This window comes from Actinomycetospora sp. NBRC 106375 (assembly GCF_030269665.1).
Taxonomy (GTDB): Bacteria; Actinomycetota; Actinomycetes; order Mycobacteriales; family Pseudonocardiaceae; genus Actinomycetospora.
Genome location: NZ_BSTS01000022.1, coordinates 1 through 100,905, shown reverse-complemented (window position 1 = coordinate 100,905; position 100,905 = coordinate 1). Strand labels below are relative to the sequence as shown.

Annotated in this window: 92 protein-coding genes, 1 tRNA gene and 1 pseudogene; 48 read left to right on the top strand and 46 right to left on the bottom strand. The window is 74.2% G+C overall.

Features of this window, described 5'->3' with window-relative positions; genetic code table 11:
- Nucleotides 1-142 precede the first annotated feature (142 nt).
- The 7 genes from QSK03_RS27950 to QSK03_RS27920 form a co-directional block, all read right to left on the bottom strand.
- Entirely contained in the window at nt 143-1,759 is a 1,617-nt protein-coding gene (locus tag QSK03_RS27950; protein WP_285658858.1) for an IucA/IucC family protein, read from the bottom strand.
- On the bottom strand, nt 1,756-3,360 hold the full coding sequence (locus QSK03_RS27945; RefSeq protein ID WP_285658857.1) for an IucA/IucC family protein: 1,605 nt from the start codon (nt 3,358-3,360) through the stop codon (nt 1,756-1,758). The genes QSK03_RS27950 and QSK03_RS27945 overlap by 4 nt, the downstream gene beginning before the upstream one ends.
- Before the next feature lie 5 nt (nt 3,361-3,365).
- Complete coding sequence (gene sbnA, locus QSK03_RS27940) at nt 3,366-4,313, bottom strand: 2,3-diaminopropionate biosynthesis protein SbnA (RefSeq protein ID WP_285658856.1); 948 nt, start codon at nt 4,311-4,313, stop codon at nt 3,366-3,368.
- A gap of 198 nt (nt 4,314-4,511) precedes the next feature.
- Complete coding sequence (locus tag QSK03_RS27935; RefSeq protein ID WP_285658855.1) at nt 4,512-4,940, bottom strand: PPOX class F420-dependent oxidoreductase; 429 nt, start codon at nt 4,938-4,940, stop codon at nt 4,512-4,514.
- A 31-nt stretch (nt 4,941-4,971) separates the two neighbouring features.
- Nucleotides 4,972-6,225, bottom strand: a complete 1,254-nt coding sequence (locus QSK03_RS27930; RefSeq protein ID WP_285658854.1) for an MFS transporter — start codon at nt 6,223-6,225, stop codon at nt 4,972-4,974.
- A gap of 29 nt (nt 6,226-6,254) precedes the next feature.
- Nucleotides 6,255-7,430 (bottom strand): alkane 1-monooxygenase, encoded by a 1,176-nt coding sequence (locus tag QSK03_RS27925; RefSeq protein ID WP_285658853.1) that lies wholly within the window; start codon nt 7,428-7,430, stop codon nt 6,255-6,257.
- Between the two features lie 79 nt (nt 7,431-7,509).
- Complete coding sequence (locus QSK03_RS27920; RefSeq protein ID WP_285658852.1) at nt 7,510-8,103, bottom strand: TetR/AcrR family transcriptional regulator; 594 nt, start codon at nt 8,101-8,103, stop codon at nt 7,510-7,512.
- 269 nt (nt 8,104-8,372) lie between these two features.
- Between QSK03_RS27920 and QSK03_RS27915 the strand changes: the two genes are divergently transcribed.
- On the top strand, nt 8,373-9,188 hold the full coding sequence (locus QSK03_RS27915; protein ID WP_285658851.1) for a hypothetical protein: 816 nt from the start codon (nt 8,373-8,375) through the stop codon (nt 9,186-9,188).
- Between the two features lie 90 nt (nt 9,189-9,278).
- Here QSK03_RS27915 and QSK03_RS27910 read toward each other — a convergent pair whose 3' ends face one another.
- The gene (locus QSK03_RS27910; RefSeq protein WP_285658850.1) at nt 9,279-10,553 is read right to left on the bottom strand and encodes a cytochrome P450; all 1,275 of its coding nucleotides are present in this window, start codon (nt 10,551-10,553) and stop codon (nt 9,279-9,281) included.
- A 257-nt stretch (nt 10,554-10,810) separates the two neighbouring features.
- On the opposite strand from QSK03_RS27910, the gene QSK03_RS27905 reads away from it, so the two are divergent.
- Nucleotides 10,811-12,118, top strand: a complete 1,308-nt coding sequence (locus tag QSK03_RS27905) for a bifunctional o-acetylhomoserine/o-acetylserine sulfhydrylase (protein WP_285658849.1) — start codon at nt 10,811-10,813, stop codon at nt 12,116-12,118.
- A 13-nt stretch (nt 12,119-12,131) separates the two neighbouring features.
- Nucleotides 12,132-13,277 (top strand): homoserine O-acetyltransferase MetX, encoded by a 1,146-nt coding sequence (metX, locus tag QSK03_RS27900; protein ID WP_285658848.1) that lies wholly within the window; start codon nt 12,132-12,134, stop codon nt 13,275-13,277.
- Here metX and QSK03_RS27895 read toward each other — a convergent pair.
- Nucleotides 13,272-13,583, bottom strand: a complete 312-nt coding sequence (locus QSK03_RS27895; protein WP_285658860.1) for an ArsR/SmtB family transcription factor — start codon at nt 13,581-13,583, stop codon at nt 13,272-13,274. The two genes, metX and QSK03_RS27895, sit on opposite strands and share 6 nt — an antisense overlap.
- Nucleotides 13,584-13,735: 152 nt before the next feature.
- On the opposite strand from QSK03_RS27895, the gene QSK03_RS27890 reads away from it, so the two are divergent.
- The 5 genes from QSK03_RS27890 to QSK03_RS27870 all read left to right on the top strand — a co-directional run bounded on the left by QSK03_RS27890 (nt 13,736) and on the right by QSK03_RS27870 (nt 17,833).
- Nucleotides 13,736-14,881 (top strand): DUF418 domain-containing protein, encoded by a 1,146-nt coding sequence (locus QSK03_RS27890; RefSeq protein ID WP_285658847.1) that lies wholly within the window; start codon nt 13,736-13,738, stop codon nt 14,879-14,881.
- 93 nt (nt 14,882-14,974) lie between these two features.
- Nucleotides 14,975-15,337, top strand: a complete 363-nt coding sequence (locus tag QSK03_RS27885) for a cupin domain-containing protein (RefSeq protein WP_285658846.1) — start codon at nt 14,975-14,977, stop codon at nt 15,335-15,337.
- A gap of 63 nt (nt 15,338-15,400) precedes the next feature.
- Complete coding sequence (locus tag QSK03_RS27880; protein WP_285658845.1) at nt 15,401-16,129, top strand: alpha/beta fold hydrolase; 729 nt, start codon at nt 15,401-15,403, stop codon at nt 16,127-16,129.
- Nucleotides 16,130-16,169: 40 nt separating this feature from the next.
- Entirely contained in the window at nt 16,170-17,066 is an 897-nt protein-coding gene (locus QSK03_RS27875; RefSeq protein ID WP_285658844.1) for an oxidoreductase, read from the top strand.
- A gap of 20 nt (nt 17,067-17,086) precedes the next feature.
- The gene (locus QSK03_RS27870; protein WP_285658843.1) at nt 17,087-17,833 is read left to right on the top strand and encodes a PaaI family thioesterase; all 747 of its coding nucleotides are present in this window, start codon (nt 17,087-17,089) and stop codon (nt 17,831-17,833) included.
- On the opposite strand, the gene QSK03_RS27865 is transcribed toward QSK03_RS27870, so the two are convergent.
- Nucleotides 17,821-18,477, bottom strand: a complete 657-nt coding sequence (locus QSK03_RS27865) for a VC0807 family protein (RefSeq protein ID WP_285658842.1) — start codon at nt 18,475-18,477, stop codon at nt 17,821-17,823. The two genes, QSK03_RS27870 and QSK03_RS27865, sit on opposite strands and share 13 nt — an antisense overlap.
- A gap of 21 nt (nt 18,478-18,498) precedes the next feature.
- Between QSK03_RS27865 and QSK03_RS27860 the strand changes: the two genes are divergently transcribed.
- From QSK03_RS27860 to QSK03_RS27845, 4 genes are all read left to right on the top strand, one after another.
- The gene (locus QSK03_RS27860) at nt 18,499-19,311 is read left to right on the top strand and encodes a PaaX family transcriptional regulator C-terminal domain-containing protein (protein WP_285658841.1); all 813 of its coding nucleotides are present in this window, start codon (nt 18,499-18,501) and stop codon (nt 19,309-19,311) included.
- Nucleotides 19,312-19,357: 46 nt separating this feature from the next.
- Nucleotides 19,358-20,560 (top strand): precorrin-6y C5,15-methyltransferase (decarboxylating) subunit CbiE, encoded by a 1,203-nt coding sequence (gene cbiE, locus QSK03_RS27855; protein WP_285658840.1) that lies wholly within the window; start codon nt 19,358-19,360, stop codon nt 20,558-20,560.
- Complete coding sequence (cobM, locus tag QSK03_RS27850) at nt 20,557-21,300, top strand: precorrin-4 C(11)-methyltransferase (protein ID WP_285658839.1); 744 nt, start codon at nt 20,557-20,559, stop codon at nt 21,298-21,300. Before cbiE ends, cobM begins: the two co-directional genes overlap by 4 nt.
- Nucleotides 21,301-21,394: 94 nt before the next feature.
- Nucleotides 21,395-22,129, top strand: coding sequence for a cobalt-precorrin-6A reductase (locus QSK03_RS27845; protein ID WP_285658838.1), 735 nt, complete (start codon nt 21,395-21,397; stop codon nt 22,127-22,129).
- A 123-nt stretch (nt 22,130-22,252) separates the two neighbouring features.
- On the opposite strand, the gene QSK03_RS27840 is transcribed toward QSK03_RS27845, so the two are convergent.
- Entirely contained in the window at nt 22,253-25,033 is a 2,781-nt protein-coding gene (locus tag QSK03_RS27840; RefSeq protein ID WP_285658837.1) for a DUF2232 domain-containing protein, read from the bottom strand.
- Between the two features lie 94 nt (nt 25,034-25,127).
- Here QSK03_RS27840 and QSK03_RS27835 point away from each other — a divergent pair, with 94 nt between their 5' ends.
- Genes QSK03_RS27835 through QSK03_RS27825 form a run of 3 tightly spaced genes read left to right on the top strand, consistent with a single transcriptional unit; the run spans nt 25,128 to nt 26,081 of the window.
- Nucleotides 25,128-25,484, top strand: coding sequence for a VOC family protein (locus tag QSK03_RS27835; RefSeq protein ID WP_285658836.1), 357 nt, complete (start codon nt 25,128-25,130; stop codon nt 25,482-25,484).
- Nucleotides 25,481-25,882, top strand: coding sequence for a hypothetical protein (locus tag QSK03_RS27830; RefSeq protein ID WP_285658835.1), 402 nt, complete (start codon nt 25,481-25,483; stop codon nt 25,880-25,882). The genes QSK03_RS27835 and QSK03_RS27830 overlap by 4 nt, the downstream gene beginning before the upstream one ends.
- 13 nt (nt 25,883-25,895) lie before the next feature.
- Nucleotides 25,896-26,081 carry a hypothetical protein gene (locus tag QSK03_RS27825; protein WP_285658834.1) on the top strand — a complete coding sequence of 62 codons (186 nt, stop codon included), beginning with the start codon at nt 25,896-25,898 and terminating at the stop codon, nt 26,079-26,081.
- Nucleotide 26,082: 1 nt separating this feature from the next.
- On the opposite strand, the gene QSK03_RS27820 is transcribed toward QSK03_RS27825, so the two are convergent.
- From QSK03_RS27820 to QSK03_RS27810, 3 genes are read right to left on the bottom strand one after another with little or no spacing between them, the layout of a single operon-like run.
- A complete protein-coding gene (locus QSK03_RS27820; RefSeq protein WP_285658833.1) occupies nt 26,083-27,579 on the bottom strand; it encodes a precorrin-2 C(20)-methyltransferase in 1,497 nt (498 codons plus the stop codon).
- Nucleotides 27,576-28,232, bottom strand: coding sequence for a precorrin-8X methylmutase (locus QSK03_RS27815; RefSeq protein WP_285658832.1), 657 nt, complete (start codon nt 28,230-28,232; stop codon nt 27,576-27,578). The genes QSK03_RS27820 and QSK03_RS27815 overlap by 4 nt, the downstream gene beginning before the upstream one ends.
- A complete protein-coding gene (locus tag QSK03_RS27810) occupies nt 28,229-29,347 on the bottom strand; it encodes a 4Fe-4S domain-containing protein (RefSeq protein WP_285658831.1) in 1,119 nt (372 codons plus the stop codon). Before QSK03_RS27810 ends, QSK03_RS27815 begins: the two co-directional genes overlap by 4 nt.
- A gap of 71 nt (nt 29,348-29,418) precedes the next feature.
- On the opposite strand from QSK03_RS27810, the gene cobN reads away from it, so the two are divergent.
- Nucleotides 29,419-33,096, top strand: coding sequence for a cobaltochelatase subunit CobN (gene cobN, locus QSK03_RS27805; protein ID WP_285658830.1), 3,678 nt, complete (start codon nt 29,419-29,421; stop codon nt 33,094-33,096).
- Between the two features lie 8 nt (nt 33,097-33,104).
- Here cobN and QSK03_RS27800 read toward each other — a convergent pair whose 3' ends face one another.
- The 3 genes from QSK03_RS27800 to QSK03_RS27790 form a co-directional block, all read right to left on the bottom strand.
- Nucleotides 33,105-33,728, bottom strand: a complete 624-nt coding sequence (locus QSK03_RS27800; RefSeq protein WP_285658829.1) for a C40 family peptidase — start codon at nt 33,726-33,728, stop codon at nt 33,105-33,107.
- A 199-nt stretch (nt 33,729-33,927) separates the two neighbouring features.
- Nucleotides 33,928-34,908 (bottom strand): aldo/keto reductase, encoded by a 981-nt coding sequence (locus tag QSK03_RS27795; protein ID WP_285658828.1) that lies wholly within the window; start codon nt 34,906-34,908, stop codon nt 33,928-33,930.
- A 72-nt stretch (nt 34,909-34,980) separates the two neighbouring features.
- The gene (locus tag QSK03_RS27790) at nt 34,981-35,439 is read right to left on the bottom strand and encodes a MerR family transcriptional regulator (protein ID WP_285658827.1); all 459 of its coding nucleotides are present in this window, start codon (nt 35,437-35,439) and stop codon (nt 34,981-34,983) included.
- Between the two features lie 52 nt (nt 35,440-35,491).
- Between QSK03_RS27790 and sigJ the strand changes: the two genes are divergently transcribed.
- From sigJ to QSK03_RS27775, 3 genes are read left to right on the top strand one after another with little or no spacing between them, the layout of a single operon-like run.
- Entirely contained in the window at nt 35,492-36,415 is a 924-nt protein-coding gene (gene sigJ, locus QSK03_RS27785) for an RNA polymerase sigma factor SigJ (RefSeq protein WP_502872229.1), read from the top strand.
- A gap of 28 nt (nt 36,416-36,443) precedes the next feature.
- The gene (locus tag QSK03_RS27780) at nt 36,444-37,178 is read left to right on the top strand and encodes an SDR family oxidoreductase (protein WP_285658825.1); all 735 of its coding nucleotides are present in this window, start codon (nt 36,444-36,446) and stop codon (nt 37,176-37,178) included.
- Nucleotides 37,175-37,615 (top strand): hypothetical protein, encoded by a 441-nt coding sequence (locus QSK03_RS27775; protein ID WP_285658824.1) that lies wholly within the window; start codon nt 37,175-37,177, stop codon nt 37,613-37,615. Before QSK03_RS27780 ends, QSK03_RS27775 begins: the two co-directional genes overlap by 4 nt.
- On the opposite strand, the gene QSK03_RS27770 is transcribed toward QSK03_RS27775, so the two are convergent.
- Nucleotides 37,596-38,147, bottom strand: a complete 552-nt coding sequence (locus QSK03_RS27770) for a TetR/AcrR family transcriptional regulator (protein ID WP_285658823.1) — start codon at nt 38,145-38,147, stop codon at nt 37,596-37,598. The two genes, QSK03_RS27775 and QSK03_RS27770, sit on opposite strands and share 20 nt — an antisense overlap.
- Nucleotides 38,148-38,235: 88 nt before the next feature.
- Here QSK03_RS27770 and QSK03_RS27765 point away from each other — a divergent pair, with 88 nt between their 5' ends.
- From QSK03_RS27765 to QSK03_RS27755, 3 genes are all read left to right on the top strand, one after another.
- Nucleotides 38,236-39,390 carry an FAD-dependent monooxygenase gene (locus tag QSK03_RS27765; protein ID WP_285658822.1) on the top strand — a complete coding sequence of 385 codons (1,155 nt, stop codon included), beginning with the start codon at nt 38,236-38,238 and terminating at the stop codon, nt 39,388-39,390.
- 5 nt (nt 39,391-39,395) lie between these two features.
- Complete coding sequence (gene tsaD / locus QSK03_RS27760) at nt 39,396-40,487, top strand: tRNA (adenosine(37)-N6)-threonylcarbamoyltransferase complex transferase subunit TsaD (RefSeq protein WP_285658821.1); 1,092 nt, start codon at nt 39,396-39,398, stop codon at nt 40,485-40,487.
- Between the two features lie 61 nt (nt 40,488-40,548).
- Nucleotides 40,549-40,755 carry a DUF2795 domain-containing protein gene (locus tag QSK03_RS27755; RefSeq protein WP_285658820.1) on the top strand — a complete coding sequence of 69 codons (207 nt, stop codon included), beginning with the start codon at nt 40,549-40,551 and terminating at the stop codon, nt 40,753-40,755.
- A gap of 5 nt (nt 40,756-40,760) precedes the next feature.
- On the opposite strand, the gene QSK03_RS27750 is transcribed toward QSK03_RS27755, so the two are convergent.
- Nucleotides 40,761-41,765 (bottom strand): PP2C family protein-serine/threonine phosphatase, encoded by a 1,005-nt coding sequence (locus QSK03_RS27750; protein ID WP_285658819.1) that lies wholly within the window; start codon nt 41,763-41,765, stop codon nt 40,761-40,763.
- A 214-nt stretch (nt 41,766-41,979) separates the two neighbouring features.
- Nucleotides 41,980-42,504 (bottom strand): type II toxin-antitoxin system PemK/MazF family toxin, encoded by a 525-nt coding sequence (locus QSK03_RS27745; protein ID WP_285658818.1) that lies wholly within the window; start codon nt 42,502-42,504, stop codon nt 41,980-41,982.
- 52 nt (nt 42,505-42,556) lie between these two features.
- On the opposite strand from QSK03_RS27745, the gene QSK03_RS27740 reads away from it, so the two are divergent.
- Nucleotides 42,557-44,179, top strand: coding sequence for a cation:proton antiporter (locus tag QSK03_RS27740; protein ID WP_285658817.1), 1,623 nt, complete (start codon nt 42,557-42,559; stop codon nt 44,177-44,179).
- A gap of 22 nt (nt 44,180-44,201) precedes the next feature.
- Here QSK03_RS27740 and QSK03_RS27735 read toward each other — a convergent pair whose 3' ends face one another.
- Entirely contained in the window at nt 44,202-45,971 is a 1,770-nt protein-coding gene (locus QSK03_RS27735) for a serine/threonine-protein kinase (RefSeq protein ID WP_285658816.1), read from the bottom strand.
- A 278-nt stretch (nt 45,972-46,249) separates the two neighbouring features.
- Here QSK03_RS27735 and QSK03_RS27730 point away from each other — a divergent pair, with 278 nt between their 5' ends.
- The 5 genes from QSK03_RS27730 (at nt 46,250) to QSK03_RS27710 (ending at nt 54,168) form a co-directional block, all read left to right on the top strand.
- Nucleotides 46,250-46,720, top strand: a complete 471-nt coding sequence (locus QSK03_RS27730) for a helix-turn-helix domain-containing protein (RefSeq protein WP_285658815.1) — start codon at nt 46,250-46,252, stop codon at nt 46,718-46,720.
- A gap of 3 nt (nt 46,721-46,723) precedes the next feature.
- A complete protein-coding gene (locus tag QSK03_RS27725; RefSeq protein ID WP_285658814.1) occupies nt 46,724-46,921 on the top strand; it encodes a hypothetical protein in 198 nt (65 codons plus the stop codon).
- Nucleotides 46,922-47,058: 137 nt separating this feature from the next.
- The gene (locus QSK03_RS27720; RefSeq protein WP_285658813.1) at nt 47,059-48,342 is read left to right on the top strand and encodes an FAD-dependent monooxygenase; all 1,284 of its coding nucleotides are present in this window, start codon (nt 47,059-47,061) and stop codon (nt 48,340-48,342) included.
- Between the two features lie 182 nt (nt 48,343-48,524).
- Nucleotides 48,525-53,153, top strand: a complete 4,629-nt coding sequence (locus QSK03_RS27715) for a cation-translocating P-type ATPase (RefSeq protein WP_285658812.1) — start codon at nt 48,525-48,527, stop codon at nt 53,151-53,153.
- An 88-nt stretch (nt 53,154-53,241) separates the two neighbouring features.
- Entirely contained in the window at nt 53,242-54,168 is a 927-nt protein-coding gene (locus QSK03_RS27710; protein ID WP_285658811.1) for a DUF2188 domain-containing protein, read from the top strand.
- 76 nt (nt 54,169-54,244) lie between these two features.
- On the opposite strand, the gene QSK03_RS27705 is transcribed toward QSK03_RS27710, so the two are convergent.
- Entirely contained in the window at nt 54,245-54,502 is a 258-nt protein-coding gene (locus QSK03_RS27705; RefSeq protein ID WP_285658810.1) for a WhiB family transcriptional regulator, read from the bottom strand.
- 597 nt (nt 54,503-55,099) lie between these two features.
- Here QSK03_RS27705 and QSK03_RS27700 point away from each other — a divergent pair.
- Together QSK03_RS27700 and QSK03_RS27695 are read left to right on the top strand one after the other, a co-directional pair.
- Nucleotides 55,100-55,306, top strand: a complete 207-nt coding sequence (locus tag QSK03_RS27700) for a hypothetical protein (protein WP_285658809.1) — start codon at nt 55,100-55,102, stop codon at nt 55,304-55,306.
- A 52-nt stretch (nt 55,307-55,358) separates the two neighbouring features.
- A complete protein-coding gene (locus QSK03_RS27695; RefSeq protein ID WP_285658808.1) occupies nt 55,359-56,804 on the top strand; it encodes a DUF2867 domain-containing protein in 1,446 nt (481 codons plus the stop codon).
- 47 nt (nt 56,805-56,851) lie between these two features.
- On the opposite strand, the gene QSK03_RS27690 is transcribed toward QSK03_RS27695, so the two are convergent.
- Entirely contained in the window at nt 56,852-57,952 is a 1,101-nt protein-coding gene (locus QSK03_RS27690) for a carboxylate-amine ligase (RefSeq protein ID WP_285658807.1), read from the bottom strand.
- Between the two features lie 100 nt (nt 57,953-58,052).
- Between QSK03_RS27690 and QSK03_RS27685 the strand changes: the two genes are divergently transcribed.
- Together QSK03_RS27685 and QSK03_RS27680 are read left to right on the top strand one after the other, a co-directional pair.
- The gene (locus QSK03_RS27685; RefSeq protein ID WP_285658806.1) at nt 58,053-58,511 is read left to right on the top strand and encodes an NUDIX domain-containing protein; all 459 of its coding nucleotides are present in this window, start codon (nt 58,053-58,055) and stop codon (nt 58,509-58,511) included.
- A 4-nt stretch (nt 58,512-58,515) separates the two neighbouring features.
- Nucleotides 58,516-59,694, top strand: a complete 1,179-nt coding sequence (locus tag QSK03_RS27680) for an acyl-CoA dehydrogenase family protein (protein ID WP_285658802.1) — start codon at nt 58,516-58,518, stop codon at nt 59,692-59,694.
- A 4-nt stretch (nt 59,695-59,698) separates the two neighbouring features.
- On the opposite strand, the gene QSK03_RS27675 is transcribed toward QSK03_RS27680, so the two are convergent.
- Together QSK03_RS27675 and QSK03_RS27670 are read right to left on the bottom strand one after the other, a co-directional pair.
- On the bottom strand, nt 59,699-61,111 hold the full coding sequence (locus tag QSK03_RS27675) for a GGDEF domain-containing protein (protein WP_285658800.1): 1,413 nt from the start codon (nt 61,109-61,111) through the stop codon (nt 59,699-59,701).
- Nucleotides 61,112-61,812: 701 nt separating this feature from the next.
- Nucleotides 61,813-63,021, bottom strand: coding sequence for an MFS transporter (locus QSK03_RS27670; RefSeq protein ID WP_285658799.1), 1,209 nt, complete (start codon nt 63,019-63,021; stop codon nt 61,813-61,815).
- Nucleotides 63,022-63,187: 166 nt separating this feature from the next.
- Here QSK03_RS27670 and QSK03_RS27665 point away from each other — a divergent pair, with 166 nt between their 5' ends.
- Nucleotides 63,188-63,679: a DUF3145 domain-containing protein gene (locus QSK03_RS27665; protein ID WP_285658798.1), complete on the top strand. Its 492-nt coding sequence runs from the start codon at nt 63,188-63,190 to the stop codon at nt 63,677-63,679.
- Between the two features lie 65 nt (nt 63,680-63,744).
- Complete coding sequence (locus QSK03_RS27660) at nt 63,745-64,350, top strand: hypothetical protein (RefSeq protein ID WP_285658796.1); 606 nt, start codon at nt 63,745-63,747, stop codon at nt 64,348-64,350.
- An 87-nt stretch (nt 64,351-64,437) separates the two neighbouring features.
- On the opposite strand, the gene QSK03_RS27655 is transcribed toward QSK03_RS27660, so the two are convergent.
- The 5 genes from QSK03_RS27655 to QSK03_RS27635 all read right to left on the bottom strand — a co-directional run bounded on the left by QSK03_RS27655 (nt 64,438) and on the right by QSK03_RS27635 (nt 69,305).
- Nucleotides 64,438-65,700, bottom strand: coding sequence for a beta-ketoacyl-[acyl-carrier-protein] synthase family protein (locus QSK03_RS27655; RefSeq protein ID WP_285658794.1), 1,263 nt, complete (start codon nt 65,698-65,700; stop codon nt 64,438-64,440).
- A gap of 13 nt (nt 65,701-65,713) precedes the next feature.
- A complete protein-coding gene (locus QSK03_RS27650) occupies nt 65,714-65,956 on the bottom strand; it encodes an acyl carrier protein (RefSeq protein ID WP_116710334.1) in 243 nt (80 codons plus the stop codon).
- Between the two features lie 91 nt (nt 65,957-66,047).
- Entirely contained in the window at nt 66,048-67,028 is a 981-nt protein-coding gene (locus tag QSK03_RS27645) for a beta-ketoacyl-ACP synthase III (RefSeq protein WP_285658791.1), read from the bottom strand.
- On the bottom strand, nt 67,025-67,960 hold the full coding sequence (locus QSK03_RS27640; protein WP_285658789.1) for an ACP S-malonyltransferase: 936 nt from the start codon (nt 67,958-67,960) through the stop codon (nt 67,025-67,027). Before QSK03_RS27640 ends, QSK03_RS27645 begins: the two co-directional genes overlap by 4 nt.
- A 148-nt stretch (nt 67,961-68,108) precedes the next feature.
- On the bottom strand, nt 68,109-69,305 hold the full coding sequence (locus QSK03_RS27635) for a PucR family transcriptional regulator (RefSeq protein ID WP_285658787.1): 1,197 nt from the start codon (nt 69,303-69,305) through the stop codon (nt 68,109-68,111).
- A gap of 20 nt (nt 69,306-69,325) precedes the next feature.
- Between QSK03_RS27635 and QSK03_RS27630 the strand changes: the two genes are divergently transcribed.
- Nucleotides 69,326-69,985 carry a pirin family protein gene (locus QSK03_RS27630; protein ID WP_285658785.1) on the top strand — a complete coding sequence of 220 codons (660 nt, stop codon included), beginning with the start codon at nt 69,326-69,328 and terminating at the stop codon, nt 69,983-69,985.
- 489 nt (nt 69,986-70,474) lie between these two features.
- Here QSK03_RS27630 and QSK03_RS27625 read toward each other — a convergent pair whose 3' ends face one another.
- Both QSK03_RS27625 and aceE read right to left on the bottom strand, forming a co-directional pair.
- Nucleotides 70,475-70,678 carry a cold-shock protein gene (locus tag QSK03_RS27625; protein ID WP_116710338.1) on the bottom strand — a complete coding sequence of 68 codons (204 nt, stop codon included), beginning with the start codon at nt 70,676-70,678 and terminating at the stop codon, nt 70,475-70,477.
- A 236-nt stretch (nt 70,679-70,914) separates the two neighbouring features.
- The gene (aceE, locus tag QSK03_RS27620; protein ID WP_285658777.1) at nt 70,915-73,704 is read right to left on the bottom strand and encodes a pyruvate dehydrogenase (acetyl-transferring), homodimeric type; all 2,790 of its coding nucleotides are present in this window, start codon (nt 73,702-73,704) and stop codon (nt 70,915-70,917) included.
- A gap of 335 nt (nt 73,705-74,039) precedes the next feature.
- On the opposite strand from aceE, the gene QSK03_RS27615 reads away from it, so the two are divergent.
- The 3 genes from QSK03_RS27615 (at nt 74,040) to QSK03_RS27605 (ending at nt 75,148) form a co-directional block, all read left to right on the top strand.
- Complete coding sequence (locus tag QSK03_RS27615) at nt 74,040-74,477, top strand: DUF3052 domain-containing protein (protein ID WP_285658774.1); 438 nt, start codon at nt 74,040-74,042, stop codon at nt 74,475-74,477.
- A gap of 63 nt (nt 74,478-74,540) precedes the next feature.
- Nucleotides 74,541-75,002, top strand: coding sequence for a peroxiredoxin (locus QSK03_RS27610; protein WP_285658772.1), 462 nt, complete (start codon nt 74,541-74,543; stop codon nt 75,000-75,002).
- A gap of 74 nt (nt 75,003-75,076) precedes the next feature.
- Nucleotides 75,077-75,148 (top strand) — tRNA-Val (locus QSK03_RS27605).
- Between the two features lie 113 nt (nt 75,149-75,261).
- Here the strand turns inward: QSK03_RS27605 and QSK03_RS27600 are convergent.
- Entirely contained in the window at nt 75,262-75,483 is a 222-nt protein-coding gene (locus QSK03_RS27600) for an SDR family NAD(P)-dependent oxidoreductase (RefSeq protein WP_285658771.1), read from the bottom strand.
- A 360-nt stretch (nt 75,484-75,843) separates the two neighbouring features.
- Here QSK03_RS27600 and QSK03_RS27595 point away from each other — a divergent pair, with 360 nt between their 5' ends.
- The 8 genes from QSK03_RS27595 to QSK03_RS27560 all read left to right on the top strand — a co-directional run bounded on the left by QSK03_RS27595 (nt 75,844) and on the right by QSK03_RS27560 (nt 85,808).
- Nucleotides 75,844-77,622, top strand: coding sequence for a sigma-54-dependent Fis family transcriptional regulator (locus QSK03_RS27595; protein WP_285658769.1), 1,779 nt, complete (start codon nt 75,844-75,846; stop codon nt 77,620-77,622).
- 234 nt (nt 77,623-77,856) lie between these two features.
- Nucleotides 77,857-79,311, top strand: a complete 1,455-nt coding sequence (locus tag QSK03_RS27590) for a PucR family transcriptional regulator (protein ID WP_285658767.1) — start codon at nt 77,857-77,859, stop codon at nt 79,309-79,311.
- A complete protein-coding gene (locus tag QSK03_RS27585) occupies nt 79,308-80,126 on the top strand; it encodes a phosphosulfolactate synthase (RefSeq protein ID WP_285658765.1) in 819 nt (272 codons plus the stop codon). The genes QSK03_RS27590 and QSK03_RS27585 overlap by 4 nt, the downstream gene beginning before the upstream one ends.
- Nucleotides 80,123-81,046 carry an XcbA family protein gene (locus QSK03_RS27580; protein WP_502872228.1) on the top strand — a complete coding sequence of 308 codons (924 nt, stop codon included), beginning with the start codon at nt 80,123-80,125 and terminating at the stop codon, nt 81,044-81,046. Before QSK03_RS27585 ends, QSK03_RS27580 begins: the two co-directional genes overlap by 4 nt.
- A complete protein-coding gene (locus QSK03_RS27575; RefSeq protein WP_285658761.1) occupies nt 81,043-82,398 on the top strand; it encodes a lyase family protein in 1,356 nt (451 codons plus the stop codon). Before QSK03_RS27580 ends, QSK03_RS27575 begins: the two co-directional genes overlap by 4 nt.
- Nucleotides 82,395-83,342, top strand: coding sequence for a pyridoxal-phosphate dependent enzyme (locus tag QSK03_RS27570; protein WP_285658759.1), 948 nt, complete (start codon nt 82,395-82,397; stop codon nt 83,340-83,342). Before QSK03_RS27575 ends, QSK03_RS27570 begins: the two co-directional genes overlap by 4 nt.
- Nucleotides 83,339-84,859, top strand: a complete 1,521-nt coding sequence (locus QSK03_RS27565; RefSeq protein WP_285658757.1) for a lyase family protein — start codon at nt 83,339-83,341, stop codon at nt 84,857-84,859. Before QSK03_RS27570 ends, QSK03_RS27565 begins: the two co-directional genes overlap by 4 nt.
- Before the next feature lie 718 nt (nt 84,860-85,577).
- Nucleotides 85,578-85,808, top strand: a complete 231-nt coding sequence (locus QSK03_RS27560; protein ID WP_285658755.1) for a hypothetical protein — start codon at nt 85,578-85,580, stop codon at nt 85,806-85,808.
- A gap of 284 nt (nt 85,809-86,092) precedes the next feature.
- Here the strand turns inward: QSK03_RS27560 and QSK03_RS27555 are convergent, their stop codons facing one another.
- From QSK03_RS27555 to QSK03_RS27500, 13 genes and pseudogenes are all read right to left on the bottom strand, one after another.
- Complete coding sequence (locus tag QSK03_RS27555) at nt 86,093-86,866, bottom strand: SDR family oxidoreductase (RefSeq protein WP_285658753.1); 774 nt, start codon at nt 86,864-86,866, stop codon at nt 86,093-86,095.
- Nucleotides 86,867-86,891: 25 nt separating this feature from the next.
- Nucleotides 86,892-87,209 (bottom strand): putative quinol monooxygenase, encoded by a 318-nt coding sequence (locus tag QSK03_RS27550; RefSeq protein WP_285658751.1) that lies wholly within the window; start codon nt 87,207-87,209, stop codon nt 86,892-86,894.
- A 116-nt stretch (nt 87,210-87,325) separates the two neighbouring features.
- Nucleotides 87,326-87,565: pseudogene (locus tag QSK03_RS27545) on the bottom strand (transposase); the annotation flags it as partial.
- Between the two features lie 46 nt (nt 87,566-87,611).
- Complete coding sequence (locus QSK03_RS27540; protein WP_285658749.1) at nt 87,612-88,451, bottom strand: mycofactocin-coupled SDR family oxidoreductase; 840 nt, start codon at nt 88,449-88,451, stop codon at nt 87,612-87,614.
- Nucleotides 88,444-88,908 (bottom strand): helix-turn-helix domain-containing protein, encoded by a 465-nt coding sequence (locus tag QSK03_RS33260; RefSeq protein WP_352232058.1) that lies wholly within the window; start codon nt 88,906-88,908, stop codon nt 88,444-88,446. Before QSK03_RS33260 ends, QSK03_RS27540 begins: the two co-directional genes overlap by 8 nt.
- A gap of 255 nt (nt 88,909-89,163) precedes the next feature.
- Entirely contained in the window at nt 89,164-90,726 is a 1,563-nt protein-coding gene (locus tag QSK03_RS27535; protein WP_285658747.1) for an FAD-dependent oxidoreductase, read from the bottom strand.
- A 110-nt stretch (nt 90,727-90,836) separates the two neighbouring features.
- Nucleotides 90,837-91,457: a LutC/YkgG family protein gene (locus tag QSK03_RS27530; RefSeq protein ID WP_285658745.1), complete on the bottom strand. Its 621-nt coding sequence runs from the start codon at nt 91,455-91,457 to the stop codon at nt 90,837-90,839.
- On the bottom strand, nt 91,454-92,911 hold the full coding sequence (locus QSK03_RS27525) for a lactate utilization protein B (RefSeq protein WP_285658859.1): 1,458 nt from the start codon (nt 92,909-92,911) through the stop codon (nt 91,454-91,456). Before QSK03_RS27525 ends, QSK03_RS27530 begins: the two co-directional genes overlap by 4 nt.
- 17 nt (nt 92,912-92,928) lie before the next feature.
- The gene (locus tag QSK03_RS27520) at nt 92,929-93,693 is read right to left on the bottom strand and encodes a (Fe-S)-binding protein (RefSeq protein ID WP_285658743.1); all 765 of its coding nucleotides are present in this window, start codon (nt 93,691-93,693) and stop codon (nt 92,929-92,931) included.
- 46 nt (nt 93,694-93,739) lie between these two features.
- Nucleotides 93,740-94,240, bottom strand: a complete 501-nt coding sequence (locus QSK03_RS27515; protein ID WP_285658741.1) for a VOC family protein — start codon at nt 94,238-94,240, stop codon at nt 93,740-93,742.
- A gap of 12 nt (nt 94,241-94,252) precedes the next feature.
- Nucleotides 94,253-95,482, bottom strand: coding sequence for a serine hydrolase domain-containing protein (locus tag QSK03_RS27510; protein WP_285658739.1), 1,230 nt, complete (start codon nt 95,480-95,482; stop codon nt 94,253-94,255).
- Nucleotides 95,479-96,549, bottom strand: coding sequence for a hypothetical protein (locus QSK03_RS27505; RefSeq protein WP_285658737.1), 1,071 nt, complete (start codon nt 96,547-96,549; stop codon nt 95,479-95,481). Before QSK03_RS27505 ends, QSK03_RS27510 begins: the two co-directional genes overlap by 4 nt.
- Before the next feature lie 40 nt (nt 96,550-96,589).
- Nucleotides 96,590-97,498: a haloalkane dehalogenase gene (locus tag QSK03_RS27500; protein WP_285658735.1), complete on the bottom strand. Its 909-nt coding sequence runs from the start codon at nt 97,496-97,498 to the stop codon at nt 96,590-96,592.
- 270 nt (nt 97,499-97,768) lie between these two features.
- On the opposite strand from QSK03_RS27500, the gene QSK03_RS27495 reads away from it, so the two are divergent.
- Nucleotides 97,769-98,695 (top strand): AAA family ATPase, encoded by a 927-nt coding sequence (locus tag QSK03_RS27495; RefSeq protein WP_285658732.1) that lies wholly within the window; start codon nt 97,769-97,771, stop codon nt 98,693-98,695.
- Entirely contained in the window at nt 98,692-100,650 is a 1,959-nt protein-coding gene (locus QSK03_RS27490; protein WP_285658730.1) for an AAA family ATPase, read from the top strand. The genes QSK03_RS27495 and QSK03_RS27490 overlap by 4 nt, the downstream gene beginning before the upstream one ends.
- Nucleotides 100,651-100,905: the final 255 nt, after the last annotated feature.

The window sequence follows — 100,905 nt, the reverse complement described above, 5'->3', positions numbered from 1 at the left end:
CAGCATCGCGTCCATCAGTCGCATCCTGGCCTGCCGCTTCCCCGCCATGGGCACACCCTCGGCGATGATCAGGCGACACATACGGTGAGACACGACCCGAGACAGAACTCATGGGACTAGACAGCCCCGATAGGGGCCCCAACTACTCACATAGGGGGTTGGGGACGTCGTGGACGCGGAGCTCGGTGTCCGGCCAGAGACGGCGGGTGGTGAGCTTCTCCACCGACAGGGTCGGGGCGAAGACGTCGAACACCGCGAGCCGATCGGCGAAGCCGGGCACCCGCGCCGCGTGGTCCCGGATCGCGCGGGCCGCGACCGCCCAGAACTCCTCCTCGGCGAACCCGTACTCGCCCGCCAGCAGGTACGCGATCTCGGCGAGGTTGACGAAGCACAGGCAGTCGAGCAGGAACCCGGTGACCTGGGTCGGGTCGTCGGTCTCCAGGAACGAGTTCGCGTTCGGGTGGTCGGCGGGCGGGGCCTCGAGCACCGGCCCCGGCGCCGCCAGCAGCGACCGCGAGAAGCGCACACCGTCGTGGAAGTCCTTCAGCGCCACCCGCGTCGGCAGCCCGCCGGCGTGCACCAGCAGCATGTTCTGCGCGTGCGACTCCAGCGCCACGCCGTGCACCACCAGCAGGTGCACCAGCGGCAGCACGGTGGCCGTGACCAGACGCTCGGTCCAGGCCCGCGGCCCCTGCTCCCGGATCCACGGGTCGATCAAGGGCACGCCCGCCGCCGACCGCGACGCCAGGCCCGGGAACGGCACCGCGCGCTCGCCGGGGTGGAGGTGGACGTGCAGGCTCTCCCGCCAGATCGCCCCCAGCCCGGGCTCGACGCTCACCCCGAGGATCTCGCGCAGGACGATCACGCGGGCCTTCTCGGCGAGGACGGGGTCGCCCGCGACGATCCCGGCCAGCCAGTCCGAGATCGGCGCCGCGTTGCGGACGGTGTGCGGCGCGAGGCCCCGCGACGTCGACGTGTTGGTGATCGCGAGGGGCATCTTCACCGACGGCGCCCGGGGCACGTCGATCCGCGCCAGCGTCCGGATCGACGCCTGGGGCCGCCAGACACCCTCGTCGGGACCGCCCACCCGCAGCGTCCCCGACGCCAGCGACGCGGCGTGCGCCGCCGCCACGTGGTGGTCCCACTGCCACGGGTGGACCGGGATCCCGACCCGGCCCGCGGGCGCGCTCCACACCGCCGCCGGGTCGAGCCCCGCCGACGCCGAGACCGACACCAGCGACGGGTCGGCGTCGAGCAGCACCGGGTGCACGGTGGGGGCGAACTCGGGGGTGTAGGCGAGCAGGTCGCCCACCCCGAACCCGGTCCGCGACTTGTACGCCGGGTGGTAGCGATGCCCGTCGGCGACGAGGGCCTCGAGCACGTCGTGCCCGGCGTCGGGGTCCAGCGGGCCGTCGGGGCGCGCCCGCAGCGCCAGCGCGTCGCCCAGCACCGTCGCGGTCAGCTCCTGCCCGAGCCGCGCCCGGCACGCGGGGTCGGCGCGCACCGGGGCGTCGGCGAGGAACTCCCCGGGCGTCACGGCGGCGCCGTCCCTCGTCACCGGCGAGGTCAGCCGCACGCGCCCGCACGACGGCGTCCGGACGAACTCCACCGCGAACGGCCCGGCGCGGGTCCCGGGCCCGCCGTCACCGGCCATGTCGACGGCGTCCTCGAGCACGAGGGACTCGACGAGCTGGGTCAGCACGCGCTCCCGGACCGGGCCCGCGGCGGCCAGCGCCGCGGCCACGTCGGACGGGGTCACCGCACGGCCCGCAACGGGTTCGGCACGAGGGCGACGCCGGCGGGCATGCTCGTCCCGGCGGACGGGCCACGCTCGAGCAGCGGGCGCAGCACCGTGCGGTAGGGCCAGGTGTCGGCGTCGAGGAGCACGGTCTCCAGGGTGCCGCGCACGGTCGGGCTGCGGGTCGCCGCGACCGCGTCCTCGACCGCCCGGCGGATCACGGTCCACCAGCGCGCCTCCGCCGTCCCGGTGTGCCGCACCAAGGCGTCGACGACACCGCCGAGACCGACCTCGACGGCCAGGGTCGCGAAGAAGCCGATCAGGGCGCCGGGCGAGTCGAGCCGCAGCGACTGGGTGCCGCCCGGCGCGAGCCGGTAACCGGGGTCGGACACCGAGAGCCAACGAGGGTGGACCCGCACGGCGTCGTGGTCACGCAGCACGAGGCCGATCCGCCCGGGCGACACGTCGAGCAGCACGTTCTGCCCGTGCATCTCGGGCAGCACGCCGTGGCGCAGGAACCCGATCCCGGTCCCGACGACCGCCTCGACGACCGCGGCGAACACCGCCTCCGGGTCGCCGAGCTCCGCCAGCGGGCCGTCCCACGCCGGTGCGGCCAGCGCGGCCAGCGGCAGCCGGACCGCTCCGGCCGGCGGGGGCAGGCGGCGCACCATCGCGGCGAGGTGCCCGGGCCGGTCGGCGAACTCGTCGCTGCCGTCGGGACGCGCGAAGCCCGCCCAGGCGGTCTCGTCGGCGACCGCGACCCGCCCGCGCAGGTCCGGGTCGGCCGCCAGTACGTCACGCAGGACGCGCTCGCCGCGCTGGGCGTGGTCGAGCGAGCGCGCGCCCAGCAGCCGCGCCGAGCCCAGCGTCGTCACCCCGAGCGGCAGCTTGAGGTGCCGACCGCCGCCGAGGTCGAGGGTGCGCAGCGAGGCCGTGGCCCGCCCGGCCCCGACGCCCCGCGCGAGGGGGATCACGGTGCCGTCGGCGAGCTCCCGCCGGAAGGCGACCGGCAGGACGTGCTCGCGGTCGAAGGGGTGCACGGGCAGGGCGACGTGGGTGTCAGGAGCCCCCGGGGCGTCGTCGAGGTAGAGCGGCGACGCTCCCCGGCGCACGTGGTCCCGGCGCACCCCCACCCAGTCCAGCGGCACCTCCGCGCCCGGCCCCCAGCGGTCCACATCGGCCCGCGTCCACCCGGCGACGGCCCGCGCGGTCGGGTGGAACGGTCGCCCGCGCGCGGCGGCCAACCGTTCGCCGGCATCCTCACCCAGCCCCCCGGTCGGCACGGGCAGGACGTGGTCGACCGCCGTCCGCACGTCGCGCGCCACGACGTCGACGCACGGCGCACCGGGCGCGAGCAGGCACAGCACCTCGGCCGGATCGGTGACCTCCCGCAACGAGGCCCCGGCGAGCACCGGCCCGTCGGCGTACCGCGTGCGCTGCAGGACCCCGCCCGCTCGGGCCTGCCAGGCGAGGCACCCGCCGTCGGCGGTCCGGAACCGCACCCACGTGCCCGGCCGGCCCTCGGGTCCGGGACCGAGCGACGCCCGCCCGGCGCCCTCGACGTCCTCGGCCACCGCCGCGTCGAGCAGATCGCGCAGCACGAGGGTGGCGGGGTCGGTCACCTCGCTCACGAGGAGCCGCGCCGGGCGCGCGCCCGGTCGAGCCAGGCGTCGTCCCACACGCGGTCGAGGTAGCGGTCACCGCGGTCGGGGAAGATCGCGACGACGCGCGCCGGCGGCGTGATGTCGGCGACGACGCGGCGCACGGCCGCCACCACGGCACCGGTGGAGCCGCCCGCGAAGATCGCCTCGGTGGCCAGCAGCTCACGGCAGGCCTCGGCGGCGGTCGCGTCGTCGACGGCGACCACCCGGTCGATCTCGGCGGGGGAGTGGAGCTCGGGGACCCGGCTCGAGCCCAGCCCCGGCAGCTCGCGGCGCCCACCGGGTCCGCCGAAGATCACCGACCCGACGGCGTCGGCCGCGACGACCTCGAGCGGGTCACAGACCTCCCGCAGCCGCCGCGCGCACCCGAGCAGACTGCCGCAGGTGGAGACGGCGCCGACGAGGTGCGTCGGCGGCACGGTCAGCGCGTCCGCGAGCTCGGCGCCCGTCCCGTGGTAGTGCGCGAGCCAGTTGCCGTCGTTCGCGTACTGGTTGATCCACACCGTGTCGGGGGTGGTCGCGAGGACCTCGTGCACGCGGGCGAGACGGGTGTGCAGGTAGCCGCCGGCCAGGTCGGGCTCGTCGACGATCTCCACCTGCGCCCCGAGCCCGCGCATGATCGCGACGTTGGCGGGGCTGGCGTGGGGGTCGACGACACAGGTGAAGCCGAGGCCGTGCAGCCGGGCGGCCGTGGCCACGGCGACGCCGAAGTTGCCCGAGCTCGACTCGACGAGGTGGCTGCTCGGCGGGATCGATCCGTCCGCGAGCCCGCGGTCGACGATGAACCGGGCGGAGCGGTCCTTCATGCTCCCGCCCGGGTTCATCAGCTCGAGCTTGGCGAGGACCTGCACGCCGGGGCGCGGGAACATCCGCCCCAGCTCCACCAGCGGCGTCGCGCCGACGGCCCCCTGCACCGAGTCGAGGATCGGTTCCGGCCCCGGGTCGAGCCCGGGGAGTCCACCGGTGGGGCCCGGTCGGGGCCCACGGGCGAGGGTCACTCCCACCTCCGTCGCGACGTGGCCGGGCGGGGTCGCGCACCCCGACCCAGGCAACCCTAACCACGCGCGACGCTCGCCGATCGGGCGACCGTGAGGGGTCCGGAGCCTCCCGGATCAGCCCACGTTGTCGGGGTTGTCGGAGGCCTTGTGGGCGCCCCAGCCGTGCCAGCGGTCGACCTCGATCCACGCCGCCACCCGCTGGCGGTCACGGACGGGGTAGTCCTTGCCGGTGTAGTGCTGCGAGCACCGGTCGATGATCGCGAGGTCGGGGTCGTCGGCCCACTCCACGACGTGGCCCTGCATGCTGACGTGGGTGTACCAGTCCTCCTCGGCGAGGACGGTGAGCGAGACCCGCGGGTCCTGGCGCAGGTACTCGACGCGCTTGCGCGCGGCATCCATGTTCACCAGCACTCGGCCGTCCTCCCACAGGTACCAGGTGGCCACGGACACCGGCTGGCCGTCGCCGCGGATCGAGGTGATCACGCTCGGGTTCGGCTTGCGCAGGAAGTCCTGGACCTCGTCGGGCAGCGGGGGGCGGGGCATGCGGGATTCCTCTCGTCGGCTGGTGCGCCCGTCAGCGACCGGTCTCGCCGGCCGCGGGGCAGGGCGTCGCCGGTGCCGTCACCGGGGCGGCGGCCCGCCGGGCGCGCAGCACCAGTACCCGCGCGACCACGGCCGTGACACCGAGGACGACCACGACCAGCCCGTAGACCTCGGCGACGGGCCGCAGCCCGACCTGCACGGCCGCGACGCCGGCGACGACCGCGGGCAGGCTGAAGGCGAGGTAGGCGATCGTGTACGCGACGGCCATGAGCTCGCCGCGGGTGTCGGGACGGGCGATGCGCGCGAGCGTGCCGAAGCAGGCCAGCGACGCCGACCCGAACCCGACGCCGGCGACGACGGTGCCGAGGGCGGTCACCGGCGGGGCGCCGAGCGCGAGCCCGCCGAGGGTGACGAGGGTGCCGAGGGCGAGCAGCCCGCCCGCCGGGGCGAGGAGCGTCTCGGGTGCCCGGCGGTAGAGGACGACGGCGCTGAGCGCCCCGACACCGCAGAGCAGGGTGACGACGACGCCGCCGAGCAGGTGGCTGTGCAGCCCGAGGATCTCCGCGGCGACGGACGGGCCCAGCGAGAGGTAGAGACCGCCGAGCGCCCAGCTCGCGGCCAGGGTCGGGGCGATGGCCAGGACGTCCGCGCGCAGCCCGGCGGGGATGCGGACGCGCGGCCGCAGCGACGCCACGGCGCCGGGCCGGCGCGGCGCGGTCTCGGGCAGGAGCGCGAGCACCACCGCGACGACCGCGAACCCCGCGAGCAGCACGCCCCACACCAGCCGCGTCGGCGCCGGCGCGTACTCGACGAGCAGGCCGCACCCCAGCGCGCCGAGGGCCAGGCCGATCAGCGGCGTCGTCGCGTTGGCGAGCCCCGCGCGTTCCGGTCGCAGGTCGACGAGCGTCGCCGCCATCGCGGTGATCGCCGCCCCGGTGGCGGCGCCCTGCACGGCCCGGGCGACCAGCAGCATCGTCACGTTGCTCGCGACGAGGAACAGCACCACCGCGACCGTCTGCACCAGCAGGGCGCCGGCGAGGACGGGGCGTCGCCCGAGGTGGTCGGACAGGCCGCCGACGACGAGCAGCGAGGCGAGCAGGAACAGCACGTAGACCGCGAAGATCACGGTCAGCGTCGCCGCCGAGAAGCCCCACTGCGCCTGGTAGACGACGTAGAGCGGGGACGGGACGCTCGACGCGGCCAGGAAGAGCACGACGACCCCGGCCACCGCGGCGAAGAGCCGGCCGCGGCGGGCGGGGTCGAGGCTGTCAGCAGGTGCCGTCACGTAGGAGGCCAACACCTGCGTCCCTGGTTCTATGTCCGGGCGTAGCGGGAGAGGTAGCGCTCACGCTTGCGCGGGTGGATGTTGGCCAGGCTGACGTCGCCGTCGTAGTGGGCGAGCACCTTGCGGTCCATCATCGCCCGCCACACCGGCGGGAACAGGGCGACCACGATCATCGAGCCGTAGCCGCTGGGCAGCTGCGGGGACTCCTCGAAGTGGCGCAGGGTCTGGTAGCGGCGCAGCGGGTTGGCGTGGTGGTCGGAGTGGCGCTGCAGCTGGTAGAGCAGCAGGTTCGACACCGTGTGGTCGGCGTTCCAGCTGTGCCGGGGGTCGGTGCGCTCGTAGCGGCCGTCGTCGCGCTTCGCGCGCTTCAGGCCGTAGTGCTCCAGGTAGTTGACCACCTCGAGCAGGCTGAACCCGACCATCGCCTGCAGGACGAGCCAGGGGAGCACGACGGGACCGAAGGCGACGGTCAGGGCGACGAACAGGACGACCGTCATCGCCCAGGCGACGAGGATCTCGTGGTCCCACGGGCCTTTCCGGCCCTTCGACCGGCGCTTGGTCTCCAGGTGCCACGACGAGCGCAGGCTGCCCCACACCGTGCGCGGCAGGAACGTCCAGAAGCCCTCGCCGAGCCGTGAGCTCGCCGGGTCCTCCGGGGTGGCGACGCGGACGTGGTGGCCACGGTTGTGCTCGACGTAGAAGTGGCCGTAGGCCGAGCTGGCGAGCGCGATCTTCGACAGCCAGCGCTCGACGTCCTCGCGCTTGTGCCCCAGCTCGTGGGCGGTGTTGATGGCGACGCCGCTGACGACACCCATCGTCAGGGCGAGGCCGAGGTCGGCGTGCCACGGCAGGTCCCACGTCGCCCAGACCCAGCAGGAGAACACGAGGCTCGCGTACTGGATCGGCAGGAACAGGTAGGTGACCCAGCGGTAGTAGCGGTCGGCCTCGAGGCGCTCGCGCTCGGACTCCGGCGGGTTGTCGTCGGTGGCGCCGAAGATCAGGTCCAGGGCGGGAAGGACGACGAACAGGATCATCGGCCCGACCCACCACCAGCCCGACCAGCCGGTCGCGGTGACCAGCCCGGCGCCGAGGAACGGCATCCCGGGCATGACCGTGGCCAGCGGCCACAGGTAGCGCTTGCGGTCCCGCCAGGGGCGCTGGTCGGTGACGTCCGTGGTGACGTCCGTGGTCTCGGTCGTGCTCATGGGCCTGTCTCCCTCGACGTGACGGCTCGCGACCGAGCATGCGGTGTGAGCCGTTCAGAAACAAGACCCGATTTTTGTCTCAGTTTCGCGTTCGGGTGAGCGCTGCGACCAGATGGGCTACTCGCTGGCCGACGTCGACGGGGTCGAGGGCCGGTGCCACCACGTGCGAGATGACCAGGCGCACGACCGCGTCGACGGTCTCCTCGATCTGCGTGGGCAGCAGGTCCGGGCGCTGCTGCTCCAGCCACGTCGCGATCAGCGCGCGCGCCGACTCGCGGATCGACTCCGATCGCGAGGTGAGGAACGGCAGCAGGCCCGCATCGCCCGACCGGCTGCCCGTGAGGACGGCCTTGAGCAGCGGGTTGTCCGACGCCTCCTCGAGCGTGAGCCGTGTGGCGGCGGCGACGGCGTCGGGGACCTCCGTGTGCTCCGAGAGCGCCGCGGCGATCGCGGCGAAGAACCGCTCGGCCTCCCGGGTCATCAGGGCCTCGCCGAGCCCGTCCTTGTTGCCGAACTCGCGGTAGAGCGTCGGCCGCGACACCCCGGAGTCGACGGCGATCTCGCCGACGCGCACCCGCTCCCAGCCCCGCTCGACGGTGTGCTCGTGCGCGGTCGCGAGGACCCGCTCGCGCACCTGTCGCCGGAACTCCAGGCGCAGGGACTCCCCGGTCATGGAGCCAGTGTCACGCACCGCAACCGCCGAGGTGTGCGGAGCACGACACTCACCCCCGGTCGGGCTCTTCGGGCCTCTGGTCCGGGCCCCTACGACCTGCGCATTCGGCGCTGTTGGTACGTCCGAGGAGCAGTCACTCGTTAGGCTGAACCGACGGACTTCGACCTCACGGGCAACTCACCGGTAACGACCGCGACCGAGCACCGATGAGCGCGCAGACCGCCGGGCTCCCCGGCGTGGTTCAGCCGTTCGGCCGAAGGGGTCCGCGCATGATGGTCCGTCCCGCCCGCCCGCTGCCCAGCGTGATCGTCGGTGCCCTCCTCGTCGGATCCCTGGGGCTCGGGGCGGGGTCGGCGTGGGCGGCGGAGGACGGCGATCCGTGCCACGTCGGCGTGCTGCAGGGTGAGGTCCACGGCGACGACTGCGTGAACGCGCTCGGCGTGGTGCTCGGATCGCTCGCGAACGCGGTCCTCGGCCCGGTCGTGCCGCAGGCGCCGGCGTCGGCGACGGAGTCGGCGCCCTCGACCCCGAGCAGTGCCGGGGGAGCGGTCGCCGGGGTGACGGAGGCGGTCGGGGGTGTCCTCGACGGCGTCACCGGCACAGGCGCCTCGGGGGCCGCCGGTCAGGGGGCGGGCACGCCGGCGGGAACGGGCGCCGCGGGCGCCGCGAACAGCACGCCGGCCTCCGGGGACGCCACGGGCGGCGGCGCGCCGGCGGTCGGCGGCGGGGCTCCGGTCGCGCCGGCGTCCGCGGTCATCCCCGCGCCCGACGTCCGGGGCGCGCCGGTGGCGTTCGCCGCCGCCGGGGGTCTCGCGACCGCGCGGGTCCCGATGCTGAGCTTCGGTCCGGCGAACCCCGCCCTACTCTTCGCGCCGCTGGGCAGCCCGCTGCGCACGCTGGCGGGTCAGGGCGCCGGCTCACCGGTGACGACGTCGAGCGACGTCCAGGCGCTGGCGGTGGACGGGCTGCCGGGCGGGGTGGGCACGCCGACCGTGATCGCGGTGCTCGTCCTCGCCTCGCTCGGCGCGTTCGCCCTCCGCCACGTGGTGCTGCGACGGGTCCGGGGGGACGCCGACGGCAGCTGATCGCGATCCGGGTGACGGACGCACTCACCTCTGACGTCGTTCGTCACCGAGACGGCGATCCCGGTGCCGGCTCAGCGTCCTGCCGGCGCGTCACGTCCCCCGCGCCGCGTCCGTCCCCGCGAGCGCGACGGGCAGGTGCTTGATCCCGTTGACGAAGATGCTGCGCAGGCGGTCCGGCTCGCCGACCACGCGCAGGTCGGGCATCCCGGCGAAGAGCTCGCGGAAGAGCACGGCGATCTCGCGCCGGGCGAGGTGCGCGCCGAGGCAGAAGTGCGGCCCGTGGGCGCCGAAGCCCTGGTGCGGGTTGGGGGCGCGGCGCAGGTCGAGCGCGTCGGGCTCCGGGAAGACATCGGAGTCCCGGTTCGCGGCCCCGTAGACGAGCAGCAGCTTCTCGCCCGCGCTGACCGGCACGTCGCCGATCAGCGCGTCGGTCACCGCCGTCCGCCGCATCCAGTTGATCGGTGACGCCCAGCGCACGATCTCGTCGACCGCGGTCGGGGTCACCCCGTCGACGTCGGAGGACCACAGCTCCCGCTGCGCGGGGTCGCGGTGCATGCCCCAGACGCCGTGGGTGATCGCGTTGCGCGTGGTCTCGTTGCCGGCGACGCAGAGCAGGATGAAGAACGACGCGATCTCCTGGTGCGTGAGCCGCTCGCCGTCGACCTCGCCGTGCACGAGGGCGGAGGTCACGTCGTCACCGGGCGACTCCTCGCGGAGCGCCGCCAGCTCGGTCATCAGCCCCGAGAGCCCGGCGCCGGCGGCCAGGTAGTCGCCGAGGGGGTTCTCCGAGGTCACGTACTCCGGGTCGTCACCGGCGAGGATGACGTTGGAGTGCGCGAAGACCTCGTCGCGGCGCGACTCGGGGACACCCATCATCTCGCAGATGATCAGCAGGGGCATCGGCGCGGCGACGTCGGCGACCAGGTCGAACGAGCCGTCGCCGGCCACCGCCTTCTCCCGTGCCGACGACACCACCGACCGGGCCACCCGCGTGACGTCGTCCAGCAGCGCCTCGGTGCGCCTCGGGGTGAACGCCTGCGCGGCGATGCGCCGGATCTTGGTGTGGCGCGGGGCGTCCATGCTGATCAGCGAGCCGAAGAACTCGTGCGCCTCGGCGGGCAGGTCGAGGATCGACACCGCGCCCTGCCCGGAGCAGAACAGGTCCGGGTGCTTGCTGACGTACTCGACGTCGGCGTGCCGGGTCACCGCGCGGAACCCCGAACCCGTCGGGAAGCCCGGGAACTCCGGCTCGGCGAACCACGGCAGCCCGGCGTCGGCGCGCATCGCCGCGAACGCCTCGTAGCGCTGCGCCCAGGGCGCCGCCCAGAACTCGCGGTTCCCCAGGTCCACGGTCGACATCGCCATAGTTGGCAGGCTGCCAAAAAGCCGGGCGTCCCGCCACGCGGCGCACGTGAGTCCCGCGACCCCCGAGGGGCCGTCGGTTGTGCCCCACGCCCGGCGGCGGGAGGATCACCGGCGTGGTGCGGGTTGATCTCCAAGGGTTCTGGCCGAGTCGTCGCGTCGACGCGTTCGACGAGTGGTGTCGCTGAGGGGCAGCACCCCGCCGGACGACGAGCAGGACCCCGTATCCCCGCATCACCGACGATGGAGTTGAGCACCTCATGACCGACGCGAGCGCCGGCTGGTCGTTCGAGACCCAGCAGGTCCACGCGGGCGCGGCCCCCGATCCCGCCACGGGCGCCCGGGCCACGCCGATCTACCAGACGACGTCGTACGTCTTCCGCGACACCCAGCACGGCGCGGACCTGTTCAGCCTCGCCGAGCCGGGCAACATCTACACCCGGATCATGAACCCGACCCAGGACGTGCTCGAGCAGCGCGTCGCCGCCCTCGAGGGCGGTGTGGCCGGCCTGGCGTTCGCGTCGGGCAGCGCGGCCACCACGGCGGCGATCCTCACCATCGCGGAGGCCGGCGACCACTTCGTCTCCAGCCCGAGCCTCTACGGCGGCACGTACAACCTCTTCCACTACACGCTGCCGAAGCTCGGCATCGAGGTCTCGTTCGTCGAGGACCAGGACGACCTCGAGCAGTGGCGCCACGCGGCGCGGGAGAACACCAAGCTGTTCTTCGCCGAGACGATCGCCAACCCGGGCTCGAACGTCCTCGACGTCGCCGGCGTCGCCGGGGTCGCGCACGAGGTCGGCGTCCCGTTCGTCGTGGACAACACCGTCCCGACGCCCTACCTGCTGCGCCCGATCGAGCACGGCGCCGACGTCGTCGTCCACTCGGCCACGAAGTACCTCGGCGGGCACGGCACGACGATCGCGGGCGTCGTCGTCGACGCCGGCACGTTCGACTTCGGCGCCCACGGCGACCGCTTCCCCGGCTTCACCGAGCCCGACCCGAGCTACGGCGGCCTGAAGTACTGGGAGGCCCTCGGCCCGGGCGCGTACGCCGCGAAGATGCGGGTGCAGCACCTGCGCGACACCGGGCCGGCGATCAGCCCGTTCAACGCCTTCCTCATCCTGCAGGGCATCGAGACGCTGTCGCTGCGCATCGAGCGCCACGTGCAGAACGCCCAGGCCCTGGCGCAGTGGCTCGAGGCGCGCGACGAGGTCGAGCGCGTCTACTACGCCGGTCTGCCGTCGAGCCCGTGGTACGAGGCCGCGACGAAGTACCTGCCGAAGGGCGTCGGGGCGATCGTGTCGTTCGACCTGCGCGGCGGGGTCGAGGCCGGGCGCGCGTTCGTCGACGGCACCAGCCTGCACTCCCAGCTGGTGAACATCGGCGACGTCCGCAGCCTCATCGCCCACCCGGCGTCGACCACGCACAGCCAGCTCTCCGAGAACGAGCAGGAGTCCGCGGGCGTGACCCCGGGCCTCGTGCGCCTGGCCGTCGGCATCGAGAACGTCGAGGACCTCAAGGCCGACCTCGAGGCGGGCTTCACCGCGGCCAAGGCCGCTCAGTGAGAATCCTGGCTGCGTGACCGACTCACTGGAGACGACCGTGACCGTCCTCCCTCCCGCCACCGGTGCGTGGCGGGAGGGGGACCCGGTCGGCGACCGGCGCTTCGTCGACATCGGCCCGGTCGCCCTCGAGAACGGCGAGACCCTCCCCGACGTCCGGGTGGCCTACGAGACGTGGGGGGAGTTCGACGGGTCGAACGCGGTGCTCGTGCTGCACGCGCTGACGGGCGACAGCCACGTCACCGGCGATGCGGGGCTCGGGCACCCGACGCCCGGCTGGTGGTCGGGGATGATCGGGCCGGGCCGGGCCGTGGACACCGACCGCTGGTTCGTCGTGGCGCCCAACGTCCTCGGCGGCTGCCAGGGCACGACGGGGCCCTCCAGCACGGCGGCCGACGGGCGGCCGTGGGGGTCGCGGTTTCCGCGGACCACGGTGCGCGACCAGGTCGCGGTGGAGGAGAAGGTCGCCGACGCGCTGGGCATCGCGCGCTGGGCGGCGGTGCTCGGCGGGTCCATGGGCGGGATGCGCGCGCTCGAGTGGGCCGTCATGTACCCGTCGCGGGTGGAGCGGCTGCTGCTGCTGTGCTCGCCGGCGGCGGCATCGGCCGACCAGATCGCCTGGGCCGCCCCGCAGATCGCCGCCATCCGTGACGACCCGAACTGGCACGGCGGCGACTACCACGACCTGCCGCGGGGCCACGGCCCGCACCTCGGCCTGGGCGTCGCCCGGCGGATCGCGCACAACACCTACCGCAGCGCCGAGGAGTACGACACGCGTTTCGCCCGGCGGCACCAGCCGGGCGAGGACCCCGACGCCGGGGGGCGCTACGCGATCGAGAGCTACCTCGACCACCACGCCGAGAAGCTCGTGCACCGCTTCGACGCCGCCAGCTACGTCGCGCTCACCGAGGCGATGAACGGCCACGACGTCGCCCGCGGGCGCGGCTCGCTGCGCGAGGCGCTCGAGCGGGTCACCGCGCGCACGGTCGTCGCGGGGTCGTCGTCGGACCGGCTCTACCCGCTGCACCAGCAGGAGGAGCTCGCCGCCCTCATCCCGGGGGTCGCCGACGTCCGGCTCATCGACTCGCCGTACGGGCACGACGCGTTCCTCATCGAGGCGCGGCGGTTGGAGCAGATCCTGGCCGAGCTGCTGTCGCTATAAGGTCGCCGGCTGGTCGGCGACCTCGTGCAGCAGCGCGTGCACGGTCTCGTCGGCCAGCCGGTAGCGCACGACGCGGCCGGCCCGCTGGGTCGCGACGAGCCCCTGGGCCCGCAGCAGGCGCAGCGCCTGCGACGTGGTGGTGTCCTTGAGGCCCGCGGCGACCGCGAGGTCGGACACGCAGATCTCGCCGGCCGTGTGGATGCAGAGCAGCAGGGTCAGGCGGGTGGGGTCCGCGAGCAGGGCGAACCGGGTGACCCAGGCGTGGATGGTGTCGCCCGCCGGCAGCGAGGCGACCGCGTCGCACACCTTGTGGTCCTCGTCGAGCGCGCGGTGGCGCTGCTCGGCGCGGGCGGCGTCCTCCGGGGTGCCGTCCGAGGGCTCGGTGAGGTGCACCGACCCATCGTGTCATCCTCACGCGACGCCCGGGTGACGGCACGAGCAGTGGGGGGACGACCAGCGTGACCGGACCGACGGGTCTCGCCGCACGGCGCGTCACCCCGGACCTCGCCCGCGGGCTGATGCTGGCCCTGATCGCCATGGCCAACGCGCACCTCTACCTCGTCGAGCGCCCGATCGGCTACCGCGGCTACCCGGCCGGGCTCACCGGCGGGGACGCGGTGCTCGCCGCGGTCCAGATGGTGCTGGTCGACGGGCGCGTCTACCCGTTGTTCGCCGCCCTCGTCGGCTACGGCGTCGCGCGGTTGGCCGAGCGGGCGCCGGACGCGGCCGACAGTGTGCTGAAGCGGCGCGGCCTCGTGCTGCTCGGCATCGGCGCCCTGCACGGGTTCCTGCTCTTCCCCGGCGACATCGTCGGCGCCTACGGGCTGGTCGTGCTGCTGCTCGCGCCGTCGCTGGCCGGCCCGCGGCCGGTGTCGTCCCGGGCGCTGGCGGTGCTGGCCGCGGTGTTCGCGGGTCTCTCGGTGCTGCTCGGGGCGGCCCAGGGCATGCCGCAGGGGGCGCCGACGGTGCCGTCGGTCGCCGCGCCGACCCTCGGCGCGTTCCTCGGCGGGCACCCGGCCGAGTGGCTGGTGACGGCCGTCTTCTCCGCGCTGCTCACGGCGCCGGCGGTGCTCGTCGGCGTCGTGATCGCGCGGACGCGGACGCTCGACGAGCCCGCGGCGCACCGGGGCCGGCTGGCGTGGTGGGCGCAAGGGGGCCTGCTGGGCTCGGTGGTGCTCGGGCTCCCGCTGGCCCTGGCCGTCGCCGGGGTCTGGGCGCCGTCCGGGATCGTCGGCGCGGTCGCGGGCGCGGCGCACACGGCCGGCGGCTACGCGGGCGCGCTCGGGCTGCTCGGGGTGATGGGTCTGCTCGGCTCGGTGCGCTGGCCCGGCCGGGACCTGATCGCCGCGTCGGGGACCTGGTCGATGACGCTGTACCTGTCGCAGTCGGTGGTGTTCGTGGCGGTGTTCGCGACGGTCGCGGGCGGCCTCGGTGCGACGGCGTCGCTGACGTCTGCGACGCTCGTGGGCCTGGCGACCTGGCTCGTCGGGCTCCTCGTCGCCGGCCCGCTCGCCCGTGCCGGTCACCGCGGCCCGGCGGAGCTGGTGGTCCGCCGGCTGACGTATCCGCGTCGCACGGTGACCACGACTGGGCCGGACGAGTGACTCCGGCTGTCGGTGAGCCGCGGGGCCGCTCACACTGAGCGGCCCGCGGGGGACAGGTCCCCGCGGAGACAGGAGAGCACCCAGGAGATCACCATGCCCGCGATCGAGCACCGGGACATGTCCGCCCCCGACGAGACCCGCGCGCCGGAGAAGACCACGCTGCAGGTGGTGTCGCTCGGCGGCGCCTCCGTCGCCCGCCTCACGCTCCAGCCCGGGTGGCGCTGGTCGGCGTGCATCAAGCCGGTCGTGGGCGGGACGAGCTGCCAGGCCGCGCACCTCGGCTACCTGGTGTCGGGCCGCATGCACGTGGTGGCCGACGACGGCACGGAGGCCGACCTCGGCGCGGGGGAGTGCTACCGGCTCGAGCCCGGGCACGACGCCTGGGTGGTCGGCGACGACCCCGTGGTCGGCCTGGAGTTCGAGACCAAGACGGCCGAGACCTACGCCCGCGGCTGAGTCGGTATGTGAGCGATATTCACGGCTATGGCCGTGAATATCGCTCACATAGGGTCGGGGGCGATGAGGGAACTGCCGCCGCCGGTGCGCTGGTGGGGGCACCCGCTGGGCGAGGCGCGGGTGCACCTCGAGCTGGCGCGGCTCCTGGCCAGCGACACGTGGCGCGGCGGCGACGTCCCGCACGGCGACGGCGACCCGGTGCTGCTGGTGCCCGGGTTCCTCGCCGGCGACCTCACGCTCGCGGTGCTGCACGACTGGCTGCGCCGCGTCGGCCACCGCTCCTACCGCTCCGGGATCAGCTGGAACGTCGACTGCTCCGAGGCCGTCGTACGCCGCCTGGACCGCAGGCTCACCGAGGTCGCCGAGCGCGCCGGCGCCCCCGTCACCCTCGTCGGGCACAGCCGCGGCGGCCTGCTCGCCCGCGCCCTGGCCGCCCGCAGCCCCGAGCGCGTGTGCCGCGTCGTGGCGCTCGGCAGCCCGCTGGCCTCGCAGCTCGACGCGTCCGTGCTGACGCTCGCGGCGGTCGGCGGCGCCCGCGTCGCCCAGAACCTCGTGCGCCCCCACCGCCCGCACTGCCTGACCGTCCGGTGCCCGTGCCCGTTCGGCGGCGACCTCGTCGCCCCCGCCGCGCCCCCGCTCGTCTCGATCTGGAGCGCCGAGGACGGGATCGTCCGGCCCTCGTCGTGCCGCCCGGACGACGCGGAGAGCATCGAGGTCCGCGGCAGCCACATCGGGCTCGGCGTCAACGTGGAGGTCTACCGCCGGCTGGCCGAGGTGCTCGTGCGACCCTGACCACCGTTTGGCCCCCCGCCGGTCAGGGCACGATGGGCGCATGGCTGTGTGGACCCCCGCCGACATCGGAGACCAGACCGGGCGGACGTTCGTCGTCACCGGCGCCAACTCGGGGATCGGGCTCGAGGCCTCCCGGGAGCTGGCGCGGGCCGGCGCCCACGTCGTGCTCGCCGTGCGCGACACCGAGAAGGGTGCGAAGGCCGCCGCCGAGATCGGGGGCGACACCGACGTCCGTCGGCTCGACCTGGCCGACCTCGCCTCGGTGCGCACGTTCGTCGCCGACCTCGACGGGCCCGTCGACGTCCTGGTCAACAACGCCGGGCTGATGGCGATCCCCGAGAAGCGCACCGCCGACGGCTTCGAGATGCAGGTCGGCACCAACTTCCTCGGCCACTTCGCGCTGACCGGCCTGCTGCTCGACGTCGTCACCGACCGCGTCGTGACGCTCTCCAGCGCCGCCCACCGGATGGGCAGCATCGACCTCTCCGACCTCAACTGGCGCCGCCGCCGCTACCAGCGCTGGCTCGCCTACGGGCAGTCGAAGCTCGCCGACCTGATGTTCGCCTACGAGCTCGAGCACCGGTTCGTCGCCGCCGGATCACCCCTGCGCTCGATGGCCGCCCACCCGGGCTACAGCGCCACCAACCTGCAGAGCCGCACCGAGTCGGTGCAGGACGCGGTGATGGGCCTGTTCAACAAGATCGTCGCCCAGGGCCCGGAGATGGGCGCCCAGCCGACGCTCTACGCCGCGACCGTGCCCGACCTGCCCGGTGGCACCTACGTCGGCCCGAGCGGGTTCCAGGAGATCTCCGGGCCGCCCGTGCCGGTCGGCTCCACGGTCGGGTCCCACGACCGCGAGGTGCAGGCCGCGCTGTGGGACCTCGCGTCCGAGCTCACCGGGGTGACGCCGCGCATCCGCGCCGGCGCCAGCTCCTGACCACGTCGACGGAGGCGCCGTTGGCGCAGCTGCGGCGCTGCGTCGACGCCGACCTCCCGCTCGCCCCCGTCCACGCCGTCGTGGGCGCCCGGCTGCGCGCGATCGAGCCGGGCCGGGCCGACGCGATGATGGCGGCTCCTCCCGAGGGGCTCGACGCCGCCCTGTGGCTGCTCGCCGACTTCGTGTCGGGTCTCGCGGTCACCGGGACGCTCGGCGCCGGGGAGCGGATCACCACCCTGCGCCTGACGCTGCACGTGCTCACCCGCGAGGTCGCCGGCGGGACCCTCGCGGCCGTCGGCTGCCTCGACGAGCGCGGGCCGGACGTCGCGCTCTCCACCGCCGTGATCACCGACGCGGCCGGGGCGACCGTCGCCCGCGCGCACGGCCGCAACGCGATCCTGGCCGACGCGGTCGCCGCCGCCACCCGCGTCGGCGCCGCGCCGGACTGGTCGGCGCCCCCGCGGTCGGCCGTCGACCTCGTGGTCGAGGGAGCGCCGCTGGACCCGCTCGCGGTCAACTACGCGGGCGTCGTGCAGGGCGGGGTGCTCGCGTCGCTGCCCGCGCGGGCGCTCGAGCCGCTGCTGGGCGGGCCGCCGGACGAGGCGAGCGCGTCGTTCCTGCGCGCCGTGCCCGCCGACGGGCGCGCGGTGCACACGGAGGCCGAGCTCCAGCACGGGGGCCGGCGTCTGCGCACCGGCCGGGCCGCGCTGCGCGACGCCGACGGCCGCACGGTGCTGACCGTCGAGGGCCTGCGCTACACCGCCTGAGCCAGGGCGGCGGTCCGCGCCTCCCCGGCACGTCGCGACCGCCGGGCCCACACGACCGTCGCCGTGATCAGCAGGGCGATGACCACGGGCGGCACGACGGCGTTGACGACGACCATCGTCGCGACCGGCAGCCGGTAGGTCAGCACCGCCCGGGCCACGGCCTCGACGACGAACGTCGCGCCCCACATCAGGGTCAGGCCGCGCTGCGTGCGCCGGAAGCCCGGATACGCCCACAGCCCGTTCCACCACGCGACGCGCTCCGGGTCGCCGTTCGTGGCGAACCGCCGCCCGAACAGGAACATCAGCGGGCGCGACGTCGGCACCGTGACCAGCAGGACGAGGCCGAACAGTCCGGTCACCGCCGACTCCTTGAGCAGGATCAGCCGCGGGTCGTCGAAGAAGAGCGCCGCGACGACACCGAGGGCGAGGAAGACCAGCACCACGGTGCTGAACTCGTCGAGGCGCCGCCGCCACACGGCCGTGATCACCAGCTCGGCCACCGGGCCGATCGCCCCGAGCAGCAGCGCCGGGACCTCGCCGACGCCGTGGTCGGTCGCGACGTCGTAGGCGACGATCGGGAACGCGACGCTGAGCAGCGCCGTGAGCACCCAGGGAAGGATCTTCGCCACCGTCGGCCCCCACATGTGACGCTAGGATTCACGAGCGTGAGCGAGAGCGTAGCGCGTCGGAGCCCCACCGTGGGCCTCGTCGCGTACCTGTTCGCGATCTCCGGGCGCGAGGAGCTGCCCGGGGCGGCGCTGGTCGAGCTGCTCGGCGAGCTCGGTCTCACGCCGGCCGCGTCCCGGCAGCTGTTCGCCCGGATGCGCGCGGCGGGTCAGCTGGCGGGACGTCGCAGCGGTCGCCGCACCCACCACCGCCTCATCGGCCCGATCGCGGCGCAGGTGGCGTCGCTGCAGTCCGCACCACCGCCCCGGGAGCCGTGGGACGGGCAGCTCCACGCCGTGCTCCACCACGTCCCCGAGCGCGAGCGCGCGTTCCGCGACCGGCTGCGTCGCGTCGCCGGCCTCCTCGGGTACGGGTCGCTGCAGCCCGGGGTGCTGGTCGCCGCCGCCGACCGGTGGGCGGAGCTCGAGGCCGCGCTGGGGCCGGTGCCGCCGGACGCGGTGGTCCGCCGCGCGCGGCTGGCGCTGGACGCCCCTGACGTCCCCGGCGCGGTGTCGGCGGCGTGGGACCTCGACGGCCTCGCGGCCGACCTGCACGGCCACCACGCCGCGGTCCGCGCCGCGCTCGCCGAGACCGACGAGCCGCCCGCGACCGCGGACACGGTGCGCCGCCTCGCCGCCCTGACGAACCAGGCCAACGTCGACCTGCTGCGCGACCCTGGCCTGCCGCCCGAGCTCCGGCCGCCCGACTGGCCGGGCGATGCCCTGCGCCGTGACCTCGGCGCCCTCGCCACGCGCTGGCTGCCGTCGGCGCGCGCGTTCGTCGCGTCCCGCGTCGCGGCGCACGGAGGGTGACGAGCCTCGCCTGCCCGACCGGGCGCCGGCGTGATGAGGTGGCGCGGTGAGCGTGACCGTGGTCGGCATCGGCGCCGAGGGGTGGCCCGGGCTGGGCGAGCCCGCGCGCACCGCGCTGGGCAAGGCCGACGTGGTCCTGGGCGCGCCCCGCCAGCTCGCGCTGCTGCCATCGCTGTCCGCCGAGCAGGTCACCTGGCCCACGCCGCTGATGCCCGCGCTGCCGGGCCTGCTCGCCGAGCACGGCGACCGCACGCTCGTCGTCCTCGCCAGCGGCGACCCCACGTTCTACGGGATCGGCTCCGCCGTGCTCGGTCACGCGCCGGACGCGACCGTGCTGCCGGCGCCCTCGTCGCTGGCGCTCGCCTGCGGGCGCCTCGGCTGGGCGGCGCAGGACGTCGAGGTCCTCTCGACGGTCGGGCGCCCGCTCGACGCGGTCCGGGCCGCGCTCGCGCCGCGGCGGCGCCTGCTCGTGCTCGTCCCCGACGGCGAGGCCCCCGCCGCGCTCGCCGCCGCGCTGACCTCGTGGGGCCACGGCGAGGCCCGGCTGACGGTGCTGGCGTCGCTGGGCGCGCCGGAGGAATCGCGGGTCGACGGCACCGCCGCGGACTGGACCCACGCCCCGGGCGACCCGCTCGCCGTCGTCGCCGTGACCTGCCCCGAGGTCCCCGCCGACCCGCTGCTCGGACGTGCCCCCGGGCTGCCCGACGACGTGTACGACCACGACGGCCAGCTGACGAAGGCCGAGGTCCGCGCGCTGTCGGTGGCGGCGTTGCGCCCGGCGCCGGGCGCCCTGCTGTGGGACGTCGGGGGCGGTGCGGGCAGCATCGGGATCGAGTGGATGCGCCACCACCCCGCGTGCCGCGCGGTGAGCGTGGAGATGCGGTCGGACCGGGCGTCCCGCATCCGCGCCAACGCCGCTCTCCTGGGCGTGCCGGGGCTGCGCGTGGTCGTGGGCCGCGCCCCCGAGGCGCTCGACGGGCTCGACGGCCCGGACGCGGTGTTCGTCGGCGGGGGCGCGTCGGCCGACGGGATGCTCGGCGCCGTCTGGTCCGCGCTGCGCCCGGGCGGGCGCCTCGTCGTCAACACCGTCACCGTCGAGGGCGAGGCCGCGCTCATCGCGTTCCGCGCCGCGCACGGCGGGGCCCTGCGCCGGATCGGGATCGAGCGCGTCGCGCCGGTCGGGCGGTTCGGCGGGTGGCGGGCGCTGGCCGGCGTCACCCAGCTCGTCGCACGGAAGGAACCTGCGTGACCGTCCGCTTCGTCGGCGCCGGGCCCGGTGCCCCCGACCTCATCACCGTGCGCGGGCTGCGCGCGCTCGCGACCAGCCCGGTCTGCCTCTACGCGGGGTCGCTGGTGCCCGAGGAGCTGCTGGGGCAGTGCCCGCCGGGGGCACATCGCGTCGACACGGCCCGGATGACGCTCGACGAGATCATCGCCGAGCTGGTCGAGGCCCACGCGGCGGGGCACGACGTCGCGCGGCTGTGCTCCGGGGACCCCGCGGTGTTCTCCGCGGTCGCCGAGCAGACACGCCGCCTCGACGCCGCCGGCGTGCCCTGGGAGATCGTGCCGGGGGTGCCGGCGTTCGCCGCGGCGGCCGCCGCCCTGCGCACCGAACTGACCGTGCCCGGCGTCGGCCAGTCCGTCGTGCTCACCCGCGACGCCGCGAACGCGACCCCGATGCCGGCGGGGGAGTCGCTGGACGTCTGGGCCGCGGCGGGCGGGACGCTCGTGCTGCACCTGGCCGTGCAGCGCTGCGACGCGGTGGTGGAGGCGCTGCGGCAGCACCGGCCGGCCTCGGAGCCCGTGGCGGTCGTGGCGCGGGCGTCGCGCGACGACGAGATCGTGCTGCGGGGGACGCTGGCCGACATCGCCGACCGCGTCGCGGAGGCCGGGGTGCGGCGGACGGCGGTGATCGTCGTGGGGCCCGTCGTCGGGGAGGCCGGCGGCTGCGACTCGCACCTCTACTCCGCGGCGCGCGCCCGGTCGTGAGGGGCGTGGCGGCGCCGCGCGGAGATCAGGAGCGCGGTGTGCACGTCCGGGGGCGTGACGAGGTGCGTGGTGCGCTCCTGATCTCGGGCGCGCGGTGAGCCGGCGGGTTCTCGTGCTCGGTGGCACGGCCGAGGCGCGCGAGCTGGCGTCGCGGCTGGCCGCCGAGGGCGTCGAGGTCACCACGTCCCTGGCCGGCCGGACGCATCACCCGCGGCTCCCGGACGGCGACGTGCGCACGGGCGGGTTCGGGGGCGTCGACGGGCTGGCGGCGGCGCTGGACGACGTCGACGTCCTCGTCGACGCGACCCACCCGTTCGCGGCGCGGATGACCGAGCACGCCGCGGGCGCCGCGGCGCGCACCGGCACCCCGTGGGTCGTGCTCCGGCGCCCGGGGTGGACGGCCGGGCCGGGGGACCGGTGGACACGGGTGCCGTCGCTCGAGGACGCCGCCGCGTCGATCGCCCCGGGGGCACGCGTGCTGCTCGCCACCGGACGTCAGGGGGTCGGGGCGTTCGTCGACGTCGACGCGTGGTTCCTCGTGCGGGCGATCGAGACGCCCGACGTGCTCCCGGAGCGTGCCGAGCTCCTCCTCGCCCGCGGCCCCTTCGCCCTCGAGGACGAGCGCGCGCTGCTCGACGGGCACCGCATCACCGTCGTCGTCGCCAAGGACTCGGGGGGTGCCACGGAGGCGAAGCTCGTCGCGGCCCGCGAGCGGTCGATCCCCGTGATCCTCGTCGACCGCCCGGCGCTACCCGCCGGCGTGGACGTCGTCGCGAGCGTCGACGACATCGTCGACCGGATCGTCCCGGACGGCGTGTCGCGCGGGTGACGCTGTGGCGATCCTGGCGTCACACGCGAGGAAAGCCGCATCGCTCGAACACGCGGGTGCTCGCGCCGGTGATCGACGTCCCGATACGGACGCTGAGCGTCTGCGAAGGCACTTCGCTGACAACTAGAAGGCGAGCCCGACCGCGAGGATCGCGGCGACGACGAGGAGCAGGACGAGGTCCGGGCGGCCCGGGCGGTGGTCAGGGCCCGCGACGGCGCCGAGGCCGCCGCGGGCGGTGATCGCCTCGCCGGTCTCGGCGGCGCGGCGGGTGGCCATCGCGCAGGCGAGCATCGCCGCGCGGACACCCTGGCGGACCTGCTCGCGCAGCGGGACCGAGGCCCGCCCCACCGGTCGGCGCTGGCCGAGCAGGAGCCAGGCCGTGCGTCCCTCGGCGAGCAGGAGCGGGACCAGGCGCAGTCCCAGCGCGATGCCGGTCGCCGGGGTCCGCAGGGTGACGCCGACGCGACGCCCCAGCCGCACCAGGCGCTCGAGCAGCGGCGGGAAGGCGCCGAGGGGGGTGGTCGCGACGAGCAGGGCGGCGCCGAGCAGCGAGACGAGCGTGGTGCCGAGGAACAGCACGACCCGCTCGAGGCCGCCGATGCTGAGCTCCGTGCCGAGCACGTCGACCAGCGGCGGGCGGGTGCTCACCGTCGAGAGCACGATCGCGGGCAGCCAGATCAGCAGCCAGCGCGGCGGGCGGGGGATCGCGCCGCGGGGCAGGCGGGCGGCCAGCGCGCCGGTCAGCAGCGCGGCCGTCGCGGCGCCGAGGGTCGGCCACGTCGGGTCGATCGCGAGCGCGAGGGCCATGGCGAGCAGCGCGGCGATCTTCGTCCCGGCCCACACCCGGTGCATCGGCGACGGGCCCGGCAGGGTGCGCACCGCACCGAGCGCCCCTCGCAGCCGCCGCTCGGGGCCGGACGACGGGCGGGTCGTGACCATCTCCGGCGGGCCGTGCACGGCGCCGTCCTCGACGTGCAGCACGGCGTCGCCGAGATCGGCGAGCGGCGTGATGTCGTGGGTGACGACGACGAGCGTGGTCCCCGCCGCCCGCGCGGCGCGCAGCGCGCTCCGGACGGCCGCGGCGGCGTCGGCGTCGAGCCCGGCGAGCGGCTCGTCGAGCACCAGCACCCGCGGCCCGGCGCCCAGCAGGCCGGCGAGCAGGACGCGGCGCTGCTCGCCGCCCGAGAGCTCGTCGACGTTGCGGTCGCGGTAGACGGCGGGGTCGAGCCCGAGCGCGGCGAGGGTGGTGTCGGCGGTGCGGGGCCCGACGCCGGCGGCGTCCTCGACCTCCTCGCCGACGGTCGGGCGCAGCAGCGCCGGGCGGGCGTGCTGCACGGCCAGCAGCGCGCCGTCGCGGCCGTTGCGCAGCGGTGCCCCGTCGAGGGTCGCGGTGCCGCGCGCCGGGGTGGCCAGGCCCGCGAGCAGCCAGGCGAGGCTCGTCTTCCCGGCGCCGTTCGGGCCGGTCACGAGCACCGTGCGCCCGGCGGGGATCCGCAGGTCGACGCCGTTGAGCACGGGGCGGCGCCAGGGCGTGCCGGCGTCGTGGACGACGTCGACCCCGCGCAGCTGCAGCGTGCCGCCCGCGGGCGGGCGGGGCGGACCCCACGCCACGCCGGTCGGCGCCGGCCCCGCGGACGGGCCGGGCAGGGCGAGGGTCGCGTCGGCGGTGCCGGGGTCGTGGTGGGTGATGTGCAGGACCGCGACCCGCTCGGCGCGGGTGAGGCTGCGCAGCAGGTCGGTGACCTCGGTGCGCCCGTCGGGGTCGAGCATCGCGGTGCTCTCGTCGCTGACGACGACCGCGGGCCGGCGGGCGAGCAGCGCCGCGACCGCGAGGCGCTGCAGCTCGCCGCCCGAGAGCGTCGCGGTCTCCCGGTCCTCGGCGCCGCCGAGCCCGACGCGGGCCAGCAGCTCGCCGACCGGGACGTCCTCGCCGGGCGGCAGCCCCCACCGCAGGTCGTCGGCGACGCGCACGCCCAGCACCTGGCTGTCCGGGCGCTGGAACACCATGCCGGTGCCGCCCACGACGCCCAGCCCCGCGTCCCCGGGACGCTCGGCGGTGCCGGCGGCCGGCGCCCGCCCCGCCACCACGCGCCCGAGCGTCGACTTCCCGGCACCGTTCGGGCCGGTGACGACGACGAAGCGCCCGGCGTCGAGGTCGAGGTCGACCGGTGGTCCCGACGGCAGCGCGACCCCTCGCAGCCGCAGCGGCAGCGGGGCGACGTCCTCGGGGCCGCGCCCGGCGGGCAGGCGTCCGGCGAGGTCGGTGGGCAGCAGGCGGCGCACCGCGCGCAGGGGGCGGGCCAGCACGAGCGCGGCCAGCGCCACGCCGATCAGCGAGCTGACGACGGCGATCGAGGGCAGCGTCACCCACCAGTAGTCGGTGATCGCCGCGACGGCACGGTCCCCGGCGGCCACCACCGGCTCGGGCACGCCGCCGCGCATCAGCCGCGCGAGCCCGCTCCAGGAGGTCCGCAGCTGGTCGAGGACGAGCTCCCGGTACGCGGGGAACACCGCGAGCAGCGCCAGGCCCGCCAGCGACGCCGGCAGCGCGAGGGTGACGACGCCGGTCAGCGCGGTCCGCGGCGTCGACCAGCCGCGGCGGGCGGCGACCCCGATCAGCCAGCCGAGCGTCGCCGCGGACGCCGCCGACGTGGCCGGCCCGACGCCGCCGACCAGGAACGCGACCACCACCGCGACGAGCACCCCGACCGGCCCGGCGCGCCCCGGGCGCCGGGCGGTGAGGACGGCGAGCGGGAACGCGGCGATCACGACCCCGAGGGGGCCGATCGGGAAGAGGCGGGTCAGCACGCACACCACGGCCACGAGATCGCCGAGGGCGGCCGACTCCGCCAGCTCCACCGCGTCGAGGGGCCGGCGCGGAGGCGACCGGCGGAAGCGCCGCACGGCGTCAGTATGCCCGTCGCCACTCTGTGCGTTGACACTAACGGAAGTGAGAACTAACCTTGACGGCGTTCCCCTTCCCGACGAGGAGGTCACCATGGGCGGTCCCGTCGCGTTCTTCGAGATCACCAGCACGGCCCCGGAGAAGATCCGGGACTTCTACACCGCGATGTTCGGGTGGTCGGCCGAGCCCGACCCGGCGATGGACGGCTACGCGATGGTCGACACCGGGGCGGGCGCCGACGCCATCGGCGGCGGCATCGGTCCCTCCCAGGCGCCGGGCGACACCGGCGTCAAGTTCTACGTCCGCGTCGACGACCTCGAGGCCGGCCTCGCGCGCGCCGGCGAGCTGGGTGCCGACACCCTCGCCCCGCCGATGGACCTGCCCGGCGACTACGGGCGCATCGCCGTCGTCGCCGACCCCGACGGGAACCCCGTGGGGCTCTGGGCGTGACGACGGGACTCTCCGGGCGCCGCGTCCTCACCGCGCTGTGGGGCGCGGCGCTCGAGCACGCCCGCGGCCTCGTGCACGCCGCCGCCGTCGAACCCCGAGGAGTCCCCGTGACCCGCGTCCTGTTCCAGGTCGTCCACCACCCCAAGCCCGAGCACCGCGCGGACATGCTCGCCGCGATGGCCGTCATCCGCGAGACGTCCACCCGCATCGCGGGTCTCGACGAGATCGGGGCCTTCGAGGAGCCCGACGGCTCGCGGATCGTCGCCCTGTCGGTCTGGGCGTCGGCCGAGGCGATGCGGGCCGGGATGGGCGAGCTGTTCGCCACGGTCGGCGACCTCCCCATGGGCCAGTGGGAGACCCGCCCGGCCGAGTCCGCGACGCTGACCCAGGTGGCCTGACACGATCACCCGGGTGAGCGACGATGACGAACGCTGGCTGTGTCTCGGCGGACGCCAGCACAGCTGGGTCGTGAGCGGGTACGACACCGGCAACGAGTACATGGCGGCCTACGAGCTGTTCTGTCCGACGTGCGGGCGGCTGGTCGGGCGCGACCGGGCCGACGAGACGTGGAACTGGGTGCCGCTCGAGGGGGACTGAGCTACCGGGGCCCGTCGTGGCGCCGCGGCGTGAAGACGGTCCCGACGGCGGGCCACTGCGTGCTCGACGACCCCACGATCAGCAGCGTGCGCATGTCGACCTCGCCCGGCTCGAGGTCGGCCAGGCGCACCACGCGCACGGTCTCCTCGGGCCCGTCGACGTCCCGGCCGATCACCACGGGCGTCGACGGGTCGCGGTACTTCAGCAGCACGTCGCGGGCCGTCTCCACCTGCCAGGTCCGCGACCGCGACGCCGGGTTGTACAGCGCGACGGCCATGTCGGCGTCGGCCACCGCCGCGAGCCGGCGCTCGACGACGTCCCACGGCTTGAGCCGGTCGGACAGCGAGATCATCGCGTAGTCGTGGCCCAGCGGGGCGCCGACGCGGGCGGCCACGGCCTGCGCCGCCGACACCCCGGGCACCACCCGGACCGGCACGTCGGGGTAGTCGGCCGCGGCGACCTCGACCACCGCCGAGGCCATCGCGAACACCCCCGGGTCACCCGAGGACACGACCGCCACCCGCCGCCCGCCGCGGGCCAGGTCGAGGGCGAACGCGGCCCGCTCGGACTCGACGCGGTTGTCCGAGGCGTGCACCCGCTGCCGCGGGTTCGGGGCGACGCGCGCGGTGTAGGTCGCGTAGCCGACGACGTCGTCGGCGGCCCCCAGGGCGGCCGAGGCCTCGGGCGTGAGGCGGTCGCGGGCGCCCGGACCGAGACCGACGACCACGACCTCGCCGAGGTGTCCGGCCATCGCCGACGCGGTCTCCGCGCGGGCGGCCGGGGTCGTGTCGGCGTGCACCCGCGACGGGACCACGCCGACCGAGAAGTACGGGACCGACGCCGGGTCGACGTCGGCGAGCGGCGCGGTGCGCTCCGCGCCGGTCGAGGCCCGCTCGACGTAGCACGCCTCCTCGAGCCGGCCCGCGGTCGCGAGCGCGGCGCGGACGTTCGTGAACGTGCGCCCGAGCTTCATCACCGCCGCGGCGTCGGTGTCGGCGAGGCGGGCGGCCAGCTCGTCGGGCGGCAGCGTGCCGGGCAGGACGGTGAGCACCTCGTCCCGCTCGACCAGCGGCCGCCCCAGCGACGCGGCCGCGGCGGCCACCGAGGTCACGCCGGGCACGACCTCGGTGGGGTAGCGGTCGGCCAGCCGCTTGTGGAGGTGCATGTACGAGCCGTAGAAGAACGGGTCGCCCTCGGCGATCACGACGACGTCGCGGCCGGCGTCGAGGTGCGCGGCGAGGCGGGCCGCGGCCTCGGCGTAGAACGCGTCGAGGGCGCCCTGGTAGTCGTCGGTCGACTCCGTCGTGACGGGGTAGGTGAGCTGCTCCTCGACCTGCGTGCCGAGGTACTGCGCGACGATCGAGCGCGCGTGCGAGCGGCCGTGGCGCGCGCAGTGGTAGGCGACGACGTCGGCGCCGCGCACGAGGTCGACGGCACGCACCGTCATCAGCGACGGGTCGCCGGGGCCGACCCCGACGCCGTAGAGGGTCCCGGTCATCCGGTGGTCCCGAGCGCCAGCGCGTTCACGGCGCCGACCGTCAGCGCCGACCCGCCGCGCCGGCCGTGGACGACGACGTGCTCGAGGCGGGACGGGTGCCCGACGAGCGCCGCCTTCGACTCCATCGCCCCGACGAACCCGACGGGCAGCCCGAGCACGACGGCGGGCCGCGGCGCGCCCTGCTCGATCATCTCCAGCAGCCGGAACAGGGCGGTCGGCGCGTTGCCGATGGCGACGACGGCGCCGTCGAGGTGCTCGCGCCACAGCTCGAGCGCGGCGGCGCTGCGCGTGGTGCCCTGCGCGGCGGCGAGGTCGGGCACGCGGGGCTCGTTCAGCGTGCAGACGACGTCGTTGCCGGCAGGCAGGAAGCGGCGGGTGATCCCGCTGGCGACCATCTCGGCGTCGCAGAGCACCGGGGCGCCCGCGCGCAGCGCCCGCTGCGCCGCGGCGATCGCGCCGGGGGAGACCTCGGTGTCGCCGGCGAGGTCGACCATCCCGCACGAGTGGATCATGCGGATGACGACGTCGTGGGCGTCGTCGGGGAGGTGCGCGAGATCCGCCTCGGCGCGGATGATCGCGAAGGAGCGGCGGTAGATCTCCGGCCCGTCGGCGATGTACGCCGGGACGGACGACGTCGTGGGACCGGCGCTCACCGGCTCACCCTCCCTGCTCGGACGACCGTGCGGTAGACACCGGAGGGCGTGCCCTCCACCACGGCGACGGGGCCGGCCGGCGTCCCGCAGGCACGCTCGCAGCCGACCCAGTGCGCCGGGAGCAGACCCCCCGCCTGCCCGCGGGCGATGGCGCGGGTGAGATCGCCCCGGACGTCGGTGTGCGCCTTGGCGCAGCGCGGCGCGCCGACGCACGCCGAGAGCGTCGACCACGGCGACGGTCCGGTCTCGACGAGACCGTCGAGTCGCGCGCGGGCATCCGCGGGGGCGTCGCGCAGGACGACCGTGCGCCACGGCGTGACCCGTAGTGTCGCGCCCTCGTCGACGAGGTCGGCGAGCACCCCGGCGGCGTCCCGGCTGACCTCGCCGAGCCGGGGCAGCACCTCGAGCACGGGGTCGGCGTCGAGCACGGGGTCGGCGTCAGCGGTTACTGGCTGGTATCGCTCGCCAGGCGAGCGATACCAGCCAGTAACCGCCTCGCGGACCCGGTCGGCGCCGACCTCCGCCACCCGCCAGGCGTCGCACCGCACCGCGAGGAAGGCCTCGATCGCGGCGAGGGCCAGCGCGGCGGGGTCGCCGGTGCGGTCGGTGGGCTCGCCGGCGAGGTGCAGGACCCCGCCGAGGACGACCGTCACGTCGGCGTCGAGCCCGAGCACGTCGCCCGACCCGTCGTCCACGGCGATCAGCAGGCGGCCGGGGACGTCGGTGCGACCGCGCAGCGCGTCGGCGATCGCGCGGGCCGCGGCGTCCACGGCCGGCGAGCGGGGCGAGGCGACCACGCTGCAGGGAACGTCGCGGCCGAGGTCGTCGAGCAGCGGCGCGTCCCCGCCGACCCGCGAGAGATCGTCGGCGAGATCGTCGGCACCCTGGCCCGAGAGGCCCCGCACCTGCCACGATCCGCGCGAGGTCAGCTCGAGCGGACCGGTGTCGGCGGCGGCGGCGAGCAGGCGGAGCTCGGCGGCGCCGGTCGCCCCGCCCACCGGGCGGAAGCGCGCGAGCGCCCCGTCGGCGGCCTCGTGGCGGCGCCAGGCGCCGGGGCACGCGTCCGGCCGGGCGCGCACCGGTGTGTCACCGTCACGTCGTCGGGTCGCGGGCATCCGTGACACAGTAGTCGTGACTCGTTCTCAACATCTATCTAGGTGTTCAGACATTCTCGCCTGGAGGCGCGGTGCTCCTGCTGCTCTCGACCTCGGACACCGACCTGCGCTCGGCGCGGGCCAGCGCCCCGGGCCAGGAAGGGGAGTGGCGCTGGGCCAACCCCGCCCGCGTGGACGTCGACGAGCTCGCCGGCCTGCTCGACGGCGTCGACCTCGTCGTCGTGCGCCTGCTCGGCGGGCGCCAGGCGTGGGAGGCCGGGCTGGACGCGCTGCTGGCGCCGTCGCAGCCCCGCCCGGTCGTCGTGCTCGGGGGGGAGCAGAGCCCGGACGCGCAGCTCATGGAGTCGTCGACGGTCCCGGTCGGCGTCGCCACCCAGGCGCACCTCTACCTCGCCCAGGGCGGGTCGGAGAACCTCACCCAGCTCCACCGCTTCCTCTCCGACACGGTCCTGCTCACCGGCCACGGCTTCGACCCGCCCGCCGAGATGCCGACCTGGGGCCGGCTCGACGGCTGGGAGAGCCCGGAGGACGCAGCGAACGCCCTCTCGGCGTGCTCCGTTGAACTCGCTGCTTCTCCGCGTACGAACGGCGCGTTCGCTGCAACGGAAGGGCGCCCCCGCGTCGCGATCGTCTACTACCGCGCGCACCACATGGCCGGGAACACGGCGTTCGTCGACGGCCTGTGCCACGCGGTCGTGGACGCCGGCGGCGTGCCCGAGCCCGTGTTCTGCTCGTCGCTGCGCAGCCCCGACGACGACCTCGTCGCCGTGCTCCGCCACGCCGACGTCCTGGTGACGACGGTGCTCGCGGCCGGTGGGTCGAAGCCCGCGAGCGCCAGCGCCGGCGAGGACGACGAGAGCTGGGACACCGGCGCCCTCGCCGCGCTCGACGTCCCGATCCTGCAGGCGCTGTGCCTGACGCGGACCCGCGACGAGTGGCTCGGCGACGACGACGGCGTCAGCCCGCTCGACGCCGCGAACCAGGTGGCCGTGCCCGAGTTCGACGGCCGCATCATCACGGTGCCGTTCAGCTTCAAGGAGACCGACGCCGACGGGCTGCCCGTCTACGTCGCCGACCCCGAGCGCGCCGCGCGCGTCGCCGGGCTCGCGGTCAGCCACGGGCGGCTGCGGCACGTGCCCAACGCCGAGAAGCGCATCGCGCTCGTGCTCTCCGCCTACCCCACCAAGCACGCCCGCATCGGCAACGCCGTCGGCCTCGACACCCCGGCGTCGGTGGTGCGCCTGCTCGCGACCATGCAGGACCGCGGCTACGCCATCGGGGACGTGCCGGGCCTCGCCGAGCAGGACGGCGACCTGCTCATCCGCGCGCTCATCGACGCCGGCGGCTACGACCAGGACTGGCTCTCGGAGGACCAGCTCGCGGCGAACCCGATCCGGGTCTCCGTCGACGACTACACGCGTTGGTTCGCCACGCTGCCCGACGACTTCCGCGCCGGCGTCGAGGAGCACTGGGGCCCCGCCCCCGGCGAGATGTTCATCGACAACTCTTCTGGCAACGACGGGGCGATCACGGTGGCGGCGCTGCGCCGCGACAACGTCGTCGTGATGATGCAGCCGCCGCGCGGCTTCGGCGAGAACCCGATCGCGATCTACCACGACCCCGACCTGCCGCCGAGCCACCACTACCTCGCCGCCTACCGCTGGCTGCAGAGCGAGTTCGGGGCGCACGCGCTGGTGCACGTCGGCAAGCACGGCAACCTCGAGTGGCTGCCCGGCAAGACCGCGGCGCTCTCGGCGTCGTGCGCGCCCGACCCGATCCTCGGCGACCTGCCGCTCGTCTACCCCTTCCTCGTCAACGACCCGGGCGAGGGCACCCAGGCCAAGCGCCGGGCCCACGCGACGCTCGTCGACCACCTCGTCCCGCCGATGGCGCGCGCGGAGTCGTACGGCGACCTGGCCCGGCTCGAGCAGCTGCTCGACGAGTACGCCTCGATCCAGGCGATGGACCCCGGCAAGATCACCGCGATCCGCGGGCAGATCTGGCAGCTCATCCAGGCCGCGAAGCTCGACAGCGACCTCGGTGTCACCGACCAGCCCGAGGACGAGCGCTTCGACGACTTCGTCATGCACCTCGACGGCTGGCTCTGCGAGATCAAGGACGCCCAGATCCGCGACGGCCTGCACATCCTCGGGCGGGCGCCCGAGGGCCAGGAGCGCGTCGACATGGTGCTCGCCGTGCTGCGGGCGCGGCAGCTGTGGTCGGGCACCCAGTCGCTGCCCGGGCTCCGCGAGGCGCTGGGGCTGGCCGAGAACGAGGCCCCGCGCACCGAGGTCGACCGCGTCGAGGAGCTCGCCCACTCGCTCGTGCTCGGCATGGAGAAGCGCGCCTGGAACGTCGGCGACGCCACCGACGTGACCCTGGAGGTGCTCGGTGCCGAGCACGCCACCGTCACCGACATCCTGACCTTCGCCGCCACCGAGGTCGTCCCGCGCCTCGACGGGACCACCGGCGAGATCGACGGCGTCCTGCACGCCCTCGACGGCGGGCACGTCAAGGCCGGGCCGAGCGGGTCGCCGCTGCGCGGGCTGGTCAACGTCCTGCCGACCGGGCGGAACTTCTACTCGATCGACCCGCGCGCGGTGCCGTCGCGGCTGGCCTGGGAGACCGGGCAGATGCTCGCCGACTCCCTGCTCGAGCGCTACCGCGCCGACCACGACGGCGAGTGGCCGACGTCGGTGGGCCTGAGCCTGTGGGGCACCGCGGCGATGCGCACGAGCGGCGACGACATCGCCGAGGCGCTCGCGCTCATGGGCGTGCGGCCGGTGTGGGACGAGGCATCGCGGCGCGTGACGGGGCTCGAGGTGACGCCCACCGAGGAGCTCGGGCGTCCGCGCGTCGACGTGGTGCTCAGGATCTCCGGCTTCTTCCGCGACGCGTTCCCGCACGTCGTGGCGACGATGGACGACGCGGTGCAGCTCGTGGCCGCGCTGGACGAGCCCGCCGAGGACAACTTCGTCGCGGCGCACGCGCGGGCCGACGCGGGCTCGGGGTCGAGCTGGCAGCAGGCCACGACGAGGATCTTCGGCTCGCCCCCCGGCGCCTACGGGGCGGGCCTGCTGCAGGCGATGGACTCCCGCGAGTGGCGCGGCGACGCCGACCTCGCCGAGATCTACACGACGTGGGGCGGGCACGCCTACGGCCGCGGCCGGAACGGCGAGTCGGCCGTCGAGGAGATGCAGGCGGCATACCGGCGGATCGCGGTGGCGGCGAAGAACATCGACACCCGCGAGCACGACATCGCCGACTCCGACGACTACTACCAGTACCACGGCGGCATGATCGCGACGGTGCGCGCGCTGACCGGGGCGGCGCCGGCGGCGTACGTCGGCGACTCGACGCGCCCGGAGAACGTGAAGACCCGGTCGCTGATCGAGGAGACGGCCCGGGTGTTCCGGAGCCGCGTGGTGAACCCGCGCTGGATGGCCGCGATGCGCCGCCACGGCTACAAGGGCGCGTTCGAGATGGCCGCGACCGTCGACTACCTCTTCGGCTGGGACGCCACCGCGGGCACCGTCAGCGACTGGATGTACGGCTCGCTGACCGAGAACTACGTCCTCGACCCGGAGAACCGCGCGTTCCTGCGCGAGGCGAACCCGTGGGCGCTGCACGGCATGGCGGAACGCCTGCTCGAGGCCGTCGACCGCGGGCTGTGGGAGTCACCGGACCCCGCCATGGTCGAGCAGATCCGCGAGGCGTTCCTCGAGGCGGAGGGCGACGCGGAGGGTTAGCCCGACGGTCAGTACGGGGCGTAGGCCCAGCCCAGCGGGTGCTGGAAGTGGTCGATCGGGACGATGCCGACGCGGCCGTGGGCGCTCGAGGACACGACGCGTCCGTCGCCGAGGCTCAGGGCGACGTGGCCGTTCGACGAGGTGTTGTAGAAGACCATCGCGCCGCGCGGGGCGTGCTGCCAGTCGCTGTGCTGGTCCTGGGAGTGCCAGTCCTGGATCGCGCTGCCGTAGTGACCCTGGGTGCCGAAGGCGTTCTCGACGGCGCGCTCGCAGTAGCCCTCGTAGCGGGTCGTGCCGATCCGCGACTCGAACCGGTCGATCGCGCCCTCGATCTTCTGGTCGTGCGCCTGTGCCGCCTGCTGCCGCTGGGCGGCCTTCGTCAGCTCCGGGACGGTGGCGGACGCCGTCGTCGCGTCGGACGTCACCGGGGCGACGGCGGCGGTACCGGAATGGGTGGTCGAGCTCGCGGCGAGGTTCAGCTCCGCGGTCGTGGCGCCGACGTCGGGGAGGGCGAGCCCACCGGCGTGGGTCCCGACGACGGCCGCCCCGACGGCGCCGACGGCGACGCCGAGCACGGCGGTCATCTGCTGCGGGGACCGGACGACACCGGGACTGGAGACGGCAGCGGTCATGGCTCGGGGTCACCTCCGTCGACGGTCCGGTCGGGGGAGCGGGGGAGCGTGACCGGCCCGTGATGCCACGGAGATTAGCCCACGATTCTCGGCGCGCCATCACGACGGGCATTCTTTCCCGAATTCGCGCCGGGACTTGAACAGTTCTTGAGAAACGGGGGCAGGACTCGATTGTCCGATTCCTGCCCCCGTGTACACCTCAGAGCGCGGTGGCGGTGTCGCGGTTGACCCACGTCATGTCGCCGGTGCGCTCACCGACCGGCACGAGCGCCGACAGGGCCGCGACGTCCTCGGCGTCGAGCGCGACCTCCGTGGCGCCGAGGTTCTCCTCCAGGTAGGTCCGGCGCTTGGTGCCGGGGATCGGCACCACGTCGTCCCCCTGCGCCAGCAACCACGCCAGCGCCACCTGCGCCGGGGTGGCGCCGCGGCGCTTCGCGACCTCGCGGACCTGCTCGACGAGCGCGAGGTTCTCCTCGAGCGCGCCCTCGGCGAAGCGCGGCAGGGTGCGCCGGAAGTCGCCCGTCGCGAGGTCGCGCACCGAGGCGTCGGTGAGCATCCCCCGCCCGAGCGGGCTGTAGGGCACGAGCCCGATGCCGTGCTCGCGCGCGGCGGGCACGACCGAGGCCTCGATGTCGCGGCTGAACAGCGACCACTCCGACTGCAGCGCTGTGATCGTCGTGACCGCGGAGGCCCGGCGCACGGTGTCGGCCGAGGCCTCGGAGAGCCCGAGGTGGCGCACCTTGCCGGCCGTGACCAGCTCGGCCATCGCGCCGACGGTCTCCTCGATCGGCACCTGCGGGTCCGGGCGGTGCAGGTAGTAGAGGTCGAGGTGGTCGACGCCGAGCCGCTCGAGCGACCCGTCGATCGAGCGCCGCACGTACTCCGGCGAGCCGTCGACCTGGCCGTTCGGGTACCCGGTCGACGGATCGGTCTGGATGCCGAACTTCGAGGCGAGCGTGACCTCCGCGCGGCGGCCGGCGATCGCCTCGCCGACGAGCCGCTCGTTCTCGCCGTTCGCGTAGACGTCGGCGGTGTCGAGGAACGTGACCCCGAGATCGAGGGCGCGCCGCACGGTGGCCAGCGACTCGTCGCGGTCGGCGGGCCCGTAGGCCCAGTTCAGGCCCATGCAACCGAGCCCCAGGGAGGGGACGGGCAGGGCGCCGAGACGGCGGTCGGACATGGATGCTCCTTCGGAGGGCAGGACGGATCGCCCCGGGCGCGAACGGTCCGGGGTGGAGGGGCGGACGTGGGTCTACGACCCGCAGGCGCCGCCGTAGGTCGTGATCTTGTAGTCGACGACGGCCAGCGCACCCTGGAGATCGCGCAGGCGGTTGAGGATGTCGTCGCGGTGCGCCTCGAGCAGCGCCAGGCGCTCGGGCTCGGTGCTCGGGCCCTGCTTCACCAGCGCGACGTAGCGCTGGATCGCCGCGATGGGCATGTCGGAGTCGCGCAACCGGGTCACGAACACCACCCGGCCCACGGCGTCGCGGTCGTAGACGCGCCGGCCGGCGGCGTCGCGGGCGACCTCGACCAGTCCGATGCGCTCGTAGTACCGCAACGTGTGGGCGGTGACGCCGGTCAGCGCCGCCACCTCCGCGATCGCCATGTGCTCAGGGATGTCGAGGTCCCGCACGAGCTCGACGGTCAGCGGCGGCAGCTCGCCCACCGTCGTCTCGATCAGATCCCGCAGGCGGTCGGTCGTGACGCTCACGACAGCGACGGTAGGGCTTCGAGCGCGCTCGAAGGCAAGGGTCGCGGGCAGGATGACGGTCGTGACGGCCGCCACCGAGACGTTCACCGCGCAGCGTCCGCGCCTCTTCGGCCTCGCCTACCGCATGCTGGGCTCCGCCCACGACGCCGAGGACGTCGTGCAGGACGCGTGGCTGCGGTGGTCCGGTCACGGCGACGAGGTCGACAACCCGGCGGCCTGGCTGACCACCGTCGTGACCCGCCTCAGTCTCAACCGCCTGGACTCCGCCCGCGCGCGCCGGGAGACCTACGTCGGCCCGTGGCTGCCCGAGCCCATCCTCACCACCGATCCCGCCACCGGACCGGCCGCGACGGTCGAGGAGCGGGAGACGGTGTCCCTGGCCCTCCTGACGACTCTCGAGCGCCTCACCCCGCCCGAGCGCGCGGTCTACGTCCTGCGCGAGGCCTTCGGGCACAGCCACGCCGAGGTCGCGGCCGTCCTCGACGTCACCGAGGCCGGGTCGCGCCAGCTGCACACCCGCGCCCGGCGCCACCTGACGGCCGCACCCGTCACGACCGCACCCGCCACGACCGGGCGGGCGGACGTCGGCCCGCTCCTGGCCCGGTTCGTCGCCGCGGCGCGCGACGGGGACGTCGCCGGGCTCGAGGCGATGCTCGCCGCCGACGTCACCGTCTGGTCCGACGGGGGCGGCAAGGTGAGCGCGGCGCGGCGCCCGATCCGGGGCCGTGACGACGTCGCCCGGTTCCTGCTCGGCGTGCTGGGGCCGAGGAACTGGCGGGGACGGGACACCGCCGCGGAGATCAACGGGGCACCGGCGCTGCTCGGGTATGTCGACGACGAGCTGGTCGGCGTCCTGGTGCTGGACGCCGAGGGCGACGCGATCCGGACCGTCCGGTTCCAGCGCAACCCCGACAAGCTCGCCTTCCTCGCCGGGCAGCTGTCACGTTCCGAGGGGCTGTCCGGTCGACCCTCGTGACGGAGCCACGACCGCGAGGGAGGTCCACATGACCGTGCTGGTGACCGGGAGGACCGGGACGTTGGGACGCGCGCTCGTCCCGTTGCTCGACGATCCGCGCGTCCTCAGCCGCCGGGCCGGGCCGGGCCGTGTCGTCGGCGACCTGCGCACGGGAGCGGGCCTGGACGACGCCGTCGCCGGCGCGTCGGTGATCGTGCACTGCGCGACCGCCCCGCGCGGCGACTCCGCGGCGACGGGCCGGCTCGTGGAGGCCGCCCGCCGCGCGGGCACCCCGCACCTCGTCTACATCTCGATCGTCGGGATCGACCGCATCCCGCTGCCGTACTACCGCGAGAAGGTCAACGCGGAGCGTCTCGTCAGCGGGTCGGGGCTGCCGTGGACGATCCTGCGGGCGACCCAGTTCCACGACCTGCTCGCCACGCTGTTCGCCACCACCGCGCGGGCCGGGGTCCTGCCCGTGCTCGCCGGGACGGCCTTCCAGCCGATCGCCGTCGACGACGTCGCCGCGCGCCTCGCCGCGCTCGCCGCCGGTCCACCGCAGGGCTGGACGCCGCCGATGGGAGGCCCTGAGGTCCGGCCGATGGGCGACCTCGCCCGGACCTGGGCAGGGACGACGGGACGGCGCCGCCCGGTGGTGCCGCTGCGCCTGCCCGGCGCGATCGCCCGCGGCTACCGCTCGGGCGCCCACGTGGCCCCCGGGCACGCCGACGGCGTCGTCACCTTCGAGCAGTTCCTCGCGTCCCGGGCGGCGGTGCGGTCGTGATCGCGCGGACGCTCCTGACCCTGCTGGCGGTGACCCAGGCCATGCCGGGCCTGTGGGCGCTGCTCGCCCGCGTCGCGTTCTTCGACCACTTCCCGCTCGGCGGCGTCGGGTGGGTCGCGCTGCTGCCGCCGTACAACGAGCACCTCGTGCGCGACGCCGGCGCCGGCATGCTCGCCCTGGCCGTCGCCCTCGCGCTCGCGGCCTGGTGGCTCGACCGGCGCGTCGTCATCGTCGCCGTCATCGCGTTCCTGGTGTTCGTGGTGCCGCACACGGTGTTCCACTCGCTGCACCTGGCGCACTTCCCGCTCGCCGACGCCGTTGCCCAGCAGGTCGGGCTCATCCTCGAGATCGTTCTCGGCGTCGCCGTGCTGGTGCTCGTGGCGCGGGATCGTGGCACGGCACGGACGAGGGACGCCCTCAGTCCCCGGTCGCCGTGAACCCCCGCACGAGGTCCGTGACCGACGCGCGCAGACCGTCGGCGTCCCGGGCCGGACGGCCGGCGCCCGCGAGCTGGTCGAACGCGAGACCGTCGAGGCAGGCGACGAGGTCGTCGGCCCGGCGCCGGGGCGCGTCGACGCCCAGGTCCGCGAGGGTGGCCGCGACGCGCTCGCGGACGCCGGCCCCGGCATCGCGCAGCGCGGTCCCGAGCTCGGGGCGGCGGGTCGACTCCAGCGCGAGCTCCCACCGGGCGAGCAGCCGCTCGTGGTCGTGGGTGAGCCAGTGCCCCAGGACGGCCACGCACGCCGTGACGAGGCCGTCCACCGAGGCCGGACCGGCGGCGCCCGTCGTCATCTCCGCCAGCGTGCGGGCCGCCAGCCGCTCCACGCAGGCCTGCAGCAGGGCCGAGCGGGTGCGGAAGTAGTAGGAGCTCGTGCCCTCGGCGAGGCCGGCGGCCGCGTCGACCGCGCGGTGGGTCAGCCCGCGGCTGCCCGACCTCGCGAGCACGGTGATCGCCGCGTCGGCCAGCACGTCCCGACGGTCCAACCCGCGCCCCTTCCTCCCGGTGCCTCTACAGCCGTAGAGTAGCTCCCACTACAGATGTAGAGGAGCGTGGGTCATGGCACGGGCGGTCGTCGTGGGCGCGGGGCTGGGCGGGCTGGCGAGCGCGATCGCGCTGCGGCGGCGCGGTTGGGAGGTCGCGGTCCTGGAACGCCGGGCGCACGCCGACGAGGTCGGCGCGGGGATCGCGGTCTGGCCGAACGCCCTGCGCGCCCTCGACGCGCTGGGCCCCGGTGCCCGCGCGCGGGAGCTCGGCACGGTCGAGATCGGCGGCGGCATCCGCACGCGGTCGGGGCGGTGGCTCGCGCGGGTCGACGCGTCGGACCTGCGGCGACGCCAGCACGACGAGGTCGTCGTCCTCGCCCGCCCCGACCTGCACGCCCTCCTGCGTGCCGCGGCGCCGGCGGTGCGCGAAGGCGTGGCCGTGGCGCGGGTCGACCCCGGTGACACCGGACGCCCCGCGGTCGTGCACGACGACGCGGGCGGGCGGCACGAGGCGGAGCTGGTGGTCGCGGCCGACGGGCTGCACAGCACCGTGCGGGCGGCGTTCTGGCCCGCCGCGACGGTCCGCGACACCGGCCGGACGGCGTTCCGCCTGGTCGCGATCCACCGGCTCGACGCCGGCGGCGAGAGCTGGGGCGGCGGCGACCTCGTCGGGCTGGGCCCGCTGCCCGGCGGCCGGACCTACCTCTACGCCGTGGTCCCGACCGCCGACGTCCCGGCGGGCGCCGATCCCCTCCCGTGGCTGCGGGCGCGGCTCGCCGGCTGGCACACCCCGATCCCCGCGGTCCTCGACGCCGCCGAGGGCCCGGTGCTCGCGCACACCCTCGCCGACCTCCGCCCGCCGTCCTCCTGGCACCACGGCCGGGTCGCCCTGCTCGGCGACGCCGCCCACGCCATGACCCCGAACCTCGGCCAGGGCGCGGCGCAGGCGTTCCTCGACGCGGTCGCGCTCGCCGAGGAGGCCACCGCGGATCCGGCCTCGCTGGCCGGCTACGACCGCCGGCGCCGTCGGGCGGCCGAGGCCGTCGCCCAGCGTTCCCGGCGGGCCGGCGAGGTCGCCTCGTGGCGCGCGCCGCTCGCGGTCGCCGTCCGCGACGCCCTCGTCGCCGCCCTGCCCGCGCGGGCCTCGGCCGCAGCTCTCGACCGCCTGCTCGGGACCCCCGGCGACGCTCCCGGCGACCGGGCCCCCGCGGGCCGCACGGCAGAATGACTCCGGTGAGCACGCCCCTGGTCCTCGGCATCGAGACGTCCTGCGACGAGACCGGCGTCGGCCTCGTCTCCGGCGGGGTGCTCCTGGGCGACGCGCTGGCGTCGAGCATGGACGAGCACGCGCGCTTCGGCGGCGTCGTGCCGGAGGTCGCCGCGCGGGCGCACCTCGAGGCGATGGCGCCGATGGTCCGCACCGCCCTGCAGCGCGCGGAGGTCGACCTCGCGGACGTCACGGCCGTCGCCGTCACCGCCGGGCCGGGGCTGAGCCCGGCCCTGCAGGTCGGGCTCGCGGCGGGGAAGGCGTACGCGCTGGCCGCCGGGGTGCCGCTCTACGCCGTGCACCACCTCGCCGGGCACGCCGCGGTCGACGTCCTCGACCACGGACCCCTCCCGCCGCGGTGCGTCGCGCTGATCGTCTCCGGAGGTCACACCTCGCTGCTGAGCGTCGGCGACCTCGCGCGCGACGAGGTCGTGCACCTCGGCGACACCGTCGACGACGCGGCGGGGGAGGCGTTCGACAAGGTCGCCCGCCTCATCGGCTTGCCCTACCCCGGCGGTCCCGCGATCGACCGGGCCGCGCGCGAAGGTGATGCGCACGCCATCGCCTTCCCGCGCCCGTTGACCGGGCCCGCCGACCCCCCGTGGACCTTCTCGTTCTCCGGGCTGAAGACGGCGGTCGCCCGCTGGGTCGAGCGTCACGACGGCCCCCTGCCCGTGCCGGACATCGCGGCCTCGTTCCAGGAGGCCGTCGCGGACACGCTCGCGCGCAAGGCCGTCGCCGCGTGCGCCGACCAGGGCGCGGACACGCTCCTGATGGTCGGCGGGGTCGCGGCGAACTCGCGGGTGCGGGGGCTGGTGGAGGAGCGGTGCACGGCCGCCGGCCTGACGCTGCGGGTCCCGCCGACCCGCCTGTGCACCGACAACGGGGCGATGATCGCGGCGCTCGGCGACCTGCTCGTGCGGGCGGACGTCGAGCCCGACCCCCTCGACGTCGCCGCCGATCCCCGCGCGCGGCTGACCGGCGCCCTGCTCCACGGGGCCAGGACACGGAGCGGAGCGGAGCTGGACCGTACGGACGGCTCGTTACCCGTGGCGTGAAACGGAACCTGTCGGACCTCTCACGTTGTCGCCCGAACGGACGCTCGGTATCGGTGGAGGGGTGCCCGGTTTCCGCGCCGTCCTCGACGGCGAGCAGTTCCCGCTGCGGCGGTGGCAGATCCTCGCCGTCGCCGACGACTACGGCCTGGACACGCGCACCCGCGCGAAGCTCGAGCAGATCCCCGACCGGCGCTACGTCGACGCCGGTGACGTCATGATCGCGCTGGCCATGACGCCGGCCCACCTGGCGGCCCGCACGCCGCTGTGAGGTCCTCAGCCCCGGGCGGCGACGGCGAGCACGATCGCGGTGGCGTTGTCGTGCCCGCCCTCGTGCAGGGCGGCGTCGACCAGGGCGAGCGCGCCGGCGTGCACGTCGACCGGTGACTCCTCGGCGCCCTCGTCGGCGGTGAGCAGCGCGGCGAGCACCGCCGGGTCGGGCAGGTGGTTCCACACGCCGTCGCTGCACAGCAGCAGGACCCCGGTGTCGTCGAGCGGCCAGCCGCGGTGCCGGGCGACGACGTCCGGCGCGTCGGCGGCGAGCCACCGGGTGATCACGTGGGCGCGGGGGTCGGAGAGCGCGTCCTCGGCCTCGACGATGCCCGCGGCGACCATCTCCGCGGCCCACGAGTCGTCCTCGGTGAGCACGCCGGACTCGTCGGGGCGGGCCGGGCTGAGCCAGTAGGCGCGGCTGTCGCCTGCCCAGCTGATCACCGCGCGCTCGGTGTCGAGCACGGCGGCGACGTAGGTGCACGCCGGGGACGACCCGGCCGCGGGGGCGAGGGCTGCGACCGCGCGCCGGGCGGCGTCGGCGGCGGTGGCCGCGGCCTCCTCGAGGTCCTGCCCGCCGGACAGCGCCTCGTGCCCGGCGGCGACGGCGACGTCGCAGGCGGTGCGCGACGCGGTCGCGCCGCCCGGGACGGACGCGACCCCGTCGCACACGACGGCGACGACCACCGGCGTGCCCTCGGCGGTGACGGCGCGCGTCAGGGCGAACGCGTCCTCGTTGCGCCGGCGGCGGTGCCCGCGGTCGGTGACGCCGGCGCCGTGCACGACGAGGTCGCCGGAGGGGTCCTCGGGCAGCTCGAGCGTCTCCTCCGCGTGCTCGACGCCGGCGGCCAGGTGCCCGCAGTCGCCGCAGCGGCCATCCTCGCCCACCGCGCCGGAGCCGCAGGCGCTGCACGTGGCGCCGTCGGACGACCCGCCGGACACGGACGACCCGCCGGACACGGACGACGAGGCGGACGGGGCGGGCGACGCGGAGGCGGGCTCGATCGGCACGGGCACTCCCTACACCCTCACGCCCGGCCGGGCAGGACCGACGCGGCCGGACGGGACGGACGTGTCGTCCGACGGGCCGCCCGGGCGGTGGAGCGCACGCCGGGAGGTGATCACCAGCTGCCCCCTCCGCGCGGCGGCCCGGATCGCCGGGCGTCCCCCGCGAGAGTAACCGCTCACCCGGACGAGCGGGCCTCCCACCAGGTACGGAGCGCCATCAGCTCCAGCCGTAGCCCCGGCGCAGTTCGTCGGCGACCCCGTCGAAGCGGTCGGCGGGCATGACCGCGCCCTCGCGCCGGATGCCGTGCTCGGGGATGTCCAGGACGCGGTCGAGACGCACGAAGGACTCGCGACCCTCCCGGTCCCAGGGCCCGGACCCGACGGAGAGCCAGTGGGCATCGTCGCGGCGGTGGCCCTGGCTGGAGAGCATCAGCCCGAGCAGGTCGCCGTGCTCGGCGCGCGCGACGACGAGCACGGGACGGTCCTTGCCCTGGGACGCGTCCTCCTCGAACGGCACCCACGTCCACACGACCTCGCCCGGATCGGCCGCGCCGTCGAGGTCGGGCGCGTAGGAGATCTGCCGCGCCCGCTCGCCGGCCGGTGCGGTGCGCACCCCGCTCGGTCCCGGCCGCGGCGCCTGCCGCCCGGGCCGGTCCGGCGACCGTTGCCCGTCCACCTGCTTGTTGAGCAGGTCGAGGCCTGCCTGCAGCGCCCGTCCCACCACGTCCCGGAATCCCGCCACGCGGGCAGCATGCCACCAGCCCGGGCGCGGTGTTCTGGCAAGGTCATCCGCCATGACCGTCCTGGCGCTGATGGTCGCCGCGCTGCTCGTCGGGGTGCTCCTGGTCGGGGTCGGGGACCGGCTGCGGCTGCCGTGGCCGGTGCTGCTGGTGCTCGTCGGCGCGGCCGGCGCCTTCGTGCCCGGCATCGACGCGCCCGACCTCGAGCCCGAGCTGATCCTGCCGCTGTTCCTGCCGCCGCTGCTGTTCGCGACGGCCCAGCGCGCGTCGTGGTCGGTGTTCCGGGCCCGCTGGCGCTCGGTGCTGTTCCTCGCGGTGCTGCTGGTCGCGGCGACGATCGCCGTGGTCGGCGCGACGGTGATGTGGCTGGTGCCCGGGATCGCGCTCGGCGCCGCGCTCGCCGTCGGTGCCGCGGTGGCGCCGCCCGACCCGGTGGCCGTCGAGGCGGTGGCGGGGCCGCTGCGGATGCCGCGCCGGCTCGTGGCCGTGCTGCAGAGCGAGGGCCTGTTCAACGACGCGCTCGCGCTGGTCGTGTTCCAGGCGGCGATCGCGGCGACCGTGTCCGGGGAGCAGCCCGGGATCGGCACGGCGCTCGGCCTCGTCTGGGCGGCCGTCGGCGCGGTCGCCGTCGGGCTGGCCGCGACGTGGCTCGCCGAGCGTCTCGCCGACCGGCTCACCGACGCCGTCTCACCCAGCGCGCTGACCCTCGTGCTCCCGTTCGCGGTGTACCTCGCGGCCGACGCGGTCGAGGCCTCCGGCGTCATCGCGGTCGTCGTCGCGGCGCTGCAGACCCGCCAGCACGCCGACGCCGACGACGTCCTGCCGCGGCTGACCGGCGGGGCGTTCTGGAACGTCGTCGAGATGCTCGTGACCGCGGCGGCGTTCGCGCTCATCGGCCTCGAGCTGCGAGCGGTGGTGGCCGACGCCGGGGACGCGCTCGGCCGGATGGTGGCCGACGCCGCGGTCGTCGCCGTGGTCGTCGTCGGCGTGCGGGCGGTCTGGATGCTGGGCGCGCTGATCTCCGTGCGCCGTCGGGGCGCGGACCCCACCGCCGCGCCGCGGACCGGGCGCGAGGCCGTGGTGCTCACGTGGTCGGGGATGCGGGGCCTCGCCACGCTCGCGCTGGCGCTCGCCCTGCCGCGTGTCACCGCCGAGGGCGCGCCGTTCCCGTTCCGGACCGAGCTGGTGATCATCGCGGCCGGCGTGCTCGTCGCGACCCTCGTGATCCCCGGTCTCACCCTGTCGCTGCTGCTCCGGGCGCTCGGGGTGCGCGAGAGCGAGGAGGTCGGGCGGGCGGCCGAGCAGCGGCTCGCGTCCCGGGCACGGCGCGCGGCGTTGACCGAGCTCGCGTCGCTCGACCGCGAGGCGGTGGGTGTCGACGACACCGTGGGGGAGGAGGTGCTGGGCGAGCTGCGGGCGCGCTTCGCCCGCCTCGGCACCGGTGAGGGCGGCGCCGGGGACGCACCCGGCGAGGACTCCGCCGACCGTCCCGACTACGAGCAGCGACTCGAGACCCTGCGCCGGCGCCGCGAGCAGTGGACGCGACTGCAGACGCTCGCCCTCGCGGCCGCGCGGCGCGAGGTGCTGGCCGCACGGACCGAGCCCGGCATCGACCCCGAGGTCGCGGACCGGGTCCTGCAGCGCCTCGACGTCCGGTCGGTGGCGTCGTCGCGCTGACCGGCCGTGACGTCGGGCGAGCTCAGCGACCGTCGCCGAACAGACCGCCGAGGGCCTCGACCGCCGGGTCGAGCCCCGCGGCGTTCTTGGTCGTGGTCGTCCGCGACGTGGTGGTCGACGGGCGCGTGGTGCTGGCGTGCGACGTGGTGGTCGGGCGCGGCGTCGTCGTGTGCGGCGTCGTCGTGGAGTGCGTCGCCGTGCTCGTCTCGTCGTCGGCCGACGTCTCGGTCGGCAGGCTCGGCAGCGACACCGAGGGCAGGCCGGGCACCGACGGCACCGTGACGTGGGGCGGCGTGCTCGGGCGGCGCGTCGGCTCCTGTGTGGGCGTCGACGTCGGCTCGGTGGTCGTCGTCGTGCGCTCGGTCGAGCCGCCGTCGGTGGGCGGCGCCTCGCGCTGCGTGCTCGCCACGGCCCGGCGGTCGGAGCCGTCGGAGGTGTCGGAGGCGTCGGAGGTGTCGGAGGTGCCCGCCTCCCGCGTCGACACCGTGGCGTCGTCGGACGAGCTCTCCCGGTGCTCGGACCCGCCACCGGAGCCGCCGCCCAGCAGGGACCCGGCGCCCGGGTCGGCGACGACCTCCGCGGACGGCGGCGCCACCGTGGCCGCGGGCGGGGCGGCGGCGCCGACGCGGTCGACGGTCCAGGCGGAGGCGACGACGACGCCGCTCGCGAGGAGCACGGCGGCACCGACGGAGGCAGCGACGACCAGCCCGCCCGCTCCGGCGGCGGCGCGGCGCCCACGACCCGGCGTCTCGTCGGGGTCCGGGGTGTCGGCCGACGCGGCGGCGCCGGGCAGCCCGACGGGGGCGGCCCCGGCCGTGCCGGTCGCGGCGGCCGGCCCCCGGACCGCGGCGCCGGTGCCCGTGGAGCGCAGGGTCTCGGTGGTGGCGTCCGGGACGGCGGCGGTCGGCCCCGTCCCGGCGATCGGGGCGACGGCCCGCAGCGGCGTCAGGGTCTCGGCGGCGAGGGCGGCGCGTCGCAGGCCGACGCACACGCGGTCGGCGGCGGGCCGGGAGCGCGGCTCGTCGGCGGTCATGGCCTCGAGCAGGGCCTCGACCTCGATGTCGATGCCCGCGGGCATCTCCGGGCGCCGTTCCAGGCGCGCCCGGGCGGCGGCGAGCGGCTTGCCGTCGTAGGCGGGCCGTCCGGTGAGCGCCTCGATCATCACGAGGCCGAGCGCGTAGACGTCCGCGGGCGGCCCGACCGTCCCGCCGGCCACCTGCTCGGGCGCGAGGTAGGGCGCCGAGCCGACGACGATGCCGGTGTCGGTGATCCGGGGGGCGTCGGCGACGAAGGCGACGCCGAAGTCGGCGAGGTGGGCGCGGCCGTCGGCGTCGAAGAGGACGTTGCGGGGCGTCACGTCGCGGTGCAGCACGCCCGCGCGGTGGACGTGGGCGAGGCCGTCGGCGACCGACGCGACCGCGAGCAGCGTCTCGGTGACGCCGAGGGGGCCGTCGGCCAGCCGGTCGACGAGGTTGCCGCCCTCGAGCAGCGCCATCACGACGAACGCACGCCCGTCGACCGAGCCGACGTCGTACACGGGCACGAGGCTCGGGTGGTCGAGCGAGGCCATGAGCGCGACCTCGCGCTCGATCCGCGGGTCGTTCTCGACCGGGAAGATCTTCACTGCGGCGTCGCGGTCGAGCAGGAGATCGTGGGCGCGGTACACCTCGGAGCAGGTGCCGCGGCCGATGAGCTCGCCGAGCGCGAACCGCTGACCCAGGCGCTCGGGCAGCGGGCCGGCCGGCGGTCCGTCCTGGGCTCCGGGCACGGGCGAGCCGGACTCGGTGGTCACGACGCCTCCCCCTTCCCGCGCTCCTCGATCGACATTCTTCCACTACCCGTACCCGGATCGGGCCACATCGACATACCGGTTTCCTGATTTCGTGTGACCGTCATGTGGTGTTCGGGCCGTTCGGCGTCCCCCGTCCCCTCGTCCGGGTGACGGCGCTCGCGTCGGGCCCCGACGGCGTTGACAGAAGTTGTAGTGCCGAGTAGAACTTCGGCACGTCCCTCCTGCTCACGGGCGGGTCGGACTGCGCAGAGCACGAACACAAGGACGCGACGGAAGCCGTGGGCGCCGAGAGCCTCGACGACGAGGACACCCCCGCCCTGACCACCGGTCAGGCGGCGGAGTTCCTCGGGGTTCGACCGGCGTTCCTCCGGAGTCTGGACGCGGGTCGGATGGTCCGCCCGGAACGCTCCGCCGGCGGGCATCGGCGCTGGACGCGCCGTCAACTGGCCCTCGCCGCCCGGATCCGCGAGCTGTTCGACGAGGGGCTCACCCTCACCGCGGCCGCGATGGTCGTGACTCTGCAGGACGAGGTGGCCCTGGTCACGCGCGAGCGGGATCAGGCCCACGACGAGCTCGACCGAGCCCGACGCGAACTGGCCCGGGTGCGCCATGAGCTCGCCGCGGCCCGGAACGGATCTACCGCCGGTTCCGGGTCATCCGCACGTGTCCACAGCGCGTGCGGGCCCGAAGTGCCCACGACCGCTCTTCGACCGTCCCTGCCGGCCCTACCACCTCAACGGACTTCCTGACTCATGAAGCTCATCGACCACCGTCGGTCCCACCGTCCTCTCCTCCGCGCCCCCCTGCCGCCGTCACTGGCCCGGGTCCCGCTCGTGGACCTGTGCGCCTGCAAGCACCCGCGCGAGTCGCACGAGCACTACTACCTCGGTGACCACTGCGCGCAGTGCCAGTGCGCCCACTTCAAGCGCGTCGAGCCCTCGGACATCTGAGCGCGCTCTCTCCCGGCCCCGTCATCGCCTCCGGTGGCGGGGCCGTTCGCTGTCCGGACCCGGAACGGTCGGGACCGAGAGCGGCACCACGTCGCCACGGGCGGCCGGACGGGCGCCGGACGCCTACTCTCGTGATCGTGGAGCGGACCGGGCGAAACGGACGGCGCGCTCTCGTCGTGGGGGCCGGGGTCGCCGGGCTCGCCGCGGCCACCTCGCTGGACCGTGCCGGCTGGGACGTCGTCGTCTGCGAGCGCGCCGACGCCCGGCGCACCGGGGGGTACTTCGTCCGCCTCGCGCCCGAGGGACTCGCCGCCGCCGGCCGGCTGGGTGTCGCCGAGGCGCTGCGCACCCGGTTGCCCGCCGACGGCGTGATCACCGGGGTGGACGCGCGGGGCCGGACGGTGTCCCGGGTCGAGGCCTCCCTCGCCGACGACCCGGCGGCGCTGGCGCTGGTGCGGGGCGACCTGGAGGCCGCGCTGTGGGCGGCGCGCCCCGAGCACGTCGCGGTCCGCTTCGCCACGGTCCCGCGGCGCATCGACATGGCGCGCAACGCCGCCGACGTCGTCCTCGACGGTCCCGACGGCGTCACCCGCGAGCGGTTCGACCTGGTCGTCGGGGCCGACGGGGTGCGGTCGGCGGTGCGCTCGATGGTCTTCGGGCCCGAGGAGCGCTTCCGCCGCGAGTTCGACCACGTGGTCGTCTCCGCGGTGCTGCCGCGGCTGCCGGGCGGACTGCGCGAGGGCGACTACGTCGTGCCCGCCGACGTCGGGCGCACCGCGCACCTCATGGCCGTCGAGGCCCACGCGCCGGTCGTGTTCTTCACGTTCCGGGCCGAGCTCGCCGGCGACATCGAGCGCGTCGCCACCGACCCGGTCGGGACGCTGCGCGCGGTCTACGGCGACTTCGCCGGGCTGATGCCCGAGATCCTCGACGGCGTCGAGGAGGCCGGTGCCACGCACGTCGACACCGTCGCCCAGATCCGCCTCGGTTCGTGGCGGCGCGGGCGGGTCGTGCTCGTCGGCGACGCCGCGTGGTGCCCGACGCTGTACTCCGGGCAGGGCTCGGCGCTGGCCCTGGTCGGCGGCGAGTCGCTGGGCACGCACCTCGCCGCGCACCCCGACGACCCGGAGGCGGGCCTCGCGGCGTGGGAGGGCGCCCACCGCCCGGCGGCGCTGGCGGCGAGCAGCGCCGCGCGCCGCTCGCGGCACTTCTTCCTGCCCGGCAACCGCGTCGTCGCCGCGCTCCGCGCCGGCGCGCTGCGGCTCGCGACCTGGTCGCCCGCCGGGAAACTGCTGCACGCGGTGGCCTCGCGCGCAGCGGGTCCCGGCGGCCCGGGAACCTCACCCGATCGACGTGACGTTCATCCGACAGCCACTTCCGGGTCGCGCTCGCCGCGTCACCCGGCACTGCACCGCCCGTAAGCTGTCGCTCGCCGGTGTCCGACGTTGGGCCGTTCGGGCGCCGTCGCGCCGGTGCGGCGGCACCGCTCGCGTCGAGACCACGGCGCGGACCACCGACCCGCGCACCCGTCGTCGAGAGGACGCCAGCCACCCCCATGGCTTCTCCACCCGCACCCCGTCCGCAGCGCGGTCTGCTCGCGCGCATGGTCGATCCGCTGGGCATCGCCTCCGGTGTGCTCGACCGTGTCGACCCGTTCCGGCACCGCGGCCGCCGGGTGTGGCGCGGTGCCGGGCGGGTGCAGATCGGCATCCCCGGGATCGTCGGCGAGGCGGGGGAGGAGCTCGCGCGCGCCGTGGAGAAGGCGCTCGCGGCGCACCCGGACGTCGCCTGGGCGGCCGTGAACGCGACCCTCGGCGCGGTCGTGGTCGGCATGGCCGACGGCGCCGACGACCTCGACGACCTCGACGACACCGGCGGACCGGGTGGTCGCTCCGGTCCGGCCGGACTGCCCGGCCAGGAGGTCGTCGACGACCTGGTCGACCTCGTCGAGATCCTCGAGGAGCGCGAGGGCGGGTACGCCGTCGAGCCCACCCCGCGCACGATCGGCGCCGCCCAGCAGGCGTTCACCGCGCTCGCGGCCGACCTCGCCGGTCTCGGGGTGGCCGCCGTCGGCACCGTCCTGCGCCGCACGCCGCTGCCCACCGAGCTCGCGTCCGCGGCGACCTTCGTCGACCACCAGCCCCGCCTGCGCGACGCCGTCGAGCGCGCGGTCGGGCAGGACCGCGCGAACGTCCTGCTCGCGCTCTCCAACGCCGCCGCCCAGGCGATCGGCCAGGGCAGCACCGGTCTGCTGGTCGACGCCGCCTACCGCGCGATGCAGGTCGCCGAGGCCCGCGCCCGCGCGGCGACGTGGACCGACGCCGAGCCGCGCCTGCTGGAGACCGCCGACCACGCCGTCGCCGTCGCCGACGACGCGCTGCACGAGCCCCGCCCGGTGCCGCTGCCCCTCGGTCCCGTCGAGCGCCACGGCGACGTCGTGGGCACGGGGGCGGCCGTCGGGTTCGCCGCCGTCGCGGCCGGCACCGGGAGCCTGCGCAAGGGTGCCGGCGTCGCGCTCTCGACGCTGCCGAAGGCCGGACGGATGGGGCGCGAGGGCTTCGCGACCACGTTCGGCCGGGTGCTCGCGCGCCGGGGCGCCGTCGTCGTCGAGCCCACCGCACTGCGCCGTCTCGACCGCGTCGACACCGTCCTGCTCGACGCCGAGGCGCTGACCACCGGCGTCCTCATGCTCGGCGACCTGCTCGCCCTGCCCGGTGCCGACGGCACCGCGGACCCGCTCGAGGATCTCGTGCCGCGGGTCCACGAGCTGTTCGACCCGACCGACGCGACCACGCACCAGCGCCTCGCCGGCGAAGGTGAGCACTGGCTGCTGGCCCCGCTCGACGACGTGCCCGGGGGCGACGACCCGCGGGCGCTCGAGGCCGCCGACGCGCTCGTCGCCGACGGCGCCACCCACGTCCTGGGCCTGCGCCGTGACGACCGGCTCGCCGCCGTCGTCGGCGTGCTGCCCGAGCCCGCGTCCGCCGCCGAGGCGCTGGCCGCGGCCGCCCGCCGCGCCGGCGTCACCCTGGTCGTCGGCGGGCAGGACGGGATCGCGTCGGGCATCGGCGACCGCGCGGTGGCCGGCGGGGAGGCGCTGCGCACGTCGGTGCGCGAGCTGCAGGAGGCCGGGGCGGGCGTGCTCGTCGTCTCCCGCGACCGCCGCGCCCTGGCCGCCGCCGACCTCGGCATCGGCGTGTCGCGGCCCGACGGCACCGCACCCTGGGGTGCGCACGTCCTCGTCGGCGACGACCTCGGCACGGCCGCGCTGCTCATCGAGGGCGTCAAGGTCGCCCGCGGGGTGTCCGGCCGGTCGGTGAACCTCGCCCGCGCCGGCACGGTCCTCGGCACGATCATGGCCACGGCTGGCACCGCGCCGCGCGGGTCGTCGCTGGCGGGCCTCGCGGTCAACGGCGCGGCGGCGGTCTCGCTCGGCAACGGCGCGTGGCAGGCCACCGAGCTGGGCCGGCGCGTCGTCGTCCCGGGCGTGAGCCGCACGCCGTGGCACGTCATGCCGGCGAGCACCGTGCTCGCGCGCCTCGACGTCACCGAGCGCGGGATGACCACCGCCGAGGCCCACCGCCGGCACCGGGACGACCCGGCCGCCGCGGAGACGGGGACGACGCTCGGCCGCGCGTTCCTCGACGAGCTCAACAACCCGCTGACGCCCGTCCTCGCGGGCGGCGCGGTGCTCTCGGCGGCCATCGGCGCGGTGGTCGACGCCGCGATCGTCGTCGGCGTCACCGCGTTCTCGGCGCTGATCGGCGGGGTCCAGCAGGTCGCCACCGAGCGCGCCGTCTCGGGGCTGCTCGAGCGCTCGGCGATCCGCACGCGGGTGCTGCGCGACGGCCACACCCGCGGCGTCGGCGCCGACGAGGTCGTCGTCGGCGACATCATCGAGCTCGGCCCCGACGACGTCGTGCCCGCCGACTGCCGCGTCCTGCGCTCCGACGCCCTCGAGGTCGACGAGTCGTCGCTGACCGGCGAGTCGCTGCCGGTGGTCAAGACCCCGTCCCCGGTGATCGCGCGGACCGTCGCGGACCGCCGCTCGATGCTCTACGAGGGCAGCACGGTCGCGACCGGCCGCGGGGCCGCGGTGGTCGTGGCCACCGGCTCGAGCACCGAGGTCGGCCGGTCGACGGCCGCCGCGAAGGCCGCCGCGCCCGTCGCCGGCGTCGACGAGCGCCTCGCCGGGCTCACGAAGATCACCACCCCGCTGGCGCTGGGGTCGGCGGCCGCCGTCGTGGCCGCCGGCGCGCTGCGGGGCCTGCCGTTCCAGCAGAACCTGCACTCGGGCGTCGGCCTGGCCGTCGCCAGCGTCCCCGAGGGCCTGCCCTTCGTCGTGTCGGCCGCCCAGCTCGCGTCGGCGCGACGCCTGTCGGCCGAGGGCGCGCTGGTTCGCAACCCGCGCACCATCGAGGCGATCGGGCGCACCGACGTCCTGTGCTTCGACAAGACCGGCACGCTCACCGAGGGCCGCCTCGCGCTGTCGGCGATCTCCGACGGCGTCAAGCTGCGGCCCACCGACCGTCTGCGCAAGCGCCAGCGCCGGGTCCTCGCCGCGGCCCTGCGCGCCACGCCGCGGCCCGCGCCGGGGGAGCGCCTCGCGCACCTCACCGACCGTGCGGTGGTCTACGGCGGCCAGCAGTTCGACGTCGACCCGGCCCAGAAGCGCCCGGGATGGTGGCCCGTGGCCTCGCTCGACTTCGACCCGTCCCGCGGGTACCACGCGACGCTGGGCGAGGTGGATCCGCCGGAGGACGCCACCGACGACGGTCCGTTCCGCCTGCTCTCGGTGAAGGGCGCGCCCGAGGTCGTCATCGCCCGCGCCACGAGCTGGGGCGGCGCCCCGCTCGACGATGACGCCCGGCAGCGCCTCGTCGAGCACACCGAGCTGCTCGCCGGCCAGGGCATGCGCGTGCTCGCGGTGGCCGAGAAGGTCCTCACCGCCGACGAGCACGCGGCCCGCGCGGCCGAGCGCGACACGGACGGCGGCGACGACAACGATCTCGACGACGCCGACGTCGCCGACCTCGAGTTCACCGGCTTCGTCGGGTTCACCGACCCGGTGCGCGCCGGTTCGCAGGCCACGGTCCGCGACCTGCGCGACGCGGGCGTCCAGGTCGTCATGATCACCGGCGATCACCCGAGCACCGCCGAGGCCGTCGCCGAGGAGCTCGACGTGCGGGGCGGCGGGATCGTCGTGACGGGCAGCGAGCTCGACGAGCTCGACGACGACGCGCTCGACGACGTGCTGCCGAAGGTCCGCGTCGTCGCCCGCGGCACGCCGGGGCACAAGGTGCGGATCGTCCAGGCGTTCCAGCGTCTCGGGCGGACCGTGGCGATGACGGGCGACGGCGCGAACGACGCCCCGGCGATCCGGCTGGCCGACGTCGGCATCGCGCTCGGCCGCCGCGGCACGCCCGCGGCCCGGGCCGCCGCCGACCTCGTCATCACCGACGACCGGCTCGAGACGATCCTCGCCGCGCTGGTCGAGGGCCGCGCGATGTGGGCCTCGGTGCGCGAGGCGCTGGGCGTGCTCGTCGGCGGGAACCTCGGCGAGATCGCGTTCACGGTGCTCGGCGCCACGACCACGGGCACCTCACCGCTCAACGCGCGCCAGCTCCTGCTGGTCAACCTGCTCACCGACCTGGTCCCCTCGCTGGCCCTCGCGGTGCGCGCGCCCCAGCCCGAGTCGGCGGCCGAGCTGCTGGCCGAGGGGCCGGAGGCGTCGCTCGGCGAGGCTCTCAACCGCGAGATCGGGCTGCGCGCCATGGCCACCGCCGGCGGCGCGAGCCTCGCGTGGTTCCAGGCCCAGGCCACGCCGTACGGCAGCCCGGCGCGGTCCCGCACCGTGGCGCTCACGGCGCTCGTCGGCACCCAGCTGGGGCAGACCATCGTCGCCGGCGGCGCGCGCAGCCCGCTGGTCATCGGCGCCGGGATCGTGTCCGCCGGCGCGCTCGTGGCGGTCGTCCAGACCCCCGGGGTCAGCCAGTTCTTCGGCTGCGTGCCGCTCGGGCCGATCGCGTGGGCGCAGGCGGCGGGCTCGGCGACGGCCGCCACCGCCGCCTCCGTGGTGGGACCGGGGCTCGTGGAGCGCTACGGTCCGGTCCTCGTGCCCGAGGGCTCGCCGCAGGCGTCGTGGCTCGCGCGCCTCGAGGAGGTCCGGGACGAGGCCACCAAGCGCTACCTCGAGCTCCAGGACCGCGCGACGGCGGCGCTCAACGGCTGAGTTCGGTGCCGGTCACGCTGCGTTTGTGCAGGTCGGAGCCTGGGAATCAACCACGCGGATGATGTCGACAGTCAGGAGTTGAGACCGAATGGCCGACCGTTACGTCGTCCCCACCGAGGACGGCTGGCAGGTGCAGAAGAAGGGCGCGCAGCGCGCCAGCGCCAAGGCGGCCACGCAGGCCGAGGCCGTCGAGCGGGCGACCGAGATCGTGTCGAAGGACGGCGGCGGCAAGGTCGTCGTGCACGGCACCGACGGCAAGGTGCGTGACACGCACACCGTCGCCGGGGGCACGGAGAACACCGCCGGCGAGGCAGCGAAGGCGACGACGAAGGCGACGGCCGAGGGCGCCCGCGCCAAGGCGCAGTCCGCCTCGGACAAGGCCTCGAGCAGCGCCAAGAAGGTCGGCGCGGACGCGAAGGCGACCGCGCAGAAGGACGCCGACCGCGTGGAGGAGTCCGGCAAGAAGGCCGTGGCGCAGGCCCAGGCGGGCGCGACCGGTGTCGCCGACGAGGCCGCGAAGGCCGCGTCCGGCGACAAGTCGGTGTCCGCCGCCGCCAAGGACGCCGCGACCGTCGCGCAGGTCAGCGGCGACCAGGTCGCCACCACGACGTCGCGCGCGGGCGAGCGCGTCGCGAAGGACGCCACGCGGGTCGCCCAGCACGCCGGGTCCGAGGCCAAGGCCCGCGCCGACGAGGCCGGGGGAGCGGTCGTCGACGCCGGCGACCGCGCCGCGACCGTGTCCTCCGGGGTCGCCTCGGAGCTCGACGACGCGGGCACCACGACCGCTCGGAAGGTCAGCGCCGCCGCCGAGTCCACCGCGCAGCAGGTCGACCGCTCGGTGCGCCAGGCCGCCCAGGACGTGAAGGACAACGCCCCGGACTACAACCCGGTGCGCATCGCGGGCAACGCTGCGGCGATGACGGTGAAGACCGCGTTCAGCGTGGCCGGTGCCGTGATCTCCACGGGAGGGCAGGTGCTGCAGTTCGCCGCCCGCAAGGTCACCGGACGCGGCTGACACCCACCCCGCGGACGACGACGGGCCCGGCTCCCCCTCGGGGGAACCGGGCCCGTCGTTCGTCTCGGGTGTCCGCTCAGGCGGCGTGCCGGTCGGCGGTGTCGCCGATGCGCGCGGCGCGGCGCATGGCCCGCCGCTCGTCCTCGCTGGTGCCGCCCCAGACACCGGCCTCCTGGCCGGTGTCCATGGCCCACTGGAGGCAGCCCCGCTGGAGCGGGCAGCTGCCGCACACCGCCTTGGCGGCGTTCAGCTGGGCCGAGCCTGGACCGTGCTCGGTGAGGGGGAAGAAGAGTTCGGGGTCGTGGTCGCGGCAGGCCGCGAGCTCCCAATCCATGATCCTGCTCGTCCAATCTCGCTCGTCGGTGGTCTGCACCCCGGCCCCTGCGGAGCGGGCAGGGCGGGGTCGGTGCCGCCGGGCCCGACACGAGGCGCGCCTGCGCGCGCCTCGCCACGGCCCCTGCGGCACAGTCGTGCGCCGGGCGTCGTACGTATCCGGGGTTATTGCGTGTCGGTCCTCGGAGCGGCCCGGGGTGGGCCCGCGCCCCGGGGTCCGGAGCACCTGCTGTACTCGGTATGACGTCGCGGCCGCCGTGGCGGTTCCCTCGACCGCGACCTTTCCGTCGCGAACAGGGTCCACGCGCACGCGTGTGCCCTGCGTCAGCCGAACCACCATGATCTATCCGTACGGCCGGTCGCGCAAACGCCTTTGACGCGGACCACTCCGGCGAACCTGTGTGGCGTTGGTCACAGATGTTGCTCACGCTCCGCCGATCCGCTGGGACGAACGGGTGGGGACGCGGGTTCCGTACCGTCGATACGCTGCGATGTCGGCCCGAACGGGCGACACTGGCGGGGTCGCTCGGCCACGATCGAGTGACCCGCGTCGGGGGGCCGCGGTCCGGGAGACGGAGGCGGATCGGAGGCTGGGGCCATGCGCGCGCGACGGACGGCACGCGACACCGTGATCTGGGTGGTGGCCACCGCCGGCATCGTCGCGATGGTGCTCGACCAGACCATCATCGGGGCGATCCTGCTGGCCTTCGCCGTCTGGCAGCTCGTGCTCGTCGCCCGCCGCGGCGGCGGACTGTTCGTCGACCAGCGCGCCGCCGACCGTCCGGGGAAGCCCACCGTCAGCTGATCGGGCACCGCCCCGGCATGCCCCGCCGCGGCGGGCCCACGAGGATGACCGCATGCGCTGTGCGGTGATCGGGGGAACCGGCTACGTCGGCGTGCGCCTGGTGGGGCGCCTGCTCGCCGCGGGCCACGACGTCACCGTCCTCGTCCGCACTCCCGGCAAGCTCGTCGCCACCGGCTGGGCCGAGCGCGTCGACGTCGTCCCCGGCGACCTCGCCGACGCGGGCGCCGTGGCGACCCTGGTCGAGGGCGCCGACGCCGTCGTGCACCTCGCCCACGCCCTCGAGCACGACGACTTCCCCGACCGCGACCGTGCGGCCGCCTGCCTGGTCGACGCGGCCGCGGCGGACGCCGGCGTGCGGCGCCTCGTCTACCTCGGGGGGTTGCGGCCGTCGTCGGCGACGACGTCACGGCACCTCTCGTCGCGGGCCGAGGTGGCCGACGTCTTCCTCGACGGCCCGGTGCCCACCGCGGCGCTCGAGGCCTCGATCGTCGTCGGATCGGGCTCGGCGAGCTTCGAGATGATCCGCTACCTCGCCGAGCGCGTGCCGGTGCTGCCCGCCGTCCCGTGGCTCGCCCACCGCACGCAGCCGGTCGCGATCGCCGACGTCCTGCACTACCTCGTCGGCGCGCTGGACCTCCCCGACGACGTGAACCGCCGCTTCGACGTCGGCGGCCCGGACGTCCTGAGCTACCTCGAGCTGATCCGGCGCTACCTGCGCCTGGCCGGGCTCCCGCAGAGCGCCGCCGTCCCGGTGCCCGTCCCCGTCCCGCCCGGCGGGCCCGCGCTGGCCGGTCGCGTCGTGGAGGCCCTCACCCCGCTGTCGCGGCACCTCGTCACGCCGCTGATCGAGTCGCTGTCCGAGGACCTGGTCTGCGCCGAGGACGACGTGCTGTCGGTCATCGGGCCGCCGCCCGGCGGGCGCACCACCTACGACGCGGCGGTGCGGGCGGCGCTGGGCCTGCGCCGCGCCGGCGTGCCCGACCTCGACGACCCCGCCCTCGCCTCGCCCGCCGACCCCGCGGGGTCCGGGGGCGCGGTGTACCGCTGGAGCACCGGGGAGCCCTGCCCCGCCGACGCGGACGTGCTCTGGTCGGTCGTGGACGGCATCGGCGGGGACACCGGCTGGTACGTCCCGCTGGGCGCCTGGACGCTGCGCGGCTGGGCCGACCAGCTGCTCGGCGGGGTCGGCGCCTACCGCGGACGACCGGAGGGTCGGCCGCTCGAGGCCGGCGACGTGGTGGACGGCTGGTGCGTGGAGTCGGTCGCGCCCGGCACCGCGCTGCGCCTGCGCTCGGAGCTGCGCCAGCCCGGGACGACGACCCTGGAGCTCGCCGTCGACCCGGACGTCTCCGGCCACGGCTCGCACCTGCGCCTCGCGGTGTGCTTCGCGGCCTCGGGCCTCGCCGGCGTCGCCTACGGCACCGCCCTGCGCGCCGCGGCCCCCGCCCTCTTCGGCGCCATGGCCCGGGGCATCACCGCGCGCGCCGCCTCCATGTGAGCAGTTGGCGCCCCCATCCGGGGCGCCAACTGCTCACGTACGGCCGGTCAGAGGAAGCGCTCGCGGGCGTCGTGGACGACGGCGGCGAGGTCGGTGTCGTCGTTGCCGGACGAGCGCGCGGCGGCGCGCTGGCGCTCCGACCCCGTGCCCTCGGCGAGCAGGCGGGCGCAGCCGTCCGCGGCGCGGTCGCCGTCGCCGGCCTCGTCGAGCGCCTCGGCCACGTGCGCGCGCAGCGCGGCGAGGACGTCGCGGGCCGGCGCGGTGCCGCCGCCGCGGGGGTCGACGAGGTCGGCGGTCAGGCCCCACCGCGCGGCGCGCCAGTGCGCCAGGCGCAGCGCCTCGATCGGGGCGGTCGGCCGCTCCTCGCCCCGCCGGTGCGCCCGGGCGGCGGTGGCCACGAGCGCCCGGGAGAGCACCGCGACCAGCACGGCGTCGTCGACCTCGAGCGCCACGTCCGTCACCCGGACCTCGACCGTCCCGAGCTCGCGGGAGAGCCGGGCGTCGAAGTAGACCATCGCCTCGTCGAGCACCGTGTCCGTCGCCAGCATGGCCTCGACCGCCGCGTCGTAGGCCGCGAGCGAGCCGAACACGCGCGTCGGGCCCGCCGAGGGCCAGCGCGACCACACCACCGAGCGGTAGCTCGCGTAGCCCGTGTCGCGTCCCTGCCAGCCCGGCGAGTTCGCCGCCAGCGCCCGCAGTACCGGCAGCCAGGGGCCGATCCGGTCGAGCACGCCGACGCCCTCCTCGGGCGAGGAGACCTCGACGTGCACGTGCTGCCCGCTCGTGAGCTGCGCGGTGGCGATCGGCCCGAAGCGCTCGGCGATCCGCCCGTAGCGTCCCTCGGTGTTGGCGGCCGACGCGGCCTCGGTCTCCGGCGCGACCGGCGACGTCGCGAGCCCGGCCACGTCGACCCCGGACGCCTGCGCCGCGTCTCGGGCCTCGCGACGCCGGCGGCGCAGGTCGGCGGCGAGGTCCTCGGCCGTGTGGTGCGGGGCCGTCGCCGTCTCGACCTGCTCGGTGCGCATCTCGCCGTCGAGGTCCCCGGACGCCTCGTCGCGCACGGCACCCGACCGGCCCCGCGGCGCGCCGCTCGCGGGATCGACGAGCAGCAGCTCCTCCTCGGCCCCGAACGGGGGCAGGTCGCTCATGCCGCCCATCCCACCGCACCGGCCCGCACGTCCTGCCCGGTGGGGCCGCAGCGCCTACCGTGATCCCCCGTGCCGGGAGACGGAGCGGAGCTCGACCCGTATGAGGGGTGACGGCGACGGCTGGGTGGTCTGCGACGCCGGGCACCGCCACTGGGGCCGCTTCGGGGCGGCGGGGCTGCTGCTGCGCCACGGCGGGGCGGTCCTGCTCGCGCACCGCGTCTGGTGGAGCCACCACGGCGAGACGTGGGGCATCCCCGGCGGCGCGCGCAACAGCGACGAGACCGCGCGCGAGGCGGCGCTGCGCGAGGCCGTCGAGGAGACCGGTGTCGACCCGGCCCACGTCCGCCTGACCGACGAGACCGTCGACGAGCACGGCGGCTGGTCCTACGTCACCGTCCACGGCCGCCTCGAGACCGCCGAGCCCCCCGCCCTGGAGCCGACCGACGGCGAGGCGACCGAGCTGCGCTGGACGCCGGTGGACGAGGTGGGTGACCTCCCGCTCCATCCCGGGTTCGCCCAGTTCTGGGCCAGTGCGGACGCCGTCGACCGCCTACTGTGAGGGCATGTCTCCGGACCCCAGCGACTTCCTGGCCGTCGACGCCGACCTGAGCGCCGAGGAGCGCGACATCCGCGACGCGGTCCGCGACTACGCGGCTGCGGAGCTCTCGCCGCGCATCGCCGAGTGGTACGAGTCGAACACCCTGCCGCGCGACATCGCCAAGGGCCTGGGCTCGCTCGGTCTGCTGGGGATGCATCTCGAGGGCTACGGGTGCGCCGGGACCAACGCCACGAGCTACGGGCTGGCCTGCCGCGAGCTCGAGGCCGTCGACTCCGGGCTGCGGAGCTTCGTCTCGGTGCAGGGCTCGCTCGCCATGTACGCGCTGCACCGGTGGGGCTCCGAGGAGCACAAGCAGCGCTGGCTGCCGTCGATGGCCACGGGTGACGCGCTGGGCTGCTTCGGCCTCACCGAGCCCGACGCCGGCTCGGACCCGGGCTCGATGCGGACCCGCGCGCGTCGGGACGGCGACGACTGGGTGCTCGACGGCACCAAGATGTGGATCACCAACGGGACGCTCGCGGACGTCGCGGTGGTCTGGGCGCAGACGGATCCCGACGCCGGCTCGACAGGCATCCGCGGCTTCGTCGTGCCCACCGACACCCCCGGCTTCACCGCGAACGAGGTCAAGCACAAGCTCTCGCTGCGCGCGTCGCTGACCGCCGAGCTGGTGCTCGAGGGCGTGCGCCTGCCCGCGGACGCGATGTTCCCTGAGGTCACCGGGCTGAAGGGTCCCTTGAGCTGCCTCAACGAGGCCCGCTACGGGATCCTGTGGGGCGCGGTCGGGGCGGCACGGACCTGCTACGAGTCGGCTCTGTCGTACGCGATCGACCGCGAGCAGTTCGGGCAGCCGATCGCGGGGTTCCAGCTCACCCAGCGCAAGCTCGCCGACATGGTCGTCGCGGTGAACCAGGCCGGGCTGACGGCCTCGCGGATCGGGCGGCTCAAGGACGCCGAGCAGGTCCACCCCTCGCAGGTCAGCTTCGGGAAGATGGCGAACGTCCGCGCCGCGCTGGACGTCGCCCGCAGCGCCCGCACGGTGCTCGGCGGCAACGGGATCACGCTCGAGTACCCGGTGTTCCGGCACATGACCAACCTCGAGACCGTGCTGACCTACGAGGGCACCGAGGAGATGCACGCGCTCTCGATCGGCCAGGCGGTCACGGGGATCGCCGCGTTCCGGTAGGGGCCTACCGCGGGGGTGCGCACTCCACCCGGTTGCGGCCCCCGTGCTTCGCGGCGTAGAGCGCCGCGTCGGCGCTGACCATCAGCCCGTCGACGTCGCGGGACGCCCGCGGGAACGTGGCCGTGCCGATGGAGGCCGTCAGGCCCGTGACCGTGCCGCCGCCCAGCGTGGGGGCGACGGTGACCTCGCACTCGCTGATGCTGCGGCGCAGGCGCTCGGCGATCCGGCCGACCTCCTCGGGCCCGGCCTCGGCGAGCAGCACCACGAACTCCTCGCCGCCGAAGCGCCCGACCGCGTCGTAGGGCCGGACCTCCGAGCGCAGGGTGTCCGCCACGGCGCGCAGGACGGCGTCGCCGACGAGGTGCCCGTGCCGGTCGTTGATCGCCTTGAAGGCGTCGATGTCGACCATGATCACGCCGAGCTCGCCGCCTCGGCGGCGCAGGCGGGCGAGCTCGCGGTCGGCCTGGTCGCGCCACGCGGTGGCGTTGGCGAGGCCGGTCTTGGGATCGGTGCGCGCGGCGCGGGCGAACTGCTGGATCAGGAAGCCGCGGTGCATCCCCATCACGGGGACGAGCAGGACCGGCAGCAGCCACGGGGTCGTGAGCGCGATGACGGCCAGCGCGGCGCCGAGCGCGAGCGCCCCGAGCCCGATGAGCGTGTCGGTCGGGGAGCCGAGCCGCTGCCACCACGGCGTCCCGGGGGCGCTCAGGCAGATCATGAAGACGACGAGGCCGTGGTTGACGACCCAGCGCGTCAGCCCGGCGGCCACGAGCACGAGCAGCCCGACGGGGCCGGCGACCTTGACGAGCAGGCCGCCGGGCATGAGCTCCAGGACGGCCCACGCCGCCACCGAGGCGATGAGCACGGTCGCGGCCGAGTAGGTCCACCGGTGCACGACGGGACGCTGGCTGACCCGCAGCCACCAGTAGGCGAACGTCACCACGACGAGCGCCAGCGCGAGCCCGAGGGGCAGCAGCAGCAGCCCCGCGAAGCTCCAGACGGACTTCAGCTCGATGTAGGGCTGGCCGTCGGCGACGATCTCGCGGCGACGCTCGATGCCCCGCGCCGTCTCGACGTGGACGACGAGGCCGAGGACGAGCAGCCCGAGCGTGCGCCAGTCGGCGGCCCCGACGGGCTCGAGCCCGGCCACGGCCAGCGAGAGGACGACGGCGACCAGGTCGACGAGCAGGACCGCGACGACGACCCGGCGCGGGGCCTGCCAGAGGCTCCAGCGGCGCGGGTCGGCGCGGCGCAGGTCGAACCGGCGGTACGGGGGCTCGGCCGACTCGGCCGACTCGGCCGGGGAGGCGGTGACGTCGGACGCGGGAGCCGACCCCGTCGACCCGCGGCGCCGGCGACTGGGACGAACGGGGCGCACCGGGCTGTCCCCGTCGGCCGAGGCGGCCACCGCCGTCACCGGGCGTACGGGGTGGTCCGGAGGTGTTGCTCCGGGCGCGGGAGCAAGCCCGGAACCGGGCTCTCCAGGAGCCCGCCAGGGCTCGCGCGCCGTCACGATGTGTGACCTCCTCCAGGCCCCGTCGGGACCGCTCCGGGCGTCTCCCGTGTGCGGAACACGGTACCGACGGTCTGTGGATCTCGGCAGCAGGCGTCACCCATTGGGAAGAGATCACCCCCTTGGTTGACGCCCAGTCGCCGTCTGGTCACACACAGCTCCATTGATGAGCATCAAGGGGCGGATGCGCCGCAGACCTGCGCCGGATGTGACAGTTCGGTCGCTCTCCGTCAATGCGGAGGGCGGTCGCACGGACGTCCGGCGTCGCGGCGCGGTCCATCACACGGAGTGTGCGATGGGCCACGTCCGTGTCGCCGGGTCCCACCCGTCCCGCGCGACGTCGGAGATGATCACGAAAGGAGCCCTCCGTGGCCGACTCGAACTGGCACCGCGACTCGAACTGGCACTTCGCGGACTCGAACTGGCACCGGGACTCGAACTGGCACTTCGCGGACTCGAACTGGCACTGATCGGTACTGTCGGGATGGCGTCGTCGGGTGGGGGAGCGACGGCACCCGATCGCCGCGCACGTCGCGACACGACCGGCGCTCTCGCTGCATCGGTGGCAGCGAGAGCGCCGGTCGTTCGTGCTCCGAGGCTCCAGGTCACGGGGCGCGGGCCCGGGACCACGCGACCGCGCACGCGAAGGCGACGAGCACCCCGACCGCCCCGGCCGCGGCCACGGCGGGCGCGGGGCCCGTGATCTCGGCGAGCAGGCCGGCCAGGAGGACGCCCAGGCCCTGGGTGACGCGCAGCGCCGTGACGGCGAGCCCGAACGCCTGGCCGCGATGGGCGTCGGGGACCGCGGCGACGAACGCCGCGTTCGCGGGCACCTGGTAGGCGCAGAAGAGCCCGGACAGCACCCACAGGGCGAGGACCCCGGCCAGCGGCGGGTCCAGTGCCGAGGCGACCAACGGCACGCACGACGCCACCGCGAGCGGGCCGAGGAGCCGGTTGCGGACGTGCGGCGGGACGAGGCGCGTCAGCAGCACGATCCCCAGCGCCGCACCCAGCGGGTTGGCCGCGAGGAGCAGGCCGACCGCGACGGGACCGCCGCCCAGCGCCGCCGCGTATGGCGCGGCGAGCCCCTCGATCGTCACGACGAACGCCGAGACGCAGGCGAGGGCGACGAGGGCGCGCAGGCGTCGGTCGCCCGCGACGATCCGCGCGCCCGAGCGCAGCCGGGCGTGCTCGTGGGCCGCGCCGGTCGCCCGCTGCTCGACGACCCCGTACTGCAGGATCAGTGCCGAGACGACGAACGTCGCCGCGTCGGCCAGCAGCGCGGTCGGCACCCCGACGACCGCCACGAGCGGGCCGCCCAGGGCGAAGCCGAGCACCTGGCCGCTCTGGTATGTCGTCCCCGAGATCGCCGACGCCACGACGTAGCGCTCGCCGTGCAGGACGTGGGGCAGGATCGCCGCGCGCGCGGCGGCGAAGGGCGCGGCGAGCAGCTGGCCCGCGACGACCAGCAGGCACAGCGCCCAGAAAGGCATCCCCGGCACGGCCATGAGCGCGAGCAGGCCCGCGCGCAGGAGGTCGGTGACCACCATCGTCGCCCGTCGCGGCGCCCGGTCGGCGATGCCGGAGAGCAGGGGGCCGGCGACGAGGTCGGGCAGGAACGTCAGCGCGTAGGTCAGCGCGGTGAGCCCGGCGGACGCGGTCTCGGTGAACACGAGCACGGCGAGGGCCACGCGGGCGACCTGGTCGCCGAGGACCGAGAGCAGCTGCGCGAGCCAGAGGGCGCGGAACTGGGCGTCGGCGAGGACGTCACGGAACCGGGCACCGTCCGTGTGGGGACGGTCATCCTCGGTCACGGTGGGACGACTCTACGGATCTCGGGCCCGACACGCCCGGAATCCGGTGACACTGGCGCCACAAGAGCATCACGGTGCACACTGCGTCCCGGTTGCGATCAGTTCGATCTCTGCCCGCTCGCGAGGACGTTGGGGAAGGCGCTTCTCGTCGAGTCGGAGGTCAGCAGTGAGCACCCGTGGCGTGATCTACGTCCACTCGTCGCCGTCTGCGGTCGGCCCGCACGTCGAGTGGGCGATCTCGAGCGTCCTCGACGCTCGTGTCGTGCTGGACTGGACCGCGCAGGACGCGGCTCCGGGGTCGGTGCGTGCCGAGGTGTCGTGGGACGGACCCGTGGGCACCGCGGCTCGCTTGGCGACCGCTCTGCGGGCCTGGGGCATGGTCCGCTTCGAGGTCACCGAGGACCCGTCGCCCGGCACGGACGGCGAGCGCTTCAGCCACGTCCCCGGGCTCGGCCTGTGGCACGGGCGCACGAGCGCCAACGGCGACATCGTGCTCGGCGAGGACCAGGTCCGCGCGGCGCTGTCCGGCGCGTCGACCCGTGAGTCGCTGACCCGCCGCCTGGACGATCTCCTGGGCACCCGCTGGGACGCCGCCCTCGAGGAGTTCCGCTTCGCCGGCGACGGCGCCGCGCCGGTGCGTCTGCACCAGGTCGGCTGATCACCGCGTCCTCGGGGTCCGTGCCGCGCCGAGGCGTCGACGGGAGGGCTGGCAGGCTGGACGGCATGCTCGGGCGGTTCCGTGACGGCGCGCTGGCCGATCGCCTGCGCCCCGGGATCGTCCTGCCGATCGTGCTCGCCGTCGCCCTGGTCCTGCTCGTCGTCGCCGGCGCCCTGCTCGGGGCGCGGGCCGCTGCCGTGGGCCGGTCGGCGATCGGCGACACGGGCCCGGTGCTCGTGGGCGCCGAGCTGCCGGGCGACGGGTCGGCGGGCCCGCCCGCCGTGTCGTTGTCCGCCGCGGCCGCGGTGCACCCGGAGTCGGGCGCGGTGCGCGACCTCCTCCAGCGCTGGACCGACGCGCGCAACGCCGGCGACCTCACCGCCTACAGGGCGGCGCTCGTGCCCGAGGCGCGCATCGACCCGGCGACCTTCGCCGCCACCGCCCGCACCCAGCGGGTCGGGTCGGTCGTCGTCCGGCGCATCGACCCCGTGGCGGGCGGCGAGCTCGTCGTGCCGCTCGGGTACGTCACGACGCAGGACCCGGCCGTCGCGCCGCCGGACGTGCGCGTGCCGCGGCTGTGCTGGCAGGTCAGCGCCGTCGTCGAGACCGGCGGCGGTGCGCCGCGGCTCGTCGACCCGCGGCCGGGCAGCCAGCTGCGCACGCCCTGCTGAGCGGACACGCTCGGTTCGGCGTGTCGCGCCGGCGAGGATGTGGCGATCCTGGCGTCACACGCCAGGAAAGCCGCATCGCTCGAACAGTCAGGCCGGGGTGAACGCCAGGCAGACGTTGTGCCCGCCGAAGCCGAAGGAGTCGCTGATCGCGGCGTCCAGCGTCGTCTTGCGAGCCTCGCCGGCGACGACGTCGAGGGTGACGTCGGGGTCGAGGTCCTCGAGGTTGGCGGTCGGCGGGATCAGGCCCTCGCGCACCGAGAGGATCGTCGAGATCGCCTCGACGGCCCCGGCCGCGCCCAGGAGGTGACCGAGCGAGCCCTTGGGCGCGGTGAGCACCGGGTGGTCGCCGATCGCCTTCTTCACCGCCACGGTCTCGGCCACGTCGCCCACGCTGGTCGCGGTGGCGTGGCAGTTCACGTGGCCCACGTCGGAGGGCTCGAGGCCCGCCGTGCGCAGGGCGGCGGCGATCGCGCGCGACTGGCCCGTACCCTCGGGGTCCGGCGCGGTGATGTGGTACGCGTCGGCGCTGGTGCCGATGCCCGCGAGACGCCCGTGCACCGTGGCGCCGCGGGCCGTCGCGAAGTCCTCGCGCTCCATCACGACCATGCCCGCGCCCTCGCCGAGCACGAACCCGTTGCGGCCGGTGTCGAACGGGCGCGAGGCGCGCTCGGGCTCGTCGTTGCGCAGGGCCATGGTGCGGGCCTGGCTGAAGCCGGCGAGCGTGATCGGGTGGATGCAGGCCTCGGTGCCGCCGGCGACGACGACGTCGACCTCGTTCGCCTGCAGCATCCGCCAGCCCCAGGCGATCGCCTCGGCGCCGGACGCGCAGGCCGACACGGGCGCGTGGACGCCCGCGGCGGCGCCGAACTCGAGACCGACGTGCGCCGCCGGGCCGTTGGGCATGAGCATCGGGATCGTCAGCACGGCGACCTTGCGCAGGCCCTGCTGCTCGAGGATGTCGTCCTGGCCGAGCAGGGTCAGCGCCCCGCCGATGCCGGTGCCGATGATGACGGCGAGCCGCAGCGCGTCGACCTTCGGCGAGCCGTCCTCGGTCGACGGGTAGTCGCCGAGGTCCGCGTGCTGCCAGGCCTCGCGCGCCGCGATGACCGCGGTCTGCTCGCTGCGGTCGAGGCGGCGGGCCTCGACGCGCTTGATGATCTCGGTCGGCTCCGTGGCGAGCTGCGCCGCGATCTTGACGGGCAGCTCGTAGGTGTCGACCCAGTCCTGCTCGATCTTGGAGGCGCCGCTGCGACCGGCCAGGAGGCCGTCCCAGGTGGTCGCCACGTCGCCGCCGAGCGGGGTCGTCGCGCCCATTCCGGTGACGACGACCCCCTGGCCGGTGCTGCTCACGACGTCGCCCCTCTTAGGAGTGGTTGGAGATGTAGTCGACGGCGTCCTGGACGGTCGTGAGCTTCGCGAGCTCGTCGTCCGGGATCTTGACGCCGAACTTGTCCTCGGCCTGCACGGCGATCTCGACCATCGAGAGCGAGTCGATGTCGAGGTCGTCGACGAACGACTTCTCGGAGGTCACCTCCGCGGCGTCGACGCCGGCCACCTCCTCCACGATGCTCGCGAGGTCGGGCAGGATCTCTTCGTTGGTCGCCACGGGCGTCCTTTCTGGTGCGGGTACTTCGGGCCGTGCCCGGGTGGTGGGCACCGTAGGGCAGGTCAGGGCAGCGCGGTGACAGGCAGGACGGTCAGGGCAGCACCACGACCTGCGCGGCGTACGACAGGCCGGCGCCGAAGCCGACGATCAGCGCGACGTCGCCCGCCTTCACCCGCCCGGCCCCGCGCATGTGGTCGATCGCGAGCGGGATCGAGGCCGACGAGGTGTTGCCGGAGTGCTGGATGTCGTCGGCGACGCGCAGGTCGTCGCGGCCGCCGACCTGGCGCAGGCGCTTGGCGATCGCCTCGACGATGCGCAGGTTCGCCTGGTGGGGCACCAGCACGTCGATGTCGGAGGGCTTGAGCCCGGCCGCCTCGACGGCGCGCAGCGCCACCGGCGCGATCTTCGTGGTGGCCCAGCGGAAGACCGCCTGGCCCTCCTGGCGCAGCGCGTCGGTCTCGTCGATGTGGATGCTCGACACGAGGTCGCCGGCCGCGCCCCAGATCACCGGGCCGACCCCGACCTCGTCGTCGCTCGCGGCCGGACCGAGCACGGCCGCGCCGGCGCCGTCGGCGAAGATGATGCAGGTCGAGCGGTCCTGCATGTCGAGCCAGTCGGAGAGCTTCTCCGAGCCGATCACCAGCACGTGCTTCGCGGTGCCGGACCGGATCATGTCGCCGGCCAGCCCCGTGCCGTAGCAGAAGCCCGCGCAGGCGGTGTTGACGTCGAACGCGCCGATCCCGTTGACGCCGATGCGGTCGGCGGTCTGGGCGGCGGCGTTCGGGATCGGCTTGGGCATCGTGCAGGTGGCGACGATGACGGCGTCGAGGTCGGTCGGCGCCAGGCCGGCGTCGGCCAGGGCCTTCGACCCGGCGTCGACGCCCATCGAGACGACCGAGTCCTTCTCGGAGCCGAAGCGGCGCTCGACGATGCCGACGCGGCTCTGGATCCACTCGTCGTTGGTCTCGACGATCTTCTCGAGGTCGTGGTTGGTCACCACGCGGTCGGGCTGCATGCTGCCGAGCCCGAGGATGCGGGCACCCGGCGTCTGGCTGGCGAGCTGGAGCTTCACGCGGCCTCCCCGCGGAGCATCGTGACGGCCTTCTCGAGGTCGTCGGGGGTGTTGATGTTTCCGACCGGCGTCCCCTTGATCTGCCGCTTCACCATGCCGGTGAGCGTGCCGCCCGGGGTCAGCTCGACGGCGGCGTCGAGACCCCGCTCGGCCATCGTGTCCATGCACGCGTCCCAGCGCACCGAGCGCGTCACCTGGGCGACGAGACGGTCGAGGAACTCCGACCCGCTCGTCACCATCGCGCCGTCGGCGTTCTGCAGCAGCGGGTGCGACGGGTCGGCGGGCGCGAGCTCGTCGCGGTGCTCGCCGACCCACGACGCCAGCGCCTTCTCGGCGGGCTCCATGAAGCGTGTGTGGAAGGCGCCGGCGACCGAGAGCGGCCGCACGCGGGCACCCTCGGGCGGGTTCGCGACGAGCTCGTCGACGGCGTCCTTGCGGCCGGCGGCGACCACCTGGCCGGAGCCGTTGCGGTTGGCGGGCTCGAGGTCGAGCTCGGCGAGGCGGGCGAGCACGGCCTCGGCGTCGCCGCCGAGTACGGCCGCCATGGTGGTCGGCTCGGCGGCGCAGGCCGCGGCCATCTCGCGCCCGCGGACGGCGGCGAGCGCCACGGCCTGCTCGGCTTCGATGACCTCGGCGATCGCGGCGGCGGCCAGCTCCCCGACGGAGTGGCCGGCGACCACGGCGTCGTCGGGGACGGTGACCTCGAGCCGCAGCTGGTCCCACGCCAGCAGCGCCGACGCGACGAGCAGCGGCTGGGTCACCGCGGTGTCCTCGATCGCCGCGGCGTCGGCCTCGGTGCCGAGGTGGACGAGGTCGAGCCCGGCGGCGTCCGAGAACGCCTCGAGCCGCCCGCGTGCCTCGGGGCGGTCGAGCCACGGGGCGAGCATGCCGGGCTTCTGGGCGCCCTGGCCGGGAGCGAGGATCGCGATCACGTGCTCACCTCATCACGGCCCCACGTCGAGCCGAAGGCGTCGGGGCGACGAACTCGCGTCCGCCGTGGTTGTCGAGTTCCCACAATGCCGCGCGTCACACACCTGGGGAAGGTGATCCGACCGGGCGGCGTCCTCGCTGGTGAGGGCGTCACCGGGCCGGTCCGTCAGGGCTCAGGCGATCCAGACCCATGGCCAGTCGGAGCACCAGCGCGCCCCGCGCGTCGCCGGGATGCTGCCCCGTGAGTTCGGCCACCCGCCGCAGCCGGTAGCGCACGGTGTTGGGGTGGACGAACAGCCGCCGGGCCGCGGCCTCGAGCACCCCGGCGGCGTCGAGGTAGCTCTCCACGGTCGTCTCGAGGTCGCCCGCGCCGCGCAGTGGACCGGCGACCTCGCGGCGCAGCTGGTCCACCGCCCCGGCATCGCCGTCGAGCACGCGCTCGGGCAGCAGGTCGTCGGCCGCGACCGGCCGGGGCGCGCCGGGCCACGCCCGCACGGCGCGGTGGCCGGCGAGCGCCGCGGTCGCGCTGCGGTGGGCCGCGGTCAGGCCGGACACGGTCGGCCCGTGCACGACCGCGCCCGGGCCGAACGACGCCGACAGGTCCGCGAGCGGGGCGCCCGGCCCCGCGATCATCACGAGCTTCGCGCCGTGGGTCCCGAGCAGCACCGTCGCCCCGGCCCGGTGCGCGGCCCGTCGCACCGCGTGCAGCGGCTCGGGCGGCTCCTCGGCGGGCGGCTCGCCGACCACGACCGTCGCCTCCGCCGCCGGGTCCCACCCGAGGGCCGACGCCCGCGACAGCAGCGTCTCCTCGGCCTCGCCGCGCACCACGGCGTCGACGACGAGCGCCTCGAGCCGGGCGTCCCACGCCCCGCGGGCCTCGGCGGCGCTGGCGTAGACCGTGGCCGCGGAGAACGCCACCTCGCGCCCGAAGCGCAGGATCGCCTGGACGAGCGCGGCCTCCTCCCGTTCGTCGGCACCGAAGGGCGGGATCCGCTCCTCGAACACCTCGATGGCGATGCGCACCAGCTCGACGGTCTGGCGCAGCGTGACGCGGCGGGCGAGGTCGATCGGCGCGGTGCGGAAGGCCTCGGCGGTCAGCCGCGGGGTGGCGTCGGGGTCGCGGAGCCACTCGACGAAGTTGGCGGCGCCGGTCTGGGCGACGACGAGGACCCCGGAGCGCTGCTCGGCGGTGAGGCGGGAGAACCAGGCCAGGCGCTCGGCCATCGCGGTCACGCTCGCCGCGGCGAGATCGCCGGAGGCCTTCTCGAGACGGCGCAGGGTGGTCGCCCGGACCGCGGCCCGGGCACGCGTGCGGTGGCCTGGCCCCGGAGCCGCCGCGCTGCTCATAGGCGGGGAGCATGGCACGGATGGCGACCGTGCGACGTCTCCCGCGGGCCGACCGACCCGTCAGCTCGGGCGGCGGCGTGCACTCGCGCCACGGCCTGTCGTTCGGGGCGCACTACGACCCGGAGCGCACCTCGTTCGGCGCCCTGGTCGCGCACAACGACGACGTCCTCGACGCGGGCGTCGCCTACGGCGCCCACGAGCACCGCGACGTCGAGATCCTGGCGTGGGTGCTGGACGGGACGATGATCCACACGGGGCCGGACGACGTCGAGACGGTTGCGCCCGCGGGCACCCTGCAGCACCTCGTCGCCGGCACCGGGTGGCACCACGACGAGCGCGCAGGCCCCGACGGCCCGGTGCACCTGCTCCAGCTCTGGGTGACGCCGGCGCTCGACGACCCGCCGGCGGGCGAGCCGTCGCTGACCCACCACCGCCCGGACCTCGCCGCCGGCCCCTTCACGCTCGGGCTCCGTCGCCCCGGGGTGACGGTGACGCTGGTGCGGGTCGGGGCGGGGTCGCGGCTCGGGCTGCCGGAGGGAACCTTCCGGCACGTGCACGTGGCCCGGGGCTCGCTGGACGACGTCCCGACGGGCGACAGTCTGGAGATCACGGGCCCGGGGTCGTGGGACGTCGACGCCGGCCCCGACGGCGCCGAGCTCGTCGTCGTCACCACCGCCTGACTCCCGGCGCCCCTCGGTGGCGTGGGCCGGGCCGGGCGGGGTGGCCCGGAGCGAGGGTCACCTTCGGTGCGTGGAGCGCAGCGAGGGACGCCCTCGCTCCTCGTGGGGCTGAGGGGTCGCCGGGGTGGCGCTGGATCGAGGGGCGCCCTGGCTGCGTGGGGCGCAGCGAGGGACGCCCTCGCTCCCCGCGGGGCTGCGGGGTCGCCGGGGTGGCGCTGGATCGAGGGGCGCCCTGGCTGCGTGGGGCGCAGCGAGGGACGCCCTCGCTCCACACCCCACGACGCTCGCGCCCCACCCGCCCGTCGCGAGCGGCACCTCGCGCACCGCCCGACCCGTCGCGAGCGGCACCTCGCGCATGATCGAGAAGCCGCGCGGCCTGCGGAACGTGCCACTCGCGCGGCGCTAGCCACCCGACCCCGGACACACGACGGGGGCGGCGCGTCTCCCGACGCACCGCCCCCGTTTTCGAGAGGTAACTCCGCTGCGTGCTTACAGCGGCGTGACCTGAACGGCCTGCAGGCCCTTCTGGCCCTGCTCGACGTCGAACGAGACGCGCTGACCCTCGTCCAGGGTGCGGAAGCCGCGGGCCTGGATGGCCGAGTAGTGGACGAACACGTCAGCGCCACCACCGTCGGGAGCGAGGAAGCCGAAGCCCTTCTCGCTGTTGAACCACTTGACGGTGCCTTCTGCCATTCCTGCTCCTCATACCGATGTCCCGAGGCGTCGATCAGCCCCGGCCTTCAGATCCGCCGCTGGAGCCCGAGGCTCCGTACGTCGGAGTCGCGCCGTCGGATCGCTCGAGGACGACCGGCGACGTGACGTCGACAGCCTATCCGGAAGGACGGGGTCGCCCACCAGCCCCGACCGCGATCCCGCGACGAACGGTCACGACACGATCACAGCAGTGATCACACGGGCCTCACTCGTGATCACGCGACCCCCGAGTCCGAGGTCTGCGGGCCGGCCGCCTGCGGGTCGTCGACCTGGTACTGCTCGGCGGCCCGGACGACCGTGTCCTGCCCGACCTCGCCGCGGCGGGCGAGCGCGGCGAGGACCCCGACGACGATGTTCTCGGCGTCGACACCGAAGTGCCGGCGCACGGCGGGACGGGTGTCGGAGAGGCCGAAGCCGTCGGTGCCCAGCACGGTGTAGTCGCCGGGGACCCACTTGCGGATGAGGTCCGGGACGGTCTTCATCCAGTCCGACACCGCCACCACCGGGCCGGCCGCGTCCGCCAGGGCCTCGGTGACGTACGGGGTGCGCGGGTCCTCGCCGGGGTGGGCGTGGTTGAACTCGTCGCACGCGGTGCCGTCGCGGCGCAGCTCGCCCCATGACGTCGCCGACCACACGTCGGCCTGCACGCCCCACTCCTGCGCGAGCATCTCCTGCGCCTGTAGCGCCCACGGCATCGCGACGCCCGAGGCGAGGATCTGCGCCCGCGGGCCCGGGCCGCCGGGGGCCTGGGCGTAGCGGTAGAGCCCGCGCAGCAGCCCGTCGACGTCGAGGCCCTCGGGCTCCGCCGGCTGCTGGTAGGGCTCGTTGTAGACCGTCAGGTAGTAGGAGACGTTCGGGTCGCGGTGCGGGTCCGGCTCGCCGTACATGCGGGCGAGCCCGTCGCGCACGATGTGCCCGATCTCGAAGGCGTACGACGGGTCGTACGCGACGATGCCGGGGTTGGTCGCCGCGAGCAGGTGCGAGTGCCCGTCGTTGTGCTGCAGGCCCTCCCCGACCAGCGTCGTGCGTCCCGCGGTGGCGCCGAGGTAGAAGCCGCGCGCCATCTGGTCGGCGGCCGCCCAGATGCCGTCGCCGGTGCGCTGGAACCCGAACATCGAGTAGAAGATGTAGATCGGGATCATCGGCTCGCCGTGGGTGGCGTACGACGTCCCCACCGCGGTGAACGAGGCGACGGAGCCGGCCTCGTTGATGCCCTCGTGCAGCAGCTGGCCGGCCTCGGACTCGCGGTAGGCGAGCAGCTGGTCGTGGTCGACCGAGGTGTAGAGCTGGCCCTGCGGGTTGTAGATCTTCAGGTTGGAGAAGAACGAGTCCATCCCGAAGGTCCGCGCCTCGTCCGGGATGATCGGGACGACGCGCTTGCCGATCTCGGCGTCGCGGGTGAGCTCCTTGACCAGGCGGACGAACGCCATCGTCGTGGCGATCTCCTGCTTGCCCGAGCCGCGCTTGACGACGTCGTAGACCTTGTCGCCGGGCAGTACCAGCGGCTTGGCGTGCGTCCGGCGTTCGGGCAGCGGGCCGCCGAGCTGGCGGCGCCGGTCGAGCATGTACTCGATCTCCGGGGCGTCGGCGCCCGGGTGGTAGTACGGCGGCAGGTACGGGTCGCGCTCGAGCTCGGCGTCGCTGATCGGCACGCGGACCTCGTCGCGGAACGTCTTGAGGTCCTGCAGCGTCAGCTTCTTCATCTGGTGGGTCGCGTTGCGGCCCTCGAACGTCGGGCCGAGCGTGTAGCCCTTGATCGACTTGGCGAGGATGACCGTCGGGCGGCCCTGGTGCTCCATCGCCGCCTGGTAGGCCGCGTAGACCTTGCGGTAGTCGTGGGCGCCGCGCTTGAGGTTCCAGACGTCGTCGTCGCTCATGTCCTTGACGAGGTCCTTGGTGCGCGGGTCGCGCCCGAAGAAGTGCTCGCGGACGTAGGCGCCGTCGTTGGCCTTGTAGGTCTGGAAGTCGCCGTCCGGCGTGGTGTTCATCAGGTTGATCAGGGCGCCGTCGCGGTCGGCGTGGAGCAGGCGGTCCCACTCGCGGCCCCAGATGACCTTGACGACGTTCCAGCCGGCGCCGCGGAAGAACGACTCCAGCTCCTGGATGACCTTGCCGTTGCCGTGCACCGGGCCGTCGAGGCGCTGCAGGTTGCAGTTGATGACGAAGGTCAGGTTGTCCAGGCCCTCGGCCGCGGCGACGTGGATCGCCCCGCGGGACTCCGGCTCGTCCATCTCGCCGTCGCCGAGGAACGCCCAGGTGTGCTGCTGGGACGTGTCCTTCATGCCGCGGTTGTGCAGGTAGCGGTCGAAGCGGGCCTGGAAGATCGCGTTGATCGGGCCGAGGCCCATCGACACCGTGGGGTGCTCCCAGAACCAGGGCATCAGCCGCGGGTGCGGGTACGACGGCAGTCCGCCGCCGGGCCCGGCGTGCGATAGCTCCTGGCGGAACCCGTCGAGGTGCTGCGCGCCGAGGCGGCCCTCGAGGAACGCGCGGGCGTAGATGCCGGGGGAGGCGTGGCCCTGGATGTAGACGTGGTCGCCGCCGCCCGGGTGGTCCTTGCCGCGGAAGAACCAGTTGAAGCCGACCTCGTACAGGGAGGCCGCCGACGCGTAGGTCGAGATGTGGCCGCCGACGCCGACGCCGGGCCGCTGCGCGCGGTGCACCATCGTCGCGGCGTTCCAGCGGATCCACGCGCGGTACCGGCGCTCGGTGTCCTCGTCGCCCGGGAACCACGGCTCCTGGTCGGTCGGGATGGTGTTGACGTAGTCGGTCGAGTACAGCGGCGGCACCGACACGCGCCGCTCCCGGGCGCGTTGGAGCAGCTGCAGCATGATGTAGCGGGCGCGCTGCTCGCCCTGCCCCTCGAGCATCGCGTCGAACGACTCGATCCACTCGGCGGTCTCGTCCGGATCGATGTCGGGCAGGTGCGACGACAGGCCGTCGCGGATGATGTGGACCCGACCGTCGGCGTTCCCGGTGTTCGCGGAGCCCTTCTGGGTGGTCACGGATCGTTCTCCCTGTCGCTCGTGGTCGACGGCTCCGGGCCGAGTCCGGATCGCGGGCCTCCGGCCTGTTCTCGTCATCGATTCTGCCCGGTCGGCCGGGGCGTCGCCGTCCCGCCGGACGTGGTGCCGTCGTGGTGCTCGTGGACCATCGTCGCCCGCTGTGCCCCTCCCGTCACGCGTACCGACGGGTAGCCGCGGCGGCTGTTGGCGAGGGCTGCGCGCGGGTACGTCCCTCCGCGTGGCTGGTTGCGCCAGGTACGGCGGGCGTGTTCGCTAAGCGCTTCGGACGGGTGACGTGCGCCTCTGTGGGCGCCATCAGTGAAGGGGGAGACCGCGTGGTCGCGGCCACGGGAGATTCGGACAAGTCCGATCTCGCCGGCAAGCTCGGCATCGAGCCGGGAATCATCGTGCAGGAGCTGGGCTGGGATTCCGACGTCGACGAGGAGGTCCGCAGCGCCGTCGAAGACCGCGCCGGCGAGGACATGCTCGACGAGGACGCCCAGGAGGTCGTCGACGTCGTCCTGCTGTGGTGGCGCGACGGGGACGGCGATCTCGTCGACACCCTCGTGGACGCCCGCTCCCCGCTGACCGACGAGGGCGTCATCTGGGTCCTCACCCCCAAGACCGGCACCGACGGTCACGTCGAGCCCTCCGAGATCGCCGAGGCCGCGCCCACCGCGGGGCTCTCGCAGACCTCGAACGTCAGCCTCTCCGAGGGCTGGGTCGGCACCCGCCTCGTCCCGCCGAAGGCCTCCGCCCAGCGACGCCGCTGACCTGGGCTCCTCGCTACGCTGGACGGGTTTCGGGCACCCGGACGGACAAGGAGACAGGTCCACATGACCGTCGAGGTGGGCTCGCAGGCCCCCGACTTCACGCTCAAGAACCAGGACGGCCAGGAGGTCTCGCTCGCCGACTTCCGCGGCGACAAGGCCGTCCTGCTCGTGTTCTACCCGTTCGCCTTCTCCGGGATCTGCACCGGCGAGCTCTGCTCGGTGCGCGACGACCTCTCGGCGTTCGAGAACGACGACGTCCAGGTGCTGGGGTGCTCGACCGACACCACCTGGTCGCTCAAGGCGTGGGCGAACCAGGAGGGCTACACGTTCCCCCTGCTCTCGGACTTCTGGCCCCACGGCGCGGTCGCCGAGAGCTACGGCGTCTTCTCCGCCGACCTCGGCTTCGCCTTCCGCGGCACCTTCCTGATCGACAAGGATGGCGTCGTGCGGTTCGCGGAGCACAACGGCCCCGGCGACGCCCGCGACCAGCAGGGCTGGCGCGACGCGGTGAAGCAGCTGTCCTGAATCTCGCTCGCGCCCGGAGCGAACGTGCTGTTCGCTGCTTCTATGCGGACGAAGTCCTCGTTCGCTCCGGGTCGGGGCGCGTAGCTCAGCGGAAGAGCAACGGCCTTACAAGCCGTCGGTCGCAGGTTCGAATCCTGCCGCGCCCACACATGTGGTGTCTCAGGACATCGGCATAGCCCCGAACCCTCATGGGTTCGGGGTTTTGGAGCGCACCGGGTCTGGTGGAGTGGCGAACCACCTCCACTGAACCCGGTGCGGTTCAGTCGCCCCATTCCGGGCCGGTGATCTCCGCGAACGGTGCGAGTCCGACGATCCCCGCGTTCGCCAGCAGGATGTCGACGCCTCCGAGTTCGGCGACCGCCTGGCTCACCACGCCGGCCATCGCGGAGGTGTCCGCCACGTCGGCCTGGATCGCCACACAGCGACGGTCGAGCGCCTCGACCAGCTTCACCGTTTCGGCAAGGTCGTCGGGCCGGGACATCGGGTGAGTGGACGCTCGGCTTCTACGCGGCGACGTCGCAGACGACGATGTCCGCTCCCGCCCGTGCAAAGGTGAGGGCGTGGTTGCGGCCCGGGCTGCGCGCCCCCTGGTGATCAGCGCGACCTTGCCATCCAGCTTTCCGGCCATGATCTGCTCCCGCGTGCCTCGTCGAACGGATGGACCGTCGAGCGTGAGGAGAGCGTGCAGGCGGAGCACCGTCCGCGGCAGACGAGCACCTCGGTGGCTGCCGTCCTCGAGAGCCCGAGGAGGACTGTGCCAAGGTGACACACTGACGGGCCCCTGCCGGCCCCGATGATGCGGGCGGGCACAGGAGCCCAATTCTCGTACGGGGGCGGGCCAATGGTGGTCGCGAAGCGATGCGAGGACGAAGGTTGGCCACCTCGCGCCTTCGACGTCGATACGGACCTCCCGACCGGGGTGCCCCCGGCGATCCGACATTCGTGGATGCGGAGCAGGCTCGCCCATGTCCCCCAGGACCGGATCGACCTTCCGTTCGCTCAGCCCGCGGCAGCAGGAGATCGGCTCCGGCTCGCCGCGGAGCCGGTCCTCGGTCGGTTCGCCCAGCAGCTGGACGGTACGCAGATCGGGATCGTGCTCGCCGATCGGGACGCCCGGGTCGTCGGTCGATGGGCCGGGGAGCGCTCCGCGCTGAGGCGCCTCGCGGGTGTCTCGATCGAGGAGGGGTTCGTCCTCGCCGAGGAGTTCGCCGGGACGAACGGTGTGGGGACGACGCTCGAGACCCTCGCTCCTGTCGCCATCCGGGGCGCTGAGCACTACTCGGAGTCGTGGCGGGGATTCGTATGTGTCGGGGTTCCCCTCCGGCACCCGCTGACCCGCAGGCTCGAAGGGGTGCTGAACCTCTCCTGCCCGGTGCGCGAGGAGAACCCTCTCCTCCTGCCGACAGTGCTCGATCTGGGCAGCCAGATCGAGCACGAGCTCGCGAGCCGCTCGTCGCTGCGCGAGCAGGCCGTCTTCGAGGAGTTCCTGGCCCGGAGTAGGTCGACTTCCTCGGCCCTCGTGGCGCTCGCTGATCAGTTCATGCTCACCAACGCCCCGGCTGCGAGCCGACTGCAGCCCAGCGACCAGGCCCTGCTGTGGAACCAGGCGGCCGAGGCGTTCAGCGAGGCGACGACCGTCGTCCGGTCCTTCCGGCTCAGCACGGGTGAGGACATCCGAGCCCGGTGCACGCCGGTGCGCGTCGCCGGCCGTGCCATCGGTGCCCTCATCGAGGTGGACGAGGACGGGCCGCGATCACCCTCGTCGTTCCACCTCGACGGCGCTGTCGCGGGGTATCGCAGCCGCGCCTGGCTGCGTATCGAACGTGTCCTGGCCGGCTTCGACCTGGGTCCCGGCGCGCGGCTGCGCATCCTGGGCGAGGAGGGGACGGGGAAGGCGACCCTGGCCGACCGGATTCACCGCCGCCTGGCCCACGCCGGCACCGGCCCGCGGGGCGAGCTGACCGAGGTCGGGTGTGAATCGCCCGCCTTGGACGACGAGGACCTCGACGGGATCGCCCGCCGCCTGCGGGAACCCAGCGGCGCGTTGCTGATCCGCGGCGTCGATCGTCTGGAGGCCCCAGCGGCCCACCGCGTTCTCGACCTGTTGGACGACGCGCCGGCCCCTCCGTTCGTGGTGACCACCGGATCCCCGGGTGACGACGGACGCTACCGGGCTCTCGACCATCGGTTCGGTCAACAAGTCCTGCGGGTACCGCCTCTGCGCGAGCGCCGCGACGACATCCCGGATCTCGTCTACGAGATGATTCGCCATGCCGACGTGCCGGTGAGGCGGGTGACACATCCGGCGATGGCGGCGCTGATGAGCTACGAGTGGCCGGGGAACGTCCGCCAGCTCGCTGCGACTCTCGCCGAGGCGGTGGCCGTGAGCAGTGGACCCGATCTCGATCTTTCTCATCTACCCGGGCGCATCCGCGCCGGTGGGGTGGGGCGTCGGAAGCTCAGCAAGATCGAGCAGGTCGAGCGGGATGCCATCGCCGAATCCCTCCGCGCGAATGACGGCAACAAGATCCGCACAGCAGAGCACCTGGGTATGTCGCGGTCGACGCTGTATCGCAGGCTGCGCCGCTTCGGCTTGGACGTCGATCGCTCGCTGGTCTGACTGGTTCGTCGCTGCCCGCGGTTCCGGGGGAGGTGTGCCAAACACGGACACCGGGGCCCCGCCATGACGGACCTAGCGTGTGCCTTACCGAGACACCGACCATTCGGGTCGACCGTGAGGAGGGCGAAGGCGATGACGCTCACCGCTGTTGACGCCGTCGGAGTGACGACGGCAACGCGGCCCGCGCGGCCCGCGCGGCGGGGCACTGTCCGCGGCGACACCGAGGCCGTGCTGGTGGACCTGGCCCGCACCGACCCGGCGACCGTCGTCATCCGCTTGCTGAGCACCCGACACCTCACGTTGAGGGGTCGGGGCCTCGGCGACGTTCCGGTGGAGCGCCCGGCGCACTGCGTCGACGATGCCGAGTGGCTCGCCGTCGTAGCACCGACGGTCTTGGCGGCGGCGGGTGAGCCACGCCTCGCGATCGGCCTGGCCACGGCCCTCCTCGATGGGACCGATACCGCTCGGGTTCCGTCCGCGGGGCGGCGGGTGCGCGAGGCGTTGGTGGCCCATCTCGATGGCCGCACACGACATCACGTCGAGGAGGTCATCGATCCTCCCCCCTCGGTCGGGCCCCTCGCGGACATGATCGAAGCCGTCACCCGGGACGACGCGCGAGGATTCGTGGTGGGCGCGGATCGTCTGCTCGGTGGCCCTGTGGTCCTGCTCGACTCCTCCGGCCACGTCGTCGCCCAGAGTCGCCCGGCCGAGCAGCACTCCTACGCCGGCCCACCGGCGAGGACCATGATCGTCGCCGACGACGGTGAGGTCGCCGGGACGTTGGCCCTCCCGGGCGCGGGATGGTGGAGCGCCGGAGAGGAGACGATCCTGCGCGGCCTCGGCAGGCTCCTGCTGCAGCGGCGCAAGCTCCTCGACGAGACCCGGATTCTCCGCCAACGGATGGCACTGACGAGCTGGCTGGCCCCTGACCACACGCCCGCAGATCCCCCGCTCTCACTGCTGTTCGCCGGTCGGTCGCGACTCGCGAACTGCCGCCCGGTGGTGATCTCGCTGCCCGATGGGATCGACGAGCCGTCGGCGCGCGCCCTCGATGAACGGCTCCGTCCGGCGTGCGCCGCTCACCCGCTGCTGAGCACTCTCACCCTGGTGCCGGCGCACGGGACCCTGGTCGGGGTGTACGCGGACGAGGGGACCCCGGAGCCGCAGGCACAAGCCGAGGCCTGGCAGGACGTCCTGGCCACCGTGTCCGTGCCCGGCCTGACGGTCTCCGTCGGACGCCAGGCCGAGGCCGGTGACGAGCTGCGCTCCAGCTACCGGGCCTCGTGCGCCGTGGCGCATCTGCAGCGCCACGGCGCGGTCTATCTCAACCTCCCGACGGTGGCGATCGGTGACGACCTGGGTGCCTCGGCGGAGGTGCTCACCGCCGTCTCGGCCGGCCAGGTGCCGTTCTTCATCGAGCGGGTCCTCGGTGACCTCGTGACCGACGACCGCTTCGGTGGCGCACTCGTGGAGACGCTCTACGCCTATCTCGTCACCCGAGGAAGTCCTCAGGAGGCAGGTCGCCTGCTGCATCTGCACGTGTCGTCGGTCAAGTACCGGATGCGCGTGATCCGTCAGCTGCTCGGTGCCCGGCTCGACGATCCCGCCGAGCGTTTCGACCTCGAGCTGGCCGCCCGGTTGTTCCTCTCGGCACGGGAGTTCGCCAACGCACGCCGGGAACAGCGGTGAACGAGGCCTTGCTGCCCGAGCCCCAGTCCGCCGTTCTCGCGGGCGGCGAAGAGGGTTTCCTGTCCCTCCCCGTACGGACGCGGAAGCCCCGCCTGTCGGGGATCACCCACGTGCTGGACAAGGGGATGCCCCCGACGCTCCTCGGGGCGCACCTCGATCTGGCCGGGGAGTCGATCGATTTCCTGAAGTTGGGCTGGGGGACCGGATACCTCGACCCCGCCCTCGCCGAGCGGGTCACGCTGTGCCGGGAAGCCTCGGTGACCCTGTGCACCGGCGGGACGTTCCTCGAGATCGCCGAGGCGCAGGGTCGGCGAGCGGAGTTCGCCCGGTGGGCGGCGGCATGCGGTTTCGGCGCGGTGGAGGTCTCGAACGGGCTGGGCCTCATCGAGCCGACCGCCAAGCGGGAGCTGATCTCCATGCTGGCGGCCGACTTCGTGGTGCTCGCCGAGACCGGCAGCAAGAACCCCGCGGCCTCTGCCGACCCGGCGGCATGGGTGGGCGAGATCGGGGCCGATCTCGACGCGGGCGCAACTCTCGCCGTCGCGGAGGGTCGGGAGTCCGGGACCGTCGGGCTGTACGAGCCGGACGGTCGGGTCCGGGAGGAGATGGTCGACCGGCTCACGACCCAGATACCGCTGGAGCGGCTGGTGTTCGAGGCGCCACGCCGGGCCCAGCAGGTCTGGCTGATCCGCCACCTCGGCCCGGCGGTGAATCTCGGCAACGTCGACCCGACGGAGGTTCTTCCCCTGGAGACCCTGCGCCTCGGCCTGCGGGCCGACACCGCCGAGCTCACCACCACGAGGGCGCTCAGATGATCCCGCTCCCGGCGCCGAACACGATTTCGCGGCCTTATCGCGGGCTGTCGGTGCAGCGGGTCGAGCGCCCCGACTCGCTGGCGGACCTGGTCGACCGCATCCGGGCCCGGCCGGTGTACCGGCGCACGGCGCTCATCGTGGCGCGCTGGGGCGTCGAGGCGGCGCTGCTCGCGGTGCGGACCGAGGAGGAGGGTGAGGGTCTCTTCCGGGACGTCGTCGACGTGCGGTTGCTCGCCGCTCCCGAGGAGATCGTGTGGATCGAGGACGGCGACGTCGACGTCGGCAACGCCACCGCACTCGCCGCGGCTGCCGCCCGGCATCAAGCCGACGGGGTGTCGGCCTACGTCGTCCACGGTCGGCACTCCCACGTCAACATGATCTGGCGCCCGGCACCGGTCCCGGTCGTGGTGGACGAAGTGGTCCCGCCACACCCGCCGAAGCTCGTCGACATGGTCCACCGGGCGATCGACGTCGACGAGGATCTGCCCCCGCTGCAGCTACGGGCCCGGTTGGTGTCGTTGCCGGCCCGGGTGCGGGCAGGTGGGCCGGGTCGCTACCTCCTGCCCTGCGCCGGCGCCGGGCCGGCGCCGGGCACGACGACCTCGACCTCGAGCTCGAGTGTCGACTATCTCGACGACGGTCCTCCCGTACGGGGTGACTGGACGCTCATAGGGTGCGAGCGCTCCGCGCAGATCCACGAGCATCACTACGGCGACCGGCCCCTCTGGATGGACTTCTGTCCCGCGAAGCTCCCCGCGGTGGACGGTCCGCGCGTCACCAAGTGCTGCCTGCTCGAGCGCGGCCTGCAGGTCCGGGAGCAGACCGCCGTCGTGCCCTGGGGAGCTACCCACGATGAGGTCCGGGACGCCCTGAAAGCCGTGACGCAGCAACGACCCGACAACGACGGGGTCTCCCGGTGACTGATGTGACGAGCGCGGCGACGCATCTGCGTGACTCCGTCCAGTACGGCCATCTCTGGATCACCGCCGAGTGCCGGGAGTGGTTCGCCGAGGAGCACCGCCTCCGTTCCTGGCTCCGGATCTACGCGGCGGTCGCCGAGGTCCAGGCCGACCTGGGACGCCTCCCGCTCGAGGCGGCCGAGCGGATCGGGGAGGTCGCTGCCGACACCCCGCTCGATCTCCCTGCCATCGCCGAGGCCACGCGGCGGACCGGCCACTCCACCGCGGGGCTCGTCGACTGGTTACGCCACGCGGTCGGGCCGGAGGCCGCCCCCCACGTGGGACTCGGCGTGACCGTGCAGGACATCTCCGACACCTGGACCTCGCTGACCCTGCGGCACACGGGGAACCTCGTCGGCGCCGATCTGCGCGCGTTGCTGGACGCTCTCACGGTCCTGGCCGACCGGTTCCGGGCGACACCCATGGCGGCGCGTACCCACGGTCAGATAGGGGTGCCGATCACCGTGGGCTTCAAGGTGGCGCAGTGGGCCGCGGAGTGCGAACGACACCTGGACCGGCTCGAGGAGGGCAGGCAGCGCTGGGAGACGGCTCCGCTGAGCGGCTCCGTGGGGAGCCTGGGCTACTGGGGCGCCGAAGGCCCCGAGCTACTCGAGGCCTTCGGTGGCTGTCTCGGCCTGGCCGCTCCGCCGCTCCCGTGGGGGTCCTCCCGCGACGCGGTGGCGGAGTTCGCCTGCTGGGCTCAGCTGGTCGCGGGACTCCTCGCGCGGATCGGCAACGAAGTCTTCCAACTGCAGCGCACGGAGATCGGCGAGCTGGCCGAGCCGGCCCACCCGGAGCAGATCAGCAGCATCACGATGCCCCACAAGCGCAATCCCGAGCTCAGCGAGCATCTGGTGACCCTGCGCCACCTGGTGGGGTCGTCCGCGGGCCTGCTGCTGACCGCGACCCTGGTCGAGCACGAGCGCGACGGACGGGCGTGGAAGACCGAGTGGGTGGCCCTGCCCGACCTGTGTTGTGCCCTGGCGAAGGCGGCCCGGGCGGCCGCGGAGCTCGTCGCCGGCCTCCACGTCAACACCGCGCGGATGGCCGAGAACCTCGCCCGCAGCGGGTCGGCCGCGACGAGCGAGCAGGTCGTCAACCTGCTCGCCGAATCACTTGGTCGCGACGAGGCCTTCGCCGTGGTCCGTTCGGCCGTGGCACGCTCCCGGCCGGGGCGCTCCTGGCTGGCTGAGATCGACGCCGACGACCGGGTCCGGGACACCGGGCTGGCGTTCGATGGTGCCGACGTCGGGGACCGGGCGCTGGCCAGCGCCGTGGCGTTCGTCGACCGGTGGCGGCAGGGTCGGGGATGACCACGATGACCGACGTCGCGCTCGGCTGTTGGCCCACGCCCTTGCACCCCGTCCCCGGCCACCCGCACCTCCTCCTCAAGCGCGAGGATCTGAACGGGCTGGGTTTCGGGGGCAACAAGGTCCGCGCTCTCGAGGCGATCGCGGACGTCGTTCGCCGCGAAGCCTCGGAGGTGCTCGTGACCGGAGGGCGCGCCGACTCCAACCGGGCGGCATTGGCCGCGATCGCCGCCCGCAGGCTGGGGATCTCTTGTCATCTCGTGCTCGATCCGTCCGCCGGTCACGAGCCCACCGTGGTCGCGATCGCGCGCGCCGCCGGGGCGATCATCGAGCGTGCTCCCTGTTCCGGTGCAGGGGCGGTGAACGCCCGTGTCGACGACGTCGCAGAAGGTCTTCGAGCGGCCGGCCGACGGTGTCTCGCCGTTCCCCGAGCGGGTGCGAGCCCGGTCGCCGTGCTGGGCTACCGGGCCCTGGCCGACGAGCTCATCGAGCAGGGCGGCACCCGGCCCGGCACCGAGGTATGGCTCCCCTCCGGCAGCGGCACCACCGCCGCGGGCGTCTGCCTCGGACTCTCCTGTGCGGGCGTGCACGAGGTGAAGGTCGTCGCGGTATCGGTGCAGAAACCCGCGGACGTCATGCGTGCACGGATCGAGCAGCAGGTGGTGGAGGCGGCCGGCGTGGCGAGGCGACCGGAGCTGGCCGCCGCCGCGATGCGGTGCCTCGAGGTCGCCGAACGACCGGCCCCGGGGTCGGGGGCCCTCGGCGAGCTCGCCGCGACCGGGGTCCTCCCGGACCCGGTCTTCGGCCTGCCCACCTGGCAGGCGCTGGCCGAGCGGCTGGGTCGAGCAGACGACGGGGTGCCTCGTGTGCTCGTCGCGAGCGGCGGACTGCCGGGAGCCCTCGAGGCGCTGGACCGCACTCCTGAGATGCGGGAGGACGGAGCGTGACCTCGGTGCCCTACCTCGGGCTGGGCGGCCGATTGGCCAGCGGCCCCAGCGAACTGCTGGTGCGGTCCGGCTTCAGCACCGAGACCGCCTACGGCCCGCTGCTGCACAGGTCGCTGGGGATCGTCGACATCACGCACGTGCTCGCCCTCGTCGACGCAGGGCTGCTCGACGCGACCGGAACGGCCACACTGCTCGACGCACTGTTGGACCTCTACCGTCTGGACCCCTCGGAGTTCCCCTGGGACCCGACGCACGGCGACCCCTACAACGGCCGCGAGCACCACCTCGCCGCACGGCTGGGCAGTGTGGCGGGGCGGCTGCACCTCGGCCGCACCCGACGCGAGGCCGAGCGGTGCGCATTCTGGCTGGCGACGCGGGACTCCCTGCTCCGACTGCACCATGCCTGTGTCGGGCTCACGTCGGTGCTGGCCCGCCGGTCGGTCGGGCTCGCCGAGGCGTGGTGGGCCGACATGACCTACCTCCAGCCCGCCCAGGTGTCGACCTTCGGGCACTACCTGCTCAGCAGCGCTCACGAGGCGGAGCGGCAGACCGACCGCGTGCGGCGGGCCAGAGAGGCCGCGACAGGGCTGCCCGTCCTCGCCGGGGGTGTCGCAGGAACGTCGCTGCCCCTGCACCGCAGCTCCTACCTCGAGCGGCTCGGGGTGCCGGTGCAGGTCACCACGACCCGCGACGCGATGTGGGCGACCGACACCCTCGTCGAGGTCGCGGTGTCGGCGTGTCAGGCCGTCCTCACCGCGAGCCGCCTGGCCGAGGATCTGCTGGTCTTCTGCTCGCCCGCCTTCGACTACATCCGTCTGCACGACGCCCATTGCCGCGCCTCGGTGCACCTGCCGCAAAAGCGCAATCCTTACGCCCTGACGGTCCTCCGCGGTGGGGCGAGCTTCGCGATCGGCCGGGTCACGGGCGTGCTCACGACGGTCCGCACCCCTACGGCCCAGAGCGACAACTGGCTCCACACGTACGGCGAGGTCCTGAGCATGCTCGAGTACGTGACGGTCCTCGTGTCCCTGATGGCGGAGGTCGTCGACCACATGGAGGTGCACACCGAGCGGCTCGCGGAGCGGGCGTCGGCCGGTTTCACCGACGCGGCCGAACGTGCCGAAGGGCTCGCGGTGGCGAGCGGGATCGACTACCGCACGGCCTACCGGCGAGTCGGCGCGTTGGCCACCGCTGCCGAGCAACGTGGAGAGGACCGGTTCTCCGAGGCGGACCTCTCGGAACTGGGCATCCCCCACGCCAGGCCCGACGACCACGCCGAGACGGTCGGCGCCCGCCGAGTCCCCGGCGGCGCCGATCCGTTCCAGGTCCGCCGCTCCGCACGTCGCCTGGAGCGCCGCGCCGCGTCGCGCCGCCGGTGGAACGAACGCGAGGCCGGCCACGCCGCGACCGCCGTTGCCGGTCTGCTGGCGGAGGGGGCCGCCCTGGCCGGCGGATACCCCGCGGCGACGGAGCCGGGGGAGGGTGACGAAGTGATGTCGGCAGCATCGTGGACGTAGAGCTGCTGAACGCCCACGAGCAGCGCACGGCCGGCTTCGGGCACCGGAGTAGTACCGCACGCACTTCGTCGACGCCGAGCACAACAAGGCGAATGGGTCACGCAGTGGCAGCTGCAGTACGTCGTCTCTGCGCTGCAGTAATCCTTCGCCGCCTGAAGTCGGCGTGCGGACACGCCGTACTCGGCACGGGCGCACGGCGTACCGCGTCCGGGCAGCGAAACAGGGAAGCCATGAGCCCGTCGTCGCAGCTCTCGTTCGTCGGTGGGCTCACCGGGAGGTACGTGGACTTCGCCACGGCTCAGAAGGCCGCCACGTGGATGCTCGCGGCGGACGGGCACCTTGGTGACCGAGCGGCAGATCGAGGGGATGGTGCCCCCGATGGACTCGCTGTCCGCTCACCCCGAGGTGTCCGACGCGCTGCGAACACGGGACGCGCCGGCGGCCCCGTACGGCAAGTCGTCATGGCCAGTGAAGCTCAACGGTCCGCCGCGGAGTCCGGACCGCCCGCCTCGGTGTCCAGTGTCGCCCGCCGGCTCGTCGTCCCGCAGGGCTTCACCCTCTCGACCGCAGGGACTCTGGCGATCCTGCTGGAGCAGCATCCCCGACCGGGACCCATGGTGATCTGGCTGTTCGTGGCCGGCGCGTCGCCGGGATTTGTCCTGGTGGTGGCGGTGAGGGTGCGTGTCGCCACGGGTCGCCGGTGCGAGGTCCGGCCGGGGTGCGCCTGTTCAATGTCACCGCCGTCGTCATCGTCCCGGCGGTCGCGTGCGCCGTGTTCTGGATTCCGTCGCCCCACATGGCGTTCCCGATCGCCGGGCTCGCGGTCAACAGCATCTACGTGCTCGCGGTGGCGGCGTTCTTCCGCAGCATCGACCGGGTCCTCCCGGCCGTAGCCGGGCGGCGCGCTCGACGGAGCTCTCCGAGCGGGGGATCCCCGAGCACGCCCTGACCGGACTCGTGACCTCCACCCCGTCGTGCACCGGCCCGGCCGCTCCAGCGCGACCGCCGGACCCGACCGGTTGGTCAGAGACACCTTGCCGCGCAACTCCGGCGGACAGGGCAGCTCGGGTCGACGTGACACGAGCAGATCTCCTCGGACGGTCTGGTCTCCGGACGCGCCGGGGCGGTTCACCCACGGGGAGTGGCATCACTCTGGGCACCGCCGGATCGCGCCGGCATCCGCCACCAGCCGGTCCCGGCCGGCCTGTCGGCCCGCCACCCTCAGGGCCCGGGTCAGAGGGTGGGCACCATGCCGCCGTCGCAGCGCAGGGCGGTGCCGGTGATATACGCGGCGGGGGCGCTGCACAGGAACGCCGCGGCTGCCCCGAACTCCACGGGGTCGCCGTAGCGGCCCGCGGGGATGGTGGCGCGGGTCTCCCGCTCGACCTCCTCGCGGGAGCGGCGGGTGCGCTCGGCGACCGCGGTGTCGATCTGCTCGGCGCGCGGGGTGGCGATGCGCCCGGGCAGCAGGGAGTTGACGGTCACCCCGGACGCGGCCACCTCGCCCGCGAGGGTCTTGAGGTAGCCGGCCAGCGCCGCGCGCCCCAGGTTCGACAGGGCGAGCCCAGGGATCGGGGCCTCGACGCTGCTCGAGCTGATGCTCAGCACGCGGCCCCAGCCCTGCTCGAGCATCGCGGGCAGCGCGAGTTCGACCAGGACCCGGTGCGGGGCGACCAGTGTGGCGATCGCCGTCGCGATGCCGTCCGCGTCGACGTCGCGCGCGGTCCCCGGCGCCGGCCCCGGCCCGTTCAGCACGAGGACGTCGGGGGTGCCGACCCGGTCGACCGTGGCGGCGAACAGCGCCTCGGCGCCGCCGGGCGCGACGAGGTCGGCCCCGATCCCCACCGCGCCCGGCAGCCCGGCCGCGACGTCGCGGGCGCGTTCGTCCGAGCGGCCCGAGACGACGACGGTCGCGCCGTCGTGCGCGAGCGCGGTCGCCGTCGCCCGTCCGAGACCCGAGGTGGAGGCGCAGACCAGCGCCGTCCTCCCCGTGAGACCCAGTTCCATGTCCGTCCGCCTCCCAGGGTGTCGGCTAGAGCTGGCCCTGAGTCGGCGACCCTGCCGGCACCGGGCGTAGCTCTTTGATCTCAATTTCAGCTGCCAGCTTGCCCTCGAGGAGACCGCCGAGAGCATTGAAGGGAGGCGCCGCGAAATGCTGATCCAGCTCGGCACGCCCGGTCCACTTCTCGACCATGACCAGACACTCGTCGTCCGTGTGGAGGGCGTACAGCTCGCATCCGGACTCGTTCGAATGAACGTCGGCCTGGGTCGCGTTCAGAATCGAAACAACCTCATCCCACGCCGCCTTCTTCGGCACGATCGTAGCGACCACGACGATGGGAGATTCCATGAGATACTCCCGCCTCACTGTACTCATTCGATGATCGATGGCCAGCGCGTGTCTCTTGAGTGGTGATCTGGAGCCAGAGCAGGATGGCCCGCGGCGTCGGCCTCGGCCTACAGGATCGCCAGCACCTCGTCCCAGGTGCCGTCGGTGCTGAAGCGGTGGTGGCGCTTCCACACCGTCTGCCACGGCCCGAAGCGCTCGGGCAGGTCCCGCCAGGCGATCCCGCAGCGGTAGCGGAACACGATCCCCTCGATCACCTGCCGGTGATCATGAAACGGACGCCCGTTGCCGTACTGCGCGGGCAGCAACGGCTCGATCCGAGCCCACACCTCATCCGAGAGCACCGGTCCACGACCCACACCAGGATCGTGGACCGGCCCAGCTCACAGACTTGGGAGACACGCCCTAAGCGGTGTTCCTGGCGTTCCATCCGGCCGCGATCGACAGAGTCTCGCCGGTCACGTATCGAGCACCCTCGGACACGTAGTACAACATGCCTTCAGAAATGTCGCTAGGATCGACCAACGGCACCGGGATCGCATTCATTGAAGTAAAGGCCGGAATAACATCCTCCCAGGTCGGGTTTTCGATGTCCGGAGCGAAGACCTTGTACATGGCAGGGTTCGCGTGGATCATGTCCGTGTTGACGTTGGTCGGACAGATCGCGTTCACCGTGATCCCGTGCGGAGCAAGCTCTTGCGCTGCTGACTTCACGAGCCCGATTACTCCCCACTTCGCCGCTACGTAGTGTGCCAGCATCCCCACCGGCGATCGGCCTACCATCGACGAGGTGGCAACTATTCGTCCGTAGCCACGTTCGATCATGTGCGGAGCGACGGCCCGAATCGCCTTGAACACTCCCCCGAGGTTGATGTCGAGCATGACAGACCAATCCTCATCACTGATGTCCACAAAGGGCACCGGGGTGACCACACCAGCGTTCGCGATGAGGATGTCGATGTGACCGAACGTGGCAAGAGCCTGTTCTACGACGCCAGCGAGCTGGAGAGAGTCCCGCACATCGGCCTTGATGCCCAACGCACGACGATCAAGGGCCTCGACCTGCTTCACAGAGTCTGCAAGATCATCAGCATCGGGCATCTTGCACGGGATGGTGTCGATGCCCTCCACTAGGTCGCACATGACGATGTCCGCACCCTCGCGTGCGAATGCGAGCGCGTGTGAGCGCCCTTGTCCGCGCGCACCACCAGTGATCAGGGCGACGCGCCCGTCGAGCTTACCCATGTCGACCTCCCGTTGTCTGATCCATCGAATTCGCAGTGTTCAAACCGTGGCAGGGATTGAAGCAGTCACAGAAATGTCCGCCATCCTGGATCCCATATTGTCTCAGTCGTCGATAGAATGTCGACCGCGCCATTCCGAAATTGTGTGCCGCGTGGGCTTTGTTGCCTCGAGCGGTGAGACCCCGGTGATCAGGGTGACCTTGCCGTCGAGCCGCATACTGGACCGCTTCCGTTGCGTGGATTTGCAACCGGTCGGAGCCGCCGACGGTTCCACCCGGACGTCCGTAGGATATGCGTCCTGGAAGAAGCGTAACTGTCCGAGGTTGGCACAGTCCTGCCCGGCGGTTGGACTCCAGTCGGCGACACCGAGGTCCTTCGTGATCCGCTCCGAGAGGTCGATCCGCGATACGGCGCCCACCGTCGGAGTTTGTTTCGGCCGCCGACGCGCTGGGGCCCACGTCGGGCGAGAGTCCGCCACGGTGTTATGGCGACCACGACCAGGCCCCTCCGCCGCTCGCGGGCGGTTGTCGTGATCGGCGTCGTCGCCGTCGTCGATGGCGAGGCCCGTGGGCCGCCGCCGCAAGTGCTTCATGTGCTGTGCAGAGGGTTGTGCCTCCGCCCAGATCGTGACCCTCGCTGGCGGGCAACGCCGCATGCGACCGCCACAGGAGCGGCCTGCGCCGGAAAGTCGCCGATTCCCGGAGCGTGTCGGATCACATGCTGGTCAGGTCAGCCTGGTTCGCGCGCAACCTGGCGTAGCCGATGAAGTAGTCCGAGCTGATGTAGAGCTCGTTCATGTCGCCGAGCTGGTCGATCGTGAGGCCCTCGGGACGGCTGATGAGGTGGTGGAGGTACTGGAAGGCGTCCTTGGCGCCGTAGCCGGCGTGGTGGATCCCGACGATGCGGCGCGAGTCGGCGTCGATGACACATTTCTGATACCCGGTTCGCTCCGGGAAGGTGAAGCCGTAGAGCATCGAGCCCTCGGCCATGGGCAGCGGCGTGTCGCCGGGAGCCATGCCGAGAGGCGGGACCTGGATGGTCACCACTCGGTCGTAGCGTTCCCGGGCCTGCCGCTCGGTCAGTCCGGCCCATGTCACCTCGTAGGTGGTGTGCAGGAAGTCGGGGATGTCGTCGTAGTGGAACTCGGCGGCGATCCCCATGATGTTGCGAGCCGCGGTGGTGCCGCTGCGGCGGGACTTGAACATCTCGAGCGGCGGACCGATCAGGTCACCCGCGGCGTAGACGCCGTCGATGTTCGTCCGCATCCTGCTGTCGACGACGACGAACCCGCGTTCGTCGTAGGTGAGCGGGAGAGCGGCGGCGAAGCTCGCGGTGTTGGGCCTCTCTCCCGTGCCGAGGAGGACGAAGTCGGCGTCGATCACGCGACGGCCCGCGGGCGTCTGCACCTCGACCCCCTCCACGCGCTCCTCGCCGAGGATGCGGGTGACGACGCTGTGCTCGAGCAGCTCGAGATCGCGCGAGTGCATCTGCTCGACGACGAACCCCCGCAGGTCGTCGTCCATCAGCGCCGGTCCGCCGCTGGTGAGGACCTCTGCGCGGCTGACGACAGTGGTCGGGGTACCGGTCGCGCGATAGAAGCTCGCATACTCGACGGCGACCTTGGAGCCCCCGATGACCACGATCTTGCGGGGCTCGTAGTCGAGGTCCTCGATGAACGACGCGTAGTCGAAGACCCCCGGCAGCGTCTCCCCCTCGATCCCGGGCATGGCAGTGCGGGCGCCGGTGGCCAGGACCAGGGCGTCGGTGGTGAAGGTCCGCCCCGCGGCACAGACGGTCCTGGCGTCGCGCACGGCGGCCTCGGCGTTCACCACCGACTCGATGTCGAGCTGCTGCGCGCTCTGCCAGTTCATGTGGGCGTGCGGACCGCTGCGCTGCGATCGGAACAGCTCGACCAGTTCGAGGACGGAGGCGGCGGTGGGGTCGAACTTCGGGTACCACAGCCGTCCCTGCAGCGCCTGCGCCTGGTCCAGCTCGCGGGCCGCCTCACTGAACAGGTGGTGGGGGACACAGGCCTGGTGCGGGCATGAGCCGCCGAGGAAGGGCCATCGCTCCACTACGAGGGGGCGACCACCGAGGCTGCGGAGCACGGCGGCACCGAACCGTCCGGCACTGCCCCCGCCGACGAAGATGGCGTCGAAGTGCGAGCCGCGGGCCTCGTCGACGTTGAGGATGGGCTCCCCGAGTTCGCCGCTGTAGGCCTCGTCGATCAGCCGGCGCCACCCGGCGATCGACATCTCGCTGCCGTAGACGTCCACTCTGCTCTCCGTTCGATGCTCGGGGTGCTCCCAGCCTCGCCCGCCCGAGAACGCCCCGCCTAGGTCTCCGGGGGAGCAGCGGGGGCACTTGATTGGTCCTGGGCCAGGCCTCACCCGACCAGCACCACGCGCAGGGTGCGGGGACCGTGCACGCCCTCCACCCGCTCGAGCTCGATGTCGCTGGTCGCGCTCGGGCCGCTGATCCAGGTGTGCGGGCGGGTCGGGTCCAGGTTGACGATCGCCTCCGGGACGCCCGCGACCAGCTGGTCCGCCCAGAGCACGCAGACATGGATGTCCGGGACGAGCGTCGCCGCGCGGCGCCCCTGTCCCGGGCCGTGGTCCAGCACGATCGTGCCCGTCTCGACGATCCCGAGACGCGCGGTAGTCAGGACGCCGTCGACGGCGTCGAGCTCGCCGGTCGGGAGCTGCCGGTCCTCGATGTGACGGGGGCCGGCCGGACGGAGTCCTCGGGGGAGGTCGAAGGGGACGAGGAGCGTAGAGACGTCCTCGAGCAGCGGCACGAGGGTCGCGACCAGGTCGTCGGGCACGCAGCGCACGACCCTCGCCCGGTACTGCGCGACGCGCTCGGCGAAGAGTTCGACGTGACCCGGGGTCAAGGGCGCGGTCGACGGTCCGGACCGGACGACCTCCACGTCGGCAGGGGTCTCCTCGGGAGGAACGTCGCGGAGCGCGCGGCGCACCCGTGCGAGGACGACGTCCCGGGCCGTCACCGGGCGTCCCGTCCGGCGCGGGACCACCAGGAGCGGAACGACTCCGCGGGCGGCAACGGGACGTCGCGAGCGCCCGACCACCCCGCGGCGGGCCGGGGAAGCGCCCCGAGGACGCGCCGCCCGCCCGGCGCGGACCGCAAGCCCCGGCGGCTGAGGACCCTCGCGGCCAGACCGGCCAGTCTCGTGGACCTCGCGGTCCGGGCACTGGAGGCGAGCGTCCAGGACGCGGCGCGCATGACGAGGTCCTGCGGCGTCGGTCGCCGACCGCGGTGGGCGTCGACGACCTTGGTCCGCAGGTGGACCAGGACCTCAGGGATGTCGATCCGGACCGGGCAGACGTCGAAACACGCGCCGCAGAGGCTGGAGGCGTAGGGCAGCGCGTCGAGCTGGGCGTCCTGACCGACGCCGCGCATCATCGGGTTGAGGATGGCCCCGATCGGGCCGGGGTAGACCGAGCCGTAGCTGTGACCTCCGGTGCGCTCGTAGACCGGGCAGATGTTGAGGCAGGCCGAGCACCGGATGCAGCGCAGGGCCTGGCGCCCGACCGTGTCGGCGAGGACGTCGGTGCGCCCGTTGTCCAACAGCACGACGTGCACCTGCTGCGGGCCGTCGCCGGGGGTCACCCCGGACCACAGGGAGGTATAGGGGTTCATGCGCTCCCCGGTGGAGGAGCGGGGCAGCGTCTGCAGGAAGACGTCCAGGTCCGCCCACGTCGGGAGGAGCTTCTCGATCCCGACGATGCTGATCAGCACCTCGGGCAGGGTCAGGCACATCCGCCCGTTGCCCTCGCTCTCGACGACGGCGAGGGTGCCGGTCTCGGCGACGGCGAAGTTGGCCCCCGACACGGCCACGCGGGCCCGGAGGAACTTCTCCCGCAGGTGGTCGCGCGCGGCGGCCGCCAGCTCGAGCGGGGCGTCGGTCAGGTCGGCGGGCGCAGGCCGCCCGACCCGTTCCATCTCGCGCAGGAAGATCTCACGGATCTCGGCGCGGTTGCGGTGGATCGCCGGGACGAGGATGTGGCTGGGGAGGTCGTCGCCGAGCTGCACGATCAGCTCGGCGAGGTCGGTCTCCCAGGCGTGGATGCCGGCGGCTTCCAGAGCGTCGTTGAGGCCGATCTCCGCGGTCGTCATCGACTTGACCTTGACGACCTCGTCGGTGCCGTGGAGACGGGCGATGTCGACCACGATCCGGTTGGCCTCGTCCGCGTCGCGCGCCCAGTGCACGGTGGCGCCCGCGGCGGTCAGCGCGGTCTCGAGCTGCTCGAGGTAGACGTCGAGGTGGCGCAGGGTGCGGTCCTTCAGCGTGGCACCGGCGACGCGTAGTTGTTCCCACGCGTCCACCTCGCGGACCACCTCGGCCCGCTTGGTCCGAATCGTCGAGGTGGCGTGGGCGAGGTTGCGGCGCAGCTGAGAGTCGGCGAGCGCAGTCCCCGCCGCGACGGGGAACGTCGGCATCCCGACGAACGTGGCGCTCACCGTGCCGGCCCTGCCCGGCCCTCGGTGCTGGCCAGGCCCTCGGTGCTGGCAAGGACCTCGGCGAGGTGCATGACCCGGACCCCGGCCCGTTGCCGGCCGAGCAGGCCGCCGATGTGCATGAGACAGGAGCTGTCGCCTGCGACGAGGACCTCTGCGCCCGTCTCCTGGACGTGGCGCGCCTTGTCCGAGCCCATCGCGATCGAGGTGTCCGGGTTCTTGACCGCGAACGTCCCACCGAAGCCGCAGCATTCCTCGGCGGCCGGGAGGTCTGTCCAACGGAGCCCGCGCACCGCCTGCAGCAGCCGGGTCGGGCGGTCGCCCACTCCGAGCACCCGCAGTGAGTGGCAGGTCGGGTGGTAGGTCACCGAGTGCGGGAAGTAGGCCCCGACGTCGACGACGTCGAGCACGTCGACCAGGAACTCGCTCAGGTCGTGGACCGGCGGTGCCTGCTCGACCGCGCGGACCAGAGCGGGGTCGCCGCTGCGCTGCGCGACGAGCCGATGCTGGTGACGGATCGAACCCGCGCATGACCCGGACGGCACCACGATCGCCTCGTAGCCGGCGACGGCGGCGAGGTGGTTGCGCAGCAGAGGGACGGCTTCGTCGAGGTAACCAGAGTTGATCATCGGCTGTCCGCAGCACGTCTGCCTACCGGGGACGTCGACGACGACCCCGAGCCGGCGCAGCAGGTGGACGACGGCCTTGGCTGCCTCCGGGAACAGCGCATCGTTCAGGCAGGTGGGCAGCAGGCCGACGGTCATGGGGCGGCCCCGCGTGGCACGCGGGCCGGCACCGAGGGCCGCGGGGTCATCGGGGCCAGACGAAGTCGGGCTCGCGCCGCACCGAGGGCGGCTCGATGATCTCGAGGAGCCAGCCGAGGTCCGCGACGGTGTCGAAGTAGACGAAACGACCGTCGCCGTCGCGCCCGTAACCGTGCCCGGACTGCACGACCTCGTACCCGGCGGCCACGAGTTCGTCGGTGGTCGCGAGCGCGTCCTCGACCTTGACCCCGAGGTGCTGGATCCCGTATCCGTGCCGGTCGAGGAACTCGTGGTAAACGGTGTTCTGCCCGCGCACCTGGATGAGCTCGATCTGCGGCCCGGTACCGGTCAGCGCAATGTCCATGCCGTAGTCGGCGGGACGGCCGCGGTAGGTCAGGTCGCGCACGGTGTCAGGGGTGAAGCGGTACCCGATCCATGGCCCGAGCCCGAACGCGGTGCTGTACCGCTCCAGGGCCTTCTCGAGATCGGGTACCACCACACCGATCTGCATCAACGTCCCGGAGGCGAGCGTGGGCAGTGGCAGCATGACCATGATCCTTCAGTCGACGATGGCTTGGTGGACGAGCTGGCGCAGGGTGGGGCGGATGGGCAGGGCGGGCGGTGGCATGAGCTGTGTGAGCAGCACAACCGTCAGGTCCTCACGGGGGTCGGCCCAGAAGACCGTGCTGGCCGCCCCGCCCCAGCCGAACTCCCCGACACTCGTGGGTGCGCCGTAGCGCACCGGGTCGAGGACGACCGCGACACCGAGTCCGAAGCCCACGCCGTGGAAGGGGGTCTCGGCGTAGAGCGGCCGTCCGAAGGCGGCGAGGTCGGCCCCGCCCGGAAGGTGGTTGGCGGTCATGTGCGCCACCGTGCGGGGTCCGAGCAGCCGCACGCCGTCGAGCTCCCCGCCGCGGCGCAGCATCTCGGCGAACCTCAGGTAGTCGGCGACGGTCGACACCAGCCCACCTCCCCCGGACGGAGCGCTCGGTGGCGCGTGTACCTGGGCACCGAGGGTGTCGTCGGGCACCGGGCCGTCCGGACCCGCGACGTACAGCCGGGCGAGCCGATCGAGGTGGTCGGCCGGCACCTGGAACCCGGTGTCCCGCATGGCGAGGGGACCGAGGATCCGCTCGGCCAGGAAGTCCGGCAGGGACTGCCCCGAGACGACCTCGACGAGCCGCCCGAGCACGTCGGTGCCCAGCGAGTAGTTCCACTCGGTCCCGGGGGCGAACAGCAGGGGTTGAGCGGCGAGCACGTCGCACGCCTGCGCCAGTGTGGTGTCCGGCGGTAGGCCCAGGCCGAACCCGGCCGCCCGGTACCGCGCGTCGACGGGATGCACGCGGTGGAAGCCGTACGTCAGCCCGGAGGTGTGGGTCATGAGGTGGCGGATCCGTACGGGGCCCGGCGCCGGAACCGACACCGGGCCGGCGTCGTTGCCGCCGACGTACACCCGCTGCTCGCGGAACGCGGGGAGGTGGTCGCCGACCGCGTCGTCGAGTCCGAAGCACCCCTCCTCGGACAGCATCATGGCGGCGACCGACGTGATCGGCTTCGTCATCGAGTAGATGCGGAAGACCGTGTCGACCTCGACCGGCAGCCGACGTTCGAGGTCCCGGGCGCCGTATCGCCCCAGGTGAGCCAGCCGACCACGCCGTGCCACGGCCACGAGGTAACCGGGCATCCGGCCGCTGTCCACCCGCGCCCGGAGGTAGTGGTCGAGCCGGGCGAGGCGGCCCCCGTGGAGACCGACGTCCTCCGGCTCGACCCGGTCGAGCAGCCCGGTCACGCCCGGGTGAGCTCGTCGCGCACGATGCGCGTGCCGGCCACCAGGGACTCGATCTTGCGCTTGGCGACGATGTGCTTGACGCCGGTGAGGGTGCAGTCGGTGTGCACCATGACCCTCTCGGCCGGGACCACCTCCAGCACCCGCCGGATGCCGGCGGCGACCTGGTCGGGCGTCTCGGCCACCAGGCTCTTGCCGTTGATCACGCCGACCCCGAAGTCCATGTGGTCGGGGATCGAGGAGATCGCATCGATGTCGGTCTGGTGGAATCCGTGGCTGGCCATCTCGTACTGGATCTGGTCGCAGTTGAGGTCCCAGAGCCAGGGGAACAGCTTCGCCCCTCGCAGCTCGGTGACGCCCGGCTGGCCTTCCTGTTGGCCATAGCAGATGTGGATGATCTTGTACGCGTCGATGCCCTCGAAGGCCGTGTTGATGGCCTCGACCACCCAGTCCGCGGGGTCGAAGAAGGTGAGGACCTCGGCGAACTGGACGATCTCCACGCCCCGGCTGACGATGTCGCGCAACTCGGCGTTGAGTGCCCCGGCCAGGTCCTGCGAGAGGGCCTTGATGTCGCCGTAGTGCTTGTCGGTGATCAGCGCCGCCATGGTGGCGGGGCCGACCGCCGCCTGGATCTTCACCGGCTTGTCCGTCTGCTCCACCGCCGCCTCGACGATCGGCTTGAAGATCGGCCGACGCCACACGATCGGCGCATCGCACGTCGGCTTGTACACCGGCATGTTCTCGAAGTGGCCGGCGCTCAGCGGGTCCCCGTAGGGTCGCAGGCCCTCGAGCCGGTCCATGTAGAAGTGGAAGATCTCGCCCTGCTCGTAGTCGCTGTCGCTCTCGTAGTGCTGGCACCCGTCGGTCAGCACGTCGAGGCCTGCGTCGGTCATGTCCTTCATCGCGAGCGCGACGGCATTGCGGTAGTTGGACCGGACCTCGAAACTCGGGAACTCCGGGGAGTGCACGCCGCCGACTGGGAACACCTTGCCGCGCAGGAACATCGGGCGCGGGTAGGAGCCGACGATCGTGGTCGGGAGGAGGACGTCCTCGCCGCGGATCTGCACCATGAATGGGCCTTTCTAGGAGGGGAAGGGACGACGAGGACTTTCAGTCGAGCCGTGCGGCGAACTCTGCGACGATCTCCCCGAGCGTCTCGCCGCAGTCCTCGGGCATGTTGTGGCCGCCGTCGGGCAGCCGGACGTGGGTGAGCCCGGCCGCGCCCGGTGTCAGCTGCTGGAACATGGCGTCCGCGGCGCCGGCGATCGGGTCGTGCTCGCCGTACACGGTCAGGAACGGCATCGTCGAGCGGCCGAGGATCTCGCGGGACTCGCGGACCGCGCCCGACGAGGGATCGTCCGGTGTCACCGGGATGAGCGCCGGGAAGATGCGGGCCCCGGCCTTGTACGACTCGTCCGGGTAGGGCGCGTCGTAGGCTGCCACCACGTCGGCAGGCAACGGGCTCCGGCATGCCCGCGCCACGATCGGCCCGACGTCGAGCACATCGACGTCGGCCGCGTACTCCTGCCAGGTCCGCAGCGCGTCGTTCGCCGGCATGTCACCGGTGGGGTAGCCGTGGTTGGTGGCCACGTAGCCGGCCGCGAGACCCTCGATCGCGGTCACGGCGCGCAGCCCCACCAGGCCGCCCCAATCGTGGCCGAGGACGACCGCGCCGCGCACACCGAGCCCGGTCAGGAAGTCCACGAGCCACCGCACGTGCCGCTCGTAGGTGTAGTCGGAGATGTCCGCGGGCTTGTCGGAGCGTCCGAAACCCACGAGGTCGGGCACGATCACCCGCAGTCCCGCCTTGACCAGCGGCGCGATCGTGTGACGGAACATGAAGCCCCACGTGGGTTCACCGTGCAGCAGCACGACCGGGCGTCCTTCCGGCTCGCCCTCGTCGAGGTAGTGCATGCGCAACGGACCCAGCTCCGGATCCTCGACGGTCAGGTAGTGCGGCGAGAAATCGAACTCCGGTAGACCCTCGAAATGCTCGTCCGCGGTCCGCAGCACGCTCATCGATTCAAGCTCCTCACGGCCGACGATGTTTCCGGTCAGGGCCGAGACGGTAGGCGTGACCGATCTCCGGTCGTACCTCGCGAGCGGACGAATGAGGCCGCGCGCTCCGTCCTCACGGGTCGGTTCGCGCCGCTGAGGGCCGCGAAGGGCGAAAAGGTGCGCCGACGTGATCCTCCGCGGACCTAGTCCCCGGCGTGCTCCCGGATCGAGGCTCGCCCGACGTCGCTGAGCGGGAGGTTCCGTGACCGGCACCAGGAGAGGAGCAGTCCCATGGGTCGTTTCGACACGCGCACGGGCGACGCCCTCACCGACCCGTTGCGCGACGACCCGGCGTCGGTCTACGCACGCGTCGCCGCCGAGGTCGTCGGACGCGACGACCAGTTGCGAGCGATGCTGGCGGTCCTGGTCGCGGGCCGGAACCTCCTGCTCGAGGGTCCTCCCGGGACAGGGAAGTCGACGGCGCTGCGGGCGATCGCCCGCCATGGCGGCGCGTCGCTGACGATGGTCGAGGGCAACGCCGAGATGTCTCCACAGAAGATGCTGGGGCATCACGACCCGGCCGCGGTACTGCAGCACGGGTACCGGCCCGAGGACTTCGTCCCGGGCCCGTTGCCGACGGCGATGAACGCCGGCGGTCTGTTGTACGTCGAGGAGTTCAACCGACTTCCCGAGGACACGCTCAACACCCTGCTCACCGCCATGTCGGAAGGGGAGCTCCACGTACCCCGGTTCGGTCTCGTGGCCGCGAGGCCGGGGTTCAGGGTGGTGGCGGCGATGAACCCTTTCGACAACATCGGCACGACCCGGGTCAGCGTCTCCGTGTACGACAGGCTCTGCCGGCTGGCGGTGGGCTACCAGTCGGAGGAAGAGGAGACGGAGATCGTCCTGCGTCGCACGGGCGCCGACCCGGAGCTCATCCGGACCGCGGTCCGGGTCGTGCGGCGTACCCGTGGGCACCCGGCCCTGCGGTCGGGGTGCTCGGTCCGAGGTGCCATCGACCTCGTTCTCCTGGTCGCCTCCCTGCGTGAGCTGGACGGCGGCGTGGAGCACGACGACGACCTCGGTGTGGCGGCCGGGCTCGCGCTGTCGAGCAAGATCGTGGTGGACGATGCGCACGGGGGCACCGCGGAGGACGCCATCGCCGACATCCTCACCGAGGTGACCGGCGCGCAGGCCGACGTGGTGCCGCGGTCGTGACGATCGCCCCCCACCTCGGGACGCGACCGGGCGACCGGGTGATCGGCCGCACGCGCGAGACCATGCTGCTGCGCGTGGCCCTCGACGCGGGCCGGCACGTCCTGCTCGACGGTCCGGCCGGCGCCGGCAAGACGGTGCTGCTGCGCGCTGCGTGTCGCGACCGACGGCTCGTCGAGGTGGACGCCATCACTGTGTCCTCGGCGGGCGGCCTCGTCGGTCGGGCGGATCCGCTGGGTCTGCTGCCGCAGCGTCTCGCGACACGGTCCGGGGTACCTGCGCGGGCGGCACCGGAGTTCCTCGTGGGCCCGCTCGTCGCGGCGATGCGGAGCGGGGCGGTCTTCGTCCTCGACGGGGCCGATCGGCTCTCCCCCGACGCGTTCGGCGTGCTCGTGCCGGCGATGTCCGAGGGCGAGCTCGTCGTCCCGGGTCTCGGCACGGTGCGGGCGTGCCCGGGGTTCGCGATCGTGGCCACGGCGAGCACGGAGGACCGGGCCGGCACCGGGGCCATCCCGGCGGCGTTCCTCGACCGCACCGCCCGGCTCCGTCTCGACCATCCCAGCGGTCCCGATGCGCGAGGGATCGTGCTGGAGCGGGTCCCCGGCACCGATCCGCGCCTCGTGGCGCGGTCGGTGGCGGTGGTGCGGGCGAGCAGGCGTCATCCCGACCTCGCGATCGGTTCCTCGATCCGCGGGGCGATCGACCTCTGCGCGGTGGCCGACGCGCTGGAACGGCTCGCCCCGCGCACGGGCATTCGGAGCGGATCGACGGAGGACGACCAGCGATGGGCGGCACGGCTGGCCCTCTCCGCGCGCCTGTACCCGGCCGCGGAGACCACCCGTCCCGTCGAAGCGATCATCGACGAGCTCTGGGACGGGGTCCTGCTCGGCGAGCATCGGGCGGAGCCCGACATCGGGCACCGTCTACCGCCGAGCACGATCGTGGCGCTGGAGCAGCCCTCCGCGCCGGCCTCGTCGGGCCCGCCCACGGACGACGCAGCCAACGACCCGGACGGTGACGGGAATGGGCCCGGTACAGACGCTCCGTGGGACAGCCAGACGTCCGGGGCGCGCGCCGCTGCCGGCCGTGGCCCCGGGGGCGCGTCGATGGGCGGCGCTCGCGACGACCAGCAGCCTCCGGAGATGGTGCTGAGGGAGACCGAGGCCGCTCTGGCGTCGTTCGTGGGCGGATCCTCGTCCCCGGGCGAGGCGTTGGACATCGGCGCCTCGCCGAGCCGAGACGAGGTACGCAGGCTCGTCGAAGCTGCCAGCCGGGTGGTCGTCCGGAGACTGGACGGTGCCCGCACGGTGCGCGCGCAGGGGACGAGGTTGGCGTCGGTGCGCTACAACTTCCGCTCCGACGACCTCGATCTCGACCGCACGGTCGAGGAGCTCGTGGCCAACCCGATCCCGGCGTGGTCGGACATCTGGGTCCGTGACCGGGTGCCGCGCCGACGCGGCGTGGTGTTGATCCTCGACGTGAGTGGGTCGATGCGCGGCGAGCCGCTGGTCCACGCCGCCACCGCCGCGGGCGCCGCGACCCTCGCGCTCGCCGGCTCCGACGACCTCGCCGTCGTCGCTTTCTGGCGGGGAACCGCCGTCCTGCGCGCGCCCGGGGAGCCGGTGGAGGTGCTGCCGGTCGTGGGCCGTGTGCTGGCCCTGCGGCCGTGGGGCCTCACCGACATCGCAGGGGGGCTCACGCGCGGCGCGGAGCTGCTGGAGCGGATGCCGACCTCGCAGCGGCAGGCGCTGGTGATGACCGATGGAGAGGCCAACACCGGCGCCCACCCGCTCGCCGTGGCAGCCCGGTTTTCTCGGCTGGACGTGCTGGCCACCGACTCGTCTCCCGCGACCCTCCAGCGCTGTCGCGCCCTGGCCTCCGCCGGCCATGGCACCTGTCGGTCCTACGACGGTCTCGGGGAGCTACCGCTGCGCCTGTCCGAGCTGCTGAGCGGCTGAGCGGCTGAGCGACGGCAAGGCATGCTCGTCACGGAGCGCCATGGCCACCGCGAGGGCCATTCCACCGCCCGCGTCAGGCGAGGCAGACCTCCCGCCCGCCTGCGGTTAGGAGGTGCGCAGAGGTCCTCTGAGGTTGGCCCCTGACACCGGACACGTCGTCTGAGGTGGACCCGGTCCGCCAGGGAGGATGTCGTTCGTGCCTGCACCTCACCCGCCGGAGTTCCGGCGTCGCGCCGTGGATCTCGCTCGTGCCGG

Coding starts and splice junctions, on each gene's coding strand:
- QSK03_RS27920 (WP_285658852.1), bottom strand. CDS start 8,103: ATGACCGGGGAGTCCCTGCGCCTGGAGTTCCGGCGACAGGTGCGCGAG.
- QSK03_RS27880 (WP_285658845.1), top strand. CDS start 15,401: ATGAGGGAACTGCCGCCGCCGGTGCGCTGGTGGGGGCACCCGCTGGGC.
- QSK03_RS27935 (WP_285658855.1), bottom strand. CDS start 4,940: ATGCCCCGCCCCCCGCTGCCCGACGAGGTCCAGGACTTCCTGCGCAAG.
- QSK03_RS27695 (WP_285658808.1), top strand. CDS start 55,359: ATGCGCTGTGCGGTGATCGGGGGAACCGGCTACGTCGGCGTGCGCCTG.
- QSK03_RS27600 (WP_285658771.1), bottom strand. CDS start 75,483: ATGTCCCGGCCCGACGACCTTGCCGAAACGGTGAAGCTGGTCGAGGCG.
- QSK03_RS27710 (WP_285658811.1), top strand. CDS start 53,242: ATGGCCGACCGTTACGTCGTCCCCACCGAGGACGGCTGGCAGGTGCAG.
- QSK03_RS27800 (WP_285658829.1), bottom strand. CDS start 33,728: ATGACCGCTGCCGTCTCCAGTCCCGGTGTCGTCCGGTCCCCGCAGCAG.
- QSK03_RS27680 (WP_285658802.1), top strand. CDS start 58,516: ATGTCTCCGGACCCCAGCGACTTCCTGGCCGTCGACGCCGACCTGAGC.
- QSK03_RS27660 (WP_285658796.1), top strand. CDS start 63,745: ATGCTCGGGCGGTTCCGTGACGGCGCGCTGGCCGATCGCCTGCGCCCC.
- QSK03_RS27520 (WP_285658743.1), bottom strand. CDS start 93,693: ATGACCGTCGGCCTGCTGCCCACCTGCCTGAACGATGCGCTGTTCCCG.
- QSK03_RS27795 (WP_285658828.1), bottom strand. CDS start 34,908: ATGTCCGACCGCCGTCTCGGCGCCCTGCCCGTCCCCTCCCTGGGGCTC.
- QSK03_RS27630 (WP_285658785.1), top strand. CDS start 69,326: ATGGCGACCGTGCGACGTCTCCCGCGGGCCGACCGACCCGTCAGCTCG.
- QSK03_RS27810 (WP_285658831.1), bottom strand. CDS start 29,347: ATGCCCGCGACCCGACGACGTGACGGTGACACACCGGTGCGCGCCCGG.
- QSK03_RS27865 (WP_285658842.1), bottom strand. CDS start 18,477: ATGTGGGGGCCGACGGTGGCGAAGATCCTTCCCTGGGTGCTCACGGCG.
- QSK03_RS27715 (WP_285658812.1), top strand. CDS start 48,525: ATGGTCGATCCGCTGGGCATCGCCTCCGGTGTGCTCGACCGTGTCGAC.
- QSK03_RS27910 (WP_285658850.1), bottom strand. CDS start 10,553: ATGGCGATGTCGACCGTGGACCTGGGGAACCGCGAGTTCTGGGCGGCG.
- QSK03_RS27550 (WP_285658751.1), bottom strand. CDS start 87,209: ATGGAATCTCCCATCGTCGTGGTCGCTACGATCGTGCCGAAGAAGGCG.
- QSK03_RS27925 (WP_285658853.1), bottom strand. CDS start 7,430: ATGAGCACGACCGAGACCACGGACGTCACCACGGACGTCACCGACCAG.
- QSK03_RS27765 (WP_285658822.1), top strand. CDS start 38,236: ATGGCACGGGCGGTCGTCGTGGGCGCGGGGCTGGGCGGGCTGGCGAGC.
- QSK03_RS27685 (WP_285658806.1), top strand. CDS start 58,053: ATGAGGGGTGACGGCGACGGCTGGGTGGTCTGCGACGCCGGGCACCGC.
- QSK03_RS27700 (WP_285658809.1), top strand. CDS start 55,100: ATGCGCGCGCGACGGACGGCACGCGACACCGTGATCTGGGTGGTGGCC.
- QSK03_RS27625 (WP_116710338.1), bottom strand. CDS start 70,678: ATGGCAGAAGGCACCGTCAAGTGGTTCAACAGCGAGAAGGGCTTCGGC.
- QSK03_RS27885 (WP_285658846.1), top strand. CDS start 14,975: ATGCCCGCGATCGAGCACCGGGACATGTCCGCCCCCGACGAGACCCGC.
- QSK03_RS27500 (WP_285658735.1), bottom strand. CDS start 97,498: ATGAGCGTGCTGCGGACCGCGGACGAGCATTTCGAGGGTCTACCGGAG.
- QSK03_RS27580 (WP_502872228.1), top strand. CDS start 80,123: ATGATCCCGCTCCCGGCGCCGAACACGATTTCGCGGCCTTATCGCGGG.
- QSK03_RS27705 (WP_285658810.1), bottom strand. CDS start 54,502: ATGGATTGGGAGCTCGCGGCCTGCCGCGACCACGACCCCGAACTCTTC.
- sigJ (WP_502872229.1), top strand. CDS start 35,492: ATGACGGTCGTGACGGCCGCCACCGAGACGTTCACCGCGCAGCGTCCG.
- QSK03_RS27905 (WP_285658849.1), top strand. CDS start 10,811: ATGACCGACGCGAGCGCCGGCTGGTCGTTCGAGACCCAGCAGGTCCAC.
- QSK03_RS27505 (WP_285658737.1), bottom strand. CDS start 96,549: ATGGTGCAGATCCGCGGCGAGGACGTCCTCCTCCCGACCACGATCGTC.
- QSK03_RS27610 (WP_285658772.1), top strand. CDS start 74,541: ATGACCGTCGAGGTGGGCTCGCAGGCCCCCGACTTCACGCTCAAGAAC.
- QSK03_RS27725 (WP_285658814.1), top strand. CDS start 46,724: ATGAAGCTCATCGACCACCGTCGGTCCCACCGTCCTCTCCTCCGCGCC.
- QSK03_RS27835 (WP_285658836.1), top strand. CDS start 25,128: ATGGGCGGTCCCGTCGCGTTCTTCGAGATCACCAGCACGGCCCCGGAG.
- QSK03_RS27690 (WP_285658807.1), bottom strand. CDS start 57,952: ATGAGCGACCTGCCCCCGTTCGGGGCCGAGGAGGAGCTGCTGCTCGTC.
- QSK03_RS27515 (WP_285658741.1), bottom strand. CDS start 94,240: ATGCTGCCACTGCCCACGCTCGCCTCCGGGACGTTGATGCAGATCGGT.
- QSK03_RS27915 (WP_285658851.1), top strand. CDS start 8,373: ATGATGGTCCGTCCCGCCCGCCCGCTGCCCAGCGTGATCGTCGGTGCC.
- QSK03_RS27540 (WP_285658749.1), bottom strand. CDS start 88,451: ATGGGTAAGCTCGACGGGCGCGTCGCCCTGATCACTGGTGGTGCGCGC.
- QSK03_RS27555 (WP_285658753.1), bottom strand. CDS start 86,866: ATGGAACTGGGTCTCACGGGGAGGACGGCGCTGGTCTGCGCCTCCACC.
- QSK03_RS27525 (WP_285658859.1), bottom strand. CDS start 92,911: ATGCCGACGTTCCCCGTCGCGGCGGGGACTGCGCTCGCCGACTCTCAG.
- QSK03_RS27595 (WP_285658769.1), top strand. CDS start 75,844: ATGGTGGTCGCGAAGCGATGCGAGGACGAAGGTTGGCCACCTCGCGCC.
- QSK03_RS27740 (WP_285658817.1), top strand. CDS start 42,557: ATGACCGTCCTGGCGCTGATGGTCGCCGCGCTGCTCGTCGGGGTGCTC.
- QSK03_RS27495 (WP_285658732.1), top strand. CDS start 97,769: ATGGGTCGTTTCGACACGCGCACGGGCGACGCCCTCACCGACCCGTTG.
- QSK03_RS27635 (WP_285658787.1), bottom strand. CDS start 69,305: ATGAGCAGCGCGGCGGCTCCGGGGCCAGGCCACCGCACGCGTGCCCGG.
- QSK03_RS27875 (WP_285658844.1), top strand. CDS start 16,170: ATGGCTGTGTGGACCCCCGCCGACATCGGAGACCAGACCGGGCGGACG.
- QSK03_RS27780 (WP_285658825.1), top strand. CDS start 36,444: ATGACCGTGCTGGTGACCGGGAGGACCGGGACGTTGGGACGCGCGCTC.
- QSK03_RS27570 (WP_285658759.1), top strand. CDS start 82,395: ATGACCACGATGACCGACGTCGCGCTCGGCTGTTGGCCCACGCCCTTG.
- QSK03_RS27820 (WP_285658833.1), bottom strand. CDS start 27,579: ATGACCGGGACCCTCTACGGCGTCGGGGTCGGCCCCGGCGACCCGTCG.